This is a genomic window from Bacillus sp. Medicinal_06, assembly GCF_056711665.1.
On sequence record NZ_JBWYHD010000005.1, the window covers coordinates 230,066 to 345,408 of the forward strand.

The window sequence follows — 115,343 nt, forward strand, 5'->3', positions numbered from 1 at the left end:
TAAAAGAGCCTGGTGTTGGAAAAAAGGCCCCTTTCTATTCATTCAAGTATATAATTACAAAGGAATCTTTAATTTGTTCCTGTAAACGATAAAACGTATGTATCTAGTAGTTTATACTATCAATCAGTTTATTTACACTGTTAATTTATTCACTAGAACCCTGTCATTTACCTATAGATTTTTCGTTGATTAATTTACCTAACAATTTCTCGATAATATTTACCCCCTATTAATTCATTCTACAGATTGGACAAGCTTCCTTCTACGGGGTTTTACGTGCTATTATTCCCAATTATCTATTTGCCACGCCTCTATAAATTTTGAGAAAGATGCCTTACTGCTCGTGATAGCAAGATAAAGTGAAAAGCTATCTCATATGAGATAGCTTTCATTTTATAAAATCGTACCGGCTTTTTCAGCACCTAACATTTCAATAATTTGATTGTTATCATCTAACACCGCAATTTTTGGTATTTGTTTATATACTTCTTCTCCCGCTACGAGACCGTAACAAATAATAATAACTTTGTCTCCAGGTTGTACAAGCCTTGCAGCTGCACCATTTAAACAAACAACACCACTGCCACGTTCCCCTTTGATTACATACGTCTCTAAGCGAGCTCCATTATTATTATTTACAATTTGTACTTTTTCATTTTCTACAATCTCCACTGCGTCCATTAAATCTTCATCAATTGTAATACTACCTACATAATTTAAATTTGCTTCTGTTACAGTCGCGCGGTGTAACTTTGCTCTCATCATTGTGCGAAACATAGATGACTCCTCCTTATTTAACCGTTAATGTAATATTGTCAATTAAACGTGCATGATCAAATTTCACTGCAATTGCAAGAATAATACGTCCCTCAATTGTTTCAATTTCTTTTAAAGTTGGATACGCATATAAATCTGCATAATCAACAACGCCCTGTGTATTTTCCTCGATATATTTTTTCACAAGACTTGTAATCATTTGCGGATTACGCTCTCCAGCTTCAATTTGTTCCTTCGCTATACATAAGCTACGATATAAATGAGGAGCCTCTGCGCGTTCTCTTTCTGATAAATACACATTTCGAGAGCTTCGTGCTAATCCATCCTCTTCTCTTACAATGTCAACAGGCACTATTGTAACCGGAATATTAAAGTCATTTATAAATCCTTCAATAACTGCAACTTGTTGTGCATCTTTCATACCAAAGTAGGCACGAGTTGGCATTGTAATATTGAATAACTTCATCAAAACAGTGGCAACACCAGCAAAATGAACGGGTCGTTGTTTGCCGCATAATACATCTGTACGCTTGACAACCTCAACTTTTGTTGTCTGTTCTGCCGGATACATTTCTTCTACACTCGGATAAAATAAGTAGTCAACACCGGCCTCTTTTGCCACTCTTTCATCTCTATCAATATCCCTTGGGTAACGATCTAAATCTTCATTTGGTCCAAACTGTAATGGATTTACAAATACACTTAAAATAACAACTTCATTTTCTTTTCTCGCTTGTCGCAATAAAGTTGCATGCCCTTCATGTAAATACCCCATTGTTGGAACAAAGCCAATTTCTTTCCCACTTGCGCGGATTTCACTCGCAATTTGTTGCATGTCTTGTACTGTTGTTATAATTTTCATCACTGTTTGCCCCCGTATAATGCTACATACTCTTCCTCTTTCATTGTGAATGAATGTTGCTCTTCCGGAAATCGCCCTGTTTTTACTTCAGCAACATATTGCGCGATCGCACGTACAATTTCTTCTTGAACCGAGGTATATTGCTTCACAAATTTTGGAACTCTGCTTACTCCATACGAGATTAAATCATGATAGACAAGTACTTGACCATCCACATCTTTTCCTGCACCAATTCCAATTGTAGGCACTGTTAGCTCATCTGATACCATCTTTGCTAACTGCATTGGTACACACTCTAACACAATTGCTATCGCTCCAGCTTCTTCACACTTCTTCGCATCTTCCAATAATTTCTTTGCACTTTCAGCATCTTTCCCTTGCACTTTATATCCACCTAATACCCCAACAGATTGAGGTGTCAAACCAAGATGTGCCACAACAGGAATTCCTGCATTCGTTAAATAGTGAATAATTGATACCACTTCACCTGCGCCTTCCACTTTCACTGCATGTGCTCCACTTTCTTGTACAATACGGCGCGCATTATGCATCGTCTCTGACAGTGATACATGATAAGACATAAACGGCATATCTGTTACAACAAAAGTCTCTTTCGCACCGCGGCGAACTGCTTTCGTATGATGTATCATATCCTCTACTGTTACAGGAACTGTGGAATCATATCCAAGGACCACCATTCCAAGAGAATCCCCAACTAAAATCATATCGACTTCAGCTTCTTCCGCTAACTTAGCAGATGGATAATCATACGCTGTAAGCATCGTAATCGGCTCACCTTTCTCTTTCATTTTCAAAAAATCTGTTTTCGTTTTCAAAAATTACTCCTCCTTTATTCAGGAGAGAGGAGATGGCCGAAATCATATAAAAAACCCCTCTGGCCATAAAAGGGCAGAAGGGTTGTGTTAGTCGGCAAAATTCATCCCTCTGTCCCAGTCCGTTATTGGATCAAGGCAGAATCCAAATTATTTTTCTTCATTGCTTAAAATAATGGTGCAGTTCATCCAGATACTGCCCATATTCGAACTAATTATAGCAAACTAAGAAATGAAATTGCTACATTTTTTCGAAAAAATAATTTTCTATCCTATTACAGTATGTGAAATTTTAAAAATAAAAACGAATATAACACTAATAACTCTATTTCAAGCATCATCCACTGTACAAATAAAAAGAAGCTCCCAAGTAGGAACTTCTCTTTACTTAATTTCTATATCAGCAGAATGAATATGATGGATCTGACCTTTATGGTCTTCTAACATAAGTACACCCTCTGCTGTAATTCCTTTTGCTATACCTGTAATCGTGTCTTTCATCGTTCGAGCTGTAATTTCTTTCCCAATGCTTATCGCATAACTTTCCCATAGAAGTTTAATAACTGAAAAGCCATTCTCTACATATTCTTGATACAACTTTTCCATTTGTAAAAAGATCTGTTGCATAAGTTCCGCTCGAACAATTGGTTTTCCTGATTCAATTGCTAAAGATGTTGCAATCTGCTGTATCTCCTCAGCAAAATGTTCTTGCTTCTGATTTGCATTAATTCCAATCCCTATAATCACAGCATTAATTTTATCAGGGTCAGCTTGCATCTCTGTTAAAATGCCGACAGCCTTTTTTCCTTCAATTAAAATATCATTGGGCCATTTAATCCCAACATTCACACCTGTACATTTCTCAATTGCTTGCGCTATACTGACAGCCGCTAATAATGTAAGCTGAGGGGCATGGTGAACAGGAATAGCTGGACGTAAAATAATACTCATCCAAATTCCAGTTCCTTTCGGTGAATACCATTTCCTACTTAAACGACCGCGACCTGCTGTTTGTTCTTCTGCAACTACAATTGTTCCTTCCGCCGCCCCTTCATATGCAAGCTTTGCTGCTATATGCTGCGTAGATTCAACAGATTCCTCAAAATACACGGTTCTTCCTATAAACTCTGTTTGTAACCCTAATTGGATTTCATTTGCCGTTACTTTATCTGGCTTACTTGCAATTCGGTATCCTAAGCGGCGTACTGCTTCAAGTTCATATCCTTCGCTCCGAAGATCTTCCATGTGTTTCCAAACAGCAGTTCTCGAACAACCGAGCTTGTCGCTAATTGTTTGACCAGATACAAATTCGCCATCTGCTTCAGAAAAAACTTGTAATAATTGCTTTCTTATAGTAGATTGCATCCGTGTAGCCACTCCCTTATTTTCGCTTTCTCATTTTCTAATCGTTCTTGTAAAATTTCTTCCTCAATCTTTTGCAACACTTCTGCTACCCATGGTCCTGGTGTTTTTTCTGTCCAACCTAATAAATCATTACCGCTTACTTTCATTTCTTGACGATTATGAATGGATAGTGAATCAAATAATGACTGTACGTGATTTACAGAAGACATATCATATTTTTCTATAATGGCTTGATATACTCTTTCGGCCATTAATGCAGTACGTAAACCTGTTTTGTATAGAGAAACTGCATCCCATAAATTTATTTTTCTAGAGCGGATTGCTAATATAACAGCAACAATATCTTTTATTTTTTTATTTGAAAATTTCCATTGACGCAAAAACACAGATGGATGTTCTTCACCGATGCAATATAGGAAAAATGCCCATGCCTCGATATCAGTTTCAAAAGAACCCCAGTTATATTGCGCGGCTTTTAAAATTCTTTCTTCTGACATTTGTAAATATGGTAAGTGCGTAAATAGTTTCGTTTCTACTAGTTGTTGAAGCCCCTTTACACAATATATACCTGTTAATAGCTTTTCAAACTCAACTGTAATTCTTTCAATCGCTATATGTTCCAGTAAATGCCCATACTTTTCAATCGCACGCTTCGTTTGTTCCTCTAAAGAGAATCCTAAAGTACTAACAAAGCGAATACCACGCATCATACGTAGTGCATCTTCTTGAAATCGATGTGCAGCATTTCCTACTGTTACAATTTCTTGTTTACGAATTGCATCTTGCCCCGCAAACAAATCAATAATGTCTCCCACTTCATTCATAGCAATCGCATTCATAGTAAAGTCTCGCCGCTTTAAATCTTCTTTTAATGAACGAACAAACTGAACACTACTTGGTCTGCGAAAATCTTCATAATCACCCTCTGTTCGAAATGTTGTCACTTCATACGGAACGCCTTCTTGGACAACAATAACCGTACCGTGTTCAAGACCAACCGGGACATGCCTTGGGAATAAATGCATCACTTCTTCTGGAAGGGCTGATGTTGCGATATCAATATCACCAATTGGTCTATTGATAATAAAATCACGCACACTTCCTCCAACAAAATATGCTTCATGCCCATGTTGTTTCAATGTCTCAATAATTGCTCCTGCTTGTTTAAATCGTTTCATTTTTGTCATCCCTTAGTATGTCATAATAAATCGCCTCATATTGTGAAACGATATTTTCTGAACGAAATTGCTCATATACTGCTTCCATCGCTTGCTCTGCCATATTTCGATGAAGCTCTTTATTCTTAAGCAGTTGTATCGCTTGTTTTGCTATCCCTAGCGTATCACCAACTTCGCAAATATATCCTGTTTCACCATGTTTAATAACTTCTGGAATGCCCCCAACCCGTGTTCCAATGCATGGCACACCACAAGCCATTGCTTCTAGTAAAACAAGACCAAAACTTTCTTTTTCTGATAAAAGTAACATTAAGTCACTCATGGCAAGAAGCTCTGCAACATTATCTTGTTTTCCTAAAAACAAAACATGTTCTTCAATATGTAAGCTTTTCACCAACTGTAAAATTGTACAAAATTCTGGTCCATCACCAACAAGTAATAATTTCGCACCCACTTCTTTTACAATTTTAGCAAATGACTGGACAACATCTTGTACACGCTTGACCTTGCGAAAATTCGAAATATGAATTAATACCTTTTCATCTTCACGTATGCCATACTCTTTTTTTAGTTGGGACATATCTCTCTTAAAATAGACACGCTCATCAATAAAATTATATACAGTCTGAATTTCTTTATTTGGTTTTACAAGCTCATTCGTTTCTCGAATTAATGAGTGCGATACAGCTGTAACAACATCAGATTGCTCAATACCAAACCGTATTAAATTATTTAGTGAAGGATCTGAACCAAGTACAGTGATATCCGTTCCATGTAACGTCGTAACGATTTTAATATCGTCTCCAATCATTTGCTTCGCTAAGTATGCACAAATTGCATGCGGTATCGCATAGTGCACATGTAAAATATCCAAGTTTTCTCTCTGTGCAACCTCTGCCATTTTACTTGCTAATGCTAAATCGTAAGGTGGATATTGAAAAACAGAATACTGATTTACCGTTACTTCATGAAAATAAATGTTTGGATATACTTTATTTAAGCGGAATGGAACTCCAGAGGTAATGAAGTGAATTTCATGTCCTCGTTCAGCTAATTGCTTTCCAAGTTCCGTTCCCACAACTCCAGAACCACCTACAGAAGGATAACATGTAATACCTATTTTCAATTTCATTTACATCCCCCTATTAAATCAGCATGTAATAAAACTGGCTTCTTACTCATAAATCCTTCAGCATACATAACCCCAACTTCTTTTCCAAACATTTTCTCACGAGCGATTACTGTTTCAACATATCCTTCTGTTAATGGCGTCTTCACACCATCACTTCCAGTTGTAAACTGACTTTCATACGCTTCTAACGCTGCTACTTTTTCAGAAAGCTGTTCACTAATATCTATACAGAAATTCGGTTTATGAAAACCATTAATCATATAATAATAAAAAGATTGCGTGCGGTGTGGCGGAAATTCCGGCATATATTTACGAATACCCGCTGAAAATATCGCTTCTTCTACAAGTTTTGCACAATTTGCATGATCTGGGTGACGATCCTCATAATAGGGTGCAAAAATTAGCGCCGGCTTATATGTACGAATAATCTTTACGATCTCACGAATATATTCTTCCTTCATATACAAACCACGGTCCGGCATCGCTAAATTAATTCGCTTTTCAACTCCCATAATGCGAGCAGCTTCCTGCGCTTCTTCTTTTCTTAATTCTACCGTTCCATTTGAAGATAGATCAGCTTCTGTTAAATCACAGATGCCGACTTTATATCCTTGTTTCGTATATTTGGCAATGGTGCCTGCCATGCCGATTTCAACATCATCGGCATGGGCACCAAACGCTAATATATGTAATCCACTCATAGTTGTTCCCCTCATTTTCTTAACTTTCGGTAGTCTAAATCTCCCCGATTTAATGCATGCATTAACATTTCTGCACTTGCCATGTTCGTTGCAAGCGGAATCGCATACACATCACATAAACGAAGCAATGCATTTACATCTGGTTCATGTGGTTGTGCCGTTAGCGGATCCCGGAAAAAAATTACCATGTCTAAATCATTTTTGGCAATCATTGCACCAATCTCTTGGTCACCGCCAAGAGGACCAGATTGATATCTTGTAACTGCTAAACCAGTCGCTTCCATAATACGAAGACCTGTTGTTCCTGTTGCGAAAAGTTCATGTTGTTCAAAAATTGGTTTATATGCGTATGCAAACGAAACCATATCATCTTTCTTTTTGTCATGTGCAATTAAGGCAATTTTCATCCGTTGTCTCTCCCCTTAGTCAATGATATTCTCTAAACCGTATACAAGATGATCAAGGTTCATTACTGTCTCAATAGATAATTTTACTCCAGACATAAATGACGCTCGGTTAAATGAGTCATGACGAACTGTTAGCATCTGTCCATCTCCACCGAACAATACTTCTTGATGTGCAATAAGCCCTGGTAAACGCACGCTATGAATATGAATACCATCCACATTCGCACCACGTGCTCCTTTTAATTGTTCCGTTTCATTTGGATGACCTTGTTGTTTTGGTTCACGGCTTTGACGAATTAAATCTACCGTTTTGACAGCTGTACCTGATGGTGCATCTAATTTTTGATCGTGATGTAATTCAATCACTTCAACATCTTGGAAATATTTTGCTGCCATTTGAGAAAACTTCATCATAAGTACTGCACCGATTGCAAAGTTTGGAGCAATAATGGTACCAACTTGTTTTTCTTTTGCAGTGTTTGTTAAATGCTGAAGTTCTTCTTCTGTAAACCCTGTCGTACCGATAACAGAACGAAGACCATGTTTAACAGCAAGTGTAACGTGTTTTTTTCCTATTTCTGGCGTTGTTAAATCTAGTAATACATCTGCTTCTACTTCATTTAAACAAGTATGTAAATCCGCATAGATTGGTGCATCTAATGCAGGCATTCCAGCAAGATTGGAAATTTTTTCACCACCGTGCTTATAATCAACTGCTGCTACTAATTGAAAATGTGGTGTTCTTTCCATAAGAAGGACTGCCTCCTGCCCCATACGTCCTCTTGGCCCTGCAATAATTACTTTAATATTTTCCATTATTCTTTCTCTCCCTCGTCAATACGTGTCCAGCGATCTTTATCACGTGTATTAAATTTATTCATCACAGTGTTATGTGCTGTTTCTAAATCAATATGTAAGCTATTTGCCATACAGATCATAACAAATAATACATCTCCAAGCTCTTCTTCAATTGTTCGTTCTTTTTCAGTGATTTTCTTCGGTTTCTCACCATAATAGTGATTCACTTCTCTTGCAAGTTCACCCATCTCTTCTGTCAAACGAGCCATCATTGCAAGTGGACTAAAATAACCTTCTTTAAATTGACTAATATATGCATCTACTTCTTTCTGCATATCTTTCATCGTTTTTTGTTCCATGTTGTTCACCTCTAATCCTTCCTCTTTCATGTTAGCCAATTCATCGCGATTTGACAAATATTATTCCACTTCCATCCCTATTTGCCACGTTTTTTTGGATAGACTATAATAAAGTGAAACTTTCTTTTACGGTGGTTTTTCGCAAAAGATTAGCCCTAACCAATCGGGCTCTTACGGCTGGTCTGTTCTTTCTTCTTGATTTATCTCCTATCAGCCGTTTAAGCGGGATAAAGTGAAATTTTCTTTTGCAAACGTTCTTCCTGTAAAAAGTTACTTCTCATCAATACACCCATACAAGTGACTTACTGTTCTGATTTTGTTTCTTCGTCATGTACTATTTCAGCGGAGCGAAGTAACAATTACATATTAGGGGGCTTGCTACATGAAAACCAATTTAAGGATTCAAAACATTATATTTATTTTGATTGGTTCTGCTATCTTCTCTTTTGGTATCGTTAATATTAATATTGAAAACCACTTGGCAGAAGGTGGATTTACAGGTATTACGCTATTATTATATTTTCTATTTTCATTCGATCCCTCTTATACAAACTTAATCTTAAACATCCCTCTCTTTTTCGTCGGTTGGAAATTGCTTGGGCGAACAACTTTCCTGTACACATTAATTGGAACGTTTAGCGTCTCCTTATTTCTATGGATTTTCCAGCGTTACGAATCACTAAATCTACATTTGAACTTACAAAACGATATGACATTAGCAGCGTTGTTCGCTGGAGCATTTATCGGGATTGGACTCGGAATTATATTCAAGTATGGAGGAACAACTGGTGGTGTCGATATTATCGCACGACTAGCACATAAGTATATTGGCTGGAGTATGGGAAAAACAATGTTTATGTTTGATGCTGTTGTCATCGTCGTTTCAATTCTTACATACTTATCGTATCGCGAAGGCATGTATACGTTAGTCGCTGTCTTTATTGGTGCAAAAGTAATTGATTTCATGCAAGAGGGAGCATATGCAGCAAAAGGCGCAACCATTATTTCTGACAAGAATGACGAAATCGCAGCCAAAATTTTATCCGAAATGGAGCGCGGAGCTACCTTTTTAAAAGCAGTTGGTTCCTATACAAAAATTGAACGAAATGTACTTTATTGTGTTGTAGCAAAAAATGAAATTGTAAAACTTAAAAATATTATTACTTCTGTAGATCCCCATGCATTTGTTGCAGTAAGTGATGTTCATGATGTCGTTGGCGAAGGATTTACGTTAGATGAGAATAAAAAACCATTACATGATTAAACCTGTAACCTTTTCAAACATATAAAGTGAAACTTCCATCAGTGGGGGTTTTCTTCATCCTCCACTGATTATCAGCCCTCACCAATCGGGCTTTTACGGGCAGTTGATCCCCCACCTAACTTCTTTGCTTTCGCTGAATTTTGAGGTGGAGTTCTTACTGCCCGTTAATGCGGGATAAATATAAGAAAGCTATCGAATCCGATAGCTTTCTTACATTTATATGTACTTCCTCAACTTTTCTAAATCCTCATAAATCAAATCCAACAAGCTTCTATTATAAAAAATAGAGGCAGGATGAAATGTTGGAAAAATACTATACACTTTCTCAGTCCATATAAAATCTGTACTTTGATTATTCTTCAATTTTCGCACCGGTTGCTTTAATAATTGTCCGTGAACATCCGTGATTTTCTTATCATTTCCTACCAAACGTTTTAATGCGATATTTCCAAGAGTCACAATAACCGGCGCCTGAATCCGTTCCAATTCATAATCTAACAAAGGAGCATGCACAAGGATTTCTCCTTGATTTGGTGTTCGGTTATATTTCTTCTGAACAACTTGTCCGCTTCGCTCTCTTTTCTCTCTCCATTTATAAGGCCGACTCCGAACAGCGCTCGTAATATAGACTTCTTCTCTTGTAAGACCGATCCGCTCTAAAAATCCCATTAACTGCTTCCCTGCTCTCCCGCTAAACGGAATTCCATTATAAATTTCAGTTTCTCCAGGTGCTTCTCCAACAAGCATCAGTTTCGATTTTTTGGGACCTTGCCCACATAAAAAACCTTCTAATGCATAGTTAGTACTTCGCTCTTTCACCTGCTCCACTAATGAATCTGGATATTGCATTTTCATCACCTTCACTCATAGTCACTTTACCTATACTTCTTATTATAACTTTCTCCCTAAAATTCATTACGCTCTCTTTTCTCATTTAAAGTCCCTAAATAGATCCCAAAACAAAAAGACTATCGAAATCGATAGTCTTTAGTCATCACTACGTTGCATACCTGTATACAGCAGTACTAGACGAAGTAATTCAAATACCGCTACAGCTGCAGCTGCCACATATGTTAATGCCGCTGCATTTAATACTTTACGAGCTTGCCCATATTCATCTGTCGATACAATTCCAAGTGCTTCGATTTGCTGCATGGCGCGTTTTGAAGCATCAAATTCAACCGGTAATGTAACAAGTTGGAAAATGACACCTGCTGCCATTAAAACAATTCCTAGTAACAATAAACCAGACATTTGTGCAAACATACCAATTAGAATAAAAATCCACGACATATTTGAACCAAAGTTTGCCACTGGAACTAATGAATGACGAAAACGCATGAATTTATAATCTTTCGCATCTTGAATCGCATGCCCTACTTCATGAGCTGCTACAGCTGTTCCAGCAACTGAATGACCATAATAGTTATCAGTTGACAAGCGAACCGTTTTAGCTGTTGGATCATAGTGATCAGATAAATGTCCTGGCGTTTCTTCTACAGCTATGTTATATAATCCATTTTCATCTAAAATTTTCCGAGCTACTTCCGCTCCTGTCATACCTGATGTTGAATACACTTGTGAATATTTACTATAAGCACTGCGGACTTTTGACTGTGCATACAACGGTATGATCATAATAATCGCGAAGTAAATTAAATAAAAAGCCATCATGAACCTCCATTGAAGTCTTAATTGTAGTACTATCCATTCTATTTTCTTCTTTAAACATTGTCAATAAAGAAACCTTACAATCCTTGCCTGTATTAGTAAACTCATCGATTTTTAGAATGTATTCCGCTAGTACGCTTTGCTTTTTCTCCCTTATATTTTCTCCAACCGACGTATGTTAATGTGAATAAAATGAGCCCACCTGTAATTGTCATAAACCATATGAGAGAAGAATCCACTTCATCTTTCTTTGCCGTTTGAAATATTTTTTGTAAATCTCCTTTTATAATCCCCAATTGCGTTTTTCCGCTTTTATTTTTTAACATGACATTACGAAATTCGTCCAAATACGATAAATGCGCATTTACACGCTGTGATTGATTTTCTGGCAATGCAATCATTAAACTTGGATAAATCACATCAAATTCATGTAAAAATGTATTTAGCGATTGTTGGAATCGTTCATCATCTTCTACTTGAAGTGCCTTTTCGACTTTAGCAAAAGCCCCCATAACACGACCCTCTCGTTCTACCCAAAGCGGTTGATATTTAGACACCTTTGCATCTACCACGAGTTGTAATGCCAATACATCATCTATTTTTATTTGCCGATCTACACTTTCTTCCCCAAGTGATTGCTGCGCTTTGTCATATGCTAAAGAAATTACCCGAAAATGTATAGGTGTTAGCTCATTCTCTTTTTCATTCTCTCGTAATACAAATTGCTCTGAGAAATACTGTAATACTTGCGTTGCTTTTTCATATTCTTCTTGTTTTACAAGTTGTAAGGAATCATCTAATAGCCCCGTCAACTCATTCCATTTTTCAGCATATATGCGTACTGGAAACAATATGATCATAAACGCTATCATTCCAATTAAGACTCTCTTCATTCCGGTCCCCCCTATAACTACTAGTACAAAATATGTTAAGGTGGACAAGAATAGAACAGAACGAAGCTGAAAAATATTTTATCTCGATTGGTGAAAACTCATAACTAGTGGTGATGAAGAATCTCCTCTAGTTAAAATTTCTCTTTATCGAAACTCTTCCCTTTCTTCGTAAATAACGATACATAAAATAACAAACCGCACTACCACATAAAATGAATAGCAAAATTGCACATGCTGCATGCATAAAAAATTGTTCCGGTAACATGAGAATAACAGGATCTTTTTCACTATCAAACTGCCAATAATCATTGCTAAAAAGAAGTTTATGAAATAGGACAAAACTTTTTTCAAAATCAATTACAATAGGTAAAACAAGCGCAATCGGGAATATAATGGTCAAAATTGCGCCATGTAATAAAAACTTCACTTTTCGTTTACGTAGTAAATACACCCCGCCCAGTAAAGCGATTCCAAGCGCCATATACATTCCGTATTGAATGTTCACTAAAATATTTTTCACATCAACAAAATGAATTCTTCCGTTTGTTGACATATCTAATGTAGGAAACTGTAATGGTCCATGATAAAAAGGAGAAAGGTATGTAATTAGTACATCATAGTTCTTCTTAATTTCTGACTCTGTCATATTCGCTAAATCTGGTATATTTAAAAAATGTATATCTGCATAGTATAGCCATTTTCCGTATACGACAATGGTAGTTGCAATCGCAAAAATAAAAAATGCTATACAGTATGAAACAATAACAGTAATCAATCGATCCAATACTCTTACACCAATCTTCTTTTCATTCATTTCGGTTCCCCAATTCTTCATTTAATTTTATCCCGCTACTTTAGGACAGTAACACTCCCAATTGATGAGGACTGATAATCAGTAGGAGGATGAAAAAACCACTGATTAAAGTTTCACTTTATAGCGAAAACTGCTTTCGATTCTTACTCAAACAATAATAATACGTAATAGCTAGTACAGCGACACTTAGCCAAAATGTAAAATAACCGATTTGTTCTATAAACAAATGCATGATACCATATCTTGGCATTTGCCAAAATAAATAATCAATAACATCATTGTGTAACGTCCATATGACTGCTACAATATAATGCCACTTTTTTATACGGTAAAACGGGGCATACAATAAACCTTGTACAGCCATTGCAAAATGAGAAAATACCAACATATAACTGATAAACCCAAGGTCTCCCTTAACTATAAACATAATACCATTTACAACAACAGCCCATATACCATATTTCATTAAGGAAACGATTGCTAAGGCTTCGATTAGCCCCCAATTTTTATTGCACAAAAAGGCCAATAATACAAAAACAAAAAAGAAACTTGCAATAGGACTATCAGGAACAAATGGCCAGAATATCACTGAAGTTTCCATCAGTTGATCTCCATACCAAAGGAAACCATATATTGTCCCTAAAATGTTAATGATGAGCAAAAATAATAAAACGGAACGCTGTCTTAATAAAGCATACAAATAAACCAATCTATATGTACAACACCTTTCAAATATAGTAGTTCTTCATTACATCAAAATACCCATTCTATATAAATACAAATTGAAAAACTGATATAAACCCTTTCTTTTTGGCTGGAAGGGGGCGACCACTGATATCTTAAAAAATCAAAATGTATTTATATATTATACCAAACTTCTTATTCCAAATAGAAAAGCTGACTACAAAATTGCAGTCAGCTCTCTCTTATTTTTTATTATATTTCGCAATGAACTCTGAAAGTTTTTTCAGCTCTTCATCCGTACCTTTAAATACCCCTTTAGGCATTGCACCTTTTCCATCTTTCGCGATCTTTGCAATTTCCTCTGGTTTTAAAGTTAAGTTTTGCAGTGCTGGTGCCGCTGCACCACCTTGCAAGTTATCACCGTGACATGTTAAACACGTATTTTTTTGCACAAGCTTATAACCTTCATCATTTTTATCAACTTGAACCGTTTTAACAATCGCACCTTGTTTTTTTGCAGCTTCCCAGTCATGGTGCGCCACAGATTCCCATGTTAAAAAGATGATAGAAGCAATTGCTAAAAGCATAAATCCAGTTGCAACTGGACGTTTCAATGGACGTCTTTCAGGACCTCGATCGAGAAATGGAGCCAATAACAATGCTCCAAATGCAATCCCTGGCATAATAAACGCGCCAATTACAGTAAACGGGCCTGATGCATATGAGTATTTTAACAATTGATATAAAAATAAGAAGTACCAGTCTGGAAGTGGTATATATCCTGCATCTGTAGGATCCGCCATTCTCTCAAGTGGTGACGGGTGCGCCACCGTTAAACATAAATAACCGATTAAAAAAACCGCACCAACCATCCATTCTTTCAATAAGAAGTTCGGCCAAAACGCTTCTGTTTTCCCTGGATATTCAGAATAATCTTTCGGGATATTCGGTTTACGTGCAACAGGTACCCGTGAATCTCCCACAAACTTCATCCCTTTACCGCGATGCATAATCTCCCTCCTTTAATTCAATTTTTCTCCTATTCTTTCAAATTAGCAATCTCTTATAGCGGACCAGAAATACCTTGTTTGCGAATCATGATGAAGTGGAAGGCCATTAAGCCTAGAAGTGCTGCTGGTAAGAAGAAGACGTGAATAGCAAAGAAGCGAGTTAATGTTTGAGCCCCAACAATTTCGGAATGACCAGCAAGTAATGTTTTAATATAAGGGCCGATAAGCGGTGTTTGCTCCGCAATTTGAATCCCTACTTTTGTTGCAAATAACGCTTTCATATCCCATGGTAATAAATATCCGGTAAAACCAAGACCTAGCATAACAAAGAAAATAAGAACACCGACAATCCAGTTTAATTCACGAGGTTTCTTATATGCACCTTGGAAGAAAACCCTAAGTGTATGTAAAAACATCATTACAATTACAAGGCTGGCACCCCAATGGTGCATGCCGCGAACAATTTGCCCATATGCAACTTCATTTTGTAAATAATAAACAGATTCCCAGGCATTTTTAATATCAGGCACATAATACATTGTTAAAAACATACCTGATAAAATTTGAATCACAGTGACGAAGAATGTTAGCCCTCCAAAGCAATAGACAAATGCTGAAAAATGATGCGCTGGGTTTACATGCTCTGGTACTTCATGGTCTGCAATATCACGCCATATTGGTGTAATATCCAACCTTTCGTCCACCCAATCATAAATTTTATTTAGCATCTATTTCGCACCCCCTTGTGGCTTTGCTTTACCTAGATAAAGCGTTCCATCCTTTACTTTTGCTTCATACAAATCAAGCGGTGCGAGCGGTGGAGTTCCCTTCACATTCGTACCATCTTTCGTATAACGCCCCGCGTGACAAGGACAAAAGAATTGATTTGGATGACTCTTGTCCGAATTCCAGTTTACCGTACACCCTAAATGTTTACACACCGGAGATAATGCCACTATGTCGCCGCTTTCATTTTTATACACCCACGCTGATTTTGGCTCTTCTGACTTATACCAACCATCAACTTGTTTCACTTTAAAGTCGAAGCGTTTTGGTTCTGCTGAAATCTCTTTTACTTGCGCAACAGCAACCATATCTCCCCCTGCTTCTTTCCTTAAAACTGGATCAAGCGCAAAACGCGTCATCGGCATTAAAATTCCAGCTGCCATAAAACCTCCTACACCTGTAAGCGTGTAGTTCAAAAATTGTCTTCTTGACACACGATGTTCTTTCTCGCTCACGAAAATTTCCCCCCTCTATCAGAAATTGTCCCCCCGTGACAAAACAGTATAAAAATAAAAACTAGGACACTATCATGATATAATACCCACATGCGCAGGTCAATATCATACTACTCATAATCATAAGAACTATCTGGTTATTTTTTATTTTCCCACTTTTCTGTTAATAAAGCCATTATATTTTTTACATGCGCATGAATTATTTCTCTTTTCGCTTGATCACTAAATTCTTCTAGCGATAGAGCGGGTAACCAAAACAAATGACCTGACAATGCAGTTTCAGCCTCTTTCCATGAAAAATCACTTGTAACATATGCAATATGTTTCAATCCTTGCTCTTGTAAGTGACTTGTCCAATCTTGCAGACGCTCTTGCTCCCCCTTTTGTTGTTCAACTAAATAAGTAAACGGAGGTAGTAGAAACACCCTTCCTTTATATTCTCTTTCTAACTCCCTGCTTAAATTTTCAATAAATTCCCCTTGTGCAACAATACTTTTCATTTCTTTTGTTACTGAAATAGAAAGAAGGGGTATAATACCAGTATCCACATATTCTCTAGCTTGTTCAAATTGCTCTGCATCTTTTACAACCCATTTCACCATAATTCCCCCCTTTACCTCTTATTCCATTTTAAATGACAGAACTTTCACTTTATATCTATTAAACCATACTAAAACAGGTAAAAAAAGAAAAACTACCTATATTAGGTAGTTTTTCTTCAAATAGTCAGAAGTTTGTCAAAATTAAATAAAATTAACATTCCTTACAAGCTTTTCAATTCCTCTGTTAACTTACAAAAAGCTTCCTTATCCTGATTGTCCAGCGCTTCATCGATTTGTTTTAAAAGTCGATCTCTTCGAAATGAAAATACACTCTCTTCTAAAAATCGTTCTGCAAGTAAACGATCTTTTTCATTTACTTCAATATGCTTTGGTAAGTATGGATTTTCTTCTAATACCGCTACATAATTTGCATTTTGAAACGATGATTTAAAATTAAGTTGAATATAAATATCCTCATCTCGATTTAAACGAATGTCATGAAACGATTTTTCTGCATCCGTCGTCATAACATTTTGTTTAAAGAAGTGAAACGGTGTATCTTTCACGCAATTTGCTGACATCACTAAGCCACGAGGGCAATATTTTGCATGTTCTACGAAGTGGACCTTGTGCATTAATTGGTCATGACTCATTAAATAATTTAAAATCCATACACATTCACGCTGTTTCAGTTGATAATTGTTTAAAAACCATTTTACGAAATCCTTCTTCTCGTTTACAGAAACAGGGGTATTCATAGCGCTTAGTCCCTCCTCTGTCTTTCTTTTTTCTTATTTTTTAAATTCAAGAAGCAGCATTCACTTTCCTTCCAACTTATGAAAAATCCTCTAAATTATATAGCAATTCTTCGATGTGAATTTGTGTCGGATCCAGTTGTAATAAGCGTGTAAATACTTCTTTCGCTTCTTTTCGTAACCCTTCTTCTAATAAGAAATAGCCGTACTCTTCCAAGAAATCTGGATGATTCTTAAAAGAAGTATATGCACTCTCATAGTGTTTTAATGCATCAGAATACATTTCTAATTGTTTTTTAGCAAATGCCAAATCCCAAAGTAATTGCGTATCTTGCTCTCCACTGTCCATTGCATTTTCTACAACAGCGATCAACTCTTCATATTTTTCTTGTTCTTTTAAGATATATGCATATTTTAATATCGCACCTAAATGTCCTGGATCAAGCTGTAATGCTTTTTGAAGCAATTCTTCAGCTTCTGCTAATTTTCCTATCTTCGCCGCAATATTTGCAAGTTCTACATAAAGAGGCACGGATAACTCATCAATTTTAATTCCTTCATGAAGTGTTTCATAACTTTCTTGAAGCATTCCTTCTTTTTCATAACATTTAGCTAAATACATATATAAGGATGCATATTCCGGGTCTAATTCTTTTAATTCTTGCCAAGCCCCGATTGATCTTTGATACTCTTCACCTTGATAAAGTGTAAATGCATAGCCAAATAAAGAATGAATATCTTTCTGTTCCTCTAATCCTTCTTCATAGTATGTAATTGCTTCTTCCCAGTTTCCAATTGCACTTAACGTTTCCGCCAGGCGAAGGGCAATTACAACACCTCCCATTACCTTGTGCTCAGAAAGTAATGACTGATAATAGGCAATTGCTTTTTGCTCTTCACCTTTGCTACTATAAAGTTCTGCTAGTCCAAAAGTTATAACAGGCTCTTCTGGCATCATTTCTTTTGCTTTTAATAACTTTTGTTCTGCGACATCATCGAAGCCCTGCATTTGAAATAAATCCGCAACAAGTAGTAGGGATTGAACATACAGTTCGTCATCTTCAGGAATATCATGGAGTACTTCGATTGCCTCATCTTCTTTATCTAAATCAATATATAACTCTGCTAAAAAGATTGTAAACTCGCTTTCCTCGGGATATAACAACCGTAAATCTTCTGTAATCGCTAACGCTTCATCAATAAATCCAAGCGTATGGTAGTAACGAGCAATATCATATTTCTCTTCGTCCGTCCCTTGTTTTACCAATTCTTTTAATTGTTCTAATCCTTTTTCTGCTTCACCGTTTTCAATGTAAGAAACAGCCTGTTCAAACTTTTGCATAAATGTCTCCTTTAACTCTTATAATATTCTCTTCTGTTCATTAATCATAAACAACAGTCGTCATGTAAGCAACTAAAAGGATGCAGAAAAGAATCTTTCCAAACTGAAAAGATTCTTTTGCTTCACAGAGATTCTAACTGCTCAAAAAAATTCGGATAGGATACAGCAACTGCATCACCATTTTCAATTTGTATGTATATATCTTTATTGTACTTCTTTCTTTCTTCATCATGCAAATATGTTTAATCTAAAAGAAAACGACTCCTACTAATAGGAGCCGCTACCATTTTTAAGAATATGTTTCTTCTTTCTTTACAAGTTCCGTAAGTAATTCAATAATCTCATCATTCTCTTCTTTTAAACCAACCGTAATTCGAATACCCTCAGGCAAGCCAAATGCAGCACCTGAACGAACAATATACCCTTTTCGCATTAATCTTTCAAATGCTTCGTTACCAGGAATTCCAAGCTCTAAGAAGATGAAATTTGTTTGTGATGGATAATAAAAAACGTCGTATTTCTCACAGAACGTATAATATTGATTTAATCCTTCGGCATTTCGCTTCACACACTCTTGTAAAAACACCTGATCTTCTATTGCAACTGACGCTACAGCTTGCGCAATAGTCGACGTATTAAACGGTAGTCTCGCTACTTCTAATTGCTGTATAAGTTTTTCATTCCCTACAGCATAACCAAGGCGAAAAGCAGCTAAACCATATGCTTTTGAAAATGTACGTAGCACCATAAGGTTTTCATACTCTTCAAGAAGCGGTAATGTTTGCGGATAATCTTCTGCTCCTGCATATTCATAGTATGCTTCATCCATAATGACAAGCGTCCTTTTCGGAACTGCCTCTAAAAATGAAAGTAATTTTTGTTTTTCTACATATGTTCCTGTTGGATTATTCGGATTACAAATCCATACAATTTGTGTTTTCTCATCAATTTTCTCAAGCATCGCATCCAAGTCGTGAATACCATCCTTAAGTGGCACTTCACGAACCTCTGCTCCTTCAATCACAGCATGGTGGTAGTATTGTGAAAATGTTGGATTTGCCATTACAACATTTGTACCTTTATGTAATAAAGCACGACTAATCATTTGAATGACTTCATCTAATCCACTACCAAACAAAAGTTGTTCTACTTTCACATGAAGATGCGCAGCTACTTTTTCACGAAGTTCAAAAGCTGCTCCATCTGGATACAAAGCATATTGCGTACTTAAGGAAGCTAAAACTTCCGTTACACGTTTTGAACAACCAAATGGGTTTTCATTAGATGCTAATTTCACAATTTTAGATAATCCATATTCTCTTTTTACTTCTTCAATGTTTTTGCCAGGTACATATGCTTTCAAAGTTAACAATTGCTCTTTTACTCTCATTTTTATTCCCCCTGTCATTTTACTAGATCAGGCCGAAGTATAGTTGCCTTTTCTACATACACATGCTTTACTTCATGTTGTAATTTTTTGTCATGACCGTCATCATTACACGAATACACTTCTACAAAGCATTGGGTACTCCTATCTCTTTCACGCACATCACCGGTACATATATACATTCTTCTAAACGTCTTAATGCCGCTGCAGGAAAACAATTATTCAGATCTGCCGTCATAGAAAGTAAAACCGACACGATATCAGTAGGGCAAACTTCATTTTCATTTATGATTTCGTTTACTAAATACTCTGTTGCAATTAATATTTCTTAGGATTCATTATGTTCGACTGTAATCGCGCCGCGTATTGCGTGATTTAAATAGATTCCCCATCTCTTTGAAATGCTTCTAATGCAACATGAACAGTCTCATCTGAAATAGATACGACATTCACTACCCCATATTCCTGCATAAGTACCATATGAATTATTCCTGCGTTCGCTTTTTTATCTTGTTTCATCACTTGTATAAGACGTTCTACATTTAAATGAATCGGCATATCTGGATAACCATACTGAGAAAACCAACGCTTCATTTCTTTATAGCCAAGGTCCACCTTATAAATTTGCTCACTTAAAAATATAGCGAATAGCATACCAATTGCAACCCCATCGCCATGTGTGATGTTGCCATATCCCATCTCTTTTTCAAGAGCATGCCCTAATGTATGCCCAAAGTTTAAATGAGCACGCACTCCTTTTTCCGTTTCATCTTGAGCTACAATATTCGCCTTTACAGGAATCGCTCTCTTTAAAATATAAATTAACTTTTCATCTCTTATATCTTCTAATGTCTTCACTTCACGCTTTAACCAATGATATAATTCCACATCACCAATCAAAGCATGTTTAATTGCTTCCGCAAATCCTGAACGCCATTCTTTTTCCGGTAACGAGTTTAAAAACGGTGTATGATACAGCACTGCTTCCGGCTGATGAAACGCTCCAATCATATTTTTTCCTAATGGATGATTAATGGCAACTTTTCCACCAACTGCACTGTCATGCGCTAGTAACGTTGTTGGAACTTGAATGAAGCGAATACCACGCATAAATGTCGCCGCAATAAAACCAGCTAAATCACCGATCATTCCTCCTCCAAGTGCAACAACTAAAGAATGTCGATCTATCCCATTTTCAAGCGCTGAAGTATGAGCCGCATAAAAATTTTCAAATGATTTTTCTTTTTCTCCACTTGGAACAACAAATGAAAAAACATGTTTTTCTACTTGCAATGCATTCATAACTTTTTCTAAATGAAATGATGCGACAGATTCATCAGAAATAATCATTATATTAGAAACAGCTGGCTTCATATTTCGAACAAGCATTGTCAAATGTGACAACGCATCTTTTCCTATATATACATCATACTCTTTAGACTGCGTCTGAATATGTATTTTTTCCATTAAAATCCCCTCGCATATTCATTATGTTTCTTTATATTTTCACGAATACTATCTATACGATCTGCTCCAAATTGTTCTACTAGAGCTACCGCTAGCTCCCACGCAACGACTGCTTCCGCCACAACGCTAGCTGCCGGTACAGCACAACTATCCGAACGTTCAATGCTCGCTGAAAAAGATTCTTTCGTATCAATATCAACGCTTTGAAGGGGTTTATACAGGGTTGGAATTGGTTTCATGACGCCTCGAACAACAACCGGCATTCCTGTTGTCATACCGCCTTCTAATCCACCCGCATGATTTGTTCTTCTTGTATATCCATCTTCCTTATCCCAAAGAATTTCATCATGCACTTGACTCCCTGGTTTATGCGCTGCTTCAAATCCAATACCAATTTCTACACCTTTAAAAGCGTTAATGCTCATTACTGCGGCTGCTAATTTCGCGTCAAGTTTTCGATCGTAATGGACATAGCTTCCTACTCCAATTGGCATTCCTTCCACAATCACTTCTACAATGCCACCAATAGAATCTCCACTTGTTTTCGCATCATCAATTGCCTGCATCATTTTTTTTCCTGCTTCTTCATCTAAACAACGAACAGGAGACGCTTCTGTAATTTCTTGTAGTCGTTCTATTGAGTCATATGTAAGATTTTCTGCCTGCACACCACCAATTTCAATTACATGCCCTGCAACCTTGACACCTAACTCTGCTAAAAGTTTTTTTGCAACAGCACCTGCTGCAACTCGAACTGTTGTTTCACGTGCCGAAGAGCGTTCAAGTACATTTCTCATATCACGGTGCCCGTATTTAATGGCACCATTTAAATCAGCATGACCAGGTCTTGGTCTTGTAATTTGTCTTTTCATCTCTTTTGCTTCTTGTTCAGTCAACGGATCTACTCCCATAATCTTTGTCCAATGGGTAAAATCTCGATTTTCTACAACGAGCGCAATTGGAGACCCGAGTGTATGTCCATGTCTAACACCACTGACAATTTGCACTTGATCTTTTTCAATTTGCATGCGTCTTCCGCGGCCGTATCCTTTTTGTCTTCTCGCTAACTCTTCATTTATATCATCCGCCACTAGAGATAAACCTGCCGGAATTCCTTCTAAAATCGTTGTAAGTTGCGGACCATGAGACTCACCAGCTGTCATATATCTCATCGGTTATTCCTCTTTTCTTGTATTTATTTCATTTGCTCTAGCAATACTACAACATCATACTAAAAACGAAAATAGCAGGGCAGAACACATACTATTCGTTTAAACATCATTTGCCATTCTGTTGATACATAAAGTAAAGTTTCTTAATTAATAGAAACTTTACTTTATGTATCAATATATCATACCAAGCTTACCTTCGTAACTATTTGAAACTAAAAAAGTGCAAGAGGAAGTAATTATCCCCTTGCACTTTTCACTATTATCACAGTGATTAAAGCGTTTACAAATTATTTTAAAATAATTAGTAAATCCATTGATTCATTAATTTTGAGTAATCTACTAACTCTTCTTCTTTGAAGAAAATACCAATCTCACGTTCTGCACTTTCTAGAGAATCAGAACCATGGATAATATTTTTCGCAACTGTTACACCAAAATCGCCACGAATTGTACCTGGTGCCGCTTCATGAGGTCTTGTTTTACCCATCATATTACGAGCAGTATCTACTACACCTTCACCTTGCCATACCATCGCAAAAACAGGACCAGATGTAATGAAATCTACTAATTCACCAAAGAAAGGTTTTTCTGTGTGCTCAGCGTAATGTTGTCCTGCAATTTCTGGAGTCACTTGCATTAATTTCGCACCAACTAATTGAAAGCCCTTTTTCTCAAAGCGAGCTACAATTTCCCCAATGAAGGCACGTTGTACACCGTCTGGTTTTACCATTAGAAATGTTTTTTCCATAAAAAATCTCTCCACTTCTGAATTATGTATGTAATTGTATATCCCCACACACATATTAACACCCTTATCACAATTGTGCAATAGTTTTGAAATAGAGAGATTATTTTATTTGTAAAAGAAATGCATTAAAATTTTCGTTTTCCAATATACTTTGCGACATTTTGCAATGCATATTTTGCTTGCCCACGTGGCAATGGCTTTATTACCTCTAATGCTTTATGTAAATAACGTTCACTAAACGCAAAGGCTTGGTCAATTGCTGGGCTATTTTTAATCCCATGAATAATTTCATTCATTTCACTTGCCGTTGTATTTTCATGAACTGCTACAATTTTCTCTCGGAGTTTCGGATCCTCCATAGCATACAGCGCTGGCAGTGTAACATTTCCCTGTAACAAATCTCCACCTGCAGGCTTTCCAAGCTTTTCTTCTGTTGACACAAAATCTAAAATATCATCAATGATTTGATAAGACATACCAACAAAATAGCCATACCAAAACAAACGATTCACCGTATCACGATTCGCTCCCGAAGCAATAGCACCTAACTGACAACTTGCCGCAATTAATAGTGCTGTTTTCCTCTTTATTCTTCGTAAATACGTTCTTAAATTTTGATTGTAATTATACTTATCCTTAATTTGTTCAATTTCACCTTTACAAACTTCCAAAATTGTATACGACAAGGCTTGATGTGCTTCTGGAACTTCTAAATTGGTAATACATTCAAGAGACTTCGCAAACAAATAATCTCCTGTATACATCGCAATTCGGTCTCCCCATTTCGCATTAACCGTTGGGCTACTACGTCGCAATAGCGCTGCATCAATTACGTCATCATGAACAAGAGAAGCCATATGAATAAGTTCTAGCGCAACTGCCACATGCTTAATTGCATCTAACTTATAGTCCCCAAATTTCCCTGCAAGCAACACAAAAACAGGACGAATTCGTTTCCCACCAGCTTCAATAAGTTGCAATGCCGCATCTTCTATTAGTTGTTGTTCTGAGGCAACAACCTTCTTTAATTCTTTTTCTATCACATTAATATCCGATCGTAAAAAAGAGTACATAAGTTGTAACTTCATATTGTTCACCTTAACCTAAAACGTCTTTTTTCTATTTTGATTCGGGTTTAAACCCTAAATGCATAGCTGCTACTCCAAAAGTAAATGGTTTCACTTGTACACGCTCAAGCCCAGCGGTCTCAAACATACTTGCTAATTCTTTCATCCCTGGGAATGTGCTGGCAGACTCTTGAAGCCATGAATATTCCTTATAACTTTTGGCAAACATCTTTCCAAATAACGGCATGATATATTTAAAATATAAAACATACATCTGACGAAAACCAACCATCGTTGGTTGAGATGTTTCTAAACAAATTACTTTTCCACCTGGTTTAACCACACGTGTCATTTCTTTTAATACGTGCATATAATCTGGAACGTTACGCAATCCAAAACCAATTGTTACATAATCAAATGTATTATCTTCAAATGGCAGTTCCATTGCATTCCCGTGCAGAAGTTCTACATGTTTTAATTCTAAAGCTTTTACTTTTTCTTTTCCGACAGATAGCATATTTTCACTAAAGTCTAATCCATATACTTTTCCAGTCGTTCCAACTGCATCCGCCATTGCAATTGTCCAATCAGCAGTTCCACAACACACATCTAACGCCTTACTTCCAGGCCGCACATCCATAATTCGCATCGTTTCTTTTCGCCATGCTTTATGTCTTTGAAAACTTATAACCGAATTCATTACATCGTATTTATCAGAGATTTTCTCAAATACATCATGTACTCTTTCTTCTTTTGATTGCTGCATGCTCTTACCCTTCTTCCAATATAAAATTGCTTATGTTTTCAATTTACCTTTTAAAGTAGAAACTAGATCCCCAATTTCTTTATGCTTTTGTAGAAATGTACGTTCTTGTTTGTCCACTTCTTCCAACCATTCTTTACAGACGGTTTCCACGTTTCTGTCATCATCATTTGATAGAGTCGCTTGAACCGCTTGAAAAACAGGTACATTTTGTCTTTCAGCATGCAATTGATACTCTTTTTGAAGACGCTCTCTCCCTAATACATACGCTATAAACGGCTTCCAATATGATACATGAAAATGATCACATGTTTTCTGCAAAAGTGCGGACTCAATCGTCATCATGCTTTCAATAACTTCATCAACTGTTTGATATGCCTTCTGATATAACATAATTTTATGTTCATTAATTTCTTTAATTCCTTCAGCCAGCGCACGAATCAGTACAATATCACAATTCATTGAAAGTAAATAATAATACAACCCACTATAATAGTCACCTGCAAGGACTGTAAGTTGACGCCGCTTATGAAATCCGCTCGTTTCTTTATCTGCTTTGTTTGACACCTTTTCATGTGTATCGAGAGCTATCTGCACAAGCATAATCGTTACTACATAATGATCAATTTGCTCTTTATGTAAATTTGTACTTTTTAAAGCAGCATATAAAAGCACTACTTTTTCTTCATCAATAAATGGTTCTTCAATATAGTTTATAAAATAAGGATGGCGCAGTTTTGCTAGCAACTGCTCCCTTATATCCGCATACCTTCCGTAGATGTCACACACAAAAAATCACCCTTGTTTTCTAATTCATAAAACCTATTATAACACATACATTCTATTTTCTATAACCAAAACTTGGGGAATCAAAACAAACTACAATTTAGATTTCTATTCATATAATATGCATAAAAAACAAAAAATCACTCATCCATAAGTTCATGGACAACCCAAAAAATATATGTAACTTTTTAAAGACGATATGTAACCATTCATAAAATGATATAAATAAAAAAGAAAAGCAGTTTCCCGCTTTCCTTTACTTCTCCTTAATAAAAGACAAAATTTCACTACGTGCCGCTGCGTTATTTTCTAGTACACCGCGCACTGCTGTAGTTACCGTTTTTGCACCAGGTTTCTTCACGCCGCGCATTGTCATACACATATGCTCTGCTTCAACAACTACCATCACACCATGTGGCTCTAGTACTTCCATAATAGAATCAGCTACTGTTGAAGTAATACGCTCTTGAAGTTGTGGACGACGTGCAATTGTATCTACAGTACGAGCTAATTTACTTAAACCCGTTACTTTTCCACCACGTGGAATATATGCAACATGAGCAACTCCATAAAAAGGAACGAGATGATGCTCACACATCGAATAAAACGGAATATCTTTCACTAATACAAGTTCTTCGTGATCTTCTCCAAACACTTTATGCAAATGTTCCTTCGGATCTTCGTGCATACCTGAAAATACTTCTGCATACATCTTCGCAACACGTTTTGGTGTATCTAGTACACCCTCACGGTTAGGATCGTCCCCAATCGCTTCTAAAATGAGGCGCACCGCCTGTTCAATTTGTTCTAAGTTAACTTTTACCATCCGCTTAACCCTCCCGAAAAACCTAAAAGTGATACGAACACATTCTAGCATATTTATGATTTTAAAAGCAAAAAGAAGAGTTCCCCAAAAAAGGAAACTCTTCTTCCCTGTTAATATGTAAGGATTATTTAACCGCATCTTTTAACGCTTTACCAGGTTTGAATGCAGGTACTTTACTTGCAGCGATTTCAATTTCCTCACCAGTTTGTGGGTTACGTCCTTTACGAGCCGCACGCTCACGAACTTCGAAGTTACCGAATCCGATCAATTGTACTTTATCACCTTGTTTTAAAGCTTCTAAGATAGAATCAAAAACAGCGTCAACTGCTTTTGTTGCGTCCTTTTTAGAAAGGGAACTTGCTTCTGCAACAGCATTGATTAAATCTGTCTTGTTCATGCCATTCACCTCCTCCCAAAGATAAGACTGTATAATGATCATAAAATGAGTCTTACTTTCATTTGTAGGCAATTTTTACAAATTCTATACTACAAAGATGTAGATAAATCATTATCAACGCCTATATTATACGATTCTCCTGTATAATTCAATATTTTTAAAGAAATTGTTACTACGAAAATGTGAAAAAACGATGAAACTTGACAATATGCTACAAAGTGTTAGATAATGGCTATTTATTTGCTAGCTACTCCCCTATAAAGCGAAACTTCTATCACGAACCGAGCACTTCTAGACCGTTATCTCTCCATATATCCTCCTTTTCGGTAGGTATCTTATACGAGATAAAAAACAAAAGCTCCCTGCGAGCAGGGAGCTTTTGTTTATAAAATAATGGCAATTAATCCGCCAGATCCTTCGTTAATAATTCTTTCGAGCGTTTCTTTTAATTTATAACGTGCATTTTCAGGCATTAAAGACAATTTTGCTTGAATCCCTTCTCGAACAATTGAACTCAGCGAACGTCCAAAGATATCAGAGTTCCATATAGAAAGCGGATCATCTTCAAAATCTTGCATTAAGTAACGGACAAGCTCTTCACTTTGCTTTTCAGTACCAATAATTGGCTCAAAAGTAGATTCAACATCGACTTTAATCATATGAATCGACGGTGCAACGGCCTTTAATTTCACACCAAATCGCGATCCATGGCGAATAATTTCCGGCTCATCTAGACTCATATCAGCTAATGCAGGTGCAGCCACACCATACCCTGTTTGTTTGACCATCCTTAAAGCATCTGAAACTTGATCATACTCCGTTTTCGCATGAGAAAAATCAAGCATCAACTTTAACAAATGATCTTTCCCTCTAATTTCTACGCCTACAACTTCTTTTAATATTTGATCGTACAACTCATCCGGTGCATATAAGTCAATTTCTGCAACACCTTGCCCCATATCGATCCCAGCTAGACTCGCCCGATCAATAAACTCATATTGACTAAACTGCCAGACAACACGGTCTACATCGCGAAGTCGTTTTATATCTTTAACTGTCTCTTGAACAGCTTCTTGATAACTTTGGCGTAACCAATGTCCTTCATTTAATACCATGACCCAGCTTGGTAGATTCACATTCACTTCCAAAACAGGGAATTCAAATAAAGCTTCGCGAAGTACATTGTAAACATCTGTTTCTCTTAAACTCTCCACACTCATTGCCAATACAGGAATATCATGCTCTTCTGATAAACTTTGACGTAACTGTTCTGTATCTGGATGATAAGGCTGTACAGTATTAATAATCATGATAAATGGTTTACCTACTTCTTTTAATTCATTGATAACACGTTCTTCTGCTTCTATATAATCCCGTCTTGGAATTTCTCCAATCGTTCCATCAGTTGTAATGACAACCCCAATAGTAGAATGTTCTTGAATTACTTTACGCGTTCCAATTTCAGCAGCCTCATGAAACGGGATAGGCTCTTCATACCAAGGTGTATTAATCATTCTTGGGCCATTCTCATCTTCGTATCCTTTCGCTCCAGGAACCGTATAACCTACACAATCTACTAATCGAATATTTACTTCAAGACCGTCATCAACCTGAATGGAAACCGCTTGGTTTGGAACAAATTTTGGTTCTGTTGTCATAATCGTACGTCCAGCGGCACTTTGAGGTAATTCATCTTGTGCTCTTTGACGATCTGAATCATTTTCGATATTCGGAATAACAACAAGTTCCATAAATTTTTTAATAAACGTTGATTTTCCTGTTCGAACAGCTCCTACAACCCCTAAATAAATATCACCGCCCGTGCGCTCAGCAATATCTTTAAAAATATCGACCTTTTCCAAGTGATTCCCTCCCTCAAAATTTTTGGGAATAATACAAGTTTGTATTCACATACAATAGCCTTCATTGATGTTTCTTATCATATAAAATATTCTAGAAGTGCGGACAATATATCATATGATTTTGTCCTAAATTCATATGACTATTTAAAAAGAACTTTTTGTTTTCATCATAAGTTGTATTACATGAAAAAAACCTTTCTTCTAGAACTTATTCGCTAAAAGAAAGGTTCATGACTTATCATTTAAAAAAAATTGGTTCTCCGTTTTTTACTGTATACGGTAAAGAGTACGCAGGCACAAATGGTGTATCTTTTAAAAGCATATTCCGAATATCTTCTCCCTCTTTTATTTTTTCTCCATTTTTTTGTAACATTTCATATAAATCCATTCGATAATCAACAAAAATCTCTCCTTTTTCATTGATTACAAGCGGCAACCCTCTTCCAGAATATGGACTTGTCACTTGCGGCACATCTTTATATCCCATTTTTTTAAAATCCAGTTCATAAACACCATCTGCAATAACCTTTTTAAAAGGAGGATATTGATGATCATCGCGATACATTCGCAACTTCAACTTGACATCTCGTATTTGTTCCGCCATTCTGACGTCAAGTAACTTTACCGTTGGATTTGTTTCTACATCTACTAATACATATTGATACACTCCACCACTTTCATATGCATTTCCAGGTGCTTCTTGTATATAACGTGGTGCAATTTTTTGAAAATCAATGGGGTATTTCTGATAAATTGGTGTATTCATATCACATGTTTTAATTGGTAATAAGCCACTATTTTGTTCCTTGTATGTATTGACTGCCTTTTGAACAGCTTGCAACTGATCTTCATAAGGGACAGCATTTTGTTTCATATTTTCTCTAGGATACATACATCCTGATAAAAGGCTTATACAACAAAATATTAAAATAATATATGGTTTTTTCACAGATAATCCATCCTTTATTTTCTCAATCCCATCCATTACAACTCGTTTACACATCTCCGCCTATCTCCTCACAATCTATCCGAAAATGAAAATAAAGAGTACTGATTATTCATTCTTATTGTTCAACCGGTCCACTAAACACTACAAGGAAAATAACAATCCCAGATACAATCATAAGCGTATAGGCAATACTCGCTGTAATCCCTTTCAAAATTTTATTCTTCATTTTATGTCTACTTAATAAAATAAAAACTACCGCAATAAACATAAATCCCATAGCCCCTAAAGAAAACCACATTTTTATAAGTCCTTCAGACATAGGCACACTCCTTAATTATTAATCTATTTTTATATTATTTTAACAAATTAAAAATTTTAAACAAATAAAAAAATAATATACCTCCCTTCTTTTTAGGGTAGGAGAGAGCATCCGACCATGCATAGAAGCGCCCAGACCCTCTTTTTATCCCATGTCATGTGAAAGCAAAGAGAGTAAATGAGTACGAGTCACCTTTTGCTTTTGTTAAAACAAATTATATACTGGAAGAGTAAAATTATTTTATATAAAGCGAAACTTTAATCAGTGGGGTTTTCTTCATCCCCCCTAATTATTAGTTGAACCAATCGGGATTTTCCAGGCCGTTGATCCCACACCTATCTTCCTCGTTTTTCTCTGAATCTTGAGGTGGGGGTCTTACTGCCCGTTAATGCGGGATAAAGCGAAACTTTAATCAATAAGTGTTTTCTTTCTCTCCCACTAATGATTTGTCATCACCAACCGGGATTTTCCAAAGTAAATAAAACTACCAAAAGTAAGCTTTAATTGACGTAAATCTCCTCACTCCCTTACTTTCTGATAAACTTTGAAACAAAAATAAAACCGAAGCGAATGTATCCCCTTCGCTTCGGTTGACCAAATATGCCCACAAACAGCTCCATTTCCATTTTCATAGCTATCGTATGCAATCCTCGAATCCTTTGTTTCTCATACTTTATTTTTTAAACATCTTACTTAACGAGCTAAAGTCCGCTGGCATATTATTATTAATAATTGCTTTTACAATTTGATCTTCTTGTTCTTTTGGCACCTCTCTTCCCGCCATTGTTGCAACTTGATGAATTAATTGACGTAGTACTTTTTCATCACGTAAATTTGCGTTTTGTACAGATGATGCTAATTTAAAAATATCGTCTTTATTTACTTTCGCTTCTTTCTCAATATTATTGAAAATGTTGTTATCCATTCCCTTCACCCTCTCTTCAATTTACACTCCATCGTATGCAAAAAGAATCAAATGGTGAAAAGACCTAGAAAAACCAAAAAGCTGTATACGTGCTTTTTTGCACGCATACAGCTTTTTGTTATAATAAATCGGGTATTGCTTCAACTTCATGTTTACGAACACGCCCCATCAATGATCCTACTGCATCTTTCACATTATTTCCATTGAATAGCACATCATATAAAGCTGACGTAATCGGCATTTCAACTTCCATTTTCTCAGCCATTTCGTATGCCGCTTTCGTTGTTCGTACACCTTCAACTACCATACCCATACTATCTAATACTTCTTCTAATGAATATCCTTTACCAAGCATATTTCCCGCGCGCCAATTTCGGCTATGGACACTTGTACAAGTTACAATCAAGTCGCCCATTCCTGTTAAACCAGCAAATGTCAACGGATTACCGCCCATCTTTCTTCCTAAACGCGCAATTTCCGTTAAACCACGTGTCATAAGAGCTGCTTTTGCATTATCACCTAATCCGAGGCCATCTGTTATGCCGGCGGCTAATGCGATAATATTTTTTAGCGCTCCACCAAGTTCTACTCCAACGATATCTGGATTCGTATACACCCTGAAATAACTATTCATAAATAAGTCTTGTACTTCTTCAGCCGCTTCCATACGCTTCGCTGCAGCAGTAACCGTTGTAGCTTGACGAAGTCCTACCTCTTCTGCATGGCTCGGTCCTGATAAAACAACGACATCTCGAATAAGATGCGCCGGAATTTCTTCTTCAATCATTTCCGAAATACGTTTCGAAGTTCCTGGTTCAATCCCTTTACTTGCATGAATCCAAGTCATCGGTCCTGAAACAAATTTCTTCATATCTTGCAATACTTCTCGATACGCTTTCGTCGGTACAACTAAAAGTACTGCACTTACATCTACTAATGCTTCCTCTAAAGAAGAGTAGGCTACGATTGTGCTTGGCAATGTAATTCCTGGAAGGTATCGACTGTTCTCATGTTTCATATTGATTTCATTCATGAGCTCGGAACGATTTCCCCAAATCCGTACATCATGACCATTGTCAGCTAATACCATCGCTAACGCTGTTCCCCAGCTACCTGCTCCTACTACTGTGATTTTTTTCATAAAATCACATCCTCTCCATTAGTCTCTTGCTCTAGAAATAATTCGAATTGGCGTTCCTACAAAACCAAATGACTCACGTAAACGATTCTTCAAGAAACGTTCATATGAAAAGTGCATTAATTCTGGATCATTTACAAAGACAACAAATGTCGGTGGTTTCACCGCAACTTGTGTTGCATAGAAGATTTTCAGACGACTACCGTTATGTGTTGGTGTTGGATTCATTGCCACCGCATCCATAATTACGTCATTTAATACGTTCGTTTGTACGCGAATGCTATGACTTTCATTTACTTCATTAATAACCGGTAATAATGTCTGTGTACGTTTCTTCGTTTTTGCAGATAAGAATACAATCGGTGCATAATCCAAGAATTGGAAATGCGCACGAATATTTTCTTCAAATGCTTTCATTGTCTTTTCGTCTTTTTTAACTGCATCCCATTTATTCACAACGATAATAACAGCTCGTCCTGAGTCATGTGCATAACCAGCAATCTTTTTATCTTGCTCAATAATTCCTTCTTCACCGTCTAAAACAACTAAGACAACGTCAGAGCGTTCAATCGCTCTTAGTGCACGAAGTACACTATATTTTTCTGTACTCTCATATACTTTTCCTTTTTTACGCATACCAGCTGTATCAATAATAACGTAATCTTGACCATCTTTACTATATGGTGTATCGACAGCATCACGTGTTGTTCCCGCTACGTTACTTACGATTACACGTTCTTGACCAAGCAATGCATTTACTAGTGAAGATTTCCCTACGTTTGGGCGGCCAATTAATGAGAAACGAATTGTCTCGTCATCATATGCTTCCTCTTCAATTTTTGGAAAATGCTTTGCTGCTTCGTCTAATAAATCACCTAAACCTAATCCGTGTGTACCTGAAATTGGGAATGGCTCACCAAATCCTAATGCATAGAAATCATAAATATCATTACGCATCTCAGGATTATCTACTTTATTTACTGCAAGTACAACCGGCTTTTTAGAACGATATAAAATTTTTGCAACCTCTTCATCTGCAGCTGTTACACCATCGCGGCCATTCGTCATAAAAATGATAACATCCGCTTCATCAATCGCAACTTCTGCTTGTTGACGAATTTGTGTCAAAAATGGCTCGTCTCCAATATCAATTCCGCCTGTATCAATAATGTTAAATTCATGGTTTAACCATTCACCGGCGCTATAAATACGATCTCGTGTTACCCCGGGGATATCTTCTACAATTGAAACTCTCTCTCCAACAATTCTATTGAAAATAGTAGATTTTCCTACGTTCGGGCGCCCTACTATTGCCACTACTGGTTTCGGCATATCATTTCATCCTTTCAACTTGCTTCTGTTTATTATGTAAAAAACCCTTCTTTGTGCAAGAAGGGATTTGCATTCCAGAATATTTCTCATCATATCAAAACATCTCATATTATATCACACGTTACTAATGTTTCACAATAATATATACATTCTCTTGTAAGCGGTGGGCAATGCCGTCTAGAATCGCTTCTAAATTATTTGCTACAAATTCCATTTCTTCTTTCGATTCACATATAAACAAAGGTGCTCCACCACCAAACTTTTCTGGTGTTGTTGTAATTACAGCAAGAATAAAGCTTTCTAACATCATCACAAATCTCCCCTTCCTTTTGGAGCCTCTGATGACATATGAACTGCACTTTCTAATGTTGGTACATTTCCTATTACAGCAATCGCTTTTTTTACATCTTGATCTTGCGGGAGTACAAATACCCCTACTCTTCCATCTTCTAAATCACGCTTAGCTAACGGAACTAACGCCGGAGTTCCAGAATCTCTAAATATGCCTAATGCAACAGAAACATCATGCAATATTGCTTGTCGTTGTCCAAGGTTCGAGATCGTTACTCTTGCGTCAATAGATTTAGGCTTTAAAATAAAACCCATTCCATACTTCATAATTTCTTCTTGCCTTGCTGGCAATCCAATATTCATAATATAAATATTATCAATATATAATCCTGCCTCTTCAAACCGGAGAGGAACATGCTCAATATCTACCAGATCACGTAACCTTTTACCAGACATCAATGTTTTCGCAATAAAAAATCCCACTATACCAGCCACTACACCAGCAATCCATGAATGAAACCCTATATATGTAAATGTCGTCACAAATGCTGTTAGCATCGCTAAATAGTTACGACTTTCAAACACAAGGGCTATCCCCTCAATATATGTGTTTCCGCGTGGTACAAGCTCATACCCATCTAATTGCTGCAGTGTATTCCTCTCCATATTTCGAACATCTCGGAATTGAGATGCAGCCAATGTTAAGAAAGTAATTGCTGAAAAATCCTTCTTCAAAATAGACGGAATAGCAATCGCCCCTAAAGCTGCTGCAATCAGCCCCATAGCAATATGAATGATTTTCCCATGCAAACGTGTCGGATACTGCCTCGTATCTGTACGAAGCATCAAAATTCGCGTTATTGTTCCAGCAATGACGCCACATAAAATGGCTGATGTATATTCAGTCATGTATTATCCTTGCCTTTCTTTTACATGTTTTTTCCTAAATTGCCCTCTATACGAAGATGCTTTTACGATGTAAAACATCACCGTAATCAATAGCGTAGAAACAGCAATGATATCAAGAAATGTCAAACTACCAAATTCGTACGGAAAATGAAGCCTGCCAAAAATAAATGTTACTAATATTTCTCCTTGTAATGCTCCCGCGTATAAAGAACATAGGCGTAATAAACGATCTCGATGTAATAAAATTGATGCATATACAAGAGCACCACTCAACATCCAAGTTCGATTAATGACAATCCAAATCGGGTCATACACCTCTAATAAATGAAAGCTTGTGTATAACATAGCAATAATAAGTGCTGACAATAAAGCATATATTTTTTTCCATATAGAATATAGAGCAATCCCTAAAAAAGAAATAACTCCAACTATAAGAGCATTTACTGATACAGTGACCGAAGCAATAGATACCGTTATTTGTGAACAAATAATAAATATCAATATAACAGCACTGACTTTCCAACGAATTTCATCTTTTCCCAAAAAAAATGTTGTAACAATCCAACCCATCCATGCTACGAAATAAAAATAACTTCCCTCCATATTTCGCCCTCCTATCATTTCCATTATGGGAACTTTTTATGAAAACTAATCCTTTTCTTCTTTTTGCATAGTTTTTTCTTATAACAGCAACACTTTCTATTGAGGGGGTGCAAACAACAATGGGAAAAGACCGCCAAGAAAAAAAATTAAAACAATCACGCCGCGTTGAATCAGATCGTGATCAATCATTGCAATATCCTGGTGCAACAGGGCTTGATACACCGGAGCAAGCACGTAAACAAAATCAGCATTAAAAGTAAAATAGTTCTTACTTTACGAAAATCTAGTGTAAGATTACATTCTCAATGAACGCAAAAAAAGATGGTTTCGGTATAACACCAAAACCATCTTTTTATTACTTAAAAATATTAGAAAACTTCTCATTTTTTTAATGCGTTGCATTTTAAACTACTTGATTTTAAAATAAATAACCTCTATATTTCACTTTATCTCAAATGCTTTTCCAAATTTATAGATTAATGATAGTATAAAATAATTTATACAGATCAATTTCCCGTACATATAAAAGAAAAAACCAACCAAATGGTTGATTTTCCCCCTTACATCTCCTATTAAATCCTATCTCATACTGTAATTTTTAGTATCAATCCCGCGCTGTGATAGCCAATGGTACGTATCACCTTTCACAATAAGCGGCACTCGCTGAAGCTCAGAAAGCGTACTCGCTCCAAGAGCCGTCATAATAAATTGCAAGTCCGTGTGTAAAAGTTCTATTTCTTCGATTAATTTCTGGGTACCATCATTCATCAATATACGTAAAAAATAGCCAGCAAAGGCCGTTGCCTGTGCCCCAAGTGCAATCGCTTTTGCTACATCAAGTGCCGTTTGTATACCACCAGATGCAATAAGAGAGAGGTTATTGTTTGTAGAGGATGCTTCTATTATAGAGGCTGTAGTCTGAATGCCCCAATCGTTAAAATAAGAAAGCATTCGCTGCCTTCGCTCATTTTCAACTGCAGCAAAGTTTGTGCCACCATAACCACCAATATCTACAGCTGAAACGCCAACATTAGTAAGTTGCTGTACTGCTTCTTTACTCATACCAAATCCTACTTCTTTCACGATAACAGGAACTTGAGAACTTATAACAATTTGCTCAATCCGCTTTAATACACCTGTAAAATCCCGGTCACCTTCTGGCATCGTTAGTTCTTGAATGACATTCAAATGAATTTGCAAAGCATTTGCTTCGATCATATCAACTGCTCGCTTTGCTTGATCAACACTCGCTTCACTACCCAAATTTGCAAAAACGATGCCATTTGGGTTTACCTTTCGAACGATTCGATAAGAGGACGCTTCTCTCTCATCTTTTAAAGCAGCCATTTGAGAACCAACAGCCATCGCAAGGTTATGATGCTTGGCTACATGTGCCAACTGTTCATTAATATGTAATGTGTGCTCTCCACCACCACCGGTCATCGCATTGATAAAAATCGGCGAACTTAATGAAAGTTCGCCGATTTCCGTTTCAAATGTAATACTTTCATAACTTGAATTTGGCAAGCTTTGATGGACAAAAGCAATGTCATGAAAGCCATGTATACGAGACTGTCCGGTGGAAAGAGCGTATTCAATATGTTCTAATTTCCGTTTTGCCCTTACCACTTGTACCCCTCTTTATTTCTTTAATTTTTTCAGTTGTTCACCAATAATATCACTAAATTGGAAAGTTGCAGACTCAGAAGTCGGCTCATATTGGCTGTAATCTTCTGTTTCATTATTTTCTTCAACAGCTTCTTTTATACTTAAAGAAATGCGTTTTTCTGCTGCATGTACTTCAAGTACTTTCACTTTCACTTCTTGTCCCATTTCTAATACTTCATTTGGATTTTTCACGTGGCGATTTGCAATTTGTGATACGTGCACAAGTCCTTCTACACCTGGTAAAATTTCAACGAAAGCACCGAATGTAACAATACGTTTTACTATACCCTCTCGAACATCACCCGCTTTAACTTCAGCAGCAACATTTTCCCAAGGTCCTGGCTCTGCAGCTTTAATCGATAAAGAAATGCGCTGCGTATCAGCATCAACCGATAACACTTTGACTTTTACACTTTGCCCTTGTGTTAACACATCAGACGGCTGTTCAACGCGATCATGAGAGATTTGAGAAATGTGTACTAAACCATCTACGCCACCAACATTCACAAAAGCTCCGAAGTCAGTTAAACGTTGAACTGTACCTTCCACAACATCTCCTTCTTTTAAAGAAGAGATCGCTTCTTTTTTCTTCGATTCTAATTCTTGTTCTACAACTGCTTTATGCGAAAGAATAACACGATTCTTTTCACGATCTAATTCAACGATTTTCACCGCTAATGTTTTTCCTTTATACTCAGTAAAGTCTTCTACATAGTGCATTTCTACAAGTGAAGCTGGAATAAATCCGCGAACACCAAGGTCTACAACTAAACCACCATTCACAATATCTTTTACAGTAACATCAAACACTTCACCTGAAGTGAACTTCTCTTGCAATTCTACCCATGCTTTTTCTGCATCAACAGCACGTTTCGATAATACAAGATCATCATCTTCTAATTTAATAACTTTTAATTCAAGAGTCTGGTCTAATTCTACAACATCACTGGCTTTTTCAATATGAACGTTAGCTAATTCACTAATCGGAATAACGCCATCTGTTTTGTATCCAACATTTACAAGAACTTGCTTTTCTTCAACTTTCGTTACAGAACCTGTAACAACGTCACCCACTTGTAATGCTTTTGAATCCACAACTTCTTCATTCATTTTCTCTACCATGGAAATACCTCCCTACAGAATTGACAAAGCTTTTTTATGTATATACGAAATGAAAACAAATGTTTTCATTTGCATGTTATAAGAATGTTTTAGCACATACTCGATTCTAACCTATTGTTTGTCCTACACTTCATAGAAGGTATAGAAACCTATATAAATAGTATACAGCAAAATCTCCTTGAATAAAGTATGTTTTAAAATATAATAGCGAATATATTCTGACAGTTCCTCTTCTTTTACTAACTTCTTACAAATTGACTTATTTGTCAAGAAAAGTGTCCTACCATTCCCCACGATTCTAATAAAAAAGAAAGGGGACTCCCCTTTCTTTACTTTGCAAATGCTCCAGAAACAATATCCATAATTTTTCGCACAACTTCTTCAATTGATAAAGAAGTTGTATCTAATTCCAATGCATCATCCGCTTTTTTCAGCGGAGAAACTTCACGTTCTGAATCCAGCTTATCACGCTCAGCAATCTCTTTTTTCAATTGCTCTAAACTAGAAGCAAAACCTTTTTTCGTGTTTTCAAGATGTCTACGCTCCGCTCTCTCTTGAACAGAAGCAAGCATGAAAATTTTCACTTCCGCATTAGGTAGCACATGCGTACCAATATCACGACCGTCCATTACCACTCCGCCCTTTTCTGCTAGAGCCTGTTGGCGACGTACCATCTCTTCGCGAACAAGACGGTGCTTGGCAACAATTGATACACGATTTGTTACATTCGGTGTACGAATCGCTTCAGATACATCCTGGCCGTTTAAGAAAACTAATTGTGTATTTTCGCCTTGTTGAAACTCAATATTTACATTTTTTAAAACTGCCATTAGGCTTTCTTCATTTTCAATATCTACACTTTGCTCCAAAGCAGCGTATGTAAGTATACGATACATTGCACCTGTGTCAATATAAACATAGGAAAGTTCTTTCGCAACAATCTTTGCAACTGTGCTTTTCCCAGCAGCTGCTGGACCATCTATCGCAATTGAAATTCGTTTTTCCATTGTAACACCTCATTTTTTCACTTATAAAACAAAATGAAAAGCAGGTACAAATCCCCTGCTTCTCTGTGCCTGTTCCATGTCGATTAAATCCTCAATTATTGTAGCATAATCCTTACTAGAAGGAAATGAAAACTACTTATTCACTTGTAAAATATCCGTTTTGTTTTTACTTGTAACTCCTTCATAATATGCGATTTTTGATATATATTTCACTGTGGATTCTTGCATAAAAAGCAATTGAATAATACAGAGACAAATAAATTGAACCAATAATATACGAATTAAAACTCCCTCAATTTTTTTCAAAAATATCCTCTTTTCATTTTTTCTCACTCATTGCAACAGCTTATGATAGAAAAAACTATCACTTCAATTCTTTCCGAGTATAAAGTAGCTAACTTTATTTTCATTTCTAATACAAACTTTTATACATTTTCATTGTCGAATCTAGTAAAAACATGTTATGTTCTAAATGTATTTTTTCGAATGGAAAGGGGTATAAGCATTGAAAAAAATCCTAGTTTTACACACAGGTGGAACAATCTCAATGGAAGAAGATAAAGAAACTGGGGTTGTACAACCAGGGGAACAAAATCCTCTTTTAAAATTCATTCCTGATTTAGAGGATGATATTGATTTAATTGTTGAAGATGTCTTTCATCTTCCATCACCTCATATGACTCCTAGTGAGATGTTACAATTACAAGTCATTATTGACGAAAGAGTAAAAAACGAAGGCATCCATGGTGTTGTCATTACACATGGTACAGATACATTAGAAGAGACTGCATACTTTTTAGATTTAACTGTACAAGCGAACATTCCAATTGTTGTAACAGGGGCAATGCGCTCTAGCAACGAATTAGGTGCTGACGGTTTATATAACTTTTTATCTGCTGTAAAGGTTGCAAATAGCAACGAAGCACTTGGAAAAGGTGTTCTTGTCGTATTAAATGATGAAATTCATTGCGCAACAAATGTAACAAAAACGCATACAAGTAATGTTGCAACATTCCAAAGTCCTCAATACGGACCAATCGGTATGGTGACAAAGCGCGGCGTTGTCTTTCATCACGCTCTCGTACATCATGAAACATATGTGGTCGGACAAATTTCTAAAAACGTTGTTGTGTTAAAAGCATACGCTGGTATGGATGATACACTATTAGCAGCAATTGAAACCTTACCAGTAGACGGAATTGTAATCGAAGCACTTGGTCAAGGTAATTTACCACCAAGAACACTCCCTAGTTTACAACGCTTAATAAATAAAGGCATTCCAATTGTTCTCGTTTCCCGCTGCTTTAATGGAATTGTCCAAGACGTATACTCCTATGAGGGTGGAGGAAAGCAATTAAAAGATATGGGTATTGTTTTCACATACGGTTTAAACGCTCAAAAAGCCCGTATTAAACTACTTGTCGCTTTAGAATGTGCGCACTCTAAAGAAAAAATCCAACAAATGTTTATGCAGGATTAACAAATAAGCTGTCGAAATTCGACAGCTTATTTTTGTTCTCTTGATACAACTGTTTGTGTAATTGCTCCACCATGAAATCTTCCATTCTCAATAAAAATTTCATTCGCATTATTGCCAGCTGCAATAACACCCGCAATAAAGATATTCTCAACATTCGTTTCCATTGTTTCTTCTATAAATAGTGGGCGCCCTGTTTCTTTATCAATTTCTACTCCCATTTTTGTTAGAAAACTATGATCTGGGTGGTATCCCGTCATCGCAAATACAAAATCATTTTGAATTGTAAATGACTCTCCGTTACTTGTATACGTAAGTGTATGTTCGGTAATTTCTTTCACATGAGCATGGAACTGCATTTGAATTGTACCATTACGCACTAATGCTTCAAATTCAGGTAAAATCCACGGCTTAATACTCTTTGAATATTCTCCCCCGCGATACAACACCGTTACACGTGCTCCAGCTTTTACAAGTTCTAACGCCGCATCTACACTTGAATTTTTCCCTCCTATCACAACTACATCACGGTCAAAATACGGATGTGCCTCTTTAAAGTAATGGGATACTTTGTCTAAATTTTCTCCAGGAACGTTCATATAGTTGGGGTTATCATAATATCCCGTTGCCACTACAATATATTTTGCAGTATATGTCTCCTTGTTCCCATCACGCTTCGTCGTATTTACTCTAAAGAAGTTTCCGTCCTTTTGCACTTGTTCTACACGTTCAAATGCATTGACACGCACACCTTTACGTTTTACCACTTCGCGATAGTATGCAAGTGCTTGATTACGCACCGGTTTACGGTTTTCTGTAATAAACGCAACATCACCAATCTCAAGCTTTTCACTAGAGGAAAAAAATGTTTGGTGAGTTGGATAATGATAAATCGCGTTCACAATATTTCCTTTTTCAATTACGAGTGGATTGATTCCCTCTTGTTGCAGTGAAATCGCCGCCGCTAACCCACATGGTCCGCCCCCGATTATTATAGCTGTTTCTTTTTGCATACTCGGTTCACTCCTAGTCTTATGCTTCAATCTCTATTTATTAAAAAACAAGAAAAAACCTACTTTCAGCAGTAGGCACCTATCTTTATTGTATTCATTTTTCATATATTTGTCATCTAAACGATACGTACATTCGATAGACGTCCGCTAAAAACTGTCTAAATCTTATTCCTTGTTGTCCAAATACATTTTCCGGATCAATCTTTCTCGTAGGATCAAGTGTTTTATGAGATACAATATCCGTTTTAGGATTTAAATTAAATGTATGACATAAATAAGCATGGTACCATGTAAACCGCGTGTAAGAATCCCAAAAACTAACATTACCTCCATAACACATTTCAACACCAATTGACGCTTTATTCGCATCATAACCAAACAAATCGTTATCTGTTGGTACGCCATATCTTACATGATATGCTACCTCATTAATTGGGATAATTTCTAAAATAGTTGTATCATCTACAAAAGTATGCGCCGATGCTTTCGGTTGTACTTCGTTAAAGTAATCACGATTTCCTATCGCATTGCTACCAGGATTCCCCGTATCATGGCTTACAATAAATCTTACCTTTGAAAGGCGGATTCCTGGCCTTGAGCTTCCGTACCCAATATAATTTCGCTCTATAGGGAACATCACCATGTCTATCAACTCCGCTCTAGAAAATTACCTTTCTTCCTTATATATGTATTCAACCTCGATATCTATATGGCACATTTCTTACGCAAAGAGAAAATCAAAAATATTTGAAGTAAAGACCATAAATAATAAAATACTTACAGCAGTTCCATAAAACCCATAAAACCAAACACAGTCTTCTTTTGTATCTAAACCGAAAAATTTATTCACGGATTGTAACAAAGATGAGCGTTTCACATGTTTTTCTCGTAAAACTTCTACCCGTTCCATAACATCTGTTGGCATCATAAATCTTTGGTTTGCTGTCATTTTCATTATCAATCTCTCCTTATTTTGTTTCCGTTTTGTTTATCTAAGGAGAGTATAGCACGAATGTTCGTATAGAACAAGCGTTCTTTTTTGTTTTTTATGAACGCACTTCCATTCTTAACATATTCCCTTCTATTAAGAGTCACAATTTATCCCGTATTAACAGGCAGTAAGACCCAGACTGATAGAAATTTCACTTTATCCAATCCACTTGAAAAGTAATATTATAATTTCTAGACTATAGCAATCACTGGTCCAACAATACATACTCTAAACAATAAAAGAACGTGGTTTCCTTGAAGGAAACCACGTTCTCTCTAAACTTCTCGTTCTATTATACCCAACCTCTAAAGCGACTAGCTTCTGCCATCTTACGTACACCAACCATATAAGCTGCTAAACGCATGTTCACTTTACGAACTTGTGATGTTTCATAAATGGAATCGAATGATCTTACCATTACTTTTTCTAAGCGTTGTTCTACTTCTTCTTCTGTCCAATAGTAACCTTGGTTATTTTGTACCCATTCGAAGTAAGATACCGTAACACCACCAGCACTTGCTAATACGTCAGGAACAAGTAAAATACCGCGTTCTGTTAAAATTTTAGTTGCTTCTAATGTAGTTGGACCATTTGCTGCTTCTACAACAATTTTCGCTTTAATATCCGCAGCATTCTCCTCTGTAATTTGGTTCTCGATTGCAGCTGGAACTAGAATATCACAATCAAGTTCTAATAGCTCTTTGTTTGAAATTGTATTGTTAAACAATTTTGTTACTGTTCCGAAGCTGTCGCGACGATCAAGTAAGTAGTCGATATCCAATCCATTTGGATCATGCAGTGCACCGTAAGCATCAGAAATCGCAATTACTTTTGCACCAGCATCGTGCATAAATTTAGCTAAGAAGCTACCAGCGTTCCCAAACCCTTGGACAACAACGCGAGCGCCTTTAATGTCGATACCGCGTTTTTTCGCAGCTTCTCGAATACAGATTGTTACACCTTTCGCAGTCGCTGTTTCACGGCCATGAGATCCACCTAATACAAGTGGTTTACCTGTGATAAATCCTGGTGAATTGAATTCATCGATGCGGCTATATTCATCCATCATCCATGCCATAATTTGTGAGTTTGTAAATACATCTGGAGCAGGAATATCTTTTGTTGGACCAACAATTTGACTAATTGCTCGTACGTATCCACGGCTTAATCTTTCTAATTCACGGAAAGACATTTCTCGTGGATCACAAATGATACCACCTTTACCTCCACCATATGGTAAATCAACAATACCACATTTTAAACTCATCCAAATAGAAAGTGCTTTCACTTCGTTTTCTGTTACGTTTGGATGGAAGCGAATTCCACCTTTCGTTGGACCAACAGCATCATTGTGCTGTGCGCGATATCCTGTAAATATTTTAACAGTCCCGTCATCCATACGAACTGGAATTTTCACTGTCATCATACGAATTGGTTCTTTAAGTAATTCATACACCTCGTTTGGATAACCCAATTTTTCTAGGGCTTCACTAATAACAATTTGTGTTGAATTTAATAATTCAAAGTGCTGTTCCCTTTTTTGTGTTTGTGTTTGAGCTCCCTTTTCGGCTACCATAGTAAGTAAACCCCCTGTAATTTCACTTGTTTAGTAAACCTTCATTGCCTAGTATACACCGTTAAATTTGGAATGCAATAGAAAACGCTAACAAATATATACAAACTTATTTTTATTGCAAGCGTTTTCAATATCATTATAGTCCTTTTATCACTTTTAGAAAAGTAAAATACTTAAATATTTAAATATTTTTTATACTATAATGTATTTTAATCTCTCGAATATCATAAAACACTAACAAAACCTCAAGCCAATTACATTAGCTGAGGTTTTGTTTTAAGATAAAATACTTGTATATTTGCTGAATTGCTTGAGAATCCATTAATTCTTTTCCATATTCCATAATACGATAAATTGTTACTGTAGAAGAATTACCGTATTCCGCTAAAATCGCAATAATATCCGCCTTTAATAACGCTGGTTCTTCTTCCATCCAAAGATAAAAACGCCCATCCCATGTGTAAAGTTTTCCTCCGGTTACACCGAGATTATACAAACGACTTGCCAAAGTAATCACATCTTCAAACGTTGCAAATTCATACAATATATGCTCACTCTCATCTAGAGTTACTTGCATTTCAATAAACTCATCACGAAACTCATCTTCTGTATCCGTTTCATGATTTTCTTTTGTAACAATCACAACCATTCCTTGTGCCTGTAAAGAAAAAACTTCAACTGCAATTGGACCATCTGCTTCAAACCCAAGTTCTTTATTTGCTTCTTGCATCATATCACGAAATAACTGTTGCACTTTTGGAGCATTTTTCCATAAATCCTCTTTCGTCAACCCTCGCTCAGATAAATCGTCAAATGTTAGGAAAATTTTAATTTTATTATAATTCAATCGTTCCAACCTCATCTTGTAACCTCCCTACGTAACCGTTGTATCTAATTTTTATTATATGAAATAGAAAATAGATGGTTCTTTTCGAACAACTATTCTGACATTTTTAACCATTCATCCCATTCTTTTTTTGTATCGCCAATACATATATTTTGAAGTTCAGCCTCGTCTTCATCTGAAACAAGCTGGCTTGCAAACCCAATAAGTCCAGTGCAGATCTTCGGATTCTGACTTTGCAACTTCTTAATCAAATTCAGCCAACTTTTCAAATATCGTTCTTTTGAACATGCTATAAATACATATTTAGGTGTGAATTGCTCGATGGCTGCACAGATCTCATTTTCCTCTAGGCCTGTCCCCAAATATATCGCTTGATAACCTTTCAAACGTAAATATATTGTAAAAAGAAACAGATGTAATGCATTCATTTCTCCTGGTGCACATACTGACAAAGCTTTTGGCAATGTAAAATGAGTTTGCGTATTATGATAAATCATTCCAACGCGTGAACATAAAAACGCCTCCACATACCGCTCTTGTACAGCTGTTATCTCATCATTTTTCCGCATAGTCTCTAACTTATCAGCAATCAGGATAAATATATGAGTGATTACTTTTTCTATTGTATAAATAACAAATGCCTCGTTTAATAATTCACGGGCATGTATTTCATCAAATTTTAACAAATAACCAAGGATATCGTCCACTAATAAAATTTCTTTACTATACGTCATCTCAGCTGGATTGTGATTTTGCAATCGATTGCTTTCTAATAGCTGGACTGCTTGACCAATTGTAAATCCTTCATTTACTTTATTCATTAACCATTTTAAGATTCTCACATGCTCTTCTGTATATAAACGATACCCTGCATCATTGCGCTTTGGAGCAATAATATGATATCGTCTCTCCCAAGCCCGCAGTGTACTTGGCTGAATCCCAAGCATATTCGAAACAGCTTTTATATTATACTTTCCTTTTAAAGTTGGCATATTTTCCCCACCTTTAAACCGAATATCTCTTAATTTTCTCCTTGCAATGTAATTAAGTGTGTTTGAGCTGGGGCTCGAAACCGTAGTGGTATTAATGTCGTTCCATACCCATTACTCACAAATAAAGTTGTACATGGATACTCATATACGCCGCCTTTTAGGTAACGTTTAGAATGAAATAAACGAATTTGTCCTCCGTGAGTATGACCACTTAATACAAGAGAAATTTGCTCTTGTCCAGACATTTCGTTTACAATAGCAGGGTTGTGGCTAATAAGAATGCGAAAACCATCTTCTTGACAATCCGCTAGCGCCAAATCTAAACGATCTCGTTCTAACCCAACATCATCCACCCCTAATAAACAAAGCTTATCGCCACTCTCTGATTCAAACAGCACTCGTGTATTATCTAAAATTTTCACACCATGTTCTAGTAATAACGCATCCAATTCATGATAGTCAATTTCATAATCGTTATTTCCCCATACAAAATATATAGGACCAATTTCGCTTAGAGTTTGAATATTAGCCGCAATTTGTGATAACGATACACCCTTCTCAGCTAAATCACCACCAATAATAACAAAATCAGCATTTCCTTTTACATTTTCAATTAAGGAAGGTGCGATAACTCTCCTATGAATATCTGAAATAAAAAATATCCTAACTTTCCCAAAACTTTCTGGGAAATTCACAAATGATAAAGTATGTTCTAGCAACGTATTACGCACTGCTTCTCTATACATCAAAAAAAGAAAAATGAAACCAATACATATGAATGTGCCGCCTAATCCAATCCATAACATATACGTTTCTCAACTTCCCTCTCAAAAAATATAATCCCATCAGGCTAAATTGCCGAAAAGGTGAATAATGCCTTATCAAATATGAACGGCTTTATTCACCTTTTTCAGTTCACTCATACAACAATTATTTTACTGCTGCTATTCCTTCTCTATCTTTTCTTTAATAGGAATTTTTAATTCTTTTCCTACTTCTAATTGGTCATCTTGTAAATTGTTATAGCTTTTAATAATTGTAGCCCCATCTTCATTTGGAAAATACTGTTGCCCAATACTTTCAAATGTCTCCCCTTCTTTTACAATGTGCGTTTCAAACTTTTCTAGCTGCTTCTTTTCACCTTCACCGTGTTTATTTGAATCGAAAAAAATCACTTCAAACGCATTTTTTCCAGAGGTATCATTCTTGTTTGCACTTTTTACTTCGATATACTTATCTGTATACCATAAAATACTAAGCGGCAACAAAATAAATAAAAATGTTAAAACCCGAACAAAAAAGTGGTTAATCTTAAATTTAGATTTTTTCTTCTCTTTATTTCTATGAATCTCACTTCGCGGCGGTAAACCTTCTTCTGTTTGCTCTTCTTCCAACTCTGCTTCCAACTCTTCTTCAAAATCAGGAATTTGTTTTCTCATGTTGTTCACCACCACCTTCCACTTATTTTCTTAATTGAAGTCCCATTATAAAATCAACAAGAAAGTGTGCAAATATTGTTATAAATAAATTCTCTGTCCATTGGAACACATATCCAAATAGAAAACTAATCATACATACAAAGCAAAACAGAAATGGCTTCTTCACATATCGAATATGTAAAACAGCAAAAATAAGGCTTGCAACTACAAGTCCAAAATGCGTCTGTAATACACCTCGAAATAAAAACTCTTCAGCAAATCCAATAACAAACGTAATACCGAATAATTGTATTACAGAAGTTCCTTGGAACATTCGCTCATTAATTCCCCCATCATCAAACCACGATTCTGGTAGCACTTGCATAGCAATATAATCAAATAACACAACAATGCCCGCAACCACACTACCTATTACAAGAATTGAAATGGGTTCCCATTTCCACAAATCATAAAATTCACTCCTATTTGGAAATAATATATAGGCTAACACACAGCCAACACCTATAATTATTAATTGTGTTATATAGAGATTCAGCCGTATTTCTTTCGGACCTATGTCTTCAATACTACGTCTTTGAATGTTAATCATTCCTCCGTTCTCTCATACCAAAGAGAAATTGTAACTCTGCTTCCCAATTATAGTCGAAAATTGATTGTCTTGCTCGTCTTTTTTTGTAATCTTCTTTTGAAATACCACAGTAGTCACAGCAATTTTTTACCTGCGCTTCCTTCTTATATCCAAATAGATGTAGCATCTGTTCCCGTCTACACCCTTTATACTGTAGCCATGATTTCATATTTTCTAGTTGACTATATTTATTCCGAAGACGCTCATCTACTTCTAACATTATTTTTTCCCTTGTCTCATCTGACAAGGATTCCATAATGAGCTTCTTCTGTTGTATGATTTTCATCTTTTCTAAGTGATAACGTACAAAACGCCAATGTTGCTCACTAAACCTTGCAGCATTATAACAAATTTCTTCCACATCTTCTATTGGCAATACTTTCGTGTGAAACATCTTTTCTTGTAGTAAGGAGAATAAAAATTGAATTTGTTGTTTATTTGGTAATTCATCTTCAATGATAGAAACCGGTAGATCATGATCTAGCGGACTACAAAGTAGAATTGCAATGCTCGCCTCTCCATCTCTTCCCGCTCTACCAATCTCCTGTAAATAAGAAGCAATATTTGCTGGATAATGAAAATGAATAATATACCTTGTATTCGACTTATTTACCCCCATACCAAATGCACTTGTACATATAACAAGTTGCAATTGATCATTCATAAATTGCTGCTGAATTAACATTCTCTCTTCATGTTCCATTCCACCATGATAAAATGCAACATCTGCTATACCTTTACTCCTTAAATATTCTGCCAGACGCTCCGTCCAAGCTCTGCTCGAACAATAAATAATTCCTGGTCCTTGCAAATAAGTAACATGCTTGAGAAGCGCTTCTTTTTTCTCTTCTATTGTTTGTACAAATTGTACCTCCATTGCAATATTTGGGCGATCAATCGAATACAAATGTTCTGCTACATTCGTAAGTTTTAAACTTTTTATAATGTCCTGCAATACTTCTTTTGTTGCAGTAGCTGTTAATGCCAACACAGGAGGACGTCCAATACCTGCTATAACTTGGTCTAATTTTTTATAATCTGTTCGAAAATCATAGCCCCATTGCGAAATACAATGTGCTTCATCTATCACAAATAGTGAGATATGAATCTTTTTTAGTTCTCTTACTATTACTTCAGATTGCAACATTTCAGGCGAGACAAAGACAAATTTATAAGAAGATAATCTTTTTATCGCTTTCTTTTTTTCAATCAAGGTACGAAAACTATTAAACGCGATCACACGGTCCTTCACTACATATTTAAGCTGCGCTACCTGATCTTCCATTAAGGATAGTAATGGTGAAACAATTAATACTGTTCCATCTTGCATAAGGCCCGGAAGCTGATAACACATTGATTTTCCTCTTCCAGTTGGAAGCATTGCTACAACATCTTTTCCTTGTAATAAATCCGCAATAACCTCTTTCTGCCCTTGACGAAATTCGTTATAACCAAACCACTTATGCAAATAATCCTCAAGCCTCATTTACAACCCCCATCTGCGCTAACACAAGACGAATTTCAAAATAAGAAATCGCTTCTCCTACTGCTTGTTTTAACACACGCAACTTACGTGTTTGTAACGTTTCAATAATGCGCTGCACATGCTTGATTTTATTTTTTTCCATAAACATTTCAATGGAAAAATCTCTTTCTCGTAATGCAATTTCAACAAAATGATCTTCTATTGTTGCAACCTTTAAATTTCTAATTGTTGCAATTTCATCCAAAGAACGTCCTTGTTTCCAAAGTTGATATGTTTTTTGTGTTGATAAACTAAACAAATCCGCTCTTTCATTCGGATAAGCAATAATTTTTGTTAATAGCGGGAATTCTTTTTCATTCTCTCGAACAGATTGAATAAAGAAATGAACCGTGCCCCAAAATAAAAGATGTACGCGAAATACATCTTGACTTGTAATTTCCGCAAGTTGCTTTAATGTATACCCAATCCTTTCATATCCAGTTAATCGATATGTAAAAATTGTTGCTTCTATCGGTAAAGTATCTTGTAATAGCATATGCATCTCTTTCCATAAACTTTTTGCAAGTTCACTTCTTGCATATGGCAGCCCAATGAGAAACTGCTTAACCCACATCATTACCTCAGTATCTTGTTGGATTGGAATAAACTTTGCATTTTGCTGTTGTAAATTTGATACGGTTTGAATAATTAACGAAAGTCGTTTCCAAAACATTTCACCAAGATCACCATAGTGCAAACCGTGTAAATACTGCGGAAAAAAAAGTGTTTCTTCCCAAGTTCCCAGCTGTCGTTTTCCCGTTTCAGTTAAAATGTACGTATTTTCATGCACGCTCTGAATCCATTCTTTATGTAATACATGTTCAATTTCCTGATCATAATCAGAACGTTGTAATGATTTATATATCCCAAACAGAAAAGAAATGCGAAATATATTTCCGTCTTGTAATGTTTGTGAAGAACGTTTCCCTTTTAAAAGGTGATAAATGGAAGAAACAGTTCGTTCACCATTTAATTGTTTTATACAATATAATAAAGTATATTGTAACTGCATTGCCGCTTCCACCTTTCAATTACATCTATATTTTCTATTGTATCAAACTGTACAGCATTTAGGCATTTTGAAAATCTTATGAAATAAATCAAAAATAAGTTGACACCCTAATTGATAAGCATTATCATTATAATTTTATGTTGAAAAGTTTGAAAAACCGTTTTACAATAAGATTATAATTTTTATAGCGACTATTTTCACATACATATTATCAGGAGGGAAAAAAATATGGCAAAATATACAATTGTTGATAAAGACACTTGCATCGCATGTGGAGCTTGCGGAGCTGCTGCACCAGACATTTATGACTACGATGATGAAGGTATTGCATTTGTAACACTAGATGATAACCAAGGTATCGTTGAAATTCCAGACGTATTAATTGACGACATGATGGATGCATTTGAAGGTTGTCCAACTGACTCAATTAAAGTTGCTGACGAAGCATTCGATGGCGACGCTTTAAAATTCGAATAGTCTTTTTATTAACTTCAAAAAACCCCCCTCATTTTTATGAGGGGGGTTTTTTGTTATTCATCTAACTCACAAATAAAAAAGCCATCAGCGGTACTCTCCCACTGATGACCAAAGTTTCTATGCATTTTTCATTTTTGCAAATACCCACACTTTTAAGCGTGAGAACAGTGCTACAAATACAACTGTTACAACAATTCCCTTAATTAAATTAAATGGGAGAATTGCCGCTACAATCATTTGTCGCATACCACTACTAGACATAGCAGGCTGATTTAAAAACCAAGTGTAAGCTGGTAAAATGATGAAATAATTTAACACACTCATAATTACCGCCATAGTAACCGTCCCTAACATTAACCCTGTTGTTAAACTTTTTACTGTGCGATACTTCCGGAATAGGAAAGCTGCTGGTCCAATAAATAGACACCCTGCAATAAAATTTGCTATTTCTCCAACTGGAACTCCCGTTAAACTGCCTTGAATTCCGTAATGAAGAATATTTTTTATCGCTTCTACAACTACACCTGCAATCGGGCTAAAAATAATCGCTGCAATTAAAGCCGGCACATCACTAAAGTCAATTTTTAAAAACGGTGGAAGTCCTGGGAATGGGAAATCCAACATCATAAGCAAATACGCAATACTACTAAGCATCGCTACACTCACCATTTGTACTACACTGTTTTTTTGTTTCATCCTTCTCTCTCCTTTTCCATCGATCATCTCATGGAAAGTGGAAAGGTTCTGCTATGCCTATTTTTTCCTATCATGAAAAAACCCTTTGTGTAAAACACAAAGGGAGAATTTTTTAGGCACATCAAACAGACGTTCAAATACTTATCTTTTTTGAACGCTTGAACCTCCATCTTCTCCCATCCAGACTATACTGTCGGCTTTGGAATCTCACCAAATCCTGCCTTAACGGCTCGCGGGCTTAGAACGAAAAGAAACTGTTCATCACCGCCGGTCGGGATTTTCACCCTGCCCCGAAGATAGACCGATATTCTATTTTCTCCACCATTATACAACATCATCATACAGTTGTGAACAAAAATGTTTATAACTTATAAATAGTAAGTAATATTTTCATTATAAAGTGAAACTTTAATAAGTGGGGGGAGTTCTTCATCCCCCACTTATTATCAACCCTCACCAATCGGGCTTTTACGGGCAGCACACGAATAGTAGGATAAAGACAACATAAAAACAGTCATAGGATTATACGACAACACAATCCATATTTTTTACAATTCGATTTTTTCCTTCGCAATTCCCTAGTCATCCATACAGAAAAGTGATAAGATGTTGAATTGTTAAGATAAGAGCATTTTCTTAATACGGAGGAAATGTCATGAAGAAAGAAAAAAGACACTCTATTCAAGAAACAATGAAAAAAAACTTAAGAAAAGAATACTTTTATTTAAAAAAAGAATTACTTTTCTACTGCCCAATTGATTTAGGCACATTTTCAAAAGAAACATACTATGCTACCTTTGACGAAGAAGGGATTAGTGTTTATCAGTATGATAAAACAACAGAAAGTAAACTAAAGCTATGTGAACGTCACCCTTGGAACAGTTGGGATAAAGTGAAAATTGATCACTATTTAACAACATCGCAATTTGTTTTCCAAGGAAAACGAAATTGGATTCTCTCTCTCTTTCATAAAGGAAAAGAAGCTCAAAAAATAATTGAAGAACATACTTCTTTACAAACAGAAGTTGTTTCTCGATCCTTTTTGAAAAAACTTCCTGGTTTTCGTTCTAATACAATCTTAAACAAATACATTGGCAGCATCTGTTATACAGCACTTATTGCATTTTTATTAAAGTGGATTATTCCATTCCAACAAATACAAGTTGCCTTGTATTCTTTTTCTATCGGTTGTATGCTCCTTGGTCTACTGTGTTTGACAATTGGACTAATCGAACCAACCATAGTATTATTTCGAACAACCGAAAAAACGAGGGCCAAGGTCTTTTATTATTATAGCTATTTAGCTATTTCTGGATTTATATGTGTCTTTATTTTTTGGTAAAAAAGAGCTAGTTCGACTAGCCCTTTTTTAATTTATATATAATTTTTGATTTGGATAAATCCGATCTTTCCTCAATGCATTTTTCACTTTTATTTCATGAACTGTCATACCGAACTTATGTGCAATACTAACCAAAGTATCTCCTTTTTGTACAACATATAGTGATGCTGATGCTACTTGATTCATCTCTTCCTTTAAAACAAGCAACGGGTCCATTGCATTTCTTTTCCCGAACGTCCAAGCACCTTTATGAACTTCTAGGTGCAGATGTGCTCCTCTTGATTCACCTGTGTTACCTACTTCACCAATTACCTCACCTCTTGTAATATGTTCCCCCTGCAGTACATATCTCTTATTTAGATGAGCATAAACAGCTTCATATTCTCCATGTTTAATAAACACTACATGTCCATAACTATCTGAAAAGTAGGATTTTGTTACCGTTCCACTCCGAATCGCTGCAACCGGGGTTCCGATTGAAGCAGCTATATCAATACCATAGTGTTTTCCACTTCTTGTTCCAAAATAATCACTAATTCTTCCATCTACAGGCCATGTCCATCGCCCGTCCTCAGCAAAAGCATATATTTGAGAACTAAAAAACAACCCAAAGACAAGTATCCCGATTTTTAAGCCTTTCATATGCATCCTCCGTTTTATAATAACCGTCACACTTTCTCTATTGTGGTATATTACGGAAAAAAGTATACAAAAAAAGAAAGTGAATTACTCCACTTCCTTATTACGAAAAACAATTGCACTTCGTTTATATTCAACGTCGTCCACATTAAGACGAGCATTTACCACTCTAGCAATCGCAAATAAATAATCAGATAATCGATTGACATATCGTAATACAACTTCATTTATTTCTTCTTGCTTACTTAGCGATACAATATGACGCTCAGCTCTTCTCGTTACCGTACGCGCAACATGAATCATCGCAGACGCTGCGCTCCCACCAGGCAAAATAAAACGCTCTAGCGGCGGAGCTTCTTCTATGTAGCAATCAATTCGTTCTTCTAAATATATAACCATCTCTTCCGTTACTTTATACGGCATTGTTTGCTGCATAATTGCTAAATCCCCACCGCAATCAAACAACTCATGCTGAATCTTTTCAAGCTCATCATATATGTCTTGAAAGCGTTCTTCTCGCATCATAGTCATTGCATATCCAATATGAGAGTTTGCCTCATCAATTGTTCCATATGCTTCCACACGAATATGATCTTTATCAACTCGCCCACTGATAATACTTGTTTGTCCTTTATCTCCTGTTTTTGTATATAATTTCAAATCTTCTACACCTCTCTTTTTAAGTAAGCTTTATTCATTACACTAGTAGCTATTACAAATGTAAGTATACATTTTAAAACGAATTAAAACCTTTCTTTTTTAGCCCCATGCCATGTGAAAACAAAAAGAGAAAATGAGTAGTCATTACCTTTTGTTTTCATAGCCGCGAATGATATGTCAGCAAATCAATATGGATTTATTCTTTTCTTACTCTAACCTTTTTGTCTTTCGTTCAATTCTCATAGAGAGACTACCATTTACAAATAGCACGATAAAGCGAAGTTTCCAACAGTGGGGATTTTATGGGATAAAACAAAAAGCTCTAATATTCTTCATTCCATTGAGAGAATATTATAAACTCAAAAGGAATAAAAAATACTAGAACTTCCATATTCACTCACAGCAATATCACTTATATGGATTGACCTGGTAAATATACAGAGAATGTCGTCCCTTCTCCAACAACACTTGATATAGAAATTTTACCATCATGACCTTGCACAATGTTTTTAGCAATTGCAAGCCCTAAACCAGTCCCACCTGTTTTTCCACGTGTTCTTGCTTTATCAGCTTTATAGAAGCGGTCAAATAAGAACGGAATATCTTCCTCAGGGATACCTACACCTGAATCTTGCACTTCAAAAACAAGCCCATTATTTTTCGTATCAATAATAAGCTTAACTTGACCACCTGCGTTTGTATGCCTAATTGCATTGTCTATTAAGTTCGTTAATACCTGTTCCATACGATCCGGATCAAACGGATGCTCCTCAATCGGATTACGGAAATCAACGGTTAACTGCACTTCTTTATCTTGCGCAATTCCTTGGAACTTGCGACCAATTTTCTCAACAAACGGATGAATATCCACTTCAGATATATGTAGTTCTACATGACCACTCTCCATCCGAGCTAAATCTAAAAGTTCATTTACAAGGCGCCCTAAACGAACAGACTCATCATAAATAATTTGTACAAACTCATTTATTTCTTCTTTCGTTTGAACAACATCATCTAAGATGGCCTCACTATACCCTTGAAGCATAACCATCGGAGTACGCAATTCATGAGACACATTCGCAATAAAATCTTGACGCATTTTCTCAAGACGACGTTCTTCTGTCATATCTCGAAGGACTGCGACAGCACCACGAATCTTTGTTTGATTATATAGCGGAGTCATAAGGACAACGTAATTACCCTTTTGTAAATTAATTTCAATAACTTGTTGCTGCTCACTCTCTACTACAAGATGGAACAACTCAACAAGCTCAGGTGGTAAATTTCTACTTAATTCTAACTCTTTTTCTTCTTGCCAAACTTGTAAAAAGCGCTCCGCTGGTGGATTGATAACAACAACTTCACCTTCTTGATTCAGTGTTACAACACCATCTGCCATACTACTTAAAATACTAGAAAGTTGTTCTTTTTCTTGTTGCAGCGCATTAATATTAAACTTCAGTTGTTTTCCCATTTGATTTAATGCCGTTGCTAGCTCTCCTATTTCATCTTGCGAAACCATAGGTGCTTTCGTATCAAATTTTCCGCGCGCCACTTCAAAGGCTACTTCACGCATTTTACGAAGAGGAGCTGTAATTCGTGTCGATAAGAAAAACGCAAAGAAAGTTGTTAAAATAATTGCAATTCCCGCTGATAGAAAAATGAAATCAGTTGCTTTTTCCATACCTTGTTTTGGAACTTGCAATGATTGATATACAAACACCGCACTATGATTTGATGATTGGAGTGGTTTACCAACAATCATAATATCATTTTCAGAATTCTTATTCGTCTTGTCATCAGACACTTTTTTTATTTTTTCTTTATTTTCTTTTTTATCTATAAAAACAGCTGCTAAATCTTTATCCTTTTTCAGATCTTCTATTGTAAGATCTACCAGTCCTTCTTGTTTCGGTGAAGAAGAAACTTCATGATCCCCTTTCACAATAATAATTCGTGAGAGCGGATCAGCAAACTTATATGCAATATTCTCAATCGTTTCTTCGTCTGCACCTTCTTCAATTAATTCCGAAACACTTGTCGCTACTTTTGTAAGCCGAGTTTCACTCATTTCAATATAGTAATTATCAAAAAACTGTGAAAGCAAAATGGCAACAAAGCCAAGAACAAATGAAACAAGAAGCAATATTGTCATCCATAGCTTTCCTACTACACTTCTCCAAAGCATCAGTCGTTCACAACCTCAAACTTATAACCAACACCCCATACAGTTACAATCATCTTCGCTGCATCAGATGATTTTTTACTTAACTTTTCACGCAAACGCTTTACGTGTGTATCTACTGTACGCAAATCTCCAAAGAATTCATATTGCCACACCTCTTTTAGCAATTGTTCACGATCAAATACTTTATCAGGAGCCTTTGCTAAAAATAGTAATAATTCATATTCCTTGGGTGTTAAATTGACTTCATCACCATCAGCTGTAACGCGATGCGCATCGTTATCAATTGTTAAATGTGGGAATACAATAATATCTTTTGTTGTTGTATCTTGTGTAAAGAATGTTGTTGTTACAGAACGGCGTAATACTGCTTTTACACGAAGAACTACTTCACGTGGACTAAACGGCTTTACGATATAATCATCGGAGCCAACTTCAAATCCTTGCACCCTGTTTACTTCCTCACCTTTAGCTGTCAGCATAATAATTGGTGTTGCTTTTTTCTCACGAATGCCTTTACATACTTCAATTCCATCTTTTCCAGGCATCATGATATCTAATAAGATTAAATCATAGTCATTTTGCAATGCTTTTTCTAACGCTGTATCACCATTATCAGCCTCATCAATCGTATATTGTTCTCTTTCTAAATACATTTTTAATAAACGACGAATACGCTCTTCATCATCCACAATTAAAATTCTTGGTTCGTTTTCCATTGCTTCCCGCTGCCCATAAAAAATATGACAACGGTTCACACCTACCTTTCTACAATGTAATACTGTTTTTACTCTTATCTCATAATAGATAATTCTAAAATGTTAGTCTTCCATCTTAGACATTATACTTCACAAGAATAATAAAGTTTGTTCATTTCTTTTCCAAAAATATGTATTTTACTTGAACAGGACATTTAGGCCCCGACATCATTTTACAAAATCAACCTTTATTTTGCCATGTTTTTCTCAAAAAAGAAAAGAAATTGACAAAAATAAAATAGGAAAGTGACAAACACTTTCCTATTTTATCATGCTTAAATGAATTACATGCTATCTTATGCATATGAGTGTAAACCAGCAATGATTAAGTTCACGACTATAAAATTGAACATGATAATCGCAAACCCAATTACCGCCAGCCATGCCGACTTCTCACCATGCCATCCTTTAGATAATCGTAAATGTAAAAATGCAGCATAAAAGAGCCATGTAATAAGTGCCCATACTTCTTTTGGATCCCATCCCCAAAAACGCGTCCATGCAATTTGCGCCCAAATCATCGCAAAAATCAACGCTCCTAATGTAAAGACTGGGAATCCAATCGCAATAGAGCGATATCCAATTTCATCGAGTAAATCACTGTTAACATTTCTCACTACTGGCTGAAGGGCCGCAGATACCCTTTTTCGTAAGATTAATCTTAATACAATATAAAGTCCTGTTCCAATAAGCAATGACCAAATCACTGTATTTAATTTCTTTGCATTTATGATAGCAGGCATTTCTGCAATCGGTTCAAGTTTTTCAGTTGTTAGTAACTTCCCTTCATGGGGACCAACCAGTGCAGGAAGATTATATTTCATCTCTACTTTTTGTTCATTTTTATCCACCCATTGAAACTTCGCTTCATATTTCGTTGCCGAATAAACTGTTGTTACCGCTATGAATCCAACCGCACAAACGAGTGTAAAAACGACTGTTTCTAACCAAAATGTCCGTTTCGACCTTTTTGATTGATCTACATTTTTAAGCAAATACATAACTCCTGTAATAAAACTAATTGCTAAAATAGCTTGTCCAGCTGCTGCTGTTGTTACATGAATATGTAGCCAATTACTTTTCAATGATGGAATAAGCGGTGAAATTTCTCTTGGAAACATACTAGCATATGCAATTAATAATAGCGCTACTGGTAAAGCAAATAATCCAACTATGCTTACACGATACATAAAGTACATAACAATAAAAGCACCAACTAGCATCATACCGAAGAATGTACCAAACTCAAAGAAATTACTTACTGGCGCATGCCCGGAAGCTATCCACCTTGTTACAAAGTACACCGTTTGAGCGGCAAATCCTAAAATTGTTATGGTTATGCCTACATTCGCCCATTTCCGACCTTTTTCTTTAATTGCTCCTCCAAAGAACAGCGTTGCAATTAAATATAAGATGAAAGCGGTAAATAGGAAATTACTGCTTATTTGCGCCATATATTCTCCCCACCTTAACTAATTTTTTGATTATTTACTTTGTCGTATGGTTGTGGAATCGTTGTTCCTTCAAGTACTTTTTCAATATCTTTCCGCAAGCCAAACCAGTTTTTATTTGTATGACCAGCAATCCACCATTCATCTTTAACACGTTGTATCCAAATGCGACGATGATTCCAATACATACCTTGAATCACGCCAACCATGAAGATAAACCCTCCAATACCAAGAATCCACAGTGTCAAATCTTTTCTTACAATCAACCCCGTTGCATTTCGCATTTCTACTCCTGCAAAGGTCATTTTATATTGATTGTTCCCCTCAGGTTCTATGTTTTGTTGTATACCTACAAAGCTCACTTCTCCTTTTGGCGTCTCTGGTGTAAACATTTTAAAAACGAAAGCTGGGTTGTTCGGAATCTTTGTTTTTGTATTCGGCTGACCATTCTCATCAAAATAAAAATCAGGAAAATAACTTAATAATTTTATAGAATACCCATCTCCTAAATCATATGTTTCTTTTGGATTTTCTAGGTTAACTTTAATAGGTTCCCATTTTTGCTGATTATCTTTTTTCTGTAAGGAAAAAGACATACTACTAAATTCATTTTCTTTAAAATCTAATTGATATAGAGCAAACTGATCAAACTTAAGCGGTTCATTTACTCTAATTTCACTTTCCTTTACTTTCTCTAACTTTGGTTTTTGTCCCGCAACACTTTCCCCTACAGTTTTGTATAATACGGCATTCGTTTGATAGTTTTTTGCAATCATTTTATCGCCCACACGATCAATTGCATCATTAAATACTTGATTATCTTTACTTTTGTCATAAACTTCTTTTATAAATTTTTCATTTTTTAAATAATACTTTCCATCTGTTCCTGGTATCTCTTTCGTTTCACCATCACGTAACCATAGCGATTCATCCACATACATACTTGGAAGAAACCGTAGCATTGCTCCAAACAGAAAAATAATAAGACCGATATGATTTACATATGGACCCCAGCGAGAGAATCTGCCCTTTTCTGCTAAAATATTTTCACCATCAACTCTTACATTATAATTTTTTTTCTTTAAATTAGCTTGAATCTGTTCTAGATCCCCCTCTTTCGGAGAGCCGGTCCCGTACAACCGTTGTCTCTTTAAAAAACTTGGGTGTCTTTTTACCCCCTGCTTTTTTAAAGCTTTATAAAGCGGAATTACACGATCTAAACTACATATCACAAGTGATACACCAATTGAAGCAATTAAAATCATATACCACCATGAGCTATATAACTTATTAAAACCTAATTGATAATATAGTTGTCCTAGAAAACCATATTCCTGTTCATAATATTCACTCGGCGTGACACCTGGAGGTATGTACATTTCTTGCGGAAATATAGTACCAACTGCCGATGCTAATAGAGTGATAACAATAAGCCATACTCCTACTTTAACAGAAGAAAAGAAGCTCCAAATCTTATCCACGATCGTTTTCGTATGAGTAAGAGAACGCCGAGCACTTCCCTCATATCGCATATCTAGTAATCTCGTATCTTCCTTATTTTCAAAAGGTTTACCGCAAGCTTCACAAAAAATTGTACCAATTGGATTTACATGCCCACATTCACACTTTATCTGTTCCAATATTCTCACCGCCTCTTGTTTCTATTTATCATTGTATCCTGCAACCGCAAGTTACCGCAATACTCAGAATTTTCAATAGAGGTACTAAGACGAAGCAAAGCACCTTCACCTAGCAAACACATTGATTATCACATTATGTAAAGGCTTTCTTTATTAAGGAGTAATCTTCTTTAAATATCCCTCTATTTGATCCTTCGTTTGTGTACCCGTAATTTTTTCAATTACATTTCCGTCTTTATCAATTAAAAATGATGTTGGCAGTGGGCCCACGCCATATGTACCGATTATTTCTTGCCCTTTATCAATTGCAACAGGAAACTTTAATCCATATTGATTCACAAAATTTTTCACTGCAATATTCGTTTCATCTGCATCTAACGCAATGATTTCAACGCCTTTTTCTTTATATTTAGGATATAATTCATTCATATAAGGCATCTCTTTTTCACACGGCTTGCACCACGTTCCCCAAAAGTTTAAAAATACTCCTTTTCCCTTCAGGTCATCCAACTCAATTTTCTTTCCTTCTAGATCTGTAACAACAAAGTTAGGTGCTTTTTTCCCAATTTGCATTTTTTCCTTATCAACAAAAAAGCCTTGATAGAGTGTAAATCCTACTGCTACGCTTAAAATAAGCAAAATAACAATGCGAAATAGTAAGCGATTCTTATTCATACTCGCTCCCCTCTCTTCGATGAATTTGTATGTAAACAATTTCTGTAACTACTAACTTGTCCCTTACTTGGAGCATTTGTTTATTTTCATGTATATATCCATAATCACCCGCGGGAGATAACACTCCCCACGGATGAAAGTTTGACTTTACCACTTATCTTGGTTTTGTAGAAGCAAGCGCCCGTAGTTGTTTTACTTCATGAGGTGATAACTCTCTCGCATCACCAGGACGTAAGCTTCCTGCTTCTAGGAAAGCATAACGTTCACGTTTTAATTTCATTACTTTACAGCCAAGCGCTTCGAACATGCGGCGAACTTGACGGTTACGTCCTTCATGGATCGTTAATTGAACAATTGCCATCTCTTTACGTTTATCCCAAGAAAGAATTTTCACACGTGCAGGCGCTGTCTTTCCATCTTCTAATACAACACCTTTTTCTAACATTCGAATTTTCTCTCCTGTTAATGGTCCTTTTACTTTTGCAACATATGTTTTCTCAACTTTATATTTTGGATGCATTAATATGTTTGCAAAGTCACCATCGTTGGTCATAAGGAGTACGCCAGACGTATCATAGTCTAAACGACCAATTGGGAATAGACGCTGTGTGATTTCAGGGAAAAAGTCTGTAACAACTTTTCTTCCTTTGTCATCTGACACACTCGAAATAACACCAGTTGGTTTATATAGTAAGAAATACACAGGTTCTTCTTTTTCAAGAGGAATATTATTTACTTCTACTTTATCTTGAGGAGTTACCTTTGTTCCTAACTCAGTCACTACTTTACCGTTAACTTTCACTTTTCCTTGCTGAATAAGCTCTTCAGCTTTTCTTCTTGACGCAATTCCAGCTTGCGCAATCACTTTTTGTAATCGTTCCATTTCCTTAATTCACCTCAAATTTATCTTACCTTCATTAGAAAGACTTGGCAACCGCCTAAGGTTTAAAGCGATTTTCCTCGTCTATCATAAACAACATAGCTATAGTGCAAACTTTTAAAGGTCGAATGCTACTTTTATCCTTTATTATTGTTTACGTTCATACAGTTGTTCACAACAAAAGTTCATTATTTTGTCAAAAATACTCCACAAAAAAACCACTATTAAGCCTACTCTTAATAGCGGTCGTATACGTATTATAAGCGAATTGACGCAAAAAATGAATACCGATTACTGAAACAATAAAGAAACGAACACAATGGAACAAATAATCCCAATTAAATCTGCAAACAATCCTACCTTTAAGGCATCTCCCATTTTACGAATCCCAACAGCTCCGAAGTACACTGTTAAAATATAAAACGTTGTATCTGTACTTCCTTGCATCGTGGAAGCAAGCCTACCAATAAATGAATCCGGCCCATATGTAGCAATTAAATCTGTAGTAATACTTAATCCTGCAGAGCCAGAAATGGGACGTATAAGCGCAAGCGGCACAATTTCTGCCGGCACGTGAATCATATCTAACATTGGCTTCATGACGGAAATCATAGCATCTAGCGCCCCTGATGCCCTGAAAATAGAAATAGATACAAGCATCCCTACCATAAATGGTAAAATAGAAATAGCAATCTGGATTCCTTCTTTTCCGCCCTCTACAAATGATTCGTACGTTGGAACTTTTTTTATCGTCCCATACAATAGAATAAAACCAATAACACATGGAATCACCCATAATGAAATTGTATTAACAATACTCATTTTTTCCGCCCCTTTCTACTCCGTCTTCGGTAAAAATAGCGGTCAATCCAAATCGCTCCAATCATCGATAATACTTGTGCAATAAACGTAACACCAACAATTTCAGTCGGGTTCGCCGACTCATACGTCATCCGAATTGAAATTACAGTAGTCGGTATCAATGTAATTGCAGATGTATTTAAAGCCAAAAATGTCACCATAGAACGACTTGCCGAATCCTTTCCCCCATTCAGTTCCTTAAGCTGTTCCATGGCTTTAATACCAAGTGGCGTCGCTGCATTTCCTAATCCAAAAAAATTTGCCATCATATTTGATAAAATAAACCCCATCGAAGGATGGTCTTTTGGTACTTCTGGAAACAACCTTTTCACGACCGGCATAAAAAATGAGACTAATTTCTTTAATAAACCTGCCTCTTCAGCAATTTTCATTAAACCTAGCCAAAAGACTAAAACACTAATCAGCCCAATACAAATTGTTACTGCATCTTTCGATCCTTCAAAAACTGCTTTATTCACTTCCTCCATCGTTCCGTTCACCATCGCATATACAATCCCAATGATCGCCATCGCCACCCATACGAGGTTAACCATCTGTTCTAACACCTAACATATGAGAAAAAATCTCTCTCACATCATTCCAATATACTCCAGTTGTGGCAACTAGCTTTCGTTTGCTATAAAATAAATTGCGCTCGCCTACTTTCTCGTTACCTACATAAATACTTGTTTTCCCTATTTTTTCTCCATCTTTTAACTTTACATTTTTATCAAGTTCAACTTTTAATAAAACTTCATTTTTCTCATCAACTGTTAAAGGTACAGAAAAATCATTTTTGGTATAAACGTGATTTGTATACTTCTTTTCTTTCAGTCCAGAGAGCGCTCCTTGCTCTAGAACTTTCGTTAACTCATATTGTTTAAATCCCTGATCAAACAAATACATATGGTCGTCCCAATCATTAGATGCATTAAGCGTCACTACAATTAAATCTAATCCATCTTTCGAAGCTGTTGTAACAAGTGTACGCCCAGCTTTTTTTGTAAACCCCGTCTTTCCTCCTGTCGCAAATTCATAATAAGATGTTACAAGTTTATGCTTGTTTTTCCACGGGTAATCCCATGCTTTCGATTGATATGTTTTTGTTCCAAAAATTTTCCGAAACGTTTCATTCCCCATTGCATAGCGTGTCAAAAGTGCCATATCGTATGCAGACGAATAGTGCGTACCATCCCCATCTAAACCATGTGGATTTGAAAAATGTGTATCTTCCATTCCGATTTGTTTCGCTTTTTCATTCATCAAATACACAAATCCTTCCATGCTTCCTCCCACATTTTCAGCAATTGCTTGGGCTGCATCATTACCTGAACGAAGCATTAAACCATAAACTAAATCTTCTAGCGGCACTTTGTTTCCAGGTTTTAAATAAATTGCCGAACCCTCTACTCGAACAGCTTTATCGCTAATAGGTACAGCTTCTTTCATTCTTCCTGATTCAGCAGCAAGTAAGGCGGTCATAATTTTCGTGATACTAGCAATCTTCTGTGGTTCATGTTCTAATTTTCCATATAAAATTCGACCCGAATGTTCTTCCATCAATACGGCATTATGGGCGCTTACATCATTCATTTGTGCATATGTATGAATCGGTATAATACTTGCACACATTACAATAAGTGCAATTACAATCCAAGTTCGTCTCATATTCCCCCACCACGTCCTTTTGGCACTTTTTGTACAAGTGTATGCTTGGCCCTATAAAATATGAACGAAACATTCTATTCTATACCAGCAAAAAAGACGCACAAATATGCGTCTAGTACGGTGTCCACTCAAGCTGCTTCGCACTTTCAAATCTTTTTTCCACATCTGGCCAATTTACAACATTCCACCAATTTTTAATGTACTCATCTTTTCGATTTTGGTACTGCAAGTAATATGCATGTTCCCATACATCAAGCACAAGTAACGGTATCGTATCCCACTGTGTGAATAATTGATGAAGGGTACTCTGTAAAATCTCTAATCTTCCCGAACGAGGTACCCACACAAGAATCGCCCATCCAGATCCTTCTACCTTCGATGCAGCTTCTGTAAAATGCTTTTGAAAACGTAAAAAGCTTCCAAAATCTTTCTCAATTTGTCGAGATAATGCACCTCTTGGACTTCCGCCCCCATCTTTTTTCATGTTATTCCAAAATATCGTGTGTAAATAATGGCCTGAACCGTGAAAAGCCGCTTCCCTTTCCCAATGCTTTATTAAATCAAATTTGTTTGTTTTCCTTGCTTCTTCCATCATTTTTTCTGCTTTATTCAGTCCTTCTACATAACTACGATGATGCTTATCATGATGCAGCATCATAATTTCTCGAGAAATATATGGTTCTAGAGCATTGTATGGATAGGGTAACGGCGGGAGCGTGTGACCTCCAATCGGAACAGATCGTTCCGTATACGCTCTTTCGTACAATTCATATTGTTCATTTTCGTACATAAATACTTCTTGTAAATGATTTTGAATGTGCTCCACATCTTCACTTATCTCATACAGTAATTCAGCATCTGTTTCATATTCATTTTCTTTCATACGGTCTAATAGTATTTGGATTTTATAGGCAAGCATATGAACGTCATACACTTCAGTTGCACGACTATCTAGTACGTGAAGAACACTTTCACACCAATTTTCTACTTCATGAAAGTAATCTGTAAATACACTTTGCTGGTTCATACAACGCGACACCTCCTTGATGCTATCCACTTTAACTATATTCAGTTCCCGCATTGTATATACCGTACAAAACAGCAAAAGAATCCTTCACTCTTTCTTTCCTTCTGTTCTCACATCGCATGGGATTAAAAAAGGATCTGACCGCTTCTATCCACGGCCGGATCCTCTCTCCCATCTATAGGTTTCTTTCAATCTTATTTTAATACTTGTGTAACATCTTCGTTTGATAGTCCGTTTCATAATATTCCAATTCCTCACGCATTGTTTGAAACTTACCTTCTAATTCTTGCATTACTTTTTCAATTGAGTAAGGTGGTACTTGCTGAAAAGCAATGGAATTTTTTCCTGTATATGCTGAGCGACTATTTTCATACCATTGATCACTCTTTGGTGAAAAGAATTCAGCAATTACTTGATGGTAGATTTTATATAATGTTTTCTCAGCAGCCGCTTTTCGAAATGGTTGACTACTTAATAAAACAAGGCACGCATCCAATCCTTCTTCACAAAATACAAGTAATCGTCTTAACGCCGATAACAAACCTTCATAATAATGCTTATTACCTTCTGGTGACTCTTCTAATAAAGAAGGTAATGTATGATAATTTACAAAATCAGTCATTAAAGTAATAACCTCTTCTAAAAATCCCGAAATTTGATGCGTTTGATTTTCAACCATTGAATTAGACATACCCTTTTCTCTCCTTTGCCATTTTACGCTATTTCTACTTTTTTATTTTTATGTAACTCAGCCATTATGTTTTGTACTTTTACCACTGTCTTATCATCAAAATATTTTTGAAAATCTTCTATTCCATTAATATACACACGCTTTTGCCCACGAAGTTCTTTATTTTTAACAAAACAAGCTAGAGCAACGATATCACGTAAATATATGTCTTGTTCTTCTATTTTAAAAACTGGATTTCCTTCAAACGGAGTAATTTCTTGCAAAATTTCTTCAAAATAACGGACATATAATACAGAAAATGTTTTTTCTTGTTCATTCAACATATAAGTTACTTCAGATCGATTAAAGAAATCTTCTGACGTATTAGGTTGTGCTTTTTCTAGCTCATAGCCTGCGTAACCTATTATAACCATCCTCTTTACCTCTCTTCCTTATTTTGTTTTATTTTAACTCATTTTTCTGAATAAACAAAATTTTAATTCTTCATTAATTCTTATTAAAATATATATGATATTTCCATATTTATATAAAAAATAGATTTTATATCCTGCAATTTACCTTTTTATTTTTCATGAAGTTTGTCATAATAAGAATATTGTCTCAGTTTTCTTATGCAAGGAGAGTTGTATTTATGTCGTTTTCGTGGAAACGTTTCTTACAAATCGGAAAAATTATTTTCCCATTTGTTGTCTTGACAATTGTATTCTTTCAAGCTCGAAAAGAATTATCTGGTATTTCATTTCGAGAAGCAATTGAAACAATTAAAAACATTCCAACTGGAGGAGTCTTTTTAGCTATTACGCTCGGTGCATTTGCTGTTTCAACAATGTTCTTTTATGACTTTGTTATGCTCCGCTATTTAAAAGCAGATGTACCTATTCAAAAGATTTTCCGGGTTTCATGGACTGCAAACACGTTAAATGGATTTCTCGGCTTTGGTGGCCTTGTTGGAGCGGGCGTACGAACAATGTTATATCGGCCTCACATAAAAGAGAATGGTAAACTTATCAAAAGTATCGCTTGGATGACAACCGCCTTTATTAACGGATTAGCCCTTCTCTCGTTCCTCGGTCTTATCGGAATACTAGATACACGTTTTATTCTGCATGAAAAACCTTGGCTATGGCCTGTACTCGTCTTCTTTGCTCTTTTTGTACCGATATATATCGGGTTTTCTAAACTTAAAAATCGAAAACAAAAAAACGTAGACGGACAAGAGGAAGAGAAAAACCCAACTGTTTTATACTCCATTGTTTCTTTAGTGGAATGGCTATCTGCCGGTATCGTCATGTATGTTATTTTAATATTATTTGGAATTGAGATCGATTTCCGGAAGTTTTTAGGAGTTTATGTCATTGCGGCTTTAGCTGGCGTTGTTAGTCTTGTACCAGGTGGTCTTGGTTCATTTGATCTTGTCTTTTTGACTGGTTTAGGACAATACGGTATTGATACAGGCGTATTACTGCCCGCTATGTTACTATACCGCCTTGTATACTATATTTTACCGTTTTGCCTCGGTTTAATTTTTGCAGCTTTTGAAATGACAGGAGCTGCACTGAAAAAGATTGAAGATAAACCATTTATCGCACCTGCTTTAGAAACAACAGGTGTCATTTGGACATTGCAACGTGATTTTTTAGGGAAATTAGGATCATGGGCATCCGCTGCATTAACCGTTTTTGCTGGCTTAATGGTTATCTTATCAACCATTTTACCAACAAGCATAAACCGTGCTCACGCGTTACATATTTTAGCTCCAAAACATCTCATTCAATTTTCTTTTAGCTTATCTTTAACCTTTGGTATCCTTCTTCTAATTCTATCACGAGGGATTTATTACGGAACGAAACGCTCCTACTATATGACGATTGTTTCTTTAATTGGAGCAGCAATCTTTAACACATTAAAAGGAATTGATATTGAAGAGACTTTTATTTTATTAATTGTACTGGCAGTATTATATATGCTCCGTAAAAGATTTGTGCGTGAGAAAATGGAAGTATCACTCTCTGATGTAGTCAAAGTATTTATATTTTTATTACTAACATTATATTTGTACAAAAACCTAGGTATTTTATTTGCTGGAGCAAAGGAAGCTTTTAAACCTGATTTTGTTGTTCGTAATATTACACAAGTAAAACGTAGCGCACTTGCAGCAGCTTTCTTTGTCCCAACCTTTTTACTTATCGGTTCCCTTATTGCAAATCGCTACCGTAGTGTATTTCCTGGGCAACCAGCAAACGATAAACGTTTGCAAAACTTCTTAGATGAATATGGCGGAAATGTACTAAGCCATTTAGGTTTTTTAGGAGATAAACAATTTTTCTTCAGTAGCGACGGAAAAGCACTTCTTTTATTTTCAACAACAGGAAAACGTCTTGTTATACTCGGTGATCCAATTGGCGATCCGTCTTCTTTCCGCACGGTACTACAAGAATTTCTAGCTGAAGCAGATCGCTTTGGATACATTTGTGTTTTCTATCAAATTGAAAGTAAATGGATGAGCTTATATCATGATTTTGGCTATAACTTCTTTAAACTTGGTGAAGAGGCTGTTGTTGATTTAAATACCTTTACTATATCAGGTAAAAAACGTGCTGGATTACGTGCAACTCTTAACCGCTTTGAGCGTGAAGGTTATACATTTTCCATTCATCAACCACCATTTTCAGACGAGTTATATGAGGAATTAAAAAAAGTTTCAGATGCTTGGCTTGGAGGAAAAAAAGAAAAAAGTTTTTCTCTTGGATACTTTGATCGTGACTATATAAATCGTGCCCCTATTGCAACTTTATCTGATGCTGAAGGAAAAATCATCGCATTTACAACCTTTATGCCTGTTTACCAAGCTGGTGAACTTTCTGTTGATTTAATGCGCTATTACCCTGATGCACCTGGTGGAATTATGGATGCGATTTTCATCCATTTATTCCAATGGGCAAAAGAAAACGATTATCATTCTTTCAATATCGGTATGGCTCCGCTCTCTAATGTTGGTCTATCTACACAATCTTTCTGGTCCGAGCGCGTCGCAGCAGCAATTTTCAATAACGTTCGTTATACGTATAGTTTTAGCGGTTTACGGCACTTTAAAGAAAAATATAAGCCTACGTGGAGCGGCAAATATTTAGCATTCCGCAAAAATCATTCCTTACCAATTACAATGCTTGCTGTAACAAAATTAATAGGAAAACGAAAAAGTAGCTAGTATCACTAGCTGCTTTTTCGTTTCTGAACTTGGAGGATAAACTCTTTTTCATACTTTTTTCCGTTTATATAAAATGTACCCCATATTTTATATATTCCTTCTTCTGGGAAAGTAATACGATACTGTAGTTGCTCTTCTTCATTTACAGGGACTGCATATAAAAAATGTTCTCGTTTTTCATCGACTATATAAAGCGCCCCCTGTTCCCCAGTATTCGAGCCGAATTTCACCCTTGCTCCTTTTTTCATTTGCAATTGAAATGTAAGTGTAGCTGCTTCATTTGGGTGTAACGCTCCAAATAAAAGCGACATTTGGTAATCGCCAATTTTTTTTGTAAGCACTGTGTCTTCTATTAAATTCTTTTGTTTCTTCTCTTTTTCCTCTTCCCCAAAATTTTTCTTAGAAAAGGACTGTTCTGTTTTACCATGATCCTCATATAAGAAAACCGTATAAGCTTTACCTTTCGTTCCTTTTGAAGCTAGCTTATAAGACCCATTTCCAGCAAATGCAGGGTTGATTTGCTGAATTTCCTTTAACTGCTCGTCCACAATAATCGCTCTAATACGATCGTTCACTCCACGAATCTCATTTTTATTTTTATTAAACAGTTGAAATGTAATATCTATTTTTTCATTTCCTATTCTATTTTTCATCTCCCATTTTACTTCTCGAATGTCCCCTGCTGTTTCTGTTGTTCCTTTAAACTTTTGCATGTAGAATCCACCAGCTACAATAAGTAGTAAAGCAACTATTCCAATGACAAGATTTTTCAAATCATCACCTGCTATACTTTTTATAAGTCGTGAAACAATTCATACAACTATGCCTGTAAATAGAATATTGTTACAAAATTCATTCTATTTTTCCTATAAAAATCCTCTATAAAATAAAGGAAAGTTTCCACTTAAAGAAAGAATAACCATAAATCGGGAAACGAATAACGAATTACTGAAAACAGTGTATCTTGTATATACTACAAACAAGAAAAAGATTTTAATTGGCAGGATTCCTAGTGTATAATGCAGATGATGTTAATTTATATCTATACATAATAAGGAGGATTTTTATGAGCGTTCATATTGAAGCAAAACAAGGTGAAATTGCTGAATCTATTTTACTACCTGGCGATCCACTACGTGCAAAATATATTGCAGAAACATTTTTAGAGGATGTAACTTGCTATAATAACGTACGTGGCATGTTAGGATTCACTGGAACTTATAAAGGAAAACGTGTCTCTGTTCAAGGGACAGGTATGGGGGTTCCGTCCATCTCTATTTATGTAAACGAATTAATCCAAAGCTATGGAGTGAAAAATTTAATTCGCGTAGGTACATGTGGAGCGATTCAAAAAGATGTAAAAGTGCGTGACGTAATTATTGCAATGACTGCTTGTACAGACTCTAACATGAACCGTTTAACATTCCCTGGATTTGACTTTGCACCAGCAGCAAACTTTGATCTTTTAAAGAAAGCGTATGACGCTGGAACAGAAAAAGGATTACACGTTCGAGTTGGTAATGTTTTAACAGCTGATGTGTTCTATCGTGAAAGTATGGATATGGTGAAAAAACTTGGTGAATACGGTGTATTAGCTGTAGAAATGGAAACAACTGCACTTTATACATTAGCAGCGAAATACGGTGTAAATGCATTATCTGTATTAACAGTAAGTGACCACATTTTCACTGGAGAAGAAACAACATCTGAAGAGCGTCAAACTACGTTCAACGAAATGATTGAAATCGCTTTAGATGCTGCGATCCAACAATAATGCACAAAAGAACTTGTCATACGTCTGGCGAGTTCTTTTTTTCTTATCCTATTCTAAATTAACTATCTAGCTTATATGACTTTTTATAAAAAACCGCTCCATATAGAGACAGATTTTTAGTCCCTACTGTCTTTTATCATTTGTTATAATAAAGAAAATATTTATGCGAGCACTCTGTTGTGAGGTGAAGAAGTGAAAAAAAGAAGTATTGTCTTTAAACTATTTTTATTAACATCAACATTATTTACGGTGACCTTCCTCCTTTTTTTCGTAGGACAATCGTTGTTTTTAGAAAAATTTTATATTAATAAGAAGGTTCAAACCGTTCAAACTGCTTTTGAAAAGTTTTTATCAAGTTATGAAAAAAGTGATAAAACATTTGAGGAAATAAGAAAACTCAAACAAGAATTTCATGAAAAAACAAACGCTGACGTTGTTTTATTAGATCCATATGGAATTATAAAAGATGAAAATAATTACTATATTGAAATTGTAGATGAATCAAATAAAACATATTCAATTCCACTCAACAACATTTTAACAAACGATGAATACACGAAATTTATGAACCTACAGTTAAAGGTGAATGATGTCCTCCTCATAGAAGGTATTTTAAAGAAAAACGTGATTATTCCTGTTACACTAACAAATCGCTATAATTCATGGCAAAATGATAATATCATTTCTGACTTTAAATTATTTGATATCGATTGGGGCGCTTTAAAAAGAAACAGGTATACAAAAGACGCAAAACTTGGCATTCATAAATTTCAAGGTACTGTATCTAAAATACACCTACCATCAAAAAATGACATTCGCCTTGCGAATAACTTGGAAACTTTACAAGGCGTTCAACATTGGGAACTGTCTGTTATACTCGGTAAAACAAATTCAAACAAATTGACTACTTATACAATAGGTGGGGACGATGAAGTCAAAAGTCAAATTTTTGTGCAGCCAGTTATTGAAAAAGGAGAGATTAAAGAATTTGCTTTCGCAATGACCTCCTTACAGCCTGTTAATGAAGCAATGCTCGTTTTAAAAGATTATTACGTTTATGCTTTAATTATCGTATTTCTTGTTATTATTTTGTTATCCTTTTATTATTCAAAAATCATTGTTAAACCGCTTATTAAAATGAATCGTGTTACAAAAAAAATGGCTAATTTTGATTTCACTGAAAAATTACCAGTTTCAGCAGATGATGAGATTGGCGGTTTATCTAGTAGCATTAATACATTATCAGTAAACTTAAAAGATCGGATAGATCGATTAAATGTTGCAAATACAAAATTACAACAAGATATCGAACGAGAACGCCAATTAGAAAAAACGAGAAAGGAATTTATTTCTGGCGTATCCCATGAATTAAAAACACCGCTGAGTGTGATTAGAAGCTTTGCAGAGGGGATTAAAGATGGTGTCAGCAAAGATACTACTTACTATACAGATGTTATTTTAGAGGAAACCGAAAACATGAATCGACTCATCGTCGAAATGTTAGAATTAGCAAAACTAGAATCTGGCACGTATAAACTAGAAATGAATTCTTTTTCAATCGGTGAACTTGTTCAACAAGTGTATACGAAGCTATTATTTAGTATGGAAGAAAAACAATTACAAGTAGAAATCGATGCAAATCCTTCTATATATGTTAAGGCAAATCGCAACCGCATTGAGCAAGTTGTTGTAAATTTACTCAGCAACGCAATTCGCTATACACCTGACGGCAAAGCGATTCGTATTCGCGTCATCGAAAATGAACAAAAGGTAAAAGTAGAAATTGAGAACACTGGTAATCCAATTCCAGACGAAAGTTTGCAAAAAATATGGGATCGCTTCTATCGTCTAGACGCTTCCCGTAGCCGTCATACTGGTGGAACTGGACTTGGTCTATCTATTGTAAAAAACATTTTAGAACTTCATCATGCCGAATATGGTGTTTATAATACAGATAATAGTGTCGTCTTTTATTTCGATTTACAAAAAGTAAAAGAAGTCAAATAATTTGTCTTAATTTCACGAGGAGTTCACATGAAATTCACACTCTCCCTTTATAGTAATAGACAAGTTAATCCTTTCCTTTACACATACAAAAGAGGAGAGTGCGTGAAATGAAACAAGCAGGACAACCTATTCAAAACGAAAAACAATTAGAAAAAATCAAAAATATACTTTTACAATCTTCGAAACGTGATGGCTTACTATTCGTATTAGCTGTAAATTCTGGTCTAAAAGTAAGTGAGATTTTACAATTAAAAGTCGGTGATGTTATCGATGAAAATGAAAATGTTCGTCACTCCATTTTATTTTACAATGAAAAAGTAAAAAAACATAAATGGTTTGCTGTAAACGAAGACTTACAGCATGCAATCGAAGATTATATGAGAGAACGTAAAACGTGGAAACGAAATGAACCTTTATTGAAATCGCAAAAAGGAACAAAATCCATTACAAGACAGCATGCATGGTATATTTTAAACAAAGCTGCAAAAGAAGTTGGTTTAGAAGGGATTAGCTCACATACACTTCGCAAAACTTGGGGATATTGTGCATACAAATCTGGTGTTGACATTGCATTTTTACAACACTTCTTTGACCATAGCACCCCATCAAAAACTTTAAAGTATATCGGTATTGCATAAAAGAATATACATTCTTATACATAAAAAAGGTTACCAACTTTAAACTTGGTAACCTTTTTTATATTTCATATTCTTGTTTCTCCTATTTTGTAGTGGTACTCTAGTAATAAGGGGGAGAAATTATGAACACATTCACAATTGAATTACCAAAAGAAACTGCAGAAAAACTTGGATTGTTAAAACAAGCCTATCAAAAGAAAACAGGTACTACAATTTCAGAAAGCACACTCGTTCAATCTCTTATCTCAAGAGAGTTTATTCAAGAAATAACTCCATTTGATCTACAACAATATGTAATTGAAAAAGAACAGCGTTAGTAGCTGTTCTTTTTCAATTTCTTCCCTTGCTGCGTACATAATCCATTATATATCCTCCTAACTTTCCCACTTTTTACCTAGACTCTTATTTTTATTTACGTATGCAAATTGAACTGCCCCTACCTATCTTCCTTGTTTCTCTCTGAATCTTAAGCTGAGGTCTTAGTACCCATTAATGCAGGATAAAATATTTTTTTATTTTATTTCTGAAAAACTATTGACAATGATAATGATAACCATTATCATTTATTATGAAGCCAACAATTGATGAATCAACCAAACGCTCAGTAACATTGTTACCCCTCTTTTTCATATAGAAAAACACTGTACATTCCCCCTGTTTGTACAGTGTTTTTCTTTTTATTTTATTACTGTCTGTAAAAACTTAATTGGTGTGGGCTAATAATCAATGAAGAATCCCCTACTGATTTAAAGTTTCACTTTATATTTATTCAAATAAATTGAGCTGTTCCGGCTTTGGTTCTCCATATGTAATATTCATCATTTGCATAAGTTGCTTGGCATTATCCGCAGCATCTCCACCTGAATTATTGTTAAATAAAACATATATGTTCTTCGTCTTCTTCTGCAATCTCCCTAATCGTTCCACCCATTCTTCAAGCTCTATTTTGTTATAGCGATATAAACAACGAACTGCTCGCCAATTTTCTCCTTTATCAAGCCACCCATGAATATTGCGCCCATGAAATCGAATCAGTGCCGTTTCTGAATGCGTTGCTTCTAATACTAGTGGAACAGAACCAATTCCAGCTTGTGGTTCATCACAAATCGTATGAATCCACTCTTCCTGTTCTAAAAATTGTAATGTTTTATCATGCATATTAGGATGAAACCACGTTTGATTTCGGAATTCTATGGCACATGGTAATCCTTCCATTTTTTCTTTTGTATAACGAAGTAAGTCTACATTTTTCTTTTGACAATCAAACCAAGGTGGATATTGAAATAATATCGTCTTTAATTTATGTGCTTCTTGCAGGGGAACAATCGATTGTTTAAATGTTTCAAACATCTCATCGACATTTGAAAATGGAATCTCTCCTTGCATATGTCCCGTCATCCCTTGATACGCTTTAACAACAAACGAAAAATCTTTTGGCGTTTCCCCAGCCCATTTCATATAATTTCGAACTGGTTGCATAGCATAAAACGAACTATCGACTTCAACAATAGGAAAATACTCACTATATGTTCGCAACTTATTTCTATTTTCATATGAATCTGTATATAAAGAATCGTGATCTCCCCATCCTGTTAATCCAATAGAAATCACTCTTACCCCTCCTTATCCTATTTCTATTAATCAGCACACACCTAATTAAAGATAACAAACGCTTGAGCCTACGGAACAAAGTTTCAATTTTCTTCAAGAGCATCTTTATAAAATATGATATACTAGATGGAAGAATTTTTAAATTGAGGAGTTATTTATGATTCAAGAGGATACTACTTTATCTCATGAAAAGCAAATAAAAGAATTAGAAAAAAAAGTACAGTTTTATGAGCAGTTGGTGAATCAATTACCACATCATTTTACATATGAAAACTCACAACTAGGTTTACAATTACATAAAAAAGGGAATTCTCATTCCATTACTCACATACCAAAAGAAGATATAGAATCAAACTTTGTACTAAATTGTGATTCCTTATTTCTATTTGAACAACTTGAAAAGCACTTTGTCCATATTTTTGATGCATTTTCGCACCATGTCACTTTCATTGACAATAAAGGTATCATTACATTATGCAATCAATCTGCAGCAGATGATTTTGGCGTAGTACGCAATGATATAATAGGTAAACCCATCCAACAATTATTAAACTTACCAGAAGAAAAAATTAAAGCTTTAGAAACATTACGAAGCGGACAAGAAATTTACAACGAAGAAGTATTAGACGTGAACTACGGTATTTGTAACAATCGCATTATTTGTGATTATAATGGAGATATTTTCCGTGTGATTAGCGTCTTTCATTATTTAAATACCGAGCGCGATGCTGAAAAACTCGCATTAGCTGGTCGAATTGCAGCTGGAATTGCACATGAAGTTCGTAATCCACTTACAACAGTACGCGGTTATTTGCAATTTTTACAAGAAGGTGTCTCACCTTCTAATAAAGAACTTTTTCAAAATTTGCTCATTCCTGAATTAGATCGTGCAAATAGTATCATCACTAAATTTTTATCTATTTCCAAAGCACACGAATTTAAAAGAGAGCCCTTTCCCATCAATACTTTTTTACGTGAATATATCCAACAACTACTAGCTAGTGAAGTATTTTTGCATAACATTTCTATTGAATATAATTTATCCTCCGATTTAGAAGACATATTAGTGAATATTGATCGACATGAGCTCGTTCAAGTTTTCCTAAACTTATTTCAAAATGCTGTGGATGCAAAAAGTGATAAACCTTTTTCCATTCGAATCGCTAGTCATCGCTTAGATAATTTTGCTCGCATTACTTTCCAAGATAACGGAACCGGTATCCCTCCAGCGATTCAAGAATATATCTTTGATCCATTCTTCTCTACAAAAGATGCAGGAACTGGACTCGGATTATCCGTAACAAAAAAAATCATTCAAAATCACAATGGAACTTTAAAAGTTTCTAGTAATGAAAATGGCACAACTTTTATCATCTCAATTCCGTTAACAAAAAAAATACCGAGCTTATAGTTTTTTCCTAAAAGTAAAGAGAAACTTCCATCAGTGGGGATGAAGCCCCACTGATATAATTAAGTGAATACATTCAAAATATACGATTCATTAACTTCCAGCACAGGACCCAAGTTCTTCACTATTTTGTCCCCTAACCAACATGTGTTATAATTCCCTTTCCTCTTTCATAGGAAATACTATAAAACTTCATTAGGGCTCACTGTCTCTTCAACTCTTTCATTTATCCCGCACTAACGGGCAGTAATACTCCCACCTCAAAATTCGGTGGGAGCAAAGTCCAGCTCTAGCGGCTAGAATCTCCGGTCGTTTCGCCCCCTCGGACGAGGCAAAAAGCGCCTCTCTGTCGGGGGCTCCAACGTCCTGCGATTCTGAGTGAGCCGCTTCCGCTTTTCTAAAGAAGTTAGGTGGGAGATAAACTGCCCGTAAAGGCCCGATTGGTGAGGGCTAATAATCAGTGGGGGATGAGGAAAACCCCCACTGATTAAGGTTTCACTTTATTTCAACATATCAATATAACCACTCTAGCTGTAAGCACACGCTTAAACAATGTCTCTTCCTCTATTCCAAATTCAGTATACACAGTAAGAAATAACTAGCGACTATCCATTCTATATATATTCATTTTGTTTTTCCGACATATAAGTCATGGCTATGAAAATAAAAAGAGATTCCTACTCGTTTTCTCCTTTTGGTTTCATACGGCATGAGGCTACCGCTTCTATGCATGGACAGATACTCTCTCCTACCTAAAAGGAAAGGTTTTATCTCGTTTTTTCAATCTGTCTATATGTGAAATACTTAATCTCCTTCTTTACTTTTCTTTACTTCAAATTTACTCTAGCTTAATGCTTATTTTGTATGATAGATAATGAAGACAATGATATGAAAGAGGGATGAAAATGAAAGTCTTATTGCCAATTCGCTTTTGGATCGCCCTTATGTCATGCATCATTTTATGTTCAGGACTCTTTTTAACTTTAGAATACACTTCTACATCAAAAGCAGCAGAGAACAGTAGTATAGCACCATATAAACTGCTATATGCAACACCAAATACAGTACCCCAATTATCTTCATCTCAAGAAAAAAGAGTTATCAAAGGGATGATGATTACAGAAGCTTCTTCTCATCATGATCTGGACCGGATTGCAAAAAAGATTAAAGAACAATATAAAAACCAGAAAATCGATGAAATCATATTATCTATTCACAATAAAAATACTGGACGATATGAAGAGGACCTACCTTATGAGCCACTCAGTAAAGGAACAATTTCGATTATTTACAATTCACAATCTCATTCCAAGGCAACCGTTCGTCTCAATGAATAATACTACACCTGTTGAAAAAACTTTCAGTTCATAAAAAATCGAGGCCACTGAAAAACGTATGTTTTTCAGTGGCCTCATAATCATTCGCCGCTTTTTATTTTTACAAAAATGGAATCCACTCTTTCACTTTATCAATCCACTCTTTTTGTTGTTCTCTTCTCAGTTTTTCTTCTTCTTGACGCTTTTTCTCTTCTTCTTTTCTTCTTTTTTCTTCTTCAATTGTCTTTAATTGTTTTGAATAGTCAGCCTCTGAGATTAGTGACAACTGAAATGCTTTTTGAGCGGAATTTCCGGCAGCCTTTTTCATAATATCTCGAAACATTGTCGTTGTAATTTGACTACCACCTGAAACATAATGTTCACTATCGGTTTTATCATATCCGACCCAAATTGCGCCAACAAGATCCGGAGTATAGCCAACAAACCATGAGTCTTTCGCTCCACTGCTTGGACCATCTACAAGCTGAGTAGTTCCTGTTTTACCAGCAGTATCAATATTTTTCACCTTTGCTTTTTCGCCCGTTCCTTTTTCAACAACGCCTTTTAATAAATACGTCATTTTTTGAGCAACCTTCTCACTCGTTACACGGGTTTCTTTTTTATACCATTTCCCTACAATTTCTCCCTCAGCATTCTGTATTTCACGAATTGCATGTCCTTCAATTTGTACTCCATCATTTGCCAATGTTGCATAAGCCTGAGCCATTACAAATGGAGAAGTTCCATTATGCATTCCTCCTAGAGCAATAGGGAGAGTGCGGTCTTCCTCCTGCAAGGGAATACCGAAACGCTCTAATGACTTCAAACCTTTTTCTAATCCAATTTGTTCTAACAGCCAAACAGCTGAGACATTATAAGACCTTGCAACTGCTTCATACATGGTAACATCTCCATGAAAAGTATGGTCACTATTTTGAGGGGTATAATCCTTTATATTAAGTGGTTCATCTTTTAAAACATCATACACTTCGTAACCTTGCTCTAATGCGGGTACATAAACTGCAAGAGGTTTTAATGTTGAACCTGGTTGTCTTTTTAACTGCGTCGCATGATTAAATTGTAGAAATTGATACGTCCCCCTCCCGCCGACAAGTGCGGGTACACCACCCGTTTTCGGATCCATCAACACAATTCCTGTTTGCATAAGCTGATCTGCATTACCACCTTGGAAATATTTATCATTATTCACAACATCTTCTACCGCTTGTTGCTTTTGAGGATCAAGTTCTGTATAAATACGATATCCGCCGGCTAAAATTTCATTTTGTGTCAATTCATATTTCTCCATTGCCTCTCGGACAATATAATCAACATACTGTGGATATTTTCCTTTGTATTTATCATCAACACCTCGGCGTAATGCAAGGCCTGTTTCTTTTTCTTTCTTGTATTGATTTTCTGTAATATATCCTTGTTCTTTCATTAATGCTAAAACAACATTACGCCTTTCAATGGATTTATTAAAATTTTTATATGGTGAATAGGTTGATGGAGCCTTAATTAATCCTGCTATCGTCGCAGCTTCTGCTATTGTTAAATCCTTTACTTCTTTATCGAAATATGATTTAGCCGCTTTTTTTACACCCCAAGCTCCTTCACCAAAATAAATTTGATTCATATACATTTCAATAATTTCATCTTTGGTATACGTACGTTCTATTTTTTTTGTAAGAAAATACTCTTTAAATTTGCGTGAGAATGTCCGTTCTTGCGTTAAAAATACATTTTTGGCAAGCTGTTGTGTAATTGTACTCCCACCAGCCACCACTTCCCCAGCCGTAATATTCTTTAATATTGCACTCATAATCCCGCTATAGTATATACCATGGTGATTAAAAAATTTCTTATCCTCTACTGCTACAATCGCTTGAACCATAATATCAGGAATATCTTTTCTTTTAACTCCTTCCGCCTTGGAAGAAGATAGCTTTGCTGCCACTTCTTTATTTGCATCATAAATAAGTGTTGGCTGCGGAACAGCCTGTTTTAATGCGGATATGTCTTGAATGGAGATTATTATATTTACTACAATAAATAGAGCAACGAAAAAACCACCAAAAACGTATAATGTATTGCGCAGTTTCTTCCTCCTGTTGAACCACTCAAGCATTTTCTTGAAATGAGTGTTGTTCAATTTCATTTATTCACTTCCTTCATTTGTTTACACTTTCGTTAGAAAAAGGAAGAAACTCCCTCCTTTTAAATTTATTATAATAACGTAGTAGTTCGCCAAGTGTAAAGTATTTCTTTCACATTCATACTTTTTACAAGAAAAGGACATTCTACAAGTAAGATATTCATTATTGATTATTAATATTATTAATACATCAACGTGAGTTATGTTAAGTTTTTGTAAACTTTTCGATAAAATGTTTTAAAAAACGACAGTTTTTTGTTAGAATTGACTAGCCAATATATTTTACATATATTACTTTTGTGGGGGTAACAATAATGGTCTTTAAATCTAAAAAAGATAAATTTTCTGAAATGTTAATGAATGTTTCTGAAAATTTAAAAGAAAGCGCGCAATTTTTCGTGGAGTATAAAATTAAAAATGCTAGCGATTTAAAAGAATTTTCTATGCGCATGAAAGAATATGAGTCAAAAGGTGACTCATTTATTCACGAAATCATTATGGAGCTAAACAAAGCGTTTATTACTCCTATCGAACGTGAAGACATCCTGCAACTTGCAATGAGCATGGATGATGTACTAGACGGATTAGATCACAGTGCAGGTTTATTCGAAATGTATTCTATTACAGAGGCAGATGAATACATGATTAAATTTGTGGAAGCAATCAATCAATGTGCGATTGAGATTGCAAATTCCGTTGAACTTATGTCGAATAAGAAATTAGTAGACATTCGCACAAATGCAATTAAAATTAAGGATTACGAATCACAGTGTGATGATATCCGTCGCCATGCCATTAAGCACTTATTCTCTCGTGAAAAAGATCCAATTAAGATCATTCAATTCAAAGAGATTTATGAAGAGCTAGAAGAAGTAGCTGATAGCTGTCAAAGCGTTGCAAACGTATTAGAAACAATTATTATGAAGAACGCGTAAGGAGTTTGATCATGGATACACTCTTGATACTGACTGTTTTAGTAGTCATTTGCGCTTTAGCTTTTGACTTTATTAACGGATTTCACGATACAGCAAACGCGATTGCAACAGCTGTTTCGACGAAAGCTCTAAAGCCTAGACATGCAATTATTATGGCAGCTATTATGAACTTTTTAGGTGCAATGACATTTACAGGTGTAGCAAAAACGATTACAAAAGATATCGTTGACCCATTTTCCTTACCAAATGGTTCTCTTGTAATTTTAGCTGCTTTGCTTGCGGCAATAGCTTGGAATTTGATTACTTGGTACTATGGTATTCCAAGTAGTTCTTCGCATGCAATCATTGGTTCAATCGCAGGTGCAGCAATTGCTGCTGCTGGTTTTAGCTCGTTAAATTTTAAAGGGTTCATAAAAATCCTTGAAGCTTTAATCATTTCACCAATCGTCGCTTTTGTTATTGGTTATATCGTATACAGTATTTTTAAAGTAGTCTTTAAAAACTTTAACTTAACGAAAACGAACAAAAACTTCCGTATATTCCAGGTTTTCACTGCAGCATTACAAGCTTATACACATGGTACGAATGATGCACAAAAAGCAATGGGAATCATTACGATGGCTCTTATGGCAAATAACTATCATACTTCTAGCGATATCCCGTTCTGGGTACAATTATCTTGTGCAATCGCAATGGGGCTTGGTACTTCTGTCGGTGGATGGAAAATTATTAAGACTGTTGGTGGACAAATTATGAAAATTCGCCCTGTAAACGGAGTAGCAGCTGATTTATCATCATCTCTTGTAATTTTCGGGGCAACATTCATTCACTTACCGGTTAGTACAACGCACGTTATCTCTTCTTCTATTTTAGGGGTAGGTGCTTCACATCGTGTAAAAGGTGTAAAATGGGGAACTGCAAAGCGCATGTTAATTACATGGGTAATTACACTTCCAATTTCAGCTTCTTTGGCTGCTTTATTCTATTACCTATTACATTTAATTTTCTAATTAAAAGTCGTCTTCCTTATTTTTCTAGGAAGACGACTTTTTTGTGAACAATCCTATTTCTCTAGAAAAAGTGTGTATAATAAATGTTGTACTAGTTATACAGAGGAGTTGGCAATTTTGGAATACATCATGTTACTTTTTATTGGATTAATCGCAGGAACAGTCGGAAGCCTAGTAGGACTTGGCGGGGGGATTATCATTGTACCTTTACTGATTGGACTGCATAGTTTATCACCACAACTCGCAGTTGGAACATCAATGGTGACCGTCGTTTTCACCGGTCTCTCCTCTACTCTTACTTATCTGAAACATAAGCGAGTAGATTATAAAAGTGGACTTATTTTATTTATAGGGAGCGGTCCTGGGGGTATTATTGGATCGTGGGCAAACAAATTTTTGAATCAAGATTCTTTCTCTTTATACTTTGGAATTTTCCTTATTTTTGTCTCAATTCTTCTCTTGTTGCGCGATAAATTGAAACCTCTTTCCCTCTCAAATACAACTGTTATTAAGCGTTCTTTCACAGATGCTGAAGGTAATACTGTTCATTATCAATTTCCACCGTTTCTTTCAATTATTATCGCATTTGTAGTTGGGTTCATATCTGGATTATTTGGAATTGGTGGCGGAGCCTTGCTCGTTCCAGCAATGATGCTTCTTTTTGCATTCCCTGCGCAAATTGCTGTTGCAACTTCCATGTTTATTGTCTTTTTATCAGCAATTGTAAGTTCTTTGACTCATATTTCTCTTGGAAATGTTAGCTGGATTTATGCATTAATTCTTATTCCAGGCGCTTGGATTGGCGGGAAAATTGGAGCTTTCATTAATACAAAATTAAGCGGTAATGCAATTATTAATTTATTACGTATTACATTAATCATTCTTGGAACTAGATTAATTATTACTTCATTTCTATAACGCGTTCTTTTTAGAATGCGTTTTTTATACGCAAGAATATAAAAATGTTCCTAACACGACACATAATACTGCGCACACACATAACAACATTAAGTTGGAGATATATAATTTATTCAAGCTGATCACTCCTATAGCTGTGACTGTTATCCCTATAATAGCGAAAAAAGAGACATTCTGCCGTTACAAAGTGCTAACAATGCAAAAGCAATTATTACAAATCTCATCCATTTATTACATGAATTCGTATAATCTATCGATTCAACAAAAAAAGATGTCATATTGACATCTTTCTAATGAAGGAGTGACCACCCCATAAAATCTTCATGTACTTGACGTGCTCGCTTATCATTTCTATCATACAATTCAGCGTAGCTATCCGTTTCTTCATCATAAGCCATTGTATAGATAATTTGACCGTCTATTTCAACTGATAGAACGACTCCACCCTTCATCTCTTCTACATGTATGATGGCATTAGCTGGAATCCTCATATCAGTCATCTTCGCATCTAACAATATACTAAACCCCCTACAGCGTATTCATTGCTAGCACTATTACACACTAAATAGTATACTACTGTAATAGCATACATTTCGTCAATATAATTGCTGTTTTGTAGGCTTTTCTTCTTTTAATATGTATACACACATATATCAGTAAAATGAACAAATAGGAACACGTAAACGAGGTGCTAACATTGATTCTACATAAAGGGGATATATTATTTCGTCAAGGTGAAGATGGACCTTTATACTTTATTAAAACGGGTCTATTAAAAGTCGTTCGATTACAGGAAGATGGAACACCATTTTTATTTAACATTATCGTTCCTGGTGAGACAATCCCTCACCACTCTTTAATTTCACCGAAAGAGTATCATGGTACAGCAATTGCTTTAATTAAAACAGAGGTCGAACCTATTATAGGAACTACATGGTACGAAAAATTACAAGCGAATCCAGAGTTATATGCGAATGTCGCTCTGCAGCTGCAAACAAAATTACGCATGATGCAACAGCGAATCGATCAATTAACAACTGTTTCTCCAAAAGAACGTCTCCATCGTTTGCAAGAGTGGTTCTCACTGTATTTAGATGGAATTCCTATCTATGAGATCTTAACACAAACAGAAATTGGACAACTTATCGGCGTACGCCGTGAAACAGTAAATCGCTTGTTACGAGAACAAATAAAAAACGAGGCGAACTAACACCTCGTTTTTTATTTACCTTATGCTAAGCTTGCTGCCGGTCCGAAAAATTCATAATGAATGTGTTCAGGCGAAACTTCCCATTCTACTAAAGTCTTATTAATATGCTTCATAAATGGTACCGGACCGCAGAAATAAAAGTCCGCTTCATTTGTAGGAATAATTGATTGTAACCAATCTAAATCAACAAAACCTTCTTTATCAAAGTTTTTCGCTTGTAAATCTTGTTCTGTTGGTGAAGAGTAACAAGTGTATACTTCTACTTGTTCATAATCTTTCTCTATCTGCTGCACGTGCTCTTTCATCGCATGCACGTTGCTATTTAATGCTGCATGAATAAAGTATACCTTACGATTTGAAGTTTGCTTAACCAATGTATTTAACATGCTCATCATTGGCGTGATACCAACGCCACCACTGATTAATACAATTGGTAAGTTTGAATCCATATTTAACACAAAGTCCCCTGCTGGTGCACTTAGTGGCAATATATCTCCCTCTCGAACATAATCGTGTAAATAATTAGATACCTTTCCATCCGGTGTCTCTGCAGCTGTCTCCCGTTTCACACTAATACGATAGTAGCCTTTTCCAGGAGCGTCCGATAAACTATATTGACGATTATGTGTATACGTTTCACCGTTTATATTTATTTGAACCGTTACATACTGACCTGGTAAGAATGAAGATAACTCCTCTCCATCTTCTGGTTTTAAATAGAACGATGTAATCACATCGCTTTCTTTATCTTTCTTCACAACGACAAAGTTACGGAAATCTTTCCAACCGCCTTCTTTTTTTGCCGCTTCTTCATACATTTCTGCTTCGATGCTAATAAACGCATCCGCAATTACACCATACGCTTCTCCCCAAGCATCTAACACTTCTTGTGGTGCTTCTGCAACTTCTTTAATTGCTTGTAGTAAACATTTTCCGACAATTGGATAGTGTTCTGCTTTAATTCCTAAACTTCTATGTTTATGACCAATTTGTTTTACAACAGGAATAATAGTTTCTAAATTATCAATATACGTTGCTGCGGCATACACTGCACTTGCTAATGCCTGTTGCTGTCTTCCTATTTTCTGATTTGTATGGTTAAAAATATTTAATAACTCAGGATGTTCTGAGAACATAATTTGATAAAATCGAGTTGTAATTTCAACACCTTTTTCTTGTAGTAATGGTACTGTTGATTTTACAATTTCAATTGTTTTTTCACTTAACATTATATCCCACTCCTCTATTTCCTTGTATATTGTTATTGTAAACGAAGCCAAAATGGAAGGTTGTGATTTTAATCACTATAAACATGGTGTTTTTGTGAAAAATGTATGAACGATTTAAATTTGACCTTCATTACGTACACTAGTGAGACACTGATTTAATGCTCACCTTATATACTTTCCTATCTTTCCCAAAAGAAAATAAGCTAACCAATATCTTAGCTAGCTTATTACTAAGTTTGCAAAATTTGTTCAATCACTTTTACATCTTTTCCATTTCCAAACTCTGTATACCCCCATATATTTGTTTCACCCGTATATTTATTTACTAAAATATCCAAGTCGTGGTAAACACGATGAGCATACACTACATATTCAATCTTCCGAACTTCTATGCCCTTTTTCAATATCTCATAGCTTCTCCTTACATCTCGCTTTATCTTTTCATCTTTTATTTCCCTATGTATATCTTTTAAAGACGGTTCTTGTTTTTGAAACCACTGCACGAGATGGTTCCAATCCCCTTCTGTATATCTCTCAGCTTTTCCATAATTTAAGAGGTTGTTATAATCTTCGTGTGTCGTGCGGATGAATTGCAATACTTTTTTCTTTTCTTCTACATCTTCTACTTGCGGCAGTGCAGATATTCCAACAGGTTTACTTGCATAATGTAACAATACTCTCATTAAACTATAGCTTGTAATGCCCATCACAATCACAATTCCAAGTATCGCCCACACTCTCTTCATGTACCAAGCTCCTTTTCTACTATGAATGTTACATCTATTTCTATATGCCGTTATATTTGTAACATTCTCTTGTAGAAGAAAAATTCCTGTATAAATTCTTCGGACCATTTCGACACTGTTTTTCTACACATTTCGCTGCGGCAAATATTCTTGTAAAACTGAATATCCTTCATAAGCAGTGTAACCGAGTATCGCAAGTAAACCAATATAACAAGCAAACACCGTCCACCTTGTTTTAGCATCTACTTTATAATAATCTTCTTGTTGTTTCTTTTCTTTTTCCCATTCGTTCATTTTTCTTTCTGAGACTTCTAAAGCTTCTCTTATCCGAATGAAATATTCTTCTTTTTCATCTTCATATGGTACATAGTCAAGCGGTTCAAACTTTGGTAGTACGTACTCCAACACTTCAATCTTTTGACGCTCTCCTACTTCTAGTTGCTTCTCTTTTTCTTTTTGCTTTAACAGCTTCATTTCATGATGGATCATATAGAGCGTTCGATGAACAGCTTCTGTTTCCTCTTGTTCTTCTTGAAGTTTCGCAAGATAAACTCTCATCACATCTACTTTATATCCCAATTCTTCAATTGGTTTATTTCGCTTCATCACCCGATAGAGCTCCATACAACCAATTATAAAGATGAACCCACCCATGATACTCTTAAAGAAAATAGAATATCCAAGTAATACAGCGAGACCTAACATCCAAATTTTTGTACTTACAACAGAAATAATTCGTCCCCCGTCTAGCGGAGAAACTGGAATCAAGTTAAAAAAGTTCAACATACTTCCAAGTAAAATAACAAGAGCCCAAAATGGTTCCTTTGTTATCATATAGAGCGGAATTGCTGGTAAAAATGATAACAAACCAAAAAGAGGGCCCATATAAGCAAGGTAAGCCTCATCCTTTGCGTTTTTTGGCATCTCTTTCATTCCAATAAGAGCACCCATAAACGGAATAAAGATTGCTGGAGACGTAGGTATACCTTTTCGTTTCGCTGCCCACAAATGCCCCATTTCATGAACAAAAAGCAGATAAATCAGTGCTACACCAAATTTCCATCCATATATAGCCGCATATGCCCCAAGTGATAATAGCATACTAAATACGGTTGAAAATTTTGCGAGTTTAAAAATCGCAAATACCCATTTCAACTTAGAAAGCAAAAATATGCCCACGGCCGCTACAATTCCCCATAATCCTTTTGTATTATTTTTCATACCTCTCTCCTTCATCTTTTTTTCTCTATTATGCCATATTTTTTTCTTTTATTGGAAATCACGTTTATTTCATCCAATTTTAGCCAAAACTAATAACGAAAGGAGGTAGAAAAGAAATGACATTACAATCCTTTATGATTAGCACCCTTTCCTTTTTGGCTTCGTCATTAATCTTTTATACCGTTGGCTATGCCTTACTATTCGATTTGTTACCAAAGCATCTATTTATTATTCTTATTATTCTTTCTGCTCTTATGATTTCCTATCTTATTACGCGAAAATCACTAAATGAGCCATCTACAAAAACAAAATAATAGAGTGAACCTTTTCGGTTCACTCTATTATCATTTCCTAGGAAAGAGTTTCGCTATCTTTGTAAATTCATTTTTTCACCATAATCTTTTACAATTTGAATAATATTTTGAAATGCACCTACTTTTTCTTTTTTATGATTCAATACTTGTAAATCATAATTATCATAGTAAGTTTCTAATGCTTTTATTTGAGAAGCTGATGCATTCTCTATTGGTACAACAATATTCACTTCATATTGTTTATACCCCTCTTTCACTTTCTCACCTTTCATTATTTCACTTGTTTTCTTTCCAATCACTTGTTGTATTTTAGTAGGAAAAATCAACTGAAAATAGTACTCTCTTTCTTTTTCTAATATTTTATATAAAGAATCCGAAATCGTATAAAATACTGTATAATTTATGTTCTTTTCATTTGTTTTAATATGAAAAGCGGTAATTTGCAAATCCTTTTTTGTCACTTCTGTTAATACATTCACTTTTGTATCATCACTTGTTGATTTAGGAACAAGTGGGAGTATAGATAAAAGTTGTTCTGTATCAGATTTTGTAAGCATATACGTACCTTTTTCATCTTGTAACCAACCTTTCCGATCTTCTCCTCTTAACCATGCACGATATGTTTTCTTCTTTCCGTTGTTCTCAATTTGAATTTCGTACTCTGGCTCTCCAAAACTCCCTGTTATTTGTTGTTTTTCAGCATTATCCAGAATATTCACTATCCTCTTCGCTTCCTCTTGTTTGAAAACCTTTTCGACCTTTCCTTTCTGCATAATTGTTACTTGTATACTTTCCTGCATAGAATTCACCGTCTCTTCTACTTGTTTTTTCTCCTTTTTTTGTTCAACTTGGCTACACGATACTAATAAAAAAATAAATATCATTACCAAACATTTTCTGCTCACTCCGAATCCTCCTATCTAGCACAATAAGAAAAACTTATTGTTACCCAAAATGAAACAAAAACGTTATGTATGATGAAATGAGTTATACTAAAAACGAAGGGAGGTTTTCATATGTCCATTAATTTTCATGACGCGAACAATAAGTACACCTACGCTACACGAAAAGCAGATTTTTCTTGGTGTGAAATGATTCGAAATATTATTGATATAAGTGGTAAAAACATAATTGATATTGGCTGCGGTGGTGGTATTTATACGAAAGAACTGGCTCTTATGGGAGCTAACAATGTCGTTGGCTTCGATTTTTCCGAAAAGATGTTGCAAGCAGCAGCAGAAAATTGCACTTCCATCCAAAATATCTCATTCATTCACGGTGATGCCCACCATATGCCATTTACTAATGAAACTTTTGATGTTGTCATTTCTCGTGCTGTTATCCATCATTTACAAGACATCCCGAAATTTTTGCAAGAGGCCTCACGTATCTTAAAGAAAAATGGGATACTTATTCTTCAAGATCGCACCATCGAAGATTGTACAATTCCTGGAAGTCCAGAACATATTCGTGGATATTTTTTCTCCGTCTATCCTAAGCTCATTCAAATAGAGGAAAAACGAAGACCGAAAGCAACGCATATACAGCAATTAATAGCACAAAACGGTATGCATCCACTTCCCCTTCAAACAATATGGGAAGTTCGAAAAATCCATGATTCTATTGAAGCATTGCTACAAGATTTATCACCACGAACAGGTCGATCTATTTTATACGAATTAACGGATAATGAACTTTCTCAGCTTCTACATCATATTCATACTGAGCTACACAACATAGCTCCAATTATCGAACAAGATCGCTGGACCATTTGGAGTGCCACAAAATCTGAAGAAAGCCCCACATAATTTTGTGAGGCTTCTTTCATAACCTAATTTTGCAACACTCTTGATATCCTCCACTTCTGGCCTGTGCACTTCCACATTTGGAACATACTAAATATCTAGATTGACTTGTCAACAAACTTCCTTTTTGAAAGAGTAACACCTCTGCTTGTTTAAACGAACGCGAATAATATAACCATATGAAACCACAAATTACTATAATTCCAAACAATACACCCATCGCAAGCATTTCCGTCACCTCTTCTTGGTTTGTTCTTTCCAGCAAGTGGATTGTAGTATTATTCTCTATTGATAAAAAAGATTCCTGCCTTTCCGCTTCAAATTGTCATATTTATCAAAAAAATTTACATTTCCTCTATACTTTTACGTACTTTTTATAAAAGATTCCCTCCCACTCCTCATACAATAAAGTGAAACTTCAGCAATGCAGGTTTTCTCCAGCTCCCATCTAAATTTTTAAGCATTTTATATAAATCCGTTTTGATTTGCTGGCATATAAATCGCTGCTATGAAAAAAACAAAAAAACCATACTCATTTTCTCCTTTTTTCACTTCGTACGGGGCAAGAAAAGAATGGTTTCATGTCGTTTTTTAATTTACATATTTGCTCCCCATCGGCGCACGAGAAACACGCGATCAACCAGTAAAATCTACACCCTAAAATAAGTTTAATAGAGGGGTGTTAATATGAACTATTTTCTATTACTCCCTTTTCTTATCAAACTGATTTTTTTCGCTCTATTCTCTTTTTGGATGAAGCTTCTTCCATTAACTCCTATGTACATCAACTACAAAAGAAAGGTATTCATGCATTTGTTATTCTTGCCCACCTTGGTGGTAATACAACAGGCGGTAACACAAACGGAGCTTTAGCTGATTTAGCAAATGGGAGAGATAAATTTACAACTTTTAAAACAGGAAGAAATCGTACTGAATATCCGACAGATCAAGAAGCTTTTGCCAATTATATTCGCTCTATTTCTCATATAGATACATTTCCTCAAAATTTTATTCAAAAAATCTATTGACTTTATTAAAAAAACATGTGAAAATACTTTCAGAATACTTGAACAAAATTCATTGACGAGAACGAGTACGTTATAAAGCTGTTCCCCAGAGAGTTGGTATTTTGCTGAAAGCCAATGTTCAGTGCGTAACCGAAAATCATCTCCGAGAAGTAGAACCGAACGATGTAGTAAGTTCTTACCGGTCGTCCCCCGTTACAAGGAACACGTATCATGTTGTACGTTGTAAAGCCGCATGCATATAGATGTATTTCTACATGTATGAACTAGGGTGGTATCGCGGGTAAATATAACTCGTCCCTTTATTAAGGGGCGAGTTTTTTGTGTTCTTACAAATGAATTTTTATAAAAAGGAGGAAAACAATGAACACTGTATCAAAAAAACATGTTTTTTCCACAGGTCTTATGCTATTTTCTTTATTTTTTGGAGCAGGTAATTTAATTTTCCCTCCAATGCTTGGACAAAATGCTGGTGAGCACTTTTGGTCAGCAATGCTTGGCTTTTTACTAACAGGGGTTGGTCTACCTCTATTAACTGTTATTGCCATCTCTCTTTCAGGAAATGGAATGCAGCAGCTTGCAAGTCATGCCCATCCAATGTTCGGAATCTTCTTTACAGTTGTTGTCTATATTGCCATTGGTCCGTCGATGGGAATTCCGCGTGTCGCTAACGTCGCTTACGAAATGGGTGTTAGTTCTTTTTTACCAGAAGAAGTTCGTGCTAGCGGATTCACATTATTGATTTATACAATCATTTTCTTTGCCATTGTATATTGGCTCAGCTTAAACCCTTCTAAACTAGTGGATCGCATTGGAAATGTGTTAACACCTATTTTATTATTTTCTATTTTCGTATTATTTGTAAAAAGTGTCTTTACACCACTAGGACAATCCGGTCCAGCAATGCAAGAGTATCAAACTTCTCCAATTTTCAAAGGATTTATGGAAGGATATTTAACAATGGATACAATTTCGGCTCTTGCATTTGGAATTATCGTCGTGAATGCAATCCGCTCAAAAGGTGTAAAAGATCGCAAGGCAGTTGCAATCGCAACGACAAAAGCAGGGCTAATTGCAGCTACAGGGCTCGTTCTTGTATACGGAGCACTTGGATGGCTAGGTGTAACGAGTGTTTCACTTGGGTATGCAAAAAATGGCGGACAATTACTTACAGTTATCGTTCAACAATTATTTGGTCCATATGGCCTTTCCTTATTAGCACTCATCGTTACACTTGCTTGTTTAACAACATGCGTTGGACTTGTATCTGCATGTAGCCAATATTTCTCAACTTTATTTACAAAATTTTCATACAAAAATCTAGCAGGCACCATTTGTGCATTAGGACTTCTAGTAGCAAACCTAGGCTTAACAAAAATCATTGCAATCTCTGTACCGATCTTACTAGTGGTATATCCAATCGCTATCGTGCTCGTGCTATTATCACTACTTCATAAGTACTTCGGTGGTTATCGTTCTGTTTATGTTGGCTCTTTAATTGGAGCTGCAGTCGTAAGTATATTTGATGGATTAAAACAAGGGAATATGCCAGTGACATTCATTACTTCTTACTTTGAATTTATTCCATTCTATAACGAAGGAATCGGTTGGGTCTTACCTGCACTAGCTGGTGCAATCATCGGTCTTGTAGTCGCTAAGTTAAAAGGTACAAAACCAGTACCATTAATGGAAACCCCTTCTAAACCTAAAGTATCCTAATGTAAAAAAACTCCCATTTAAGGGAGTTTTTTTACTTGATAAGAATTATGATTAAAACTACTTACTTTATATGCTTTTGTATAATACTCAAGGTTCGTATCAACTGTTTCTACTTTTACAACATCATAACATTCTATTTGTTTTACTAAAAATAAATAATATTCTTCTGTCGCTTCAATGATTGCTATACAATCTGTTTCAATATCATACTGCTCCTGAAGTGCTTGCAATGCATTCACGTAATTCTCTAACTTTTCTTTTTTACTCTTTTCAAATATTGTTTGAACTAACATACACTCTCCCCCTTTGTATGTAGTGTTTCTAACTAAATGATAACGCTTTCAAATAAATGCGTCAATAAAGAAAACTTCCACTAATGAAACAAGTCATCTCCAGTGGAAGTTCCATCTTATTTCGTTAATTGGTGTCTAAACGCATAAATAACCGCCTGCGTACGATCACTTACATTCAATTTATTTAATATATTACTTACATGTGTCTTCACAGTTTTTAGTGCAATAAATAGTTCATCTGCAATTTCTTGATTACTTTTTCCCTCTGCAATTAATAATAAAATTTCAGACTCTCGTTCCGTTAAATCTTCATGAAGCGGTTGTTCTTTCTTTTGGCGCATACGAGACATCATTTTCCCAGTAACTTTCGGCTCTAGCACCGTTTCCCCATCATAAGTCGCCCTCACTGCATCAGCAATATCACTTGCTCTTGATGTTTTTAATAAATAACTTGTTGCCCCAGCTTCGATGACAGGATACAGCTTTTCATCGTCTAAAAAGCTTGTCACGACTACAATTTTTGCTTCTGGCCATTTTTGAATAATAGCACGCGTTGCCTCAACACCATCCATTTCATCCATAACAAGGTCCATTAAAATAATATCTGGCTTTAGTGCTAATGCTAATTCTGAACCTTTTCTTCCATTTTCGGCTTCTCCAACCACTTCAATATCCGGTTGAGTCGATAAATAGGCGGATACACCCATCCGAACCATTTCATGATCATCAACAAGCAATACTTTAATCATGATGTTCCTCCCCTCTCTCTATCATAATTGGCACTTTTACTTCAATTTGCGTGCCTTTATTCGGAAAACTAAGTACTTTTAATGTTCCTCCAATTTCATGAACACGTTCTTGAATAGATCTTAAGCCATATGACCCTGCCTTATTAACACCTACTTCAAATCCAACACCATCATCAATTATCTTTAAAATAGCATATTGGTCAATTTGGCGAAGACGTACTTCTGTTTTCTTTGCTTTTGCATGTCGTAATGTATTAGACAACGCCTCTTGTACAATACGGAATAAATGATCTTCCACACCTTTTTTTAATTGAATCGGTTCAATCAACCATTCTATTTTCATATGTTGTTTTCTAGAAAGTTCTGTTAACAGTTCTTCTATGCCTTCTGTTAATTTTTTACCTTCTAATTGTACAGGACGTAAATGCAAAAGTAATGCTCTCATTTCCGATTGCGCATTTACAACCATATTTTCCACAAGTTGCAATTGCTTTTTCGTTGTTTCTGGCATATGATCTACCTGTTCATTAATCGCTGACATCATCATAGACATTGCAAAAAGCTGCTGACTCACTGAATCATGCAGTTCCCTTGCTAGTCGATGCCTTTCTTGTGAAATCGCTTCTTGTCTCATTTCTTCATTCCAATGAGCTCGTTCATTCGTTACTTTTTGAAATAGCCCAGCCTGTTCCTCTAATCTTCGAGCAAGCGCAATTACTTTTCGCTCTACTTCATGAAATTCATCTTCTGCAGTAAACGAAACATCCTTTGGGAAATTCCCACGCTCTACTTCAAACAAGAAAGTATTCAAGCCTTGAATACGCTGCTGCATATAATAACCAATCGCATACCCTACAATTCCACCCATAAGAAGACTTGTACTGATAATTAACAAGCCAATTGGAACAGAAGCAATGGATTCTTTCCATAATAAATCATATACACCTTGCCCGCTTTTCCATACATATACAACTGTACAAATAAGTGCAATACTAACAGAAGATAACATAGAATAACGAATATACATCCATGAAATATTTCCTTGCTTTTTCATTATACTTTCCTCACTTCCGTATCGCCTACGACAAGCGAAGAAATAATTTTAATACGTCGAGGAGCTTCTTTATACTGTTCTGTCTTAAACGTAACATTTCGATTAAAACCTGTTTCTTCATGACCCGGAAGCAAAACTCTCCCCATGATGACAGAATGGTTTAAAGATAGTTCAATATCATATGGAACATACAAACGAATGTTACCAATAACGCCACGAATAACAATGACCGTTTCCCCTTCTGGAATCATTGCCGTCGTCAAATCGATTTCAACATCACCGACTCCATACTGGACATTAATATCTTCTAACTCATAAATATGATCCATCATTCTTATGTTACCAACCATTATATTTTTAAGGTATGGTTCTGTGCGATAGATTTGCTTTTCTTCATCTATATATCCTTTTTCCTTAATTTCTACTTGTATCGCTTTGGGCTTCTGCTGTCCTTGAATAAGCTGATAACCAATGAAAGCTAAGCAAGCAAATACAACGAGTACGAAGGCCGCTGATGAAAACAGGAAGAATAAAAAAACAATCCCCCCGACAAATAAAAATACATTCCCTCTCACATAACGATTCTTTTTTCGATAGTGCCTTCCGAACATGATCATAATAAACGCAAAAATAAGAGCTCCTGGTTCAAAATGCCCGAGAACCATATCAAGAAAAAGACCAAATCCAAATATGATGAGGAGCATCCCCACTAGTTGTGATTTTGAAAATTGTTTCTTCATTTCAGCTCCCCCCTTCTTGTTACATATAAATAGAAGAAAAAGGTATTGCCTGCCAACACCTTTTCTTCTATCACTATATCATAAGCTCGTTTTATAATATACTACAATTATTTTATTACTTCTTTGTCTAAAGATACTTCATTTTTTTCTTTCATTTCACGCTCAAGTTTTGCAATTTTCATATCAAATGTATCACGCTCATGATCTTCATTCATGCGAAGCTCTAAATCACGAATGTGATCTTCAATTTCTTCAAAACGCAAGAACGGATTATTCTCATCCATTTTATGAAGAGCTGTATTCATACGACGGTTTGCATGTGCCATATTTTCGCGAGCCATTAATTCCATGCGCTTTGCATTCATTTCTTTTAGTTTATTCTTCATTTCAGAAAGACGACGTTCTAACTCATCAATTTGCTCCACTACACCTGCATACATTTCTTCTAGACGAGCGACTTGCCCTTCATAATATGCTACTTCTTCTAATGCACGTTCATGCAATTGCATTTCTCCTGCTTCTTGTGCAATTATCGCCTGCTTTGAGCGCTTATTTACGAAATAACGAGCCTGCTCAAGTTCACGGGAAAAGTTAGATTTTAATGTTTTATGACGCTGAATTAATTTTTCAATTTTTGTTACTTCACGCTCACTATCACGTAAATATTGATTTAACATAGCAATTGGATTTTTTCTTTCTTTCTCATCTAATACATTATGAAAATCTGCTAAAATTGCATCGCGTACACGTCCGAATAAAGATTGTTTCATTCTAATCTTCCTCTCTTCTACTTTATGATTTAAATTATTTTATATTAGTTTTTCATTAACTTGTTCCACTCATCTTCAAAGTTGCTATATGGCTTAGAAGCTTCTGAAGCAGCATCCACTACTACATCTTTTTCTTTTTTCCACTCACGGTATCCGTAGTATAGAACGACTAACGCTGCAACACCGATTAGTGCTGGGGAATGAGAAAGGGCAATTGACAAGCCGATTAAACCGGCAATACCCCAAGCTAACTTTCCAAAAAATGATTGTGCTCGCACAAATGATTTATAGCTCCAGTACGCAATTCCTGCTCCAATTGCGAATCCTACAATACCAGCAAGACTACCAAGAGCAATTAAAGCCAAAATACCGGCTGCGATAAACGCTAGAAATTGTTTCATCTTGTGCTTGCCTCCCTTCGATTTGATACTCTTATCTTAACTATTTTTTCGTTTTTCCATAACGAGCTTAAGAACCGTTTTCTAATCAGACTTAAGACCTATTCCAAGTCAGCCTTATATGAAGGTGAATGTAAAGAAAAAGGATGTCTTATATAAGACATCCTTTTTCTTTATGCTGTTTTATGATATTGCTTTTTTTTTGCTACTTTTGAAAATCGTGGAAATCCTATTAAGATAGAAACTACACCACAAATTCCAACTAAAATTGGATAGAACGCATATGGTAATAATTCAACCGGTGACAATGCTGCAAATCCTGCTGCCGTTAACATTTGAGCACCGTATGGAACTAATCCTTGTACAGAGCATGAGAAAAGATCTAACACACTCGCTGATTTTCGTGGATCAATTTCATATTGATCAGCAATATTTTTTGCAAGCGGACCAGTAAAAATAATAGAAATCGTATTATTCGCAGTACACACATTCGTCAAACTTACTAAACCAGCAATTCCAAATTCAGCACCTTTTTTCGAACGAATACTACGTGTTAATGTATTCATTAAATATTGAATACCGCCATTATATTGAATAATTTCAACCATTCCACCGATTAAAATTGCCAGTAATACAAGCTCCATCATTCCACTTATTCCTGTTGTAACACTTTTAAAGAAGCTAGCTAATGTGTAGCTCCCATCAATAAGACCAATAAGTCCTGATAGAACTGTTCCACCTGCTAACACAACGAGCACATTCCACCCAAGTAAAGCTGTAACAAGCACACCCGCATACGGCAATATTTTCACCCAGTCAAATGTATGAGCTTTGATTTCTGTATGGTTTCCTACTGTAAGGAAAACCAATAATACAATTGTAATAATTGCGGCTGGTAAAACGATTAAAAAATTTGTTTTAAATTTATCTTTCATTTCCGTTCCTTGCGAACGAACAGCTGCAATTGTCGTATCAGAAATAAATGATAGATTGTCACCAAACATCGCTCCACCAACAACTGTTGCCATCGTTAACGCAATAGAAATATCTGTTTGCTGGCTAATCCCTACTGCAATTGGAGCTAGCGCTGCAATTGTCCCCATGGAAGTTCCCATCGCTAATGAAATAAAGGCCCCTATAACAAAAATGCCTGCAACAATAAATCCTTGCGGTAAAATAGATAGCGCTAAATTAACTGTAGAGTCAACCCCGCCCATTCCTTTTGCTGTTTCAGAAAACGCACCCGCAAGTACAAAAATCAACACCATAATCATAATATCCGGATTACCAGCCCCTTTGGCAAACCGTTCTACTTTTGATGTAAAGCTTTCTTTTCTATTCATCACTAATGCAGTCCCTACAGCAATTAAAATAGCTACAAGTATCGGCAATTTATAAAAATCCCCTGTAATAATTCCAGAGCCAATAAATAGCGCTAAGAATATTCCAAGCGGTAATAATGCTAAGCCATTTCCCTTCGTTTGTTTCAAAATAACATCTCTCCCTAGTTCTAAACCTTTTCTATCTTATAACAAAAGACCTCTTCCCAAAAGAAGAGGTCTTATACATCTATAAGAAACACTCTCCTCATCTATCAAGCACATGCTTGCTGGATTTGGCACAGCACTCTGTTGTGAGTCCGCTGCCGAGGCATCGTAGGGCCAGTCCCTCCGCCTCTCTTTATAAGAAGGTTTCATATTTTATTTTTAATAATAATTTCTTCCCTAACTTTACTCGCTTACTAATAAAAAGTCAATTATTATTTGCATGAAAATATTTTACATTTTTTGATATTTATACAAAACCATGAAATAAAATAAGCAATCTATAAGAAAAAATACTCATTTTAATTTTTGAATTTCCCTTTCTAAAATTTCGATCCAAAAAAACTTTTTCTTTTCAATTGTTGTAATAATCCACTTAGCTGTATCCCAAGCTACATGATATTCTTCTTTAGAAATATCTCCAGCTACATATGCTTCCTCTAACTCATCTGCATCCAATACATATACATCACCATTAGGTAATAACACCACATCTAAATAGAGATCATCGAAATATGGCATGCCTCTCTCATCTACTTTATAATCTTTGGCCACATCAATATAAAACTGCACTAACTTCTTCTTTTCATTTAACATAGCTGTAATCGCAAAGTTCTTATCATTTATAAAATACTGCATCCATGTGTACCCATCATTTACAATACAAAGTTTTTGATTATTATATTGCTTATAGCTAGGCTCTTTCACTTTTTGCATATGCAGCACACCTAACATTCCTTGCTCAATTGTCTTCACTTCATATGTTTTCTCTATTAACCGTTCCCAAGTAGAGCCATCGCCATATTTTCGTTTCATGATTCCCAACTCCTTTTCTATGCAAAAAAGCCCCCACATCTTATGCGGGGGCTCTGCCAATAGCTATTAAGCTGCCTGTTTTTCAGAAAGCTCTTTTAAATAAGCTTGTCCTTTTTCAGCGTCATATTGACCTTCCCACTTAGACATAACTACAGCTGCTAAAGAGTTACCTACTACGTTAACTGCCGTACGAGCCATATCTAAAATACGGTCAATACCTGCGATAAATGCTAATCCTTCTGCCGGAATACCTACTGTACCAAGTGTTGCTAATAATACAACAAATGATACACCCGGTACACCTGCAATCCCTTTAGATGTAACCATTAATACAAGCAATAATGTAATTTGCTGCGCGAGAGATAAATCAATGCCATACATTTGCGCTAAGAAAATCGCTGCAATAGCTTGATATAAAGTTGATCCATCTAAGTTAAATGAATAACCTGTCGGAATAACGAAAGATGTAATCGCTTTCGGACAACCGAACTTCTCCATTTTCTCCATGATTTTCGGTAAAACCGTTTCTGAGCTTGCAGTAGAATACGCTAAAATAAGCTCATCTTTTAAGATCTTAAAGAATTGGAAAATGTTAATACCAAATATTTTCGCTGTAAGTCCTAATACTACTACAACGAAGAAGATCATTGATCCATATACGACAATTACTAATTTCCCTAACGGAATTAATGAAGCTAAACCAAATTTAGAAACTGTAACACCAATTAATGCGAATACACCAAACGGTGCGAATTTCATAACTTGGTTTGTTACATAAAACATTGAATCCGCTACACCTTGGAAAAATTGAAGAACCGGTCTTCCTCTTTCACCGATCGCTGCAACTCCTAAACCAAATAGTACAGAGAAGAAAATAATAGCAAGCATATCACCTTTTGCTAATGATTCTACAATATTTGTCGGAACAATGTTTACAAATGTATCAGCAAAAGAGTGACTTTGCACTTGCTCTGTCGTTTGCGTATATTTAGAAATATCTGTCTTTGTTAACTTATCCATATCGACGCCGTTTCCTGGTTGGAAAATATTCGCTACCAGTAGGCCAACAACAATCGCAACTGTTGTAATGATTTCAAAATAAAGAATTGTTTTTCCGCCTAATCGACCTAGCTTTTTCACATCACCAACACCAGCAACACCAACAACGATGCTTGCTACGACAATCGGTACAACGATCATTTTAATTAATCGGATGAAAATATCACCAATCGGTTGTAAGTACTTCGCTACTGCCGGATTGTCATAAAAAATCGCCCCAACTGCAATACCAAGCGCAAGCCCTATTAAAATTTGCCATGCAAGTCCTATCCTTTTCATACTTGCTACAACCCCCTTCTTAGATGCATTAACTCTACCATTCTCTCGTTCTATGAAACTAAGAAATTAAGAGTATTACATATTATTCGACAATTCACTACATTTTTGTCCCTGTTAAAAATGATAAATCAAAAAATGAAATCTGACAACAAAATAAGTTTGCGTGAACACAAATAATTTTCTTGACAAAAACAAAACTCATGTCAGAAAACCTAACATGAGAACGATTCCTTAAAGTGTTTATTAATATTTTCTCTACTTTATTTCTATCACATCAAACGACATAATATACAAAAATTACCTCATTTCCGACAATTCATAGTACATTTATAAAACTTTCGTTACATTATGGTTACAACAATAGACAGTATTCTTCCAATTATGATATATACATCATAGGGAAAGGAGCTAGACCATTATGAAAAAGAAATTTGTCGCTTTCAGCGTCTTAGCAGCGAGCACTATTTTTGTTTCCCCATTGCTATCACCAGTATATGCGGAAACAAGTCAAGATAAATTATCTAATATTCAATCCGAATTAGAGGGTAACCAACAAGAATTACAGAACAAATCAGCAGAGAAAGAACAGATGGAAAAAGAGATACAAGACTTACAGAAAAAAATCGATGAATTAACAGCTTCTATAAATAAAAATGAAGCTGATTTAAACGATATACAAACAGAAATTAGTAAAACACAACAAACAATTGCCGATAAGAAGAAACGTATCGAGCAATTACAAACAAATATCGACACTCGTCAAGACGTCATTAAACAACGACTACAATCCATGCAAGAAAAACCACGAACAAATATCGTAACTGAAGTATTGATGAACTCAAATAATTTCGCGGATCTTGTTGATAATATGTATTCCGTTAGCTTGATTTTAAATAACGATACAGAGATTGTAAAAAAACAAACAACTGATCAAGAAACTGTAAAAACAGAAAAAGAAGCTGTTGAAAAGAAAGAACAGCAACTAAACGAATCGAAGCAAAAATTGGAGCAAAAGCAACAAGAACTTCAGAAAAACCACCAAGAACAACAAGCACTTATTAACGATCTACATACTAAAGTATCAAAAGTAGATTCAGAGATTGAAGGCTTAGAAGAGTCAAAAAGTATTTTAGAAAATCAACGCCAAGCTGTTCAAAAAGCAATTGAAGAAGAAAAACGAGCAGAAGAAGCTCGTAAAGCCGAGGAAGCACGTAAAGCGGAAGAAGCACAAAAAAACGCTTCTGCTAAAGAAGCTGCACAAACCGCTCCAACACCGCAAGATACAAATAAAAATGGCTTTATAAAACCAGCAGCCGGAAGATTCAGTTCAGGATTTAACGATCCTTCCCGCGGACGCCATGCTGGTTTAGATATCGCCGCTTCTGGCACAGTACCAATTATGGCAGCTGCTGATGGTGTTGTCATTCGGTCTGATATGTCATCTAGTTACGGAAATGTTGTCTATTTATCACATCGAATGAATGGCAAAACATACACAACAGTATACGCTCATATGAGCAGCCGCTCTGTATCTGTCGGTCAAACTGTAAAACAAGGTCAACAATTAGGTTTCATGGGAAATACTGGGCAATCTACTGGTCAACATTTACATTTTGAAATCCATATTGGCGAATGGAATGTAGGTAAAACAAATGCAGTTGATCCTTCTGGTTATATCGGATCATAAATAAAAAAACTCGGTGCATACCGAGTTTTTTTATTTACGACGAAAGTTATAAAGAAAAGTATTTGCTATAAAATAAAACTTTAATCAGCCCTCACCAATCGGACTTTTACGGGCAGTTGATCTCCCATCCATCTTCCTTGTTCCTCTCTGAATCTTGAGATGGGAGTCTTACCGCCCATTAATGCGGGATACAATCAAACTAAAAAGCAGGGAGAAACCCCTGCTCATTTTGTAAACATTTTAAACACACCAACTGCATTTAGAAACACAATTACTACTGTTACCGGAATAATATAACGCAGTAAGAAAAACCATATGTTAAATAATGTTTTCCCTTTCGTTTCTGTAACTTCTAATTCTTTCATTAATAAGTCTTTACTCATTTTATTTGGTACAAACAATGAAATTGCTAGTACCCCTAGCGGCAGCAATACATTACTTACTGCAAAATCCACTAAGTCAAAAAATGTTTTTCCGAAGACTTTCACATCACTCATAACTCCGAATGATAAAGCTGATGGAATTCCAACCGCAAAAATAAGTAATCCAATAATAAATGATGCTGAAGGACGTTTTTTCTCATTATCTTTTGCTACAGATGCAACAACAATTTCAAGCATTGAGATTGCAGAAGTTAACGTTGCAAAGAAGAATAAAATTAAAAACATGATAAAGAAAAATTGTCCGAATGGTATTTTCGCAAATACAGCTGGAAGAATAATAAACAATAAGCCTGGTCCCTCTGTTGGTTTAACTCCTAATGCGAAGATTGCCGGGAAAATTGCTAGTCCCGCAAGCACCGTAATAAAAATTGTTAAACTCACAATTGATGTTGCGGACTTTGCTAAATGCTCTTCTTTCTTTAAGTACGAGCTATACGTTACCATCACCGAAGCACCTACTGTTAGCGAAAAGAAGGATTGTCCCATCGCATACAAAATTGTATCTGCTGTTAGTTTTGAAAAATCTGGTTTTAAGAAAAACTCAACACCAGCCCATGCCCCATCAAGTGTAAGAGAACGAATAATAATAGCAATAAATAAAATAAATAATAGAGGCATCATATACTTACTTGCTTTTTCGATCCCCTTTTCTACACCTTTACTTACTACAAAAATAGTGCAAAGCATAAAGAGTAACTGAGCACCTACTGCACTAGCAGGATTCGAAATTGTTTGCTCGAACAATTTTCCGTATTCCACTGTCCCGCTCCAAAAGTTACCAGTCACACTATAATATAAATATAATAAAATCCATCCACCTACAACACTATAGAAAGATAGTACACTAAAACAAGTAACAACTCCCATACGACCAATCCATGGATATAATTTACTATTTGGTACTAGCAATTTATATGCAGTAACCGCTTCTTTTTGTGTACTACGGCCAATAACAAACTCCGCTAAAAGAAGAGGCATACCAATAAATAACGTTAATAATAGGAAGACTAAGAAAAACGCTCCTCCCCCTCCATTACCTGCAACGTACGGAAACTTCCATATCGCTCCAAGTCCTACTGCGGCTCCGGCTGCTGCGAGTACAAAACCAATTTTCGACGTCCATTGCTGTGTTTCTTTCATCGTAAATTCTCCTTTTCTGAATATTTATATTTTTCTTAATTATACACTTTCATTTCATACTCGCCCACCTCCTTTAGAAAATAAAAAAGTCCCCTACATGCTACTATGCATGTAGAGGACGATATATGTAATAGAATACCGTGGTACCACCTCAATTGGATCAACAATCCCACTTGTTCAGGTACAGGAAAAATTCCGATACCCTATCCTTGTAACGGCGGAACCCGGGTTGCCTACTAATCTGTTCAGCATACCTCTCGCAAGCCCATTCTGTATATTTTATCGTACCGGGCTCACACCTTATCCCAGCTCTCTGAACGCATCAAATATACGTACTCTTCTTGCTCATCGATTTCATCTATTGAAGTTACTTGTGATTATAGAGTAGATTGCTATATTTGTAAAGAAGAATTTAATTTATCTAGCTATATAAAATGAAGCTTTAATCAGTGGGGCTCTATTCCCCATTGATTATTAACCCTCACCAAACGGGTTTTATGGACAGTTGATCCCCCACCTATCTTCCTCGTTTCTCTTTGAATCTTGAGGTGGAGGTCTTACTGCCCGTTCATGCTGGATGAACGGATGCTCTCTTCCACCAAAAAAGAAAGAATTCGATTTTATTTCTTTTTTCTACAACGCGTGTTTTCTATTCTATATACTCCTGTATATCTAACTCTTGTAAAAACCTTTCTCTTTTCTGCTCGTTTTGAATATACTCAAGCTTCAACACTTCTTGCAATAAAATATTCTGCCTTCTTTTTTCTAATGGCAATTGTTTCACTTTCATTCTCACTTCATATAAGAATTCAAGATATTCTCCGTATGTCTCATCATATTTCGCAGCAATATCATCCCGAATTTTTTTCGCAAGTTTTGGACTTGCCCCCCCAGTAGAAACAGCAACATTGAGCTTTCCTCGATGAATAGCTGCCGGAAAATGAACATTTCCGCTTTCAGGGTTGGTAATTACATTAACAAGCTGGTTTAATGATGCATCTTTTGCAATAGATTCATTTATTATTGAATCACTTGTAGCTGCCACTACTAAAAAAGCACCTTCTAAATCCTCTTTTTCATAATCTTTTTGAAACCAACGAATTTGCTTCGATTCTACAAGCTTTACTAAACTCGCATCTAATTCACGACTCACTACAACTATATCCGCTCCTTCTTTTAATAAAGGAGCGATTTTAAATGATGCCACTTTACCACCGCCAATGACAACAACACGTTTCTTTTCAATTCGTACTGTAAGTGGATACATACTCATCTCCCCTTAATATTTCTCCCGTTTTCTGGATTAGCATTTCTTGAAATACACGGTTTTTTCCTAAATAAGGACTTACATATATATTCGTAGAATGGTATCCGCGTACTTCCTTCTCAATGTGTCTCATTAATAAGCCTGTAAATAACAAATAAGGTAGAATGACAACATTCTCCTCTTTTCGTTCTACAACTTCTTTTAATTTCTCCTCAAACCTAGGCTCTGCCGCAGCTAAATAACATACTTCTACCTTTTTAACTTTCTCCTCTTTTTCAAACAGAGAAGCAATACGTTTCATATCTTGTAACGTCTCAAGATCACTACTCCCTCTTGCCACAAGCAACAAGGTTACCCCACTTTCATACTCTTTAATACCGCTCCCCTCACACGTAGCGGATACGAGTGATTCTGAAACACCAAACGGATTTCCGTAAGTAATTGCAATGTGAGGATATTTATTTTGCATTTTTTGGAGTTCATTGGGAATATCTTCTTTCACATGCCCTGCTGCTAATAAAAAAACAGGAACAACGACAATTTCTGTTGCTCCTCTTCTTACGCAATTAGCAAATCCTTCTGAAATATCAGGCTGTGCTAATTCTAAAAAACATAGTTCTTGAATAGAAGCTGATACATGGTTCATACAAGCAGAAACAAAACCTACCGCTTCCTCTTTTGCCTCTTTTAGCCTACTTCCGTGACATACATATAATACAGCTTTCATTTTATAACACTCCGCTTACAGGATACGTAATGTCCGCCTGTTTTTCAAACCAATGAATTTTTTCACGGAAACGAACAACTTCTCCGATTACAATCATACTCGGATTTTGGACCTGTTCTTTTTCAGCAAGCGTTACAATTGTTCCTAACATTCCTGTAATGGTTCGCTGAGATTGTGTAGTTCCCCACTCCACAATAGCCACTGGCGTATTTTCTCCTTTTCCATATTTCAAAAGTTGTTCACATATATAAGGGAGATTGCTTACCCCCATATAAACAGCAAGCGTGTCGACACCTTTCGCTAAGTTTTCCCACTTCACTTCTTCTTCAGCACCTTCTTTTCGGTGCCCTGTCACAACTGCAAAACTTGCGCTCGCATCCCGGTGCGTTACAGGAATCCCCGCATATGCAGAAGCAGCTATTCCTGCTGTAATACCAGGTACAATTTCAAACGGAATACCATGCTTCGCTAACGCTTCTGCTTCTTCACCACCTCTTCCAAATACAAACGGATCTCCACCTTTTAATCGCGTTACGATTTTTCCTTTTTTTGCATATTTAACAAGAAAAGCGTGAATGGTTTCTTGTTTCATTGTGTGATAGTTTGGTAGTTTTCCGCAATATATTAAGTCAGCATCTGGCTTCGCATAGGAAAGTAGTTCTTTATTTACAAGACGATCGTATAAAATAACATCCGCCCGCTCGATACACTTTACCCCTTTTACAGAAATTAAATCTGGATCTCCCGGCCCTGCACCAACAATATATACTTTTCCCATCATCTCTCCTCATTTCTACTATAAAGTGAAACTTCCATTCCTATTACGAATGGAAGTTACTATTCAAATCGATGTCATTTTGTATTACAATGTCTCCTGCTCATGAATAACAAATGCTGCACCTTTGCGAATCTTCTTTTTTTCATGCAGAGAGATTTCCTTCACTTCTGGCAGCGGTAAAAAATACTTCTCTAATTCTACCTCAACAAGTCTAAATGCCTGTTCCTCACTTTGTGCGACAACTACTACAGGAACAACACCATTTGCCAACACTGCTTCAAAACGATATAAATCCATATTGTTCCCTCCTAAGATGCAATCACTTCTTCTAAAATTGTATTTAACGCGGATTGTAAATTTTCTACTCCAACGCGTTCTGTAAACTCATAAAAAGTTTCAGCTGGCAGTTTATGTTCTTTAAAGTATGTTAAAAACGATACAAGAACATCTGGAAGGTCTTCCCCATCAATCTTTCCTTTTAATTTTTGGTTATAAACACCACCCTCTAGTAAGGTACCACCTACATAAATTTCAAACGCTTCAACAATTCCTTTTTCTTTCGTCTTCAATTTCACACCTTGTAACCCGATATCGGCAATCTGCCTTTGACCACATGAATTCGGGCATCCCGTCATATGAATCCGAACCGGCACATCAAGTACAAGTTGTGTATCTAAATAGTCGGCAATATTTCGTAAGCGTGCTTTCGTTTCTACCAATGCAAGATTACAATACTCAATTCCCGTACAAGAAACTGCATATCCAATGAATGATTTTGGTTTTGCTGAAATCGATTCAAACAATGGTTCTTGTAAAAGTGCCTCAACGTTTCCTTCGGGAACATTGGGAATAATAAAATTTTGCGAATTACATGTGCGAATCTCACCATTTCCGTACTGCTTCGCAATTCTAGCAATTTCAAACAACTCCTCAGAATGCAAGCGACCAACAGGTACGTTAAAACCAACGTATGATAAATCACCTTGTTTTTGTTTATGAACACCGTAGAAATAACCTGCATTCCACCCTTTTAAAGCATCGTTTCCTTTATCGTGTAAAGGCTCTGTATATTCTAATAATTTTTCTTTGAATTTTTCCGCACCCCAATCAGCAACTAAAAATTTCAAACGTGCTAAATGTCGCTTTTCACGATATCCGAAATCACGGAAGACTGTAGCAATTGCAATCGCTACCGACTTCACTTGCTCAGGAAGGATGAATAAATCTAACTCCTGAGCTAAATACGGACGGGCAGATAATCCCCCGCCTACTCGTAAATGAAAGCCTTCCACTATTTTTCCATCAATCTCTTTTGTAGCTGGAGTAAAAGCAGCACAATTAATTTCAGCATTTGCTGCATTATATACATTTGTACTAATTGACATTTTAAACTTTCGAGGCAAATTCGAAAATTCTTCATTATGTTGGAAGAACTCATATACCTCTTTTACAATTGGTGCTGTATCAAATAATTCATCACCATCAATACCAGCAAGAGGATTCCCAATAATATTTCTTGTAATATCACCACAAGCTCCTGCTGTTGATAATCCCACTTTTTCTAAACGATTAAAAATATCTGGTATTTGACCAATTTCAAGCCAATGGAATTGAATCGCCTGTCTTGTAGTAATATCAAGAACATCACGACCATAATCTTCTGCAATAGAAGCCAATACTTCAACTTGTTCATTCGTTAAAATACCAGAAGGAATATTTACACGCATCATGAAATACCCTGCTTCTTTTGGGCGCTGTAAATATAAACCTGCCCATTTAAAAGAATCCCATTCTTCTTTCGGAATAGAATCAAACCCATTTTCAGCATAATACGGGATAGCTTTAAAAATTTCTAAACCGTCTTTTTCTAATTTCTTTTTCTCTGTAGCATTTAACTTTTCATTGTTTGCCCACACTTTTTCATAACTCATTTTTATTCCCCCTATATAAAGCTACGCTCTTGTAAGTAACCGATAATTTGTTCTGCACATTGTTCGATTGAATAAAGATGTGTTTCTACTACCACTTCTGCCTCTACAGGTTCTTCATACGGCGAGTCAATACCAGTAAATTGCTTAATATCGCCTTGTCTCGCTTTTTTATAAAGTCCTTTCGGATCACGTTTCTCACATTCTTCTATTGGACACTTTACAAACACTTCAATAAACTCATCTTTTTTGAGAATATCTCTTACTTGCTGGCGATCCACTCGAAATGGAGAAATAAATGCTGTTAGTACAATTGTCCCTTGATCTACAAATAACTTCGCCACTTCACCAATCCGGCGAATATTTTCTGTCCGATCTCTTTCGGAAAATCCTAAATCTTTATTCAAACCATGACGAATATTATCGCCATCTAGTACATAATTCCCAATATTTTTTTCGAACAATTTCCTAGCAACCGCATTTGCTACTGTTGATTTTCCAGAAGCTGATAACCCTGTGAACCAAAGTACAAAGCTGTGGTGACCACTTTTCTTTCGTCTTTCTTCTTTTGAAACAGATGCTGTATGCCAAGTTATATTTACGCCCATCTTACTCTCTCCTTATTTTGTTACGACTTCTTTTTGTAAACCACGAATTAATATTTCTACAACTTCTTTACGGCTAAATGTACTTGGTGGTATCTCTCCATTTCGCAACATTTCTCTTACTTTTGTTCCCGATAAAATAACATGCTCTTCTTTACTATGCGGACATGTTTTCGTAGAAGCCATCGCTTCACATTTTTTACAGTAAAAGCTATGCTCAAAAAAGAGCGGTGTAATCCCTAACTCTTCTACTGTAAAGTTCACAAAAATCTCTTGCGCTTCGTACGTACCGTAATAATTTCCTACCCCAGCATGATCACGCCCCACGATGAAATGTGTACAGCCAAAGTTTTTTCTAACCAGTGCGTGAAATATCGCTTCACGTGGCCCTGCATAACGCATTGCTGCCGGAAAAACACTTAAAAAGACACGATCGCTCGGATAATAATTTTTCAAAAGCACTTCATAACTTTCCATACGCACATCAGCCGGAATATCGTCTGATTTCGTTTCACCGACAAGTGGATTTAAAAATAAACCGTCTACAATTTCCAGTGCAGACTTTTGAATATATTCATGCGCACGATGAACAGGATTTCTCGTTTGAAACCCCACTACCGTTTTCCAGCCGCGTTTTGCAAACTCTGCACGCGTTTCGCTTGGATCTAAATGATAAGAAGCAAACTTATCATTTTCAAAGCGCTTTACAAGCGTGATTGCTCCTCCAACATAAATATTCGGTCTATCATATAATTTTTTCACACCTGGATGGGCAATATCAGTCGTTTTATAAACAAGCAATGCTTCTTTCTCTTTATCCGGTGTAAAAATATTTTCTATTTGAATAACACCATACGTGATTCCTTCTTTAACAAGACGAACCTCTTCACCAATTTTTAATTGTTTCGCCCTTTCTTCCGTTATTGGTAGTGTAATAGGGATACTCCATACATCACCGTTTACTAAACGCATTTTTTCTACTACAGATTGATAGTCCTCTTTCCCTAAAAAGCCAGTAAGCGGGCTATAACCACCTATCGCAAGAAGCTCTAAATCACTTAACGCAATTTTGTCTAATTCAATTTCTTTTGTAATTCCCTTTATTTCATACGTTTCATCAACGCGATTTACTAATATATTTGTTTTACTCATTTCCTTGTACGCCTCTTTCATATATATTTAAAATCAATCCAGTTCTTATTGGTAATGAAGGCCACATTCCGTTTTCATCTTTCCAGCCCACCGTCCGTCCCTTGAATCTTCTCCATCTCCTACAGGCAACGTACATTTTTCACACCCTATACTTGGATAACCAATGTCGTGCAATGGATTATAAGGCAAATTATGCTTATATACGTAGCGCCACACTTCCTTCCACGTCCAATGAATGAGCGGACAAATTTTAATAGATTTAAAACGATGGTCTTGATTGATAAACTTTGTATATTTCCGCGTTTCAGACTGTTCCCTCCTTAGCCCTGATATCCACGCTTTTCCACCCGATAAAGATTCTTCAAGGGGTAAGATTTTCCTTAATTTACAACAGAGATTTGGATTATGCTCCCACAAATTATTCCCATGCTTCTTTGCTTGTTCTTCAAGTGTGAGCGAAGGTTGCTTTTCAATAATTTCGAAACCCGGAAACCTTTCACGCACTCGTTTAATTAAATCGTATGTTTCTTGAAAATGAACGTTTGTATCTAAAAATACAACTTTAGCAGATGGATTTACTTGGTTTATTAAATGCAATAAAACCATACCTTCCACACCAAAGCTACACGCGTATACAATTTCACCCTTATAATGGTTATAAGCCCACTCTAATACTTGCAGTGCTCCTTTTGTTTCACCTTCTTCAGAAAAAGAAATGAAGTCCTCTTTCCATGTTTCATACGTCAGCATGTTTTTTCCCCCTGTAACGCAAAAAGGCGGTTTTAACCTAATACAATAGGTTAAAACCGCCTCTAGTTTTTCTAGTCAGCGCTTTTTACTTTAAGCGTACTTTTTCACTTTTTTCAAGCTGAATCACTTTTCCATCTTGCACAACAATTGTAATAGAACCATATTTCATATCCGCAAGCATCGTTTGAATCTTTTCAGCTACTTCGTCAAAATGTCCACGCACTCCCACGAACAGCCCCCCTTTTTATTCATAAAAAAAATCTTTCCCATTTCGAAAAGACTGTTCGGTAATATATTTTACCTTATCTTTCAAAATGGATGCCATTTTGCTGGACTTAGCACCTTGCTCCCATAAGCAGGTTGCTGAGCTTCGTAGGGCCAGTTCCCTCCGCTTCTCTTGATAAGCTTTGTATTTGTATTTTATCATAATTCTGATTTTTTTCAATCCTAGTTTTCCGATATATTTTATATTTTTTATTTTTTTAAAGGAGTTGCCCAGTTCGAACAACTCCTTTTTATTGATTACACAAGCTCTTTTATGCGTATGCGATCGTTCCCAATTATATTTTCATATGTTTCGCGTTCGACAACAACTTGTGACGCCCCGCCTTTTGCAAATACTACAGCCGGTCTGCGAATGCGATTGTAATTATTCGCCATAGAATATCCATATGCTCCTGTACAAGAGATTGCTAACAAATCTCCAGAAGTAACTTGTGGCAGTTCTATATCCCAAATAAGCATATCCCCACTCTCACAACACTTTCCAGCAATTGATACAATCTCTTCGGCATTTTCTCTTCCTCTATTGGCAAGCATTGCCTCATAACGTGCTCCATATAAAGCTGGTCTTAAGTTGTCCGTCATTCCTCCATCAACTGACACATATTTACGAATACCTGGAATATCTTTTACAGCTCCTACTGTATAAATTGTTGTTCCTGCATCTCCGACAATACTACGCCCTGGTTCAATCCAAATTTCAGGGAGTGGATAATTCTTTCTTGTAAATTGTTCCCTCACTGCATTCGTTACAGCATGCACATACGTTTCAAGCGTAAGCGGTGTATCAGACTCTGTGTAGCGAATTCCAAATCCTCCACCAACATTTAATACAGTTACTACATAGCCTGTTTGCTTTCTGATTTCTTCTAAAAAGTTCCGTAATACTTCAATTGCCCGAACAAATCCTGCTGTTTCAAAAATTTGCGATCCAATATGCGAATGAATACCTAACACGTTATAATTTGATTTCTCTAGTGCTACTTGAATCGCCTGCATTGCCTGACCAGTAGAAACTCCAAAACCAAATTTCGAATCATCTTGCCCTGTTGTAATATATTCATGAGTATGCGCCTCTACTCCAGGTGTAACTCGAATTAATATATTTACAATTTTTCCATACCGCTCTGCTAAGTCATGTAATATTTCCATTTCCAAGAAATTATCTACTACAAAACAGCCAATACCTGCTCGCAGCGCCATTATAATCTCTTCTTCCGTCTTATTATTACCATGAAAATGAATACGTGATGCTGGAAAACCAGCTTGTAAAGCAGTATATAATTCGCCCCCGGAAACAACATCTAAAGACATATTTTCTTCACGAGCTACTCGGCACATCTCCATGCACAAGAACGCCTTACTTGCATATGCTACTTGGTAAGAGAACCCACTTTCCTGGAATGCACGATGAAATGCGCGACATTTTTCACGAATAGCAGCCTCATCGTATACATAAAGCGGTGTTCCATATTGTTTTGCTAGCTGCGTTGTATCGCATCCTCCAATTTCTAAGTGTCCTTGGTCATTGATTCGGCTTGTGCCGTGTAAATACATTTGAATTCCTCCCTTATTTCCTCTAAAACTTATAACCCCAATCTTCTTCTATTCATTGCAGCACGCTTTTGGATAAACAAAAAACGCGCGGAACAATGTTCACACGCGTTTCTTATTAGGAATCATGTATCATGAAAAAATAAACGAGTTGTTATCTTCTCAAATAAGAAACCGCATCAACATCTCCAAATAGCTCTCCATAAAATAAAATTTTATGACAGTACTACATTTATTCAATGTAGTACCAATATATGAATGAGGTGGTCATTCTTATATTTCGGCAATAGTCCCTTTCAATCTATGATCAAAGATTCCACTAAATCTCCCATAGCTTACTCTTTCCTATCGCGGCCTCTACCTTTGAGAGTAGATGAGGTAAGTCTATTTAATTTTCAAATATCTTATATTGGTATTAACAATACCAAATGAATAAATTATTTGTCAAACAATTTTTTATATTGGTTTTTTACAATTCAATTTCGTATCATTCGGTAAGCGCTTTATATCTATTTTTTTCACAATCCATTCTCCCTCATCATTATTAAATGTGATTCTTATTTTTTCAAATGGAGGAAGTACTTTTCCACCTATACCAGCTTCATATTTTGTCACTTCAATTACTGTTTGAAATAAATATGTACCACTATACATTTTTTTCATGCTCACAATCTTTGGACAATCATATGGTTTTTGTTTCCCATAGTGCTTTTCAATCGCCGTATTTATTTGTGGAAACAAAACAGAATACAGAGCATCTTCTAATAACGGCGCATCATATTGAGCAGCGAAAACTGTAGGGGTGGAAAATAATAAAAAACCACTACATATGAAACAAAATAACTTTTTCATCATAACCTCCGTATCAAAATGCAATATTGTTATTGTCTCCGTTTTCTCTTTTTCTAACCAATTCTTATAAAAACCATCCACAATTCTGTTTTGTTTTCGTATAATAGTACATAAAGATAAACGACAGTTCGTATATATAAAGTGAAACTTCTATCATTAGAAATACAATCACTAGAACCGTCACTTATAGTAGGAGAGGAGTATATTATGCTACAACATTTGTTTCCAAAATTACGATTTGCACTTGTTGCAGTCGTTTTATTATGGATTAAAACATATATTGTGTACAAGCTAGCCTTCGATATTAAAATTGATAGCTTCTTCGAAGAAATGATGCTTTTGTTTAATCCAATTGTTTCATTGCTTTTATTTTTCGGCCTAGCTTTATTAGCATCAAAATATCGAAATCGAATTATTATTGGCATCAGCTTTTTGCTGTCATTTATTTTATTTGGAAACGCGATGTTTTATGGATTTTATAATGACTTTGTCACATTCCCTGTTTTATTCCAAACAAATAACATGGCCGATCTAGGAACAAGTATTAAAGAACTCTTTACGTACAAAACATTACTTCTATTTGCAGATGCTATTATTCTAATGTTTATTTCACGTAAATTCCCAAGTTTTTGTGATAACACTCCGTTATCTCGTGCTGAAAAACGAACCTTTTTCAGTGGTATAACAGCTCTATTAGCATTACAAATTGTTGTTTCTGTCATTTATAAACCACAATTATTCTCACGCTCTTTTGATCGTGAAACTGTTGTGAAAAACCTAGGTTTATATACCTATCATTTATTCGACATTACACTTCAGTCTAAATCTTCTGCAGAGCGTGTTTTTGCAAGCGGAGATGGTTTTTCTGAAATCAAGAACTACGTGAACTCAAAGGATAATAAAGTTGACAAAAATTTATTTGGGGCTGCAAAAGGGAAAAATGTCATTTTAATTTCAATGGAGTCAACACAAAATTTTGTTATCAACAAAAAAATTAATGGAAAAGAAATTACTCCATTTTTAAATCAGTTTATAAAAGATAGTTATTACTTCGATAACTTTTATCATCAAACTGGACAAGGAAAAACATCCGATGCCGAATTTATTGTAGAAAATTCATTCTATCCATTAGATCGTGGCTCTGTATTCTTTACTCATGCAAACAATGAGTACACAGCAACTCCTGAGCAGTTAAAAAAATACGGATACTATTCCGCTGTCTTCCATTCGAATGATAAAGCATTTTGGAATCGGGATATCATGTACCCGGCACTCGGATACGATCGCTACTTTAACTTAAATGATTATACCGGAACAGAACAAATGTCTGTCGGTTGGGGATTGAAAGATAAAGAGTTCTTTGAACAATCGATTTCAAAACTGAAATCTTTACCAAAGCCATTTTATACAAAATTTATTACATTAACAAATCATTTCCCATTTCTTCTAAATCCAGAAGATCAATATATTAATGAGTATAATTCTGAGAGCGGTGTACTAAATCGTTATTTCCCAACCGTTCGCTATACAGATGAAGCTCTTAAACTATTTATTAATCGATTAAAAGAAGAGGGATTATACGATAATTTAATTATTGTGATTTATGGAGATCATTACGGAATTTCTGAAAATCATAATGCGGCTATGGCACAATTTCTTGGTAAGGAATCCATAACTCCATTTGATTCAATGCAATTGCAACGTGTAC

121 protein-coding genes, 1 pseudogene, 4 riboswitches and 2 other annotated features (1 of these 128 cut by a window edge) are annotated in these 115,343 nt (G+C 35.8%); of the genes and pseudogenes, 22 read left to right on the forward strand and 100 right to left on the reverse strand.

The window, feature by feature from the left end; translation table 11 throughout:
- Positions 1–393 precede the first annotated feature (393 nt).
- The 10 genes from panD to AC1M36_RS14130 all read right to left on the reverse strand — a co-directional run bounded on the left by panD (position 394) and on the right by AC1M36_RS14130 (position 8,412).
- Positions 394–777, reverse strand: a complete 384-nt coding sequence (gene panD / locus AC1M36_RS14085) for an aspartate 1-decarboxylase (protein ID WP_479845968.1) — start codon at positions 775–777, stop codon at positions 394–396.
- Positions 778–790: 13 nt separating this feature from the next.
- Entirely contained in the window at positions 791–1,639 is an 849-nt protein-coding gene (gene panC, locus AC1M36_RS14090) for a pantoate--beta-alanine ligase (RefSeq protein ID WP_336451792.1), read from the reverse strand.
- Positions 1,639–2,475 carry a 3-methyl-2-oxobutanoate hydroxymethyltransferase gene (panB, locus tag AC1M36_RS14095; protein ID WP_336451791.1) on the reverse strand — a complete coding sequence of 279 codons (837 nt, stop codon included), beginning with the start codon at positions 2,473–2,475 and terminating at the stop codon, positions 1,639–1,641. The genes panC and panB overlap by 1 nt, the downstream gene beginning before the upstream one ends.
- Positions 2,476–2,856: 381 nt before the next feature.
- Positions 2,857–3,837: a biotin--[acetyl-CoA-carboxylase] ligase gene (locus tag AC1M36_RS14100; protein WP_479845969.1), complete on the reverse strand. Its 981-nt coding sequence runs from the start codon at positions 3,835–3,837 to the stop codon at positions 2,857–2,859.
- Entirely contained in the window at positions 3,822–5,015 is a 1,194-nt protein-coding gene (locus AC1M36_RS14105) for a CCA tRNA nucleotidyltransferase (RefSeq protein ID WP_336451789.1), read from the reverse strand. Before AC1M36_RS14105 ends, AC1M36_RS14100 begins: the two co-directional genes overlap by 16 nt.
- The gene (bshA, locus tag AC1M36_RS14110; RefSeq protein WP_336451788.1) at positions 5,002–6,147 is read right to left on the reverse strand and encodes an N-acetyl-alpha-D-glucosaminyl L-malate synthase BshA; all 1,146 of its coding nucleotides are present in this window, start codon (positions 6,145–6,147) and stop codon (positions 5,002–5,004) included. The genes AC1M36_RS14105 and bshA overlap by 14 nt, the downstream gene beginning before the upstream one ends.
- Positions 6,144–6,848: a bacillithiol biosynthesis deacetylase BshB1 gene (gene bshB1, locus AC1M36_RS14115; RefSeq protein WP_479845970.1), complete on the reverse strand. Its 705-nt coding sequence runs from the start codon at positions 6,846–6,848 to the stop codon at positions 6,144–6,146. The genes bshA and bshB1 overlap by 4 nt, the downstream gene beginning before the upstream one ends.
- Before the next feature lie 11 nt (positions 6,849–6,859).
- A complete protein-coding gene (mgsA, locus tag AC1M36_RS14120) occupies positions 6,860–7,255 on the reverse strand; it encodes a methylglyoxal synthase (protein ID WP_017152496.1) in 396 nt (131 codons plus the stop codon).
- 15 nt (positions 7,256–7,270) lie between these two features.
- On the reverse strand, positions 7,271–8,071 hold the full coding sequence (dapB, locus tag AC1M36_RS14125) for a 4-hydroxy-tetrahydrodipicolinate reductase (protein WP_336451786.1): 801 nt from the start codon (positions 8,069–8,071) through the stop codon (positions 7,271–7,273).
- Positions 8,071–8,412 carry a nucleotide pyrophosphohydrolase gene (locus AC1M36_RS14130; RefSeq protein WP_336451982.1) on the reverse strand — a complete coding sequence of 114 codons (342 nt, stop codon included), beginning with the start codon at positions 8,410–8,412 and terminating at the stop codon, positions 8,071–8,073. The genes dapB and AC1M36_RS14130 overlap by 1 nt, the downstream gene beginning before the upstream one ends.
- 382 nt (positions 8,413–8,794) lie before the next feature.
- Here AC1M36_RS14130 and AC1M36_RS14135 point away from each other — a divergent pair, with 382 nt between their 5' ends.
- On the forward strand, positions 8,795–9,676 hold the full coding sequence (locus AC1M36_RS14135; protein ID WP_336451785.1) for a YitT family protein: 882 nt from the start codon (positions 8,795–8,797) through the stop codon (positions 9,674–9,676).
- Between the two features lie 216 nt (positions 9,677–9,892).
- On the opposite strand, the gene AC1M36_RS14140 is transcribed toward AC1M36_RS14135, so the two are convergent.
- The 30 genes and pseudogenes from AC1M36_RS14140 to AC1M36_RS14285 form a co-directional block, all read right to left on the reverse strand.
- Positions 9,893–10,531 carry a uracil-DNA glycosylase gene (locus AC1M36_RS14140; RefSeq protein ID WP_420792340.1) on the reverse strand — a complete coding sequence of 213 codons (639 nt, stop codon included), beginning with the start codon at positions 10,529–10,531 and terminating at the stop codon, positions 9,893–9,895.
- Positions 10,532–10,663: 132 nt separating this feature from the next.
- Positions 10,664–11,347, reverse strand: coding sequence for a zinc metallopeptidase (locus tag AC1M36_RS14145; RefSeq protein ID WP_336451784.1), 684 nt, complete (start codon positions 11,345–11,347; stop codon positions 10,664–10,666).
- Between the two features lie 104 nt (positions 11,348–11,451).
- Entirely contained in the window at positions 11,452–12,240 is a 789-nt protein-coding gene (ypjB, locus tag AC1M36_RS14150; RefSeq protein ID WP_479845971.1) for a sporulation protein YpjB, read from the reverse strand.
- Between the two features lie 127 nt (positions 12,241–12,367).
- Positions 12,368–13,054 (reverse strand): lipoprotein intramolecular transacylase Lit, encoded by a 687-nt coding sequence (gene lit / locus AC1M36_RS14155; RefSeq protein ID WP_479845972.1) that lies wholly within the window; start codon positions 13,052–13,054, stop codon positions 12,368–12,370.
- Positions 13,055–13,172: 118 nt separating this feature from the next.
- On the reverse strand, positions 13,173–13,763 hold the full coding sequence (lhaT, locus tag AC1M36_RS14160; RefSeq protein WP_336451781.1) for a lipoprotein heptaprenylglyceryl N-acetyltransferase LhaT: 591 nt from the start codon (positions 13,761–13,763) through the stop codon (positions 13,173–13,175).
- Between the two features lie 217 nt (positions 13,764–13,980).
- Positions 13,981–14,748 (reverse strand): menaquinol-cytochrome c reductase cytochrome b/c subunit, encoded by a 768-nt coding sequence (gene qcrC, locus AC1M36_RS14165; protein WP_098339215.1) that lies wholly within the window; start codon positions 14,746–14,748, stop codon positions 13,981–13,983.
- A 53-nt stretch (positions 14,749–14,801) separates the two neighbouring features.
- Positions 14,802–15,476, reverse strand: coding sequence for a menaquinol-cytochrome c reductase cytochrome b subunit (gene qcrB / locus AC1M36_RS14170; protein ID WP_000932700.1), 675 nt, complete (start codon positions 15,474–15,476; stop codon positions 14,802–14,804).
- Complete coding sequence (locus tag AC1M36_RS14175; protein WP_098339214.1) at positions 15,477–15,989, reverse strand: QcrA and Rieske domain-containing protein; 513 nt, start codon at positions 15,987–15,989, stop codon at positions 15,477–15,479.
- Between the two features lie 137 nt (positions 15,990–16,126).
- Positions 16,127–16,591, reverse strand: a complete 465-nt coding sequence (locus AC1M36_RS14180; RefSeq protein ID WP_336451780.1) for a YpiF family protein — start codon at positions 16,589–16,591, stop codon at positions 16,127–16,129.
- Positions 16,592–16,752: 161 nt separating this feature from the next.
- A complete protein-coding gene (locus AC1M36_RS14185; protein ID WP_003206504.1) occupies positions 16,753–17,289 on the reverse strand; it encodes a ReoY family proteolytic degradation factor in 537 nt (178 codons plus the stop codon).
- 76 nt (positions 17,290–17,365) lie between these two features.
- Entirely contained in the window at positions 17,366–18,628 is a 1,263-nt protein-coding gene (locus AC1M36_RS14190; protein ID WP_479845973.1) for a tetratricopeptide repeat protein, read from the reverse strand.
- Between the two features lie 289 nt (positions 18,629–18,917).
- On the reverse strand, positions 18,918–20,018 hold the full coding sequence (gene hisC / locus AC1M36_RS14195; RefSeq protein WP_479845974.1) for a histidinol-phosphate transaminase: 1,101 nt from the start codon (positions 20,016–20,018) through the stop codon (positions 18,918–18,920).
- 121 nt (positions 20,019–20,139) lie between these two features.
- Positions 20,140–20,340, reverse strand: a complete 201-nt coding sequence (locus AC1M36_RS14200; RefSeq protein ID WP_479846025.1) for a chorismate mutase — start codon at positions 20,338–20,340, stop codon at positions 20,140–20,142.
- Between the two features lie 50 nt (positions 20,341–20,390).
- Positions 20,391–21,482 carry a 3-dehydroquinate synthase gene (gene aroB, locus AC1M36_RS14205; RefSeq protein WP_479845975.1) on the reverse strand — a complete coding sequence of 364 codons (1,092 nt, stop codon included), beginning with the start codon at positions 21,480–21,482 and terminating at the stop codon, positions 20,391–20,393.
- Positions 21,482–22,654, reverse strand: a complete 1,173-nt coding sequence (gene aroC / locus AC1M36_RS14210) for a chorismate synthase (protein ID WP_336451776.1) — start codon at positions 22,652–22,654, stop codon at positions 21,482–21,484. Before aroC ends, aroB begins: the two co-directional genes overlap by 1 nt.
- A gap of 301 nt (positions 22,655–22,955) precedes the next feature.
- A complete protein-coding gene (gene ndk, locus AC1M36_RS14215; protein ID WP_174099628.1) occupies positions 22,956–23,402 on the reverse strand; it encodes a nucleoside-diphosphate kinase in 447 nt (148 codons plus the stop codon).
- Positions 23,403–23,527: 125 nt separating this feature from the next.
- A complete protein-coding gene (gene hepT, locus AC1M36_RS14220; protein WP_336451775.1) occupies positions 23,528–24,490 on the reverse strand; it encodes a heptaprenyl diphosphate synthase component II in 963 nt (320 codons plus the stop codon).
- A 31-nt stretch (positions 24,491–24,521) separates the two neighbouring features.
- Positions 24,522–25,235, reverse strand: coding sequence for a demethylmenaquinone methyltransferase (locus AC1M36_RS14225; RefSeq protein WP_336451774.1), 714 nt, complete (start codon positions 25,233–25,235; stop codon positions 24,522–24,524).
- Between the two features lie 30 nt (positions 25,236–25,265).
- Complete coding sequence (locus AC1M36_RS14230) at positions 25,266–26,021, reverse strand: heptaprenyl diphosphate synthase component 1 (protein ID WP_479845976.1); 756 nt, start codon at positions 26,019–26,021, stop codon at positions 25,266–25,268.
- A 253-nt stretch (positions 26,022–26,274) separates the two neighbouring features.
- Positions 26,275–26,844, reverse strand: a complete 570-nt coding sequence (gene folE, locus AC1M36_RS14235) for a GTP cyclohydrolase I FolE (protein ID WP_336451772.1) — start codon at positions 26,842–26,844, stop codon at positions 26,275–26,277.
- Positions 26,845–26,968: 124 nt separating this feature from the next.
- Positions 26,969–27,241 carry an HU family DNA-binding protein gene (locus tag AC1M36_RS14240; RefSeq protein WP_001043860.1) on the reverse strand — a complete coding sequence of 91 codons (273 nt, stop codon included), beginning with the start codon at positions 27,239–27,241 and terminating at the stop codon, positions 26,969–26,971.
- 383 nt (positions 27,242–27,624) lie between these two features.
- Positions 27,625–29,103 (reverse strand): stage IV sporulation protein A, encoded by a 1,479-nt coding sequence (gene spoIVA, locus AC1M36_RS14245; protein ID WP_336451771.1) that lies wholly within the window; start codon positions 29,101–29,103, stop codon positions 27,625–27,627.
- Positions 29,104–29,341: 238 nt separating this feature from the next.
- Positions 29,342–30,052: a hypothetical protein gene (locus tag AC1M36_RS14250; RefSeq protein WP_479846026.1), complete on the reverse strand. Its 711-nt coding sequence runs from the start codon at positions 30,050–30,052 to the stop codon at positions 29,342–29,344.
- 115 nt (positions 30,053–30,167) lie between these two features.
- Positions 30,168–30,371: a DUF2768 domain-containing protein gene (locus AC1M36_RS14255; RefSeq protein WP_026591204.1), complete on the reverse strand. Its 204-nt coding sequence runs from the start codon at positions 30,369–30,371 to the stop codon at positions 30,168–30,170.
- Positions 30,372–31,044: 673 nt separating this feature from the next.
- Complete coding sequence (locus AC1M36_RS14260) at positions 31,045–31,296, reverse strand: stage VI sporulation protein F (protein ID WP_336451770.1); 252 nt, start codon at positions 31,294–31,296, stop codon at positions 31,045–31,047.
- Positions 31,297–31,414: 118 nt separating this feature from the next.
- Positions 31,415–32,437 carry an NAD(P)H-dependent glycerol-3-phosphate dehydrogenase gene (locus tag AC1M36_RS14265; protein ID WP_336451769.1) on the reverse strand — a complete coding sequence of 341 codons (1,023 nt, stop codon included), beginning with the start codon at positions 32,435–32,437 and terminating at the stop codon, positions 31,415–31,417.
- An 18-nt stretch (positions 32,438–32,455) separates the two neighbouring features.
- Positions 32,456–33,766, reverse strand: coding sequence for a ribosome biogenesis GTPase Der (der, locus tag AC1M36_RS14270; protein WP_336451768.1), 1,311 nt, complete (start codon positions 33,764–33,766; stop codon positions 32,456–32,458).
- A 124-nt stretch (positions 33,767–33,890) separates the two neighbouring features.
- Complete coding sequence (locus tag AC1M36_RS14275; protein WP_336451767.1) at positions 33,891–34,076, reverse strand: capping complex subunit for YIEGIA; 186 nt, start codon at positions 34,074–34,076, stop codon at positions 33,891–33,893.
- Entirely contained in the window at positions 34,076–34,966 is an 891-nt protein-coding gene (locus tag AC1M36_RS14280) for a YIEGIA family protein (protein WP_336451766.1), read from the reverse strand. The genes AC1M36_RS14275 and AC1M36_RS14280 overlap by 1 nt, the downstream gene beginning before the upstream one ends.
- Positions 34,959–35,569 (reverse strand): annotated as a pseudogene (locus AC1M36_RS14285) (YphA family membrane protein). The gene AC1M36_RS14280 and the pseudogene AC1M36_RS14285 overlap by 8 nt, the downstream one beginning before the upstream one ends.
- 119 nt (positions 35,570–35,688) lie before the next feature.
- Here AC1M36_RS14285 and AC1M36_RS14290 point away from each other — a divergent pair.
- Positions 35,689–35,823 (forward strand): YpzI family protein, encoded by a 135-nt coding sequence (locus AC1M36_RS14290; RefSeq protein WP_003206535.1) that lies wholly within the window; start codon positions 35,689–35,691, stop codon positions 35,821–35,823.
- 325 nt (positions 35,824–36,148) lie between these two features.
- Here the strand turns inward: AC1M36_RS14290 and fni are convergent, their stop codons facing one another.
- From fni to AC1M36_RS14310, 4 genes are all read right to left on the reverse strand, one after another.
- On the reverse strand, positions 36,149–37,198 hold the full coding sequence (fni, locus tag AC1M36_RS14295) for a type 2 isopentenyl-diphosphate Delta-isomerase (protein ID WP_336451765.1): 1,050 nt from the start codon (positions 37,196–37,198) through the stop codon (positions 36,149–36,151).
- A gap of 12 nt (positions 37,199–37,210) precedes the next feature.
- Positions 37,211–38,359 (reverse strand): 30S ribosomal protein S1, encoded by a 1,149-nt coding sequence (gene rpsA / locus AC1M36_RS14300; protein ID WP_336451764.1) that lies wholly within the window; start codon positions 38,357–38,359, stop codon positions 37,211–37,213.
- Between the two features lie 329 nt (positions 38,360–38,688).
- Positions 38,689–39,366: a (d)CMP kinase gene (gene cmk, locus AC1M36_RS14305; RefSeq protein ID WP_336451763.1), complete on the reverse strand. Its 678-nt coding sequence runs from the start codon at positions 39,364–39,366 to the stop codon at positions 38,689–38,691.
- Positions 39,367–39,498: 132 nt separating this feature from the next.
- A complete protein-coding gene (locus AC1M36_RS14310) occupies positions 39,499–39,672 on the reverse strand; it encodes a DUF5359 family protein (protein ID WP_336451762.1) in 174 nt (57 codons plus the stop codon).
- Positions 39,673–39,871: 199 nt separating this feature from the next.
- Here AC1M36_RS14310 and AC1M36_RS14315 point away from each other — a divergent pair, with 199 nt between their 5' ends.
- Positions 39,872–40,846, forward strand: coding sequence for an asparaginase (locus AC1M36_RS14315; RefSeq protein ID WP_336451761.1), 975 nt, complete (start codon positions 39,872–39,874; stop codon positions 40,844–40,846).
- Between the two features lie 26 nt (positions 40,847–40,872).
- Here the strand turns inward: AC1M36_RS14315 and AC1M36_RS14320 are convergent, their stop codons facing one another.
- The 11 genes from AC1M36_RS14320 to AC1M36_RS14370 all read right to left on the reverse strand — a co-directional run bounded on the left by AC1M36_RS14320 (position 40,873) and on the right by AC1M36_RS14370 (position 50,866).
- Positions 40,873–41,856 (reverse strand): YpdA family putative bacillithiol disulfide reductase, encoded by a 984-nt coding sequence (locus AC1M36_RS14320; RefSeq protein ID WP_336451760.1) that lies wholly within the window; start codon positions 41,854–41,856, stop codon positions 40,873–40,875.
- 112 nt (positions 41,857–41,968) lie between these two features.
- Positions 41,969–42,499: a peptidoglycan recognition protein family protein gene (locus AC1M36_RS14325; protein WP_336451759.1), complete on the reverse strand. Its 531-nt coding sequence runs from the start codon at positions 42,497–42,499 to the stop codon at positions 41,969–41,971.
- A 78-nt stretch (positions 42,500–42,577) separates the two neighbouring features.
- Complete coding sequence (locus AC1M36_RS14330) at positions 42,578–42,814, reverse strand: DUF3961 domain-containing protein (protein ID WP_174099687.1); 237 nt, start codon at positions 42,812–42,814, stop codon at positions 42,578–42,580.
- A gap of 325 nt (positions 42,815–43,139) precedes the next feature.
- Positions 43,140–44,423 (reverse strand): NAD-specific glutamate dehydrogenase, encoded by a 1,284-nt coding sequence (gudB, locus tag AC1M36_RS14335; RefSeq protein WP_479845977.1) that lies wholly within the window; start codon positions 44,421–44,423, stop codon positions 43,140–43,142.
- A gap of 259 nt (positions 44,424–44,682) precedes the next feature.
- Entirely contained in the window at positions 44,683–45,285 is a 603-nt protein-coding gene (locus AC1M36_RS14340; protein ID WP_336451757.1) for a genetic competence negative regulator, read from the reverse strand.
- Positions 45,286–45,362: 77 nt separating this feature from the next.
- Positions 45,363–46,262: a MerR family transcriptional regulator gene (locus AC1M36_RS14345; RefSeq protein WP_336451756.1), complete on the reverse strand. Its 900-nt coding sequence runs from the start codon at positions 46,260–46,262 to the stop codon at positions 45,363–45,365.
- 29 nt (positions 46,263–46,291) lie between these two features.
- Positions 46,292–47,068, reverse strand: a complete 777-nt coding sequence (locus AC1M36_RS14350; protein WP_336451755.1) for a metallophosphoesterase — start codon at positions 47,066–47,068, stop codon at positions 46,292–46,294.
- A 138-nt stretch (positions 47,069–47,206) separates the two neighbouring features.
- Complete coding sequence (locus tag AC1M36_RS14355; protein WP_479845978.1) at positions 47,207–47,701, reverse strand: LysM peptidoglycan-binding domain-containing protein; 495 nt, start codon at positions 47,699–47,701, stop codon at positions 47,207–47,209.
- A gap of 22 nt (positions 47,702–47,723) precedes the next feature.
- Positions 47,724–48,287 carry a CPBP family intramembrane glutamic endopeptidase gene (locus AC1M36_RS14360; RefSeq protein WP_479846027.1) on the reverse strand — a complete coding sequence of 188 codons (564 nt, stop codon included), beginning with the start codon at positions 48,285–48,287 and terminating at the stop codon, positions 47,724–47,726.
- Positions 48,283–49,815, reverse strand: coding sequence for a RecQ family ATP-dependent DNA helicase (locus tag AC1M36_RS14365; RefSeq protein ID WP_336451753.1), 1,533 nt, complete (start codon positions 49,813–49,815; stop codon positions 48,283–48,285). Before AC1M36_RS14365 ends, AC1M36_RS14360 begins: the two co-directional genes overlap by 5 nt.
- Positions 49,805–50,866, reverse strand: a complete 1,062-nt coding sequence (locus tag AC1M36_RS14370) for a YpbB family protein (protein WP_479845979.1) — start codon at positions 50,864–50,866, stop codon at positions 49,805–49,807. Before AC1M36_RS14370 ends, AC1M36_RS14365 begins: the two co-directional genes overlap by 11 nt.
- 228 nt (positions 50,867–51,094) lie before the next feature.
- Between AC1M36_RS14370 and AC1M36_RS14375 the strand changes: the two genes are divergently transcribed.
- Positions 51,095–51,343: a ferredoxin gene (locus AC1M36_RS14375; protein WP_017152544.1), complete on the forward strand. Its 249-nt coding sequence runs from the start codon at positions 51,095–51,097 to the stop codon at positions 51,341–51,343.
- A 117-nt stretch (positions 51,344–51,460) separates the two neighbouring features.
- On the opposite strand, the gene AC1M36_RS14380 is transcribed toward AC1M36_RS14375, so the two are convergent.
- A complete protein-coding gene (locus AC1M36_RS14380) occupies positions 51,461–52,039 on the reverse strand; it encodes an ECF transporter S component (RefSeq protein WP_174099601.1) in 579 nt (192 codons plus the stop codon).
- Between the two features lie 164 nt (positions 52,040–52,203).
- Positions 52,204–52,341: riboswitch (FMN riboswitch) on the reverse strand.
- A gap of 353 nt (positions 52,342–52,694) precedes the next feature.
- On the opposite strand from AC1M36_RS14380, the gene AC1M36_RS14385 reads away from it, so the two are divergent.
- Complete coding sequence (locus tag AC1M36_RS14385; RefSeq protein ID WP_336451751.1) at positions 52,695–53,381, forward strand: hypothetical protein; 687 nt, start codon at positions 52,695–52,697, stop codon at positions 53,379–53,381.
- Between the two features lie 27 nt (positions 53,382–53,408).
- Here AC1M36_RS14385 and AC1M36_RS14390 read toward each other — a convergent pair whose 3' ends face one another.
- The 14 genes from AC1M36_RS14390 to AC1M36_RS14455 form a co-directional block, all read right to left on the reverse strand.
- On the reverse strand, positions 53,409–54,023 hold the full coding sequence (locus AC1M36_RS14390; protein ID WP_336451750.1) for a peptidoglycan DD-metalloendopeptidase family protein: 615 nt from the start codon (positions 54,021–54,023) through the stop codon (positions 53,409–53,411).
- Positions 54,024–54,107: 84 nt separating this feature from the next.
- Complete coding sequence (locus AC1M36_RS14395) at positions 54,108–54,680, reverse strand: cob(I)yrinic acid a,c-diamide adenosyltransferase (RefSeq protein ID WP_336451749.1); 573 nt, start codon at positions 54,678–54,680, stop codon at positions 54,108–54,110.
- Between the two features lie 412 nt (positions 54,681–55,092).
- The gene (locus AC1M36_RS14400) at positions 55,093–56,868 is read right to left on the reverse strand and encodes an ATP-binding protein (protein ID WP_336451748.1); all 1,776 of its coding nucleotides are present in this window, start codon (positions 56,866–56,868) and stop codon (positions 55,093–55,095) included.
- Positions 56,868–57,584, reverse strand: coding sequence for a DNA-binding response regulator ResD (gene resD, locus AC1M36_RS14405; RefSeq protein ID WP_336451747.1), 717 nt, complete (start codon positions 57,582–57,584; stop codon positions 56,868–56,870). The genes AC1M36_RS14400 and resD overlap by 1 nt, the downstream gene beginning before the upstream one ends.
- Positions 57,585–57,919: 335 nt before the next feature.
- Positions 57,920–59,077 (reverse strand): c-type cytochrome biogenesis protein CcsB, encoded by a 1,158-nt coding sequence (gene ccsB, locus AC1M36_RS14410; protein ID WP_336451746.1) that lies wholly within the window; start codon positions 59,075–59,077, stop codon positions 57,920–57,922.
- 14 nt (positions 59,078–59,091) lie between these two features.
- Positions 59,092–60,717: a cytochrome c biogenesis ResB family protein gene (locus tag AC1M36_RS14415; RefSeq protein ID WP_336451977.1), complete on the reverse strand. Its 1,626-nt coding sequence runs from the start codon at positions 60,715–60,717 to the stop codon at positions 59,092–59,094.
- 150 nt (positions 60,718–60,867) lie between these two features.
- The gene (gene resA, locus AC1M36_RS14420; RefSeq protein WP_336451745.1) at positions 60,868–61,389 is read right to left on the reverse strand and encodes a thiol-disulfide oxidoreductase ResA; all 522 of its coding nucleotides are present in this window, start codon (positions 61,387–61,389) and stop codon (positions 60,868–60,870) included.
- Positions 61,390–61,543: 154 nt separating this feature from the next.
- Positions 61,544–62,272, reverse strand: coding sequence for a 23S rRNA pseudouridine(2605) synthase RluB (gene rluB / locus AC1M36_RS14425; RefSeq protein WP_336451744.1), 729 nt, complete (start codon positions 62,270–62,272; stop codon positions 61,544–61,546).
- Between the two features lie 288 nt (positions 62,273–62,560).
- Positions 62,561–63,091 carry a spore maturation protein SpmB gene (spmB, locus tag AC1M36_RS14430; RefSeq protein ID WP_033796016.1) on the reverse strand — a complete coding sequence of 177 codons (531 nt, stop codon included), beginning with the start codon at positions 63,089–63,091 and terminating at the stop codon, positions 62,561–62,563.
- On the reverse strand, positions 63,088–63,684 hold the full coding sequence (gene spmA / locus AC1M36_RS14435; RefSeq protein WP_207992703.1) for a nucleoside recognition domain-containing protein: 597 nt from the start codon (positions 63,682–63,684) through the stop codon (positions 63,088–63,090). The genes spmB and spmA overlap by 4 nt, the downstream gene beginning before the upstream one ends.
- A complete protein-coding gene (locus tag AC1M36_RS14440) occupies positions 63,677–64,798 on the reverse strand; it encodes a D-alanyl-D-alanine carboxypeptidase family protein (RefSeq protein ID WP_336451743.1) in 1,122 nt (373 codons plus the stop codon). Before AC1M36_RS14440 ends, spmA begins: the two co-directional genes overlap by 8 nt.
- Positions 64,799–64,910: 112 nt before the next feature.
- Positions 64,911–65,825, reverse strand: coding sequence for a superoxide dismutase (locus AC1M36_RS14445; RefSeq protein WP_336451742.1), 915 nt, complete (start codon positions 65,823–65,825; stop codon positions 64,911–64,913).
- Between the two features lie 199 nt (positions 65,826–66,024).
- Positions 66,025–66,516, reverse strand: a complete 492-nt coding sequence (locus AC1M36_RS14450; protein WP_336451741.1) for a YpuI family protein — start codon at positions 66,514–66,516, stop codon at positions 66,025–66,027.
- A gap of 23 nt (positions 66,517–66,539) precedes the next feature.
- Positions 66,540–66,929 (reverse strand): hypothetical protein, encoded by a 390-nt coding sequence (locus tag AC1M36_RS14455; protein ID WP_336451740.1) that lies wholly within the window; start codon positions 66,927–66,929, stop codon positions 66,540–66,542.
- Positions 66,930–67,147: 218 nt separating this feature from the next.
- Between AC1M36_RS14455 and mprF the strand changes: the two genes are divergently transcribed.
- Positions 67,148–69,724, forward strand: coding sequence for a bifunctional lysylphosphatidylglycerol flippase/synthetase MprF (gene mprF / locus AC1M36_RS14460; RefSeq protein WP_479845980.1), 2,577 nt, complete (start codon positions 67,148–67,150; stop codon positions 69,722–69,724).
- 5 nt (positions 69,725–69,729) lie between these two features.
- Here mprF and AC1M36_RS14465 read toward each other — a convergent pair whose 3' ends face one another.
- Positions 69,730–70,512, reverse strand: coding sequence for a hypothetical protein (locus tag AC1M36_RS14465; protein ID WP_336451976.1), 783 nt, complete (start codon positions 70,510–70,512; stop codon positions 69,730–69,732).
- A 278-nt stretch (positions 70,513–70,790) separates the two neighbouring features.
- Here AC1M36_RS14465 and deoD point away from each other — a divergent pair, with 278 nt between their 5' ends.
- From deoD to AC1M36_RS14485, 4 genes are all read left to right on the forward strand, one after another.
- Complete coding sequence (gene deoD, locus AC1M36_RS14470) at positions 70,791–71,498, forward strand: purine-nucleoside phosphorylase (RefSeq protein WP_000110708.1); 708 nt, start codon at positions 70,791–70,793, stop codon at positions 71,496–71,498.
- A 192-nt stretch (positions 71,499–71,690) separates the two neighbouring features.
- Positions 71,691–73,505, forward strand: coding sequence for a sensor histidine kinase (locus tag AC1M36_RS14475; RefSeq protein WP_336451738.1), 1,815 nt, complete (start codon positions 71,691–71,693; stop codon positions 73,503–73,505).
- 107 nt (positions 73,506–73,612) lie between these two features.
- Positions 73,613–74,143, forward strand: coding sequence for a tyrosine-type recombinase/integrase (locus AC1M36_RS14480; protein WP_018764243.1), 531 nt, complete (start codon positions 73,613–73,615; stop codon positions 74,141–74,143).
- A gap of 122 nt (positions 74,144–74,265) precedes the next feature.
- Positions 74,266–74,460, forward strand: a complete 195-nt coding sequence (locus AC1M36_RS14485) for a DUF3924 family protein (RefSeq protein WP_336451737.1) — start codon at positions 74,266–74,268, stop codon at positions 74,458–74,460.
- Positions 74,461–74,908: 448 nt separating this feature from the next.
- Here AC1M36_RS14485 and AC1M36_RS14490 read toward each other — a convergent pair whose 3' ends face one another.
- Entirely contained in the window at positions 74,909–75,754 is an 846-nt protein-coding gene (locus AC1M36_RS14490; protein WP_336451736.1) for a DUF72 domain-containing protein, read from the reverse strand.
- A 157-nt stretch (positions 75,755–75,911) separates the two neighbouring features.
- On the opposite strand from AC1M36_RS14490, the gene AC1M36_RS14495 reads away from it, so the two are divergent.
- Both AC1M36_RS14495 and AC1M36_RS14500 read left to right on the forward strand, forming a co-directional pair.
- Positions 75,912–77,165 carry an ATP-binding protein gene (locus tag AC1M36_RS14495; protein WP_479845981.1) on the forward strand — a complete coding sequence of 418 codons (1,254 nt, stop codon included), beginning with the start codon at positions 75,912–75,914 and terminating at the stop codon, positions 77,163–77,165.
- 902 nt (positions 77,166–78,067) lie between these two features.
- Complete coding sequence (locus AC1M36_RS14500) at positions 78,068–78,499, forward strand: hypothetical protein (RefSeq protein WP_336451734.1); 432 nt, start codon at positions 78,068–78,070, stop codon at positions 78,497–78,499.
- A 100-nt stretch (positions 78,500–78,599) separates the two neighbouring features.
- On the opposite strand, the gene AC1M36_RS14505 is transcribed toward AC1M36_RS14500, so the two are convergent.
- Positions 78,600–80,639 (reverse strand): transglycosylase domain-containing protein, encoded by a 2,040-nt coding sequence (locus AC1M36_RS14505; protein WP_336451733.1) that lies wholly within the window; start codon positions 80,637–80,639, stop codon positions 78,600–78,602.
- 311 nt (positions 80,640–80,950) lie between these two features.
- Here AC1M36_RS14505 and AC1M36_RS14510 point away from each other — a divergent pair, with 311 nt between their 5' ends.
- The 3 genes from AC1M36_RS14510 to AC1M36_RS14520 all read left to right on the forward strand — a co-directional run bounded on the left by AC1M36_RS14510 (position 80,951) and on the right by AC1M36_RS14520 (position 83,499).
- On the forward strand, positions 80,951–81,571 hold the full coding sequence (locus AC1M36_RS14510) for a DUF47 domain-containing protein (protein WP_479845982.1): 621 nt from the start codon (positions 80,951–80,953) through the stop codon (positions 81,569–81,571).
- Between the two features lie 11 nt (positions 81,572–81,582).
- A complete protein-coding gene (locus AC1M36_RS14515; protein ID WP_336451732.1) occupies positions 81,583–82,581 on the forward strand; it encodes an inorganic phosphate transporter in 999 nt (332 codons plus the stop codon).
- A 117-nt stretch (positions 82,582–82,698) separates the two neighbouring features.
- Positions 82,699–83,499 carry a sulfite exporter TauE/SafE family protein gene (locus AC1M36_RS14520; protein WP_336451731.1) on the forward strand — a complete coding sequence of 267 codons (801 nt, stop codon included), beginning with the start codon at positions 82,699–82,701 and terminating at the stop codon, positions 83,497–83,499.
- Positions 83,500–83,789: 290 nt separating this feature from the next.
- Here the strand turns inward: AC1M36_RS14520 and AC1M36_RS14525 are convergent, their stop codons facing one another.
- Positions 83,790–84,014 carry a hypothetical protein gene (locus AC1M36_RS14525; protein ID WP_336451730.1) on the reverse strand — a complete coding sequence of 75 codons (225 nt, stop codon included), beginning with the start codon at positions 84,012–84,014 and terminating at the stop codon, positions 83,790–83,792.
- 182 nt (positions 84,015–84,196) lie between these two features.
- Between AC1M36_RS14525 and AC1M36_RS14530 the strand changes: the two genes are divergently transcribed.
- The gene (locus AC1M36_RS14530; RefSeq protein WP_479845983.1) at positions 84,197–84,709 is read left to right on the forward strand and encodes a Crp/Fnr family transcriptional regulator; all 513 of its coding nucleotides are present in this window, start codon (positions 84,197–84,199) and stop codon (positions 84,707–84,709) included.
- A gap of 20 nt (positions 84,710–84,729) precedes the next feature.
- Here the strand turns inward: AC1M36_RS14530 and hmpA are convergent, their stop codons facing one another.
- From hmpA to AC1M36_RS14545, 3 genes are all read right to left on the reverse strand, one after another.
- Entirely contained in the window at positions 84,730–85,938 is a 1,209-nt protein-coding gene (hmpA, locus tag AC1M36_RS14535; RefSeq protein ID WP_336451728.1) for an NO-inducible flavohemoprotein, read from the reverse strand.
- Between the two features lie 230 nt (positions 85,939–86,168).
- A complete protein-coding gene (locus tag AC1M36_RS14540) occupies positions 86,169–86,684 on the reverse strand; it encodes a hypothetical protein (protein ID WP_336451727.1) in 516 nt (171 codons plus the stop codon).
- A gap of 123 nt (positions 86,685–86,807) precedes the next feature.
- Positions 86,808–87,905, reverse strand: a complete 1,098-nt coding sequence (locus tag AC1M36_RS14545; protein WP_479845984.1) for a site-2 protease family protein — start codon at positions 87,903–87,905, stop codon at positions 86,808–86,810.
- A gap of 116 nt (positions 87,906–88,021) precedes the next feature.
- On the opposite strand from AC1M36_RS14545, the gene AC1M36_RS14550 reads away from it, so the two are divergent.
- Positions 88,022–88,219 carry a hypothetical protein gene (locus AC1M36_RS14550; protein ID WP_336451725.1) on the forward strand — a complete coding sequence of 66 codons (198 nt, stop codon included), beginning with the start codon at positions 88,022–88,024 and terminating at the stop codon, positions 88,217–88,219.
- Between the two features lie 53 nt (positions 88,220–88,272).
- Here the strand turns inward: AC1M36_RS14550 and AC1M36_RS14555 are convergent, their stop codons facing one another.
- Positions 88,273–89,124 carry a YhfM domain-containing protein gene (locus AC1M36_RS14555; RefSeq protein ID WP_336451724.1) on the reverse strand — a complete coding sequence of 284 codons (852 nt, stop codon included), beginning with the start codon at positions 89,122–89,124 and terminating at the stop codon, positions 88,273–88,275.
- A 111-nt stretch (positions 89,125–89,235) separates the two neighbouring features.
- Between AC1M36_RS14555 and AC1M36_RS14560 the strand changes: the two genes are divergently transcribed.
- Positions 89,236–90,027 (forward strand): class I SAM-dependent methyltransferase, encoded by a 792-nt coding sequence (locus tag AC1M36_RS14560; RefSeq protein WP_336451723.1) that lies wholly within the window; start codon positions 89,236–89,238, stop codon positions 90,025–90,027.
- Positions 90,028–90,043: 16 nt separating this feature from the next.
- Here AC1M36_RS14560 and AC1M36_RS14565 read toward each other — a convergent pair whose 3' ends face one another.
- Positions 90,044–90,253 carry a hypothetical protein gene (locus AC1M36_RS14565; protein ID WP_098339222.1) on the reverse strand — a complete coding sequence of 70 codons (210 nt, stop codon included), beginning with the start codon at positions 90,251–90,253 and terminating at the stop codon, positions 90,044–90,046.
- 520 nt (positions 90,254–90,773) lie between these two features.
- On the opposite strand from AC1M36_RS14565, the gene AC1M36_RS14570 reads away from it, so the two are divergent.
- The gene (locus tag AC1M36_RS14570; protein WP_336451722.1) at positions 90,774–91,052 is read left to right on the forward strand and encodes a hypothetical protein; all 279 of its coding nucleotides are present in this window, start codon (positions 90,774–90,776) and stop codon (positions 91,050–91,052) included.
- 43 nt (positions 91,053–91,095) lie between these two features.
- Positions 91,096–91,354, forward strand: a binding site (T-box leader).
- 58 nt (positions 91,355–91,412) lie between these two features.
- Complete coding sequence (brnQ3, locus tag AC1M36_RS14575; protein ID WP_336451721.1) at positions 91,413–92,768, forward strand: branched-chain amino acid transport system II carrier protein BrnQ3; 1,356 nt, start codon at positions 91,413–91,415, stop codon at positions 92,766–92,768.
- A gap of 17 nt (positions 92,769–92,785) precedes the next feature.
- On the opposite strand, the gene AC1M36_RS14580 is transcribed toward brnQ3, so the two are convergent.
- The 9 genes from AC1M36_RS14580 to gltP form a co-directional block, all read right to left on the reverse strand.
- Entirely contained in the window at positions 92,786–93,061 is a 276-nt protein-coding gene (locus AC1M36_RS14580) for a DUF3992 domain-containing protein (protein ID WP_479845985.1), read from the reverse strand.
- 116 nt (positions 93,062–93,177) lie between these two features.
- Positions 93,178–93,810, reverse strand: coding sequence for a response regulator transcription factor (locus AC1M36_RS14585; protein WP_336451719.1), 633 nt, complete (start codon positions 93,808–93,810; stop codon positions 93,178–93,180).
- Positions 93,803–94,864, reverse strand: a complete 1,062-nt coding sequence (locus tag AC1M36_RS14590; RefSeq protein ID WP_336451718.1) for a sensor histidine kinase — start codon at positions 94,862–94,864, stop codon at positions 93,803–93,805. The genes AC1M36_RS14585 and AC1M36_RS14590 overlap by 8 nt, the downstream gene beginning before the upstream one ends.
- A complete protein-coding gene (gene liaF / locus AC1M36_RS14595; RefSeq protein WP_336451717.1) occupies positions 94,864–95,604 on the reverse strand; it encodes a cell wall-active antibiotics response protein LiaF in 741 nt (246 codons plus the stop codon). Before liaF ends, AC1M36_RS14590 begins: the two co-directional genes overlap by 1 nt.
- Before the next feature lie 107 nt (positions 95,605–95,711).
- Positions 95,712–96,374: a PspA/IM30 family protein gene (locus AC1M36_RS14600; protein ID WP_479845986.1), complete on the reverse strand. Its 663-nt coding sequence runs from the start codon at positions 96,372–96,374 to the stop codon at positions 95,712–95,714.
- A gap of 44 nt (positions 96,375–96,418) precedes the next feature.
- Positions 96,419–96,775: a lmo0954 family membrane protein gene (locus AC1M36_RS14605; RefSeq protein ID WP_479845987.1), complete on the reverse strand. Its 357-nt coding sequence runs from the start codon at positions 96,773–96,775 to the stop codon at positions 96,419–96,421.
- Between the two features lie 170 nt (positions 96,776–96,945).
- A complete protein-coding gene (locus tag AC1M36_RS14610) occupies positions 96,946–98,262 on the reverse strand; it encodes a Na+/H+ antiporter NhaC family protein (RefSeq protein ID WP_336452655.1) in 1,317 nt (438 codons plus the stop codon).
- A gap of 94 nt (positions 98,263–98,356) precedes the next feature.
- A riboswitch (SAM riboswitch) is annotated at positions 98,357–98,461 on the reverse strand.
- 152 nt (positions 98,462–98,613) lie between these two features.
- Positions 98,614–99,132, reverse strand: coding sequence for a ribonuclease FAU-1 family protein (locus tag AC1M36_RS14615; protein WP_336452656.1), 519 nt, complete (start codon positions 99,130–99,132; stop codon positions 98,614–98,616).
- Positions 99,133–99,198: 66 nt separating this feature from the next.
- Positions 99,199–100,470, reverse strand: a complete 1,272-nt coding sequence (gltP, locus tag AC1M36_RS14620) for a glutamate/aspartate:proton symporter GltP (RefSeq protein WP_479845988.1) — start codon at positions 100,468–100,470, stop codon at positions 99,199–99,201.
- A gap of 418 nt (positions 100,471–100,888) precedes the next feature.
- On the opposite strand from gltP, the gene AC1M36_RS14625 reads away from it, so the two are divergent.
- Positions 100,889–102,157, forward strand: coding sequence for a murein hydrolase activator EnvC family protein (locus AC1M36_RS14625; RefSeq protein ID WP_336452658.1), 1,269 nt, complete (start codon positions 100,889–100,891; stop codon positions 102,155–102,157).
- 224 nt (positions 102,158–102,381) lie between these two features.
- On the opposite strand, the gene AC1M36_RS14630 is transcribed toward AC1M36_RS14625, so the two are convergent.
- The 12 genes from AC1M36_RS14630 to AC1M36_RS14685 all read right to left on the reverse strand — a co-directional run bounded on the left by AC1M36_RS14630 (position 102,382) and on the right by AC1M36_RS14685 (position 113,635).
- On the reverse strand, positions 102,382–103,740 hold the full coding sequence (locus AC1M36_RS14630; RefSeq protein WP_479845989.1) for a sodium-dependent transporter: 1,359 nt from the start codon (positions 103,738–103,740) through the stop codon (positions 102,382–102,384).
- Positions 103,741–103,851: 111 nt separating this feature from the next.
- Positions 103,852–104,098: a binding site (T-box leader), on the reverse strand.
- 291 nt (positions 104,099–104,389) lie between these two features.
- The gene (locus AC1M36_RS14635; protein ID WP_336452660.1) at positions 104,390–105,007 is read right to left on the reverse strand and encodes an NAD(P)-binding protein; all 618 of its coding nucleotides are present in this window, start codon (positions 105,005–105,007) and stop codon (positions 104,390–104,392) included.
- Positions 104,982–105,734: a sirohydrochlorin chelatase gene (locus AC1M36_RS14640; RefSeq protein WP_336452661.1), complete on the reverse strand. Its 753-nt coding sequence runs from the start codon at positions 105,732–105,734 to the stop codon at positions 104,982–104,984. Before AC1M36_RS14640 ends, AC1M36_RS14635 begins: the two co-directional genes overlap by 26 nt.
- Before the next feature lies 1 nt (position 105,735).
- Positions 105,736–106,512 carry a uroporphyrinogen-III C-methyltransferase gene (cobA, locus tag AC1M36_RS14645; RefSeq protein ID WP_336452662.1) on the reverse strand — a complete coding sequence of 259 codons (777 nt, stop codon included), beginning with the start codon at positions 106,510–106,512 and terminating at the stop codon, positions 105,736–105,738.
- Between the two features lie 84 nt (positions 106,513–106,596).
- A complete protein-coding gene (locus AC1M36_RS14650; protein WP_174099554.1) occupies positions 106,597–106,809 on the reverse strand; it encodes a DUF3906 family protein in 213 nt (70 codons plus the stop codon).
- An 11-nt stretch (positions 106,810–106,820) separates the two neighbouring features.
- On the reverse strand, positions 106,821–108,443 hold the full coding sequence (locus tag AC1M36_RS14655) for a nitrite/sulfite reductase (protein ID WP_336452663.1): 1,623 nt from the start codon (positions 108,441–108,443) through the stop codon (positions 106,821–106,823).
- Positions 108,444–108,454: 11 nt separating this feature from the next.
- Entirely contained in the window at positions 108,455–109,048 is a 594-nt protein-coding gene (cysC, locus tag AC1M36_RS14660) for an adenylyl-sulfate kinase (RefSeq protein WP_336452664.1), read from the reverse strand.
- A 12-nt stretch (positions 109,049–109,060) separates the two neighbouring features.
- The gene (gene sat, locus AC1M36_RS14665; protein ID WP_336452665.1) at positions 109,061–110,197 is read right to left on the reverse strand and encodes a sulfate adenylyltransferase; all 1,137 of its coding nucleotides are present in this window, start codon (positions 110,195–110,197) and stop codon (positions 109,061–109,063) included.
- 45 nt (positions 110,198–110,242) lie between these two features.
- Complete coding sequence (locus AC1M36_RS14670; protein WP_336452666.1) at positions 110,243–110,947, reverse strand: phosphoadenylyl-sulfate reductase; 705 nt, start codon at positions 110,945–110,947, stop codon at positions 110,243–110,245.
- A gap of 85 nt (positions 110,948–111,032) precedes the next feature.
- Positions 111,033–111,176: a YezD family protein gene (locus AC1M36_RS14675; protein ID WP_003196202.1), complete on the reverse strand. Its 144-nt coding sequence runs from the start codon at positions 111,174–111,176 to the stop codon at positions 111,033–111,035.
- 70 nt (positions 111,177–111,246) lie between these two features.
- A riboswitch (SAM riboswitch) is annotated at positions 111,247–111,354 on the reverse strand.
- A 115-nt stretch (positions 111,355–111,469) separates the two neighbouring features.
- Positions 111,470–112,786 carry a diaminopimelate decarboxylase gene (lysA, locus tag AC1M36_RS14680; RefSeq protein WP_336452667.1) on the reverse strand — a complete coding sequence of 439 codons (1,317 nt, stop codon included), beginning with the start codon at positions 112,784–112,786 and terminating at the stop codon, positions 111,470–111,472.
- Positions 112,787–112,968: 182 nt separating this feature from the next.
- Positions 112,969–113,151: riboswitch (Lysine riboswitch) on the reverse strand.
- Between the two features lie 88 nt (positions 113,152–113,239).
- Entirely contained in the window at positions 113,240–113,635 is a 396-nt protein-coding gene (locus AC1M36_RS14685; RefSeq protein WP_336452668.1) for a DUF3888 domain-containing protein, read from the reverse strand.
- Positions 113,636–113,842: 207 nt separating this feature from the next.
- On the opposite strand from AC1M36_RS14685, the gene AC1M36_RS14690 reads away from it, so the two are divergent.
- Positions 113,843–115,343, forward strand: the 5' portion of a protein-coding gene (locus AC1M36_RS14690; RefSeq protein ID WP_336452669.1) for an LTA synthase family protein. 386 nt of this gene lie beyond the right edge of the window; 1,501 of the gene's 1,887 nt are visible here — the first part of the coding sequence; the start codon lies at positions 113,843–113,845; its stop codon lies beyond the right edge, outside the window.

Excerpts from the sequence above, each read along its gene's own strand:
- AC1M36_RS14345 (WP_336451756.1), bottom strand. The coding sequence starts at position 46,262 with ATGCCAACTTTAAAAGGAAAGTATAATATAAAAGCTGTTTCGAATATG.
- AC1M36_RS14140 (WP_420792340.1), bottom strand. The coding sequence starts at position 10,531 with ATGAAAATGCAATATCCAGATTCATTAGTGGAGCAGGTGAAAGAGCGA.
- folE (WP_336451772.1), bottom strand. The coding sequence starts at position 26,844 with ATGGTAAAAGTTAACTTAGAACAAATTGAACAGGCGGTGCGCCTCATT.
- ypjB (WP_479845971.1), bottom strand. The coding sequence starts at position 12,240 with ATGAAGAGAGTCTTAATTGGAATGATAGCGTTTATGATCATATTGTTT.
- rpsA (WP_336451764.1), bottom strand. The coding sequence starts at position 38,359 with ATGGTAGAGAAAATGAATGAAGAAGTTGTGGATTCAAAAGCATTACAA.
- AC1M36_RS14560 (WP_336451723.1), top strand. The coding sequence starts at position 89,236 with ATGTCCATTAATTTTCATGACGCGAACAATAAGTACACCTACGCTACA.
- AC1M36_RS14255 (WP_026591204.1), bottom strand. The coding sequence starts at position 30,371 with ATGTCTGAAGGACTTATAAAAATGTGGTTTTCTTTAGGGGCTATGGGA.
- AC1M36_RS14495 (WP_479845981.1), top strand. The coding sequence starts at position 75,912 with ATGATTCAAGAGGATACTACTTTATCTCATGAAAAGCAAATAAAAGAA.
- cysC (WP_336452664.1), bottom strand. The coding sequence starts at position 109,048 with ATGGGCGTAAATATAACTTGGCATACAGCATCTGTTTCAAAAGAAGAA.
- gltP (WP_479845988.1), bottom strand. The coding sequence starts at position 100,470 with ATGAAAAGGATAGGACTTGCATGGCAAATTTTAATAGGGCTTGCGCTT.
- AC1M36_RS14445 (WP_336451742.1), bottom strand. The coding sequence starts at position 65,825 with ATGAACCAGCAAAGTGTATTTACAGATTACTTTCATGAAGTAGAAAAT.
- AC1M36_RS14600 (WP_479845986.1), bottom strand. The coding sequence starts at position 96,374 with ATGAAACAATCTTTATTCGGACGTGTACGCGATGCAATTTTAGCAGAT.
- deoD (WP_000110708.1), top strand. The coding sequence starts at position 70,791 with ATGAGCGTTCATATTGAAGCAAAACAAGGTGAAATTGCTGAATCTATT.
- AC1M36_RS14130 (WP_336451982.1), bottom strand. The coding sequence starts at position 8,412 with ATGGAACAAAAAACGATGAAAGATATGCAGAAAGAAGTAGATGCATAT.
- AC1M36_RS14265 (WP_336451769.1), bottom strand. The coding sequence starts at position 32,437 with ATGAAAAAAATCACAGTAGTAGGAGCAGGTAGCTGGGGAACAGCGTTA.
- rluB (WP_336451744.1), bottom strand. The coding sequence starts at position 62,272 with ATGGAACGATTACAAAAAGTGATTGCGCAAGCTGGAATTGCGTCAAGA.
- AC1M36_RS14350 (WP_336451755.1), bottom strand. The coding sequence starts at position 47,068 with ATGTTATGGATTGGATTAGGCGGCACATTCATATGTATTGGTTTCATT.
- AC1M36_RS14455 (WP_336451740.1), bottom strand. The coding sequence starts at position 66,929 with ATGGTTATAATAGGTTACGCAGGCTATGAGCTAGAAAAAGCACAACCT.
- brnQ3 (WP_336451721.1), top strand. The coding sequence starts at position 91,413 with ATGAACACTGTATCAAAAAAACATGTTTTTTCCACAGGTCTTATGCTA.
- AC1M36_RS14540 (WP_336451727.1), bottom strand. The coding sequence starts at position 86,684 with ATGAAGAGAGTGTGGGCGATACTTGGAATTGTGATTGTGATGGGCATT.
- AC1M36_RS14325 (WP_336451759.1), bottom strand. The coding sequence starts at position 42,499 with ATGGTGATGTTCCCTATAGAGCGAAATTATATTGGGTACGGAAGCTCA.
- AC1M36_RS14440 (WP_336451743.1), bottom strand. The coding sequence starts at position 64,798 with ATGAGACGAACTTGGATTGTAATTGCACTTATTGTAATGTGTGCAAGT.
- AC1M36_RS14615 (WP_336452656.1), bottom strand. The coding sequence starts at position 99,132 with ATGAAACGAAAATATGGCGATGGCTCTACTTGGGAACGGTTAATAGAG.
- AC1M36_RS14510 (WP_479845982.1), top strand. The coding sequence starts at position 80,951 with ATGGTCTTTAAATCTAAAAAAGATAAATTTTCTGAAATGTTAATGAAT.
- hepT (WP_336451775.1), bottom strand. The coding sequence starts at position 24,490 with ATGAAGTTACAACTTATGTACTCTTTTTTACGATCGGATATTAATGTG.
- dapB (WP_336451786.1), bottom strand. The coding sequence starts at position 8,071 with ATGGAAAATATTAAAGTAATTATTGCAGGGCCAAGAGGACGTATGGGG.
- AC1M36_RS14145 (WP_336451784.1), bottom strand. The coding sequence starts at position 11,347 with ATGGCTTTTTATTTAATTTACTTCGCGATTATTATGATCATACCGTTG.
- bshB1 (WP_479845970.1), bottom strand. The coding sequence starts at position 6,848 with ATGAGTGGATTACATATATTAGCGTTTGGTGCCCATGCCGATGATGTT.
- AC1M36_RS14355 (WP_479845978.1), bottom strand. The coding sequence starts at position 47,701 with ATGAGAAAACAAATTCCTGATTTTGAAGAAGAGTTGGAAGCAGAGTTG.
- AC1M36_RS14340 (WP_336451757.1), bottom strand. The coding sequence starts at position 45,285 with ATGAGGTTGGAACGATTGAATTATAATAAAATTAAAATTTTCCTAACA.
- liaF (WP_336451717.1), bottom strand. The coding sequence starts at position 95,604 with ATGAAGAAACAATTTTCAAAATCACAACTAGTGGGGATGCTCCTCATC.
- AC1M36_RS14580 (WP_479845985.1), bottom strand. The coding sequence starts at position 93,061 with ATGTTAGTTCAAACAATATTTGAAAAGAGTAAAAAAGAAAAGTTAGAG.
- AC1M36_RS14365 (WP_336451753.1), bottom strand. The coding sequence starts at position 49,815 with ATGAGGCTTGAGGATTATTTGCATAAGTGGTTTGGTTATAACGAATTT.
- gudB (WP_479845977.1), bottom strand. The coding sequence starts at position 44,423 with ATGGTAGCCGAAAAGGGAGCTCAAACACAAACACAAAAAAGGGAACAG.
- bshA (WP_336451788.1), bottom strand. The coding sequence starts at position 6,147 with ATGAAATTGAAAATAGGTATTACATGTTATCCTTCTGTAGGTGGTTCT.
- resA (WP_336451745.1), bottom strand. The coding sequence starts at position 61,389 with ATGAATAAGAATCGCTTACTATTTCGCATTGTTATTTTGCTTATTTTA.
- qcrC (WP_098339215.1), bottom strand. The coding sequence starts at position 14,748 with ATGCATCGCGGTAAAGGGATGAAGTTTGTGGGAGATTCACGGGTACCT.
- aroB (WP_479845975.1), bottom strand. The coding sequence starts at position 21,482 with ATGGAAAAAATACATATTCAGACGCAGTCTAAAGAGTATGATGTATAT.
- AC1M36_RS14500 (WP_336451734.1), top strand. The coding sequence starts at position 78,068 with ATGAAAGTCTTATTGCCAATTCGCTTTTGGATCGCCCTTATGTCATGC.
- AC1M36_RS14450 (WP_336451741.1), bottom strand. The coding sequence starts at position 66,516 with ATGTCTAATTCAATGGTTGAAAATCAAACGCATCAAATTTCGGGATTT.
- AC1M36_RS14105 (WP_336451789.1), bottom strand. The coding sequence starts at position 5,015 with ATGAAACGATTTAAACAAGCAGGAGCAATTATTGAGACATTGAAACAA.
- AC1M36_RS14185 (WP_003206504.1), bottom strand. The coding sequence starts at position 17,289 with ATGAATACCCCTGTTTCTGTAAACGAGAAGAAGGATTTCGTAAAATGG.
- mprF (WP_479845980.1), top strand. The coding sequence starts at position 67,148 with ATGTCGTTTTCGTGGAAACGTTTCTTACAAATCGGAAAAATTATTTTC.
- AC1M36_RS14260 (WP_336451770.1), bottom strand. The coding sequence starts at position 31,296 with ATGGATAACAACATTTTCAATAATATTGAGAAAGAAGCGAAAGTAAAT.
- AC1M36_RS14240 (WP_001043860.1), bottom strand. The coding sequence starts at position 27,241 with ATGAACAAGACAGATTTAATCAATGCTGTTGCAGAAGCAAGTTCCCTT.
- AC1M36_RS14585 (WP_336451719.1), bottom strand. The coding sequence starts at position 93,810 with ATGATTAAAGTATTGCTTGTTGATGATCATGAAATGGTTCGGATGGGT.
- AC1M36_RS14625 (WP_336452658.1), top strand. The coding sequence starts at position 100,889 with ATGAAAAAGAAATTTGTCGCTTTCAGCGTCTTAGCAGCGAGCACTATT.
- AC1M36_RS14480 (WP_018764243.1), top strand. The coding sequence starts at position 73,613 with ATGAAACAAGCAGGACAACCTATTCAAAACGAAAAACAATTAGAAAAA.
- ccsB (WP_336451746.1), bottom strand. The coding sequence starts at position 59,077 with ATGGCGCAAATAAGCAGTAATTTCCTATTTACCGCTTTCATCTTATAT.
- spmB (WP_033796016.1), bottom strand. The coding sequence starts at position 63,091 with ATGAGTATTGTTAATACAATTTCATTATGGGTGATTCCATGTGTTATT.
- hisC (WP_479845974.1), bottom strand. The coding sequence starts at position 20,018 with ATGAGAGTAAAAGAGCAATTGTTAACTTTGAAAGCATATGTACCTGGC.
- AC1M36_RS14135 (WP_336451785.1), top strand. The coding sequence starts at position 8,795 with ATGAAAACCAATTTAAGGATTCAAAACATTATATTTATTTTGATTGGT.
- qcrB (WP_000932700.1), bottom strand. The coding sequence starts at position 15,476 with ATGCTAAATAAAATTTATGATTGGGTGGACGAAAGGTTGGATATTACA.
- AC1M36_RS14650 (WP_174099554.1), bottom strand. The coding sequence starts at position 106,809 with ATGGATTTATATCGTTTTGAAGCAGTGTTGGCAAATGGTGTTGTTCCT.
- AC1M36_RS14670 (WP_336452666.1), bottom strand. The coding sequence starts at position 110,947 with ATGCTGACGTATGAAACATGGAAAGAGGACTTCATTTCTTTTTCTGAA.
- lysA (WP_336452667.1), bottom strand. The coding sequence starts at position 112,786 with ATGTATTTACACGGCACAAGCCGAATCAATGACCAAGGACACTTAGAA.
- AC1M36_RS14275 (WP_336451767.1), bottom strand. The coding sequence starts at position 34,076 with ATGATGTTAGAAAGCTTTATTCTTGCTGTAATTACAACAACACCAGAA.
- AC1M36_RS14320 (WP_336451760.1), bottom strand. The coding sequence starts at position 41,856 with ATGCAAAAAGAAACAGCTATAATAATCGGGGGCGGACCATGTGGGTTA.
- ndk (WP_174099628.1), bottom strand. The coding sequence starts at position 23,402 with ATGGAAAAAACATTTCTAATGGTAAAACCAGACGGTGTACAACGTGCC.
- cmk (WP_336451763.1), bottom strand. The coding sequence starts at position 39,366 with ATGGAAAAACGAATTTCAATTGCGATAGATGGTCCAGCAGCTGCTGGG.
- hmpA (WP_336451728.1), bottom strand. The coding sequence starts at position 85,938 with ATGTTAAGTGAAAAAACAATTGAAATTGTAAAATCAACAGTACCATTA.
- cobA (WP_336452662.1), bottom strand. The coding sequence starts at position 106,512 with ATGGGAAAAGTATATATTGTTGGTGCAGGGCCGGGAGATCCAGATTTA.
- AC1M36_RS14385 (WP_336451751.1), top strand. The coding sequence starts at position 52,695 with ATGAAGAAAGAAAAAAGACACTCTATTCAAGAAACAATGAAAAAAAAC.
- der (WP_336451768.1), bottom strand. The coding sequence starts at position 33,766 with ATGCCGAAACCAGTAGTGGCAATAGTAGGGCGCCCGAACGTAGGAAAA.
- AC1M36_RS14225 (WP_336451774.1), bottom strand. The coding sequence starts at position 25,235 with ATGCAGCAATCAAAAGAAGAAAGAGTACATGATGTATTTGAGAAAATC.
- AC1M36_RS14180 (WP_336451780.1), bottom strand. The coding sequence starts at position 16,591 with ATGGTGAAATGGGTTGTAAAAGATGCAGAGCAATTTGAACAAGCTAGA.
- AC1M36_RS14685 (WP_336452668.1), bottom strand. The coding sequence starts at position 113,635 with ATGAAAAAGTTATTTTGTTTCATATGTAGTGGTTTTTTATTATTTTCC.
- AC1M36_RS14515 (WP_336451732.1), top strand. The coding sequence starts at position 81,583 with ATGGATACACTCTTGATACTGACTGTTTTAGTAGTCATTTGCGCTTTA.
- AC1M36_RS14590 (WP_336451718.1), bottom strand. The coding sequence starts at position 94,864 with ATGAAAAAGCAAGGAAATATTTCATGGATGTATATTCGTTATTCTATG.
- AC1M36_RS14550 (WP_336451725.1), top strand. The coding sequence starts at position 88,022 with ATGACATTACAATCCTTTATGATTAGCACCCTTTCCTTTTTGGCTTCG.
- AC1M36_RS14655 (WP_336452663.1), bottom strand. The coding sequence starts at position 108,443 with ATGAGTTATGAAAAAGTGTGGGCAAACAATGAAAAGTTAAATGCTACA.
- AC1M36_RS14635 (WP_336452660.1), bottom strand. The coding sequence starts at position 105,007 with ATGTATCCACTTACAGTACGAATTGAAAAGAAACGTGTTGTTGTCATT.
- AC1M36_RS14400 (WP_336451748.1), bottom strand. The coding sequence starts at position 56,868 with ATGCTTTGGAGAAGTGTAGTAGGAAAGCTATGGATGACAATATTGCTT.
- panC (WP_336451792.1), bottom strand. The coding sequence starts at position 1,639 with ATGAAAATTATAACAACAGTACAAGACATGCAACAAATTGCGAGTGAA.
- aroC (WP_336451776.1), bottom strand. The coding sequence starts at position 22,654 with ATGAGATATATGACAGCTGGTGAGTCTCATGGTCCGCAACTTACAACG.
- AC1M36_RS14630 (WP_479845989.1), bottom strand. The coding sequence starts at position 103,740 with ATGAAAGAAACACAGCAATGGACGTCGAAAATTGGTTTTGTACTCGCA.
- AC1M36_RS14485 (WP_336451737.1), top strand. The coding sequence starts at position 74,266 with ATGAACACATTCACAATTGAATTACCAAAAGAAACTGCAGAAAAACTT.
- AC1M36_RS14375 (WP_017152544.1), top strand. The coding sequence starts at position 51,095 with ATGGCAAAATATACAATTGTTGATAAAGACACTTGCATCGCATGTGGA.
- AC1M36_RS14505 (WP_336451733.1), bottom strand. The coding sequence starts at position 80,639 with ATGAAATTGAACAACACTCATTTCAAGAAAATGCTTGAGTGGTTCAAC.
- AC1M36_RS14280 (WP_336451766.1), bottom strand. The coding sequence starts at position 34,966 with ATGACTGAATATACATCAGCCATTTTATGTGGCGTCATTGCTGGAACA.
- spmA (WP_207992703.1), bottom strand. The coding sequence starts at position 63,684 with ATGGTTAACCTCGTATGGGTGGCGATGGCGATCATTGGGATTGTATAT.
- AC1M36_RS14370 (WP_479845979.1), bottom strand. The coding sequence starts at position 50,866 with ATGCAGTTACAATATACTTTATTATATTGTATAAAACAATTAAATGGT.
- resD (WP_336451747.1), bottom strand. The coding sequence starts at position 57,584 with ATGGAAAACGAACCAAGAATTTTAATTGTGGATGATGAAGAGCGTATT.
- sat (WP_336452665.1), bottom strand. The coding sequence starts at position 110,197 with ATGAGTAAAACAAATATATTAGTAAATCGCGTTGATGAAACGTATGAA.
- AC1M36_RS14290 (WP_003206535.1), top strand. The coding sequence starts at position 35,689 with ATGGGAAAAGACCGCCAAGAAAAAAAATTAAAACAATCACGCCGCGTT.
- AC1M36_RS14605 (WP_479845987.1), bottom strand. The coding sequence starts at position 96,775 with ATGAAACAATTTCTAGCGTTTATCGCAGCCGGTATTTTGGCTTTAATT.
- AC1M36_RS14565 (WP_098339222.1), bottom strand. The coding sequence starts at position 90,253 with ATGCTTGCGATGGGTGTATTGTTTGGAATTATAGTAATTTGTGGTTTC.
- AC1M36_RS14100 (WP_479845969.1), bottom strand. The coding sequence starts at position 3,837 with ATGCAATCTACTATAAGAAAGCAATTATTACAAGTTTTTTCTGAAGCA.
- AC1M36_RS14380 (WP_174099601.1), bottom strand. The coding sequence starts at position 52,039 with ATGAAACAAAAAAACAGTGTAGTACAAATGGTGAGTGTAGCGATGCTT.
- AC1M36_RS14640 (WP_336452661.1), bottom strand. The coding sequence starts at position 105,734 with ATGAAAGCTGTATTATATGTATGTCACGGAAGTAGGCTAAAAGAGGCA.
- AC1M36_RS14390 (WP_336451750.1), bottom strand. The coding sequence starts at position 54,023 with ATGAAAGGCTTAAAAATCGGGATACTTGTCTTTGGGTTGTTTTTTAGT.
- mgsA (WP_017152496.1), bottom strand. The coding sequence starts at position 7,255 with ATGAAAATTGCCTTAATTGCACATGACAAAAAGAAAGATGATATGGTT.
- panD (WP_479845968.1), bottom strand. The coding sequence starts at position 777 with ATGTTTCGCACAATGATGAGAGCAAAGTTACACCGCGCGACTGTAACA.
- AC1M36_RS14545 (WP_479845984.1), bottom strand. The coding sequence starts at position 87,905 with ATGAAAAATAATACAAAAGGATTATGGGGAATTGTAGCGGCCGTGGGC.
- AC1M36_RS14190 (WP_479845973.1), bottom strand. The coding sequence starts at position 18,628 with ATGCAAAAGTTTGAACAGGCTGTTTCTTACATTGAAAACGGTGAAGCA.
- lit (WP_479845972.1), bottom strand. The coding sequence starts at position 13,054 with ATGAATGAAAAGAAGATTGGTGTAAGAGTATTGGATCGATTGATTACT.